The organism is Pseudomonas fluorescens (assembly GCF_902497625.1).
GTDB lineage: Bacteria > Pseudomonadota > Gammaproteobacteria > Pseudomonadales > Pseudomonadaceae > Aquipseudomonas > Aquipseudomonas fluorescens_BQ.
In genome coordinates this window covers 1-83,968 of sequence record NZ_CABVGX010000027.1, presented here as the reverse complement: position 1 = coordinate 83,968, position 83,968 = coordinate 1, and the positions used below count along the sequence as shown (strand labels likewise).

At 59.1% G+C, this 83,968-nt stretch carries 74 protein-coding genes, 1 rRNA gene and 3 pseudogenes; 31 read left to right on the top strand and 47 right to left on the bottom strand.

Features of this window, described 5'->3' with window-relative positions:
* Positions 1–31: 31 nt before the first annotated feature.
* The 4 genes from F8N12_RS17410 to F8N12_RS17400 all read right to left on the bottom strand — a co-directional run bounded on the left by F8N12_RS17410 (position 32) and on the right by F8N12_RS17400 (position 3,778).
* Positions 32–910 (bottom strand): IS3 family transposase, encoded by an 879-nt coding sequence (locus tag F8N12_RS17410; RefSeq protein WP_263596521.1) that lies wholly within the window; start codon positions 908–910, stop codon positions 32–34.
* Complete coding sequence (locus F8N12_RS28035) at positions 859–1,254, bottom strand: helix-turn-helix domain-containing protein (RefSeq protein ID WP_263596520.1); 396 nt, start codon at positions 1,252–1,254, stop codon at positions 859–861. Before F8N12_RS28035 ends, F8N12_RS17410 begins: the two co-directional genes overlap by 52 nt.
* Positions 1,255–1,362: 108 nt before the next feature.
* Entirely contained in the window at positions 1,363–2,250 is an 888-nt protein-coding gene (htpX, locus tag F8N12_RS17405) for a protease HtpX (RefSeq protein WP_150581564.1), read from the bottom strand.
* A gap of 316 nt (positions 2,251–2,566) precedes the next feature.
* Positions 2,567–3,778, bottom strand: a complete 1,212-nt coding sequence (locus tag F8N12_RS17400; protein WP_150581563.1) for a pyridoxal phosphate-dependent aminotransferase — start codon at positions 3,776–3,778, stop codon at positions 2,567–2,569.
* Positions 3,779–4,004: 226 nt separating this feature from the next.
* Here F8N12_RS17400 and msrB point away from each other — a divergent pair, with 226 nt between their 5' ends.
* From msrB to F8N12_RS17385, 3 genes are all read left to right on the top strand, one after another.
* Positions 4,005–4,400: a peptide-methionine (R)-S-oxide reductase MsrB gene (msrB, locus tag F8N12_RS17395; protein WP_150581562.1), complete on the top strand. Its 396-nt coding sequence runs from the start codon at positions 4,005–4,007 to the stop codon at positions 4,398–4,400.
* A gap of 186 nt (positions 4,401–4,586) precedes the next feature.
* Entirely contained in the window at positions 4,587–5,072 is a 486-nt protein-coding gene (locus tag F8N12_RS17390) for a glutathione peroxidase (protein WP_150581561.1), read from the top strand.
* Positions 5,069–5,530: a MarR family winged helix-turn-helix transcriptional regulator gene (locus F8N12_RS17385; RefSeq protein WP_150581560.1), complete on the top strand. Its 462-nt coding sequence runs from the start codon at positions 5,069–5,071 to the stop codon at positions 5,528–5,530. Before F8N12_RS17390 ends, F8N12_RS17385 begins: the two co-directional genes overlap by 4 nt.
* Here the strand turns inward: F8N12_RS17385 and F8N12_RS28305 are convergent.
* Complete coding sequence (locus tag F8N12_RS28305) at positions 5,514–6,638, bottom strand: response regulator (RefSeq protein WP_412072155.1); 1,125 nt, start codon at positions 6,636–6,638, stop codon at positions 5,514–5,516. The two genes, F8N12_RS17385 and F8N12_RS28305, sit on opposite strands and share 17 nt — an antisense overlap.
* On the opposite strand from F8N12_RS28305, the gene F8N12_RS28300 reads away from it, so the two are divergent.
* The gene (locus F8N12_RS28300; protein ID WP_412072154.1) at positions 6,552–6,764 is read left to right on the top strand and encodes a DUF4037 domain-containing protein; all 213 of its coding nucleotides are present in this window, start codon (positions 6,552–6,554) and stop codon (positions 6,762–6,764) included. The two genes, F8N12_RS28305 and F8N12_RS28300, sit on opposite strands and share 87 nt — an antisense overlap.
* A 15-nt stretch (positions 6,765–6,779) precedes the next feature.
* Here the strand turns inward: F8N12_RS28300 and F8N12_RS28295 are convergent.
* Positions 6,780–6,974: pseudogene (locus tag F8N12_RS28295) on the bottom strand (histidine kinase dimerization/phospho-acceptor domain-containing protein); the annotation flags it as partial.
* Between the two features lie 1,027 nt (positions 6,975–8,001).
* Between F8N12_RS28295 and F8N12_RS17375 the strand changes: the two are divergent.
* Together F8N12_RS17375 and F8N12_RS17370 are read left to right on the top strand one after the other, a co-directional pair.
* Positions 8,002–8,892 carry an ATP-binding protein gene (locus F8N12_RS17375; RefSeq protein ID WP_150581558.1) on the top strand — a complete coding sequence of 297 codons (891 nt, stop codon included), beginning with the start codon at positions 8,002–8,004 and terminating at the stop codon, positions 8,890–8,892.
* Positions 8,889–9,371: a GAF domain-containing protein gene (locus F8N12_RS17370; RefSeq protein ID WP_150581557.1), complete on the top strand. Its 483-nt coding sequence runs from the start codon at positions 8,889–8,891 to the stop codon at positions 9,369–9,371. Before F8N12_RS17375 ends, F8N12_RS17370 begins: the two co-directional genes overlap by 4 nt.
* 104 nt (positions 9,372–9,475) lie before the next feature.
* Here F8N12_RS17370 and F8N12_RS17365 read toward each other — a convergent pair whose 3' ends face one another.
* The 8 genes from F8N12_RS17365 to F8N12_RS17330 all read right to left on the bottom strand — a co-directional run bounded on the left by F8N12_RS17365 (position 9,476) and on the right by F8N12_RS17330 (position 19,965).
* Positions 9,476–13,117 (bottom strand): transporter substrate-binding domain-containing protein, encoded by a 3,642-nt coding sequence (locus F8N12_RS17365; protein WP_150581556.1) that lies wholly within the window; start codon positions 13,115–13,117, stop codon positions 9,476–9,478.
* A gap of 8 nt (positions 13,118–13,125) precedes the next feature.
* On the bottom strand, positions 13,126–13,752 hold the full coding sequence (locus tag F8N12_RS17360) for a response regulator transcription factor (protein WP_150581555.1): 627 nt from the start codon (positions 13,750–13,752) through the stop codon (positions 13,126–13,128).
* A gap of 562 nt (positions 13,753–14,314) precedes the next feature.
* Positions 14,315–15,643, bottom strand: coding sequence for a deoxyguanosinetriphosphate triphosphohydrolase (locus F8N12_RS17355; protein ID WP_150581554.1), 1,329 nt, complete (start codon positions 15,641–15,643; stop codon positions 14,315–14,317).
* Positions 15,644–15,711: 68 nt separating this feature from the next.
* The gene (locus F8N12_RS17350) at positions 15,712–16,875 is read right to left on the bottom strand and encodes an EAL domain-containing protein (protein WP_150581553.1); all 1,164 of its coding nucleotides are present in this window, start codon (positions 16,873–16,875) and stop codon (positions 15,712–15,714) included.
* A gap of 121 nt (positions 16,876–16,996) precedes the next feature.
* Positions 16,997–17,338: a hypothetical protein gene (locus tag F8N12_RS17345; RefSeq protein WP_150581552.1), complete on the bottom strand. Its 342-nt coding sequence runs from the start codon at positions 17,336–17,338 to the stop codon at positions 16,997–16,999.
* Positions 17,335–17,724: a phage holin family protein gene (locus F8N12_RS17340; RefSeq protein ID WP_150581551.1), complete on the bottom strand. Its 390-nt coding sequence runs from the start codon at positions 17,722–17,724 to the stop codon at positions 17,335–17,337. Before F8N12_RS17340 ends, F8N12_RS17345 begins: the two co-directional genes overlap by 4 nt.
* Positions 17,725–17,726: 2 nt before the next feature.
* Positions 17,727–18,041 carry a DUF883 family protein gene (locus F8N12_RS17335; RefSeq protein ID WP_150581550.1) on the bottom strand — a complete coding sequence of 105 codons (315 nt, stop codon included), beginning with the start codon at positions 18,039–18,041 and terminating at the stop codon, positions 17,727–17,729.
* 211 nt (positions 18,042–18,252) lie between these two features.
* Positions 18,253–19,965 (bottom strand): cation:proton antiporter, encoded by a 1,713-nt coding sequence (locus tag F8N12_RS17330; RefSeq protein ID WP_150581549.1) that lies wholly within the window; start codon positions 19,963–19,965, stop codon positions 18,253–18,255.
* 207 nt (positions 19,966–20,172) lie between these two features.
* Between F8N12_RS17330 and F8N12_RS17325 the strand changes: the two genes are divergently transcribed.
* The 3 genes from F8N12_RS17325 (at position 20,173) to F8N12_RS17315 (ending at position 21,847) form a co-directional block, all read left to right on the top strand.
* On the top strand, positions 20,173–20,409 hold the full coding sequence (locus F8N12_RS17325) for a glutaredoxin family protein (protein ID WP_150581548.1): 237 nt from the start codon (positions 20,173–20,175) through the stop codon (positions 20,407–20,409).
* Positions 20,410–20,565: 156 nt separating this feature from the next.
* On the top strand, positions 20,566–20,886 hold the full coding sequence (locus F8N12_RS17320; RefSeq protein ID WP_028620692.1) for a transcriptional regulator: 321 nt from the start codon (positions 20,566–20,568) through the stop codon (positions 20,884–20,886).
* A 70-nt stretch (positions 20,887–20,956) separates the two neighbouring features.
* Positions 20,957–21,847 (top strand): pseudouridine synthase, encoded by an 891-nt coding sequence (locus F8N12_RS17315; RefSeq protein ID WP_150581547.1) that lies wholly within the window; start codon positions 20,957–20,959, stop codon positions 21,845–21,847.
* Positions 21,848–21,917: 70 nt separating this feature from the next.
* On the opposite strand, the gene F8N12_RS17310 is transcribed toward F8N12_RS17315, so the two are convergent.
* Positions 21,918–22,139, bottom strand: coding sequence for a YgdI/YgdR family lipoprotein (locus F8N12_RS17310; RefSeq protein ID WP_150581546.1), 222 nt, complete (start codon positions 22,137–22,139; stop codon positions 21,918–21,920).
* Positions 22,140–22,215: 76 nt separating this feature from the next.
* On the bottom strand, positions 22,216–22,818 hold the full coding sequence (gene mobA, locus F8N12_RS17305; protein ID WP_150581545.1) for a molybdenum cofactor guanylyltransferase MobA: 603 nt from the start codon (positions 22,816–22,818) through the stop codon (positions 22,216–22,218).
* Positions 22,819–22,898: 80 nt separating this feature from the next.
* On the opposite strand from mobA, the gene moaB reads away from it, so the two are divergent.
* Both moaB and glp read left to right on the top strand, forming a co-directional pair.
* Complete coding sequence (gene moaB / locus F8N12_RS17300; protein WP_150581544.1) at positions 22,899–23,438, top strand: molybdenum cofactor biosynthesis protein B; 540 nt, start codon at positions 22,899–22,901, stop codon at positions 23,436–23,438.
* Positions 23,422–24,648, top strand: a complete 1,227-nt coding sequence (gene glp, locus F8N12_RS17295; RefSeq protein ID WP_150581543.1) for a gephyrin-like molybdotransferase Glp — start codon at positions 23,422–23,424, stop codon at positions 24,646–24,648. The genes moaB and glp overlap by 17 nt, the downstream gene beginning before the upstream one ends.
* 65 nt (positions 24,649–24,713) lie before the next feature.
* Here glp and F8N12_RS27655 read toward each other — a convergent pair whose 3' ends face one another.
* Positions 24,714–25,049 carry a hypothetical protein gene (locus tag F8N12_RS27655; protein WP_191623178.1) on the bottom strand — a complete coding sequence of 112 codons (336 nt, stop codon included), beginning with the start codon at positions 25,047–25,049 and terminating at the stop codon, positions 24,714–24,716.
* A 223-nt stretch (positions 25,050–25,272) separates the two neighbouring features.
* On the opposite strand from F8N12_RS27655, the gene yegS reads away from it, so the two are divergent.
* Positions 25,273–26,190 carry a lipid kinase YegS gene (yegS, locus tag F8N12_RS17285; protein ID WP_150581542.1) on the top strand — a complete coding sequence of 306 codons (918 nt, stop codon included), beginning with the start codon at positions 25,273–25,275 and terminating at the stop codon, positions 26,188–26,190.
* Here yegS and F8N12_RS17280 read toward each other — a convergent pair.
* The 3 genes from F8N12_RS17280 to F8N12_RS17270 all read right to left on the bottom strand — a co-directional run bounded on the left by F8N12_RS17280 (position 26,174) and on the right by F8N12_RS17270 (position 28,521).
* Positions 26,174–26,833: a response regulator transcription factor gene (locus F8N12_RS17280; RefSeq protein ID WP_150581541.1), complete on the bottom strand. Its 660-nt coding sequence runs from the start codon at positions 26,831–26,833 to the stop codon at positions 26,174–26,176. The genes yegS and F8N12_RS17280 overlap by 17 nt on opposite strands.
* Positions 26,830–27,723, bottom strand: coding sequence for a sensor histidine kinase (locus tag F8N12_RS17275; protein ID WP_150581565.1), 894 nt, complete (start codon positions 27,721–27,723; stop codon positions 26,830–26,832). Before F8N12_RS17275 ends, F8N12_RS17280 begins: the two co-directional genes overlap by 4 nt.
* A 327-nt stretch (positions 27,724–28,050) precedes the next feature.
* A complete protein-coding gene (locus tag F8N12_RS17270) occupies positions 28,051–28,521 on the bottom strand; it encodes a hypothetical protein (protein WP_150581540.1) in 471 nt (156 codons plus the stop codon).
* Positions 28,522–28,962: 441 nt separating this feature from the next.
* On the opposite strand from F8N12_RS17270, the gene F8N12_RS17265 reads away from it, so the two are divergent.
* Both F8N12_RS17265 and F8N12_RS17260 read left to right on the top strand, forming a co-directional pair.
* A complete protein-coding gene (locus tag F8N12_RS17265; RefSeq protein WP_150581539.1) occupies positions 28,963–29,898 on the top strand; it encodes a chemotaxis protein CheV in 936 nt (311 codons plus the stop codon).
* A gap of 90 nt (positions 29,899–29,988) precedes the next feature.
* On the top strand, positions 29,989–30,792 hold the full coding sequence (locus F8N12_RS17260) for an MOSC domain-containing protein (RefSeq protein ID WP_150581538.1): 804 nt from the start codon (positions 29,989–29,991) through the stop codon (positions 30,790–30,792).
* Positions 30,793–30,860: 68 nt separating this feature from the next.
* On the opposite strand, the gene F8N12_RS17255 is transcribed toward F8N12_RS17260, so the two are convergent.
* The 9 genes and pseudogenes from F8N12_RS17255 to F8N12_RS17220 all read right to left on the bottom strand — a co-directional run bounded on the left by F8N12_RS17255 (position 30,861) and on the right by F8N12_RS17220 (position 40,220).
* A complete protein-coding gene (locus F8N12_RS17255; protein ID WP_150581537.1) occupies positions 30,861–31,145 on the bottom strand; it encodes a pyrimidine/purine nucleoside phosphorylase in 285 nt (94 codons plus the stop codon).
* A 69-nt stretch (positions 31,146–31,214) separates the two neighbouring features.
* Positions 31,215–31,757 (bottom strand): exonuclease domain-containing protein, encoded by a 543-nt coding sequence (locus tag F8N12_RS17250; protein WP_150581536.1) that lies wholly within the window; start codon positions 31,755–31,757, stop codon positions 31,215–31,217.
* Between the two features lie 71 nt (positions 31,758–31,828).
* Positions 31,829–32,179, bottom strand: a pseudogene (locus tag F8N12_RS28290) (acetyl-CoA carboxylase biotin carboxyl carrier protein subunit); the annotation flags it as partial.
* Between the two features lie 134 nt (positions 32,180–32,313).
* Positions 32,314–33,790: pseudogene (locus F8N12_RS17245) on the bottom strand (acetyl/propionyl/methylcrotonyl-CoA carboxylase subunit alpha); the annotation flags it as partial.
* Positions 33,791–33,924: 134 nt separating this feature from the next.
* Positions 33,925–34,722 (bottom strand): enoyl-CoA hydratase/isomerase family protein, encoded by a 798-nt coding sequence (locus F8N12_RS17240; protein WP_150581534.1) that lies wholly within the window; start codon positions 34,720–34,722, stop codon positions 33,925–33,927.
* The gene (gene atuD, locus F8N12_RS17235) at positions 34,719–35,876 is read right to left on the bottom strand and encodes a citronellyl-CoA dehydrogenase (protein WP_150581533.1); all 1,158 of its coding nucleotides are present in this window, start codon (positions 35,874–35,876) and stop codon (positions 34,719–34,721) included. The genes F8N12_RS17240 and atuD overlap by 4 nt, the downstream gene beginning before the upstream one ends.
* 24 nt (positions 35,877–35,900) lie before the next feature.
* Positions 35,901–37,517 carry a geranyl-CoA carboxylase subunit beta gene (atuC, locus tag F8N12_RS17230; RefSeq protein WP_150581532.1) on the bottom strand — a complete coding sequence of 539 codons (1,617 nt, stop codon included), beginning with the start codon at positions 37,515–37,517 and terminating at the stop codon, positions 35,901–35,903.
* Between the two features lie 3 nt (positions 37,518–37,520).
* The gene (locus F8N12_RS17225) at positions 37,521–38,405 is read right to left on the bottom strand and encodes an SDR family oxidoreductase (protein WP_150581531.1); all 885 of its coding nucleotides are present in this window, start codon (positions 38,403–38,405) and stop codon (positions 37,521–37,523) included.
* A gap of 12 nt (positions 38,406–38,417) precedes the next feature.
* A complete protein-coding gene (locus F8N12_RS17220) occupies positions 38,418–40,220 on the bottom strand; it encodes an acyclic terpene utilization AtuA family protein (protein ID WP_150581530.1) in 1,803 nt (600 codons plus the stop codon).
* A 179-nt stretch (positions 40,221–40,399) separates the two neighbouring features.
* On the opposite strand from F8N12_RS17220, the gene F8N12_RS17215 reads away from it, so the two are divergent.
* From F8N12_RS17215 to F8N12_RS17205, 3 genes are all read left to right on the top strand, one after another.
* Entirely contained in the window at positions 40,400–41,026 is a 627-nt protein-coding gene (locus F8N12_RS17215; RefSeq protein ID WP_150581529.1) for a TetR/AcrR family transcriptional regulator, read from the top strand.
* A 141-nt stretch (positions 41,027–41,167) separates the two neighbouring features.
* A complete protein-coding gene (locus F8N12_RS17210) occupies positions 41,168–41,923 on the top strand; it encodes a substrate-binding periplasmic protein (protein ID WP_224787717.1) in 756 nt (251 codons plus the stop codon).
* 91 nt (positions 41,924–42,014) lie between these two features.
* Positions 42,015–43,028 (top strand): GNAT family N-acetyltransferase, encoded by a 1,014-nt coding sequence (locus tag F8N12_RS17205; RefSeq protein ID WP_150581527.1) that lies wholly within the window; start codon positions 42,015–42,017, stop codon positions 43,026–43,028.
* A 404-nt stretch (positions 43,029–43,432) separates the two neighbouring features.
* On the opposite strand, the gene F8N12_RS17200 is transcribed toward F8N12_RS17205, so the two are convergent.
* On the bottom strand, positions 43,433–43,981 hold the full coding sequence (locus F8N12_RS17200) for an RNA polymerase factor sigma-70 (protein ID WP_150581526.1): 549 nt from the start codon (positions 43,979–43,981) through the stop codon (positions 43,433–43,435).
* A gap of 380 nt (positions 43,982–44,361) precedes the next feature.
* Between F8N12_RS17200 and F8N12_RS17195 the strand changes: the two genes are divergently transcribed.
* Positions 44,362–57,345 (top strand): non-ribosomal peptide synthetase, encoded by a 12,984-nt coding sequence (locus tag F8N12_RS17195; protein WP_150581525.1) that lies wholly within the window; start codon positions 44,362–44,364, stop codon positions 57,343–57,345.
* Positions 57,346–57,859: 514 nt separating this feature from the next.
* Complete coding sequence (locus F8N12_RS17190) at positions 57,860–58,672, top strand: alpha/beta fold hydrolase (protein ID WP_150581524.1); 813 nt, start codon at positions 57,860–57,862, stop codon at positions 58,670–58,672.
* A gap of 209 nt (positions 58,673–58,881) precedes the next feature.
* Here F8N12_RS17190 and dsbG read toward each other — a convergent pair whose 3' ends face one another.
* From dsbG to F8N12_RS17170, 4 genes are all read right to left on the bottom strand, one after another.
* Positions 58,882–59,652, bottom strand: a complete 771-nt coding sequence (gene dsbG, locus F8N12_RS17185) for a thiol:disulfide interchange protein DsbG (protein ID WP_150581523.1) — start codon at positions 59,650–59,652, stop codon at positions 58,882–58,884.
* Entirely contained in the window at positions 59,628–60,494 is an 867-nt protein-coding gene (locus F8N12_RS17180) for a TlpA disulfide reductase family protein (RefSeq protein WP_150581522.1), read from the bottom strand. Before F8N12_RS17180 ends, dsbG begins: the two co-directional genes overlap by 25 nt.
* On the bottom strand, positions 60,494–62,230 hold the full coding sequence (gene dsbD / locus F8N12_RS17175; RefSeq protein WP_150581521.1) for a protein-disulfide reductase DsbD: 1,737 nt from the start codon (positions 62,228–62,230) through the stop codon (positions 60,494–60,496). The genes F8N12_RS17180 and dsbD overlap by 1 nt, the downstream gene beginning before the upstream one ends.
* Before the next feature lie 110 nt (positions 62,231–62,340).
* Entirely contained in the window at positions 62,341–63,042 is a 702-nt protein-coding gene (locus F8N12_RS17170; protein ID WP_150581520.1) for a hypothetical protein, read from the bottom strand.
* A 285-nt stretch (positions 63,043–63,327) separates the two neighbouring features.
* On the opposite strand from F8N12_RS17170, the gene F8N12_RS17165 reads away from it, so the two are divergent.
* The 5 genes from F8N12_RS17165 to F8N12_RS17145 all read left to right on the top strand — a co-directional run bounded on the left by F8N12_RS17165 (position 63,328) and on the right by F8N12_RS17145 (position 67,863).
* On the top strand, positions 63,328–64,008 hold the full coding sequence (locus F8N12_RS17165; protein ID WP_150581519.1) for a response regulator: 681 nt from the start codon (positions 63,328–63,330) through the stop codon (positions 64,006–64,008).
* On the top strand, positions 64,005–65,330 hold the full coding sequence (locus tag F8N12_RS17160; RefSeq protein ID WP_150581518.1) for an ATP-binding protein: 1,326 nt from the start codon (positions 64,005–64,007) through the stop codon (positions 65,328–65,330). The genes F8N12_RS17165 and F8N12_RS17160 overlap by 4 nt, the downstream gene beginning before the upstream one ends.
* A gap of 249 nt (positions 65,331–65,579) precedes the next feature.
* A complete protein-coding gene (locus F8N12_RS17155; protein ID WP_150581517.1) occupies positions 65,580–66,101 on the top strand; it encodes a GNAT family N-acetyltransferase in 522 nt (173 codons plus the stop codon).
* Between the two features lie 40 nt (positions 66,102–66,141).
* A complete protein-coding gene (locus F8N12_RS17150) occupies positions 66,142–67,554 on the top strand; it encodes an aspartate aminotransferase family protein (RefSeq protein ID WP_150581516.1) in 1,413 nt (470 codons plus the stop codon).
* Between the two features lie 81 nt (positions 67,555–67,635).
* On the top strand, positions 67,636–67,863 hold the full coding sequence (locus F8N12_RS17145; protein WP_150581515.1) for an MbtH family protein: 228 nt from the start codon (positions 67,636–67,638) through the stop codon (positions 67,861–67,863).
* Positions 67,864–67,985: 122 nt separating this feature from the next.
* Here F8N12_RS17145 and F8N12_RS17140 read toward each other — a convergent pair whose 3' ends face one another.
* The 9 genes from F8N12_RS17140 to F8N12_RS17100 all read right to left on the bottom strand — a co-directional run bounded on the left by F8N12_RS17140 (position 67,986) and on the right by F8N12_RS17100 (position 74,864).
* Positions 67,986–68,888 (bottom strand): metal ABC transporter substrate-binding protein, encoded by a 903-nt coding sequence (locus tag F8N12_RS17140; protein WP_150581514.1) that lies wholly within the window; start codon positions 68,886–68,888, stop codon positions 67,986–67,988.
* Positions 68,889–69,788: a metal ABC transporter permease gene (locus F8N12_RS17135; protein ID WP_150581513.1), complete on the bottom strand. Its 900-nt coding sequence runs from the start codon at positions 69,786–69,788 to the stop codon at positions 68,889–68,891. It abuts the gene before it with no gap.
* Positions 69,788–70,531, bottom strand: coding sequence for a metal ABC transporter ATP-binding protein (locus tag F8N12_RS17130; protein WP_150581512.1), 744 nt, complete (start codon positions 70,529–70,531; stop codon positions 69,788–69,790). The genes F8N12_RS17135 and F8N12_RS17130 overlap by 1 nt, the downstream gene beginning before the upstream one ends.
* Positions 70,528–71,454, bottom strand: coding sequence for a metal ABC transporter substrate-binding protein (locus F8N12_RS17125; RefSeq protein WP_150581511.1), 927 nt, complete (start codon positions 71,452–71,454; stop codon positions 70,528–70,530). Before F8N12_RS17125 ends, F8N12_RS17130 begins: the two co-directional genes overlap by 4 nt.
* Before the next feature lie 35 nt (positions 71,455–71,489).
* Positions 71,490–72,062 carry a DUF6162 family protein gene (locus tag F8N12_RS17120; RefSeq protein WP_150581510.1) on the bottom strand — a complete coding sequence of 191 codons (573 nt, stop codon included), beginning with the start codon at positions 72,060–72,062 and terminating at the stop codon, positions 71,490–71,492.
* Positions 72,059–72,388 (bottom strand): hypothetical protein, encoded by a 330-nt coding sequence (locus F8N12_RS17115; RefSeq protein ID WP_150581509.1) that lies wholly within the window; start codon positions 72,386–72,388, stop codon positions 72,059–72,061. Before F8N12_RS17115 ends, F8N12_RS17120 begins: the two co-directional genes overlap by 4 nt.
* Entirely contained in the window at positions 72,385–72,924 is a 540-nt protein-coding gene (locus F8N12_RS17110; protein ID WP_150581508.1) for a thiamine pyrophosphate-binding protein, read from the bottom strand. Before F8N12_RS17110 ends, F8N12_RS17115 begins: the two co-directional genes overlap by 4 nt.
* Positions 72,921–74,120 carry a PepSY-associated TM helix domain-containing protein gene (locus F8N12_RS17105; RefSeq protein WP_150581507.1) on the bottom strand — a complete coding sequence of 400 codons (1,200 nt, stop codon included), beginning with the start codon at positions 74,118–74,120 and terminating at the stop codon, positions 72,921–72,923. Before F8N12_RS17105 ends, F8N12_RS17110 begins: the two co-directional genes overlap by 4 nt.
* A 285-nt stretch (positions 74,121–74,405) precedes the next feature.
* Positions 74,406–74,864, bottom strand: a complete 459-nt coding sequence (locus F8N12_RS17100) for a VOC family protein (protein WP_150581506.1) — start codon at positions 74,862–74,864, stop codon at positions 74,406–74,408.
* Positions 74,865–75,078: 214 nt separating this feature from the next.
* Here F8N12_RS17100 and F8N12_RS17095 point away from each other — a divergent pair, with 214 nt between their 5' ends.
* The 5 genes from F8N12_RS17095 to F8N12_RS17075 all read left to right on the top strand — a co-directional run bounded on the left by F8N12_RS17095 (position 75,079) and on the right by F8N12_RS17075 (position 79,771).
* A complete protein-coding gene (locus F8N12_RS17095; RefSeq protein ID WP_150581505.1) occupies positions 75,079–75,444 on the top strand; it encodes an antibiotic biosynthesis monooxygenase in 366 nt (121 codons plus the stop codon).
* A gap of 153 nt (positions 75,445–75,597) precedes the next feature.
* Complete coding sequence (locus F8N12_RS17090) at positions 75,598–75,867, top strand: hypothetical protein (RefSeq protein WP_150581504.1); 270 nt, start codon at positions 75,598–75,600, stop codon at positions 75,865–75,867.
* A 98-nt stretch (positions 75,868–75,965) separates the two neighbouring features.
* Entirely contained in the window at positions 75,966–76,580 is a 615-nt protein-coding gene (locus F8N12_RS17085) for a LysE family translocator (protein WP_028620737.1), read from the top strand.
* A gap of 159 nt (positions 76,581–76,739) precedes the next feature.
* On the top strand, positions 76,740–77,906 hold the full coding sequence (locus tag F8N12_RS17080; protein WP_150581503.1) for an aminotransferase class V-fold PLP-dependent enzyme: 1,167 nt from the start codon (positions 76,740–76,742) through the stop codon (positions 77,904–77,906).
* Positions 77,907–77,962: 56 nt separating this feature from the next.
* Positions 77,963–79,771, top strand: a complete 1,809-nt coding sequence (locus F8N12_RS17075; RefSeq protein WP_150581502.1) for an aminopeptidase P family protein — start codon at positions 77,963–77,965, stop codon at positions 79,769–79,771.
* A gap of 55 nt (positions 79,772–79,826) precedes the next feature.
* Here the strand turns inward: F8N12_RS17075 and F8N12_RS17070 are convergent, their stop codons facing one another.
* Positions 79,827–80,417, bottom strand: coding sequence for a 2-hydroxychromene-2-carboxylate isomerase (locus tag F8N12_RS17070; RefSeq protein WP_150581501.1), 591 nt, complete (start codon positions 80,415–80,417; stop codon positions 79,827–79,829).
* A gap of 34 nt (positions 80,418–80,451) precedes the next feature.
* The gene (locus tag F8N12_RS17065; RefSeq protein WP_150581500.1) at positions 80,452–81,180 is read right to left on the bottom strand and encodes an SDR family oxidoreductase; all 729 of its coding nucleotides are present in this window, start codon (positions 81,178–81,180) and stop codon (positions 80,452–80,454) included.
* A gap of 90 nt (positions 81,181–81,270) precedes the next feature.
* On the opposite strand from F8N12_RS17065, the gene F8N12_RS17060 reads away from it, so the two are divergent.
* Complete coding sequence (locus tag F8N12_RS17060; protein ID WP_150581499.1) at positions 81,271–81,834, top strand: TetR/AcrR family transcriptional regulator; 564 nt, start codon at positions 81,271–81,273, stop codon at positions 81,832–81,834.
* Between the two features lies 1 nt (position 81,835).
* Here F8N12_RS17060 and F8N12_RS17055 read toward each other — a convergent pair whose 3' ends face one another.
* Positions 81,836–82,117: a hypothetical protein gene (locus F8N12_RS17055; protein WP_150581498.1), complete on the bottom strand. Its 282-nt coding sequence runs from the start codon at positions 82,115–82,117 to the stop codon at positions 81,836–81,838.
* A 165-nt stretch (positions 82,118–82,282) separates the two neighbouring features.
* Entirely contained in the window at positions 82,283–83,170 is an 888-nt protein-coding gene (rhtA, locus tag F8N12_RS17050) for a threonine/homoserine exporter RhtA (protein ID WP_150581497.1), read from the bottom strand.
* Positions 83,171–83,839: 669 nt separating this feature from the next.
* Between rhtA and F8N12_RS17040 the strand changes: the two genes are divergently transcribed.
* Positions 83,840–83,968, top strand: a 16S ribosomal RNA gene (locus F8N12_RS17040); the annotation flags it as partial.

The following is an 83,968-nucleotide window of genomic DNA, read 5'->3' as shown; positions in this document are numbered from 1 at the left end:
TGTCTAGTCCTGAAATAGGTTTACACCTGTTTCACCACAACGCCCGATGCACCGCATCGGGCGTTTTGTATTTCAGAGACAGGTGCGGACGTTCCTGGTTATAGATCGTAATTGCCTCTCGCACCATCTGCTCAGCCTGTGCCAGACCTGTGGGCCGGTAGATCAGCAGTTCAGTTTTCAATATGCCATTGACCCGCTCTGCCATGGCGTTTTGGTAGCAGTCGTAGCCATCAGTCATTGAGCAGCTAATCTCGTGCTGGGTATGCAGCTTTTGATACAGATCGGAGCAGTACTGCGAGCCCCGATCGGAGTGATGAACCAGTTTCTGGCTGGTTCGACGCGTCTTTAAGGCCATGCGTAAGGCTTGAGCCACAGATTTCGCATGAAGACTTTCATGTACGTGGTAGCCAACGATCTTTCTGGAGTAGGCATCCGTCACCAGGCTCAGATAGGCGGAGCCTTCTTGCGTAGGGAGGTAGGTGATATCCGCGACCCAGACCTGCTCCGGCCCAGTCGCAACGACTTGCCGTGGACCGGGCTTCAGAAGGTTGGGATGGCAGCGGAAGCGATGATGGCTATCGGTCGTCTTGTGATAGGCCCGTTTTCTACGAACCAGTTGGCGGTGATCACGCAAGACTTCAAACAGGCGATCTCTGCCAACATGCAAATCTTGCCTATCAAGCTTGGCATGCATCAGGGAGTGCAGCTTGCGGGCACCGATGCAGGGCTGTCGAACGCGAATCTCGCGCACGAAATTGATGAGCTTTTGGTCTTGCTCGAGCCGGGCCCGGTAGACCCGATCACGCTTGTAATAAGCTTGGCGACTGATCCCCATAAACTGGCAAGCCCTGCTGACACTCAGGGTTTGGGTTTGCGCAACGACTTGCCGGGCCGCTTTTTTAGAATGGATACGCCGTAGTCGTTTTTCAGCACATCGACCACGTCCTCGAAGAATTTGGCTTTCTGATTCGCCAGCGCCAACTGCTCCTCAAGCTCTTTGATTCGTTGCTCGGGCGTCAGCGGCAAGATGGGCTCGTCCATCGGTCGGATCCTCTGGGAGCGAATGGAAGCGCCTTGGCTCCAGTCCTGTCGACCATGCTTGCGTAACCAAACCAACACCGTCGACCGGCCCTGAATCCCATAACGCCGTTGAGCCTCTTTATAACTCAACTCGCCTTTTTCGACCTGATCGACGACCGACAATTTAAAAGTCAGCGTGTAATCACGCTGACTACGTTTTGCGCCCGTGTCCATTGCACCTTCCTGATAAGAAGCCAGAAGGTGTAAACCTTATTCAGGACGAGACACTAAACTAAAAAAGGCCCGCATCGCTGCGGGCCTTTTTCGTTATTGCCGAACCTGTCAGCCGCGACGACGCAGTGCGTCGATGCGTTCTTCCAGCGGTGGGTGGCTCATGAACATGCGCGCGAAGCCCTGTTTGATGCCACCGTTGATGCCGAAAGCGTTCAAGGTGTCAGGCATGTGCACCGGCAAGCCCTGTTCGGCGCGCAGGCGTTGCAGTGCGCCAATCATCGCGCTGGTGCCGGCCAGGCGTGCACCGGCTTCGTCGGCGCGGAACTCACGTTTACGCGAGAACCACATGACGATGGAGCTGGCCAGAATGCCCAGCACCAGTTCGGCGAAGATGGTCGCCACGTAGTAAGCGATGCCTTGGCCGCCTTCGTTCTTGAAAATCACCTTGTCGACAAAGTTGCCGATGATTCGCGCGAAGAACATCACAAAGGTGTTCACCACGCCCTGGATCAACGCCAGCGTGACCATGTCACCATTCGCCACGTGGCCGATTTCGTGGGCCAGGACAGCTTTCACTTCATCCGGCGAGAAGCGTTCGAGCAGCCCTTGGCTAACCGCGACCAGTGCGTCGTTCTTGTTCCAGCCGGTGGCAAAGGCGTTAGCCTCGTAGGCCGGGAAAATCCCGACTTCCGGCATCTTGATCCCGGCTTCACGAGACAATTGCTCGACCGTCTGCAGCAGCCATTGCTCATGACGTGTGCGCGGCTGGGTAATGATCTGCGTGCTGGTGCTCATCTTCGCCATCCATTTGGAGATGAACAGCGAAAACAGCGAACCGGCGAAACCAAAGACCGCACAGAAAATCAGCAGCTGATTGAGGTTGAGATCAACCCCGTTGGCCGCCATGAACCCGTTGAAGCCGAAAAGGCTCAGGGTGATGCTGGCAATCAGCACGACCGCCAGGTTAGTGGCCAAAAACAGCAGGATGCGCATCATGGTTGTAGAAATCTCCTCATGCTAAATATGTAGCGTACTGCGGGGTATATAAGGTGCTGCACCGGGCTATTCAACCGGGTGACTATTTCAAACTGTGTCCTACAGCCGACTTACCGATCCTTGAAGGGTATTTCCGACAGTTGTGAGTACTGTGTTCGTCTGCTGATTTTCCATGCAGCCCCCGTCGCTGTTGCGCGCAAGCGCAAAGCTGGCCATTGAAATTTTGCCGTAGTCACCAAATCGCAGAGGGTGCAAAGATATGTTGCTGAATCAATCCTGATGCGACATTTGATGAGTCGCATCAGGATCGAGCGGCTTACTGGCGATATGACTTGAGAAAGTTGCCGATGCGGCCGATGGCCATGTCCAGATCGTCGACACGCGGCAGCGTCACTACGCGAAAGTGGTCCGGCCACGGCCAGTTGAAGGCGGTGCCCTGCACGACGAGCAGCTTTTCGGACAATAGCAGGTCGAGCACAAACTTTTCGTCGTTGTGGATCGGACAGACTTTCGGATCGATCCGCGGGAACGCGTACAGCGCGCCCATTGGCTTGACGCAGCTGACGCCTGGAATATCGTTGAGCAGCTCCCAGGTCCGATTGCGTTGTTCCAGAAGTCGACCTTGCGGCAGCACCAGATCATTGATGCTCTGATAACCGCCGAGTGCGGTCTGGATGGCATGTTGGCTCGGCACGTTCGCGCACAAACGCATGTTGGCCAGCATGTCGATGCCTTCGATGTAACTGTGCGCGTGGTGCTTGGGACCGGAGATGGCGATCCAGCCGGAACGGAAACCGGCGACACGATAGGATTTGGACAGGCCGTTGAATGTCAGGCACAGCAGGTCCGGCGCCAGCGAAGCGGTGCAGATGTGCACGGCGTCGTCGTAGAGAATCTTGTCGTAGATCTCGTCGGAAAAGACTACCAGGTTACGCTGGCGGGCCAGTTCGAGCATGCCCAGCAGCACTTCTCTGGAGTACACCGCGCCGGTCGGGTTGTTCGGGTTGATGATCACCAGCGCCTTGGTGTTAGGCGTGATTTTGGCCTTGATATCGGCCAGGTCCGGCCACCAGTTGGCCTGCTCGTCGCACAGATAGTGCACCGGGTTACCGCCGGACAGGCTGACTGCAGCGGTCCACAGCGGATAGTCAGGGGCGGGTACCAGCACTTCGTCGCCGTTGTTGAGCAGCGCCTGCATCGACATCACGATCAGCTCGGAAACGCCGTTGCCCAGATAGATGTCTTCGATCCCGACGCCTTCCACCTGCTTTTGCTGGTAATACTGCATGACCGCTTTGCGCGCGCTGAAGAGGCCTTTGGAGTCGCTGTAACCTTGGGCAGTCGGCAGGTTGCGGATCACGTCCTGAAGGATTTCATCCGGCGCTTCGAAACCAAAGGGCGCCGGATTGCCGATGTTCAGCTTGAGGATGCGATGACCTTCCTCTTCCAGGCGTTTGGCGTGCTTGAGCACTGGGCCGCGAATGTCGTAGCAGACGTTGGCGAGCTTGTTCGATTTGCTGACCTGCATGGCGATGTGTTCCTGAAAATGAACGATCCAGGCGGCGTATGAACTACCGTACTGGGAATCCTGCGTATTCGCACAGGCCTGACGCCTTGAGCGTGCAGCACCATAATTCCGTTTGAATGCGCGTGGTCTGGCTGCCAGACTGGCGTTTGACGAGGCGCAATCATACGTGCCGACCGATCCGTGGAAAAGGTACAGATCGGGCTTTTTCAGCTGCTGAGGTGTGACGATGGAAAAGTTGGAAAAAACCCTGGACGAATGGCGCGCCATGCTCGATCCGGAGCAATACAACGTTTGCCGCCTGAAAGGCACCGAGCGGCCTTTTTCCGGTAAATACAACGACACCAGGACCGAAGGCGTATATCACTGCATCTGCTGCAATGAGCCCTTGTTCGATTCGAAGACCAAATTTGATTCCGGCTGCGGCTGGCCAAGCTTTTACGCGCCAATTGGCGAGAGTGCCATGACCGAGATTCGCGATGTCAGTCACGGCATGATCCGTACCGAAGTGGTCTGCGCCAAGTGTGACGCGCACTTGGGCCACGTCTTCCCGGACGGTCCGCCACCGACGGGGCTGCGTTACTGCATCAACTCGGTGTGCCTGGACCTGGTGCCGCGCGACTGATCGGCTGGACCTGTAGAAGCCGGCTGGCTGGCGATAGCGGTGGAACAGTCATAGGCTATTGACTGACACGGCGCTATCGCCAGCAAGCCGACGATGAATAGCGTGTGTTGCCTCGGAATATTAAATTGCACACAATTCAATTGCTCGCTATGTTTGTCCTCTCCTCCTTCCTCCCAGGCCAAAGCCATGAGCGACAATCTGCTGAACATTCCCTGTACCACCATCACCGGTGAGCAAAAGACCCTGGCGGATTTCGCCGGCAAGGCAGTACTGGTCGTCAACACCGCCAGCAAATGTGGCTTTACCCCTCAATACAAAGGCCTTGAGCAGCTCTGGCAAACTTACAAGGAGCAAGGGCTGGTGGTGCTGGGCTTTCCCTGCAACCAGTTCGGCAAGCAGGAGCCGGGCAATGAAGGGGCGATTTCGGAATTCTGCGAGTTGAATTTCGGCGTCAGTTTCCCGCTGTTCAAGAAGATCGAGGTCAATGGCGCAGGCGCGCATCCGCTCTTCGTCCAGTTGAAAAAGCGCGCGCCCGGCGTGTTGGGCTCTCAGGGCATCAAATGGAATTTCACCAAGTTTCTGATTGGCAAGAACGGCCAACTGGTCAAGCGCTTTGCTCCGGCGACCAAACCGCAGGATCTGAGCCGCGAGATTGAAGCCCTGCTCAAATGAACAGCTTGCCTCCCGATTCCCTCAAGCTCGACAGTCAACTGTGTTTCAAGCTGTACGCGGCGTCGCGAGCGGTGATTCGCGCCTATAAGCCGATGCTCGATCAACTCGGCCTGACCTATCCGCAGTACCTGGTGATGCTGGTGTTGTGGGAATGGCAGGAAGCGGCGCCGGGGCAGCCGACGGTGAAGGCCTTGGGCGAGCGTCTGGCGCTGGACTCCGGAACGTTGACGCCGCTGCTCAAACGCCTCGAGCAGCTGCAACTGGTGCACCGTCAGCGTTCAACACTGGATGAGCGCGAGATGCACCTGAGCCTGACTCCGGCCGGCAAGGCGTTGCGTAAACAGGTTGCACCGCTCAAGTCGCGTCTGTTGTGCGACAGCGGGGTGGATCTGGATCGGCTGAACGAGTTGCGTGGCGGACTTGATCACCTCTTGGGGCAGATCAGGGCATTGTCGTAGTCGGCATCCACAGGTCCAGGACGGCGGCCAGTTCCTCCCGACGGAACGGCTTGGCCAGATAGTCGCTCATGCCGGCTGCACGGCAACGTTCGCGTTCTTCGGACATGGCGTTGGCCGTCAGCGCGACAATCGGCAATTGTGGCCAGCGCCCGCTGCGACGGATTTGCCGGCTGGCCTCGTAGCCGTCCATCACCGGCATGTTGCAATCCATCAGCACCAGATCAAACTCACTGCTTTCAAGCTGATCCAGCGCCTCGCCGCCATGCGCGGCGACGATCACCTCGCAACCGAGTTTTCCCAGCATGCCTTTGGCGACCAACTGATTGACCGGGTTGTCTTCTACCAACAGCACGCGACCACGGCGCTGCGGCGACAGGGCCTCCAGCCGGGCATCGTTGAGGGTGTTGGTTTCCGGTTGCAGGATTCGCCGCAGCGTCTGGCACAGTGCGTTGCGGGCCAGAGGGCGTGCCTGCTGTTGCAAGGGCGCCAAGGCACTGGCTTCTTCGCTGGGCAGGAAGCTGCCATAAGCGGTCACCAGCAGAATCGGCGCGCTGCAGGTCGGGCGCAAGCCAAACAGGCATTCGGGACAGTCCGTGATGACCACGTCAGGGTTCAGGCCGATCATCGAGTCGTCGATCGTGCGCTGCACATAATCGACTCCCCAGCCTGGCAGCAGACTATTCAGCAGTTCCGCCAGACCGCTGCTGGCCGTGGTAATCGCGACGACTTTACCGCGCAACGTCGCCGGCGGTAGTGCGCGGGTATGGCAGGGCAGCGGCAGGTCGGCACAGAACTGGCTGCCAAATCCCGCTTCCGAACTGATGGTCAGCCGCCCGCGCATCGCTTCACACAGATTGTAAGTCAAGGCCAGACCCAGTCCGGTACCGCCAAATTGGCGCGTAATGCCCGCGCCCGCCTGGGTGAACGGCCGGAAAATCCTCACCTGGGCGTCCTGCGCAATACCGATGCCGGTATCGCACACCTCAATTCTGACGCGCCCTTCGACCGCCGACAAACGCACATCTACGCGTCCGAATCGGGTGAATTTCAGCGCATTCGACAACAGGTTGCTGACAATTTGCCGCACGCGTGTCGGGTCGCCCAGCACCAGCGCCGGAAACGCGGGTTCGATCAGGCAGGTCAGTTCGACGCTGGGCGCGGCATTCTGCGAAAGCAGGTTGGCGGTGTCCTCGACCAGCGCGCCAAGGTCGAAAGGGATGTGCTCGAGCTCTAGCTGTCCGGCATCGAATTTCGACAGATCGAGAATGTCGTTGAGCAATTCAACCAGTACTTTGCCCGAGTCATGCGCGATCGACAGTTGTTGCTGTTGTTCGGCATTGAGCGGACTGTCGAGTGACAGGGCGATCATCCCCAGCAAGCCGTTCAATGGCGTACGGATTTCGTGACTCATGTTGGCGAGGAAGGCCGAGCGTGCTTCGGCCATGGCCAACGCCGTGCTGCGCGCAATTTCCAGCTCCTGGTTGGATTGGCTGAGTCGTGCGTTGATCGCCTTGAGCTCGGCGGTGCGCGCTGAAACAATATTCTCCAGTTGCCCGAGATAATCGGTCAGGCGGTTTTCAGCACTTCGCCGTTGCTGGATTTCTGTTGCGATGTTTTCGAACTGTTGATTCGCCACTTCGACCAGCACACCGATTTCGTCGTTTTCGTGCCCGGCCGGGTATTCCAGCAGGGTCGGTTCGGCGCTACGCGGGTCGCGGCTGCTGAGTTCGCGGATCACCCGTACCAAGGGTTTGGTCAGCATCACGTAAAACAACGCCAGCAGAATGCCGGTCAGCAACAGGCTGCGCGCAAAACCGTTGAGCAGAGTTACTTCAGCACGACGCAGGAAACGGCTGCCGAAGGAGTAGGTGTCGACGTCGAGGCGCAGGGTGCCCAGGGATTCATTGGGCAAATGGTCGAGGTATAAACGGTCTTCGAACTGGCGGCTGGCGCCGAACAGCGAGTCGCTGATCAGCCGATAGCCGCTCTGCAGGCCCGGGCGTTTGACGCTGGCCAGCACATTGCCGTTATTGTCGGTCAGGTGCGCGCCGATGATTGCCGGGGAGCGTAACAATCCCAATGACAACTCCTGGGCGAGTTCGGCGTCGATATTGTAGGCAATGCGCGAGGCGGGGTTGTGGCTGATTTCCAGCAAAGACAGGATTTCACGGTTGATGGAAGCGTCTTCGCTGGCATAATCGATGCCGATTTGCACCAGGCTGAGCAGTGTGCCCAGAATGAAGCCGACCAGCACAGTGAGCCGGGCCTGTTTATAGGACAGCCGGTTGGTGAACTTGATATCCATTGGGTGCTGAACCACTTCCGTTTCCCTTCGCTGCTCAAGCATAGTCGATCATGCATGGAAACCGGTGATCTCGCGCAGTCCGACTTCAAGGGCCGCTGCGTACACCGAAAAACCTGTGTGCTCGTCGTACCGATATCATTACTGTGAACGTGCCCGAGGAGAAGACGTGGATTCCCGATTGAATGCTTTTCTTGAACGCGCCGATGCCGTTCTGGCCCGGATCGAACCGTTGTTGCCGGCGCCACGGCAAGCGATCGATTGGTCGCAATGCCTGGCCGCGCGCTGGCAGCGCGAAGGGCGCAGCGGTTTTCTGTTGCCGCTGGAAGTCAGCCTCGACATGCGCTTGTCCGACTTGATCGGCGTTGATCGCCAACTCGAACAGCTCGGACGCAATACCCGTCAGTTCCTCGATGGCATGCCGGCCAACCATGCCTTGCTGTGGGGCTCGCGTGGCACCGGCAAATCCTCGCTCGTGCGTGCCTTGCTGGCCGAACATGCCGGCGCCGGCCTGCGCCTGATCGAGATCGAACGCGATCATCTTGCCGACCTGCCTCGGGTGGTCGAGCAGATCGCCAAATTGCCGCAACGTTTCGTGCTGTTTTGCGATGACTTGTCGTTCGAATCGGGCGAAGGCGATTATCGCGTGCTCAAGAGCGTGCTCGACGGCTCGCTCGAACAGGCACCCGACAACGTTCTGCTGTACGCCACCTCCAACCGGCGCCATCTGGTGCCGGAGAAGGAAAGCGACAACGAAAACTGGAAACGCGTTGACGGCGAACTGCACCCCAGCGAGGCGGTGGAAGACAAGATTGCATTGTCCGACCGTTTTGGTCTGTGGTTGTCGTTTTATCCGTTTACCCAGGAGCACTTTCTCAACGTCGTCGAGCACTGGATCGGGCAACTGGCCGATAAGGCCGGCATGCCGTGGGAGCGTGACGAGGAGCTCGATATTCTCGCCGTGCGCTGGGCCACCGGACGGGGCAATCGCAATGGACGTTGCGCCTATCAATTCGCCCGCTATTGGGTCGGGCTCAAGCTGTTGGAGCACAAGGCATGATCGATTTACAAAAAAGCGGCCAGGGCCTCGAAGGCTACGGCATGCTCCACGCACAACTGCAATCGTTGCTGGCTGACGAGCGCGATTTTATCGCCAACGCGGCGCAGTTTTCGGCATTTCTGTTCAACCAGCTCGATGATTTGAACTGGGCGGGCTTTTATTTGAATCGCAATGAAGAGCTGGTTCTTGGGCCGTTTCAGGGGCAGATTGCCTGCGTACGCATTCCCTTCGGCCGGGGCGTGTGCGGGGCGGCGGCTGCGACGTTGCAAACGCAACGGGTAGAAGACGTGCACGCGTTTCCCGGTCATATCGCCTGTGACAGCGCCTCGAACAGCGAGTTGGTCGTGCCGCTGGTGAAGGACGGCAAGCTGATCGGCGTGCTGGATCTCGACAGCCCCAGGCTCGGACGATTCAGCGCTGACGATCAGGCCGGGATCGAGCAACTCGCCGCTATATTTCTGGAGCTGACTGACTGCTGATCAAGGGCGCAGGCCTGCCAATCTCCGCCGCCTGTCGAAGTGGCCCGGGAAGGGTAGGCCGAGCGGCAGAATCGTCTGCACACTGTTTCTGCGAGCAAGCCTGGTCAAGGCTCGGCTATCGTGTGTTGGTCATTCAGGGCGATTTGTTGCTGCAACGCCTCGCCGAGTTCATTCATTGCCTTATGGATGGCTTCGCTGCACCTGATCACTTCGTCCGGTTGAACGGTTTCAGGGGACATGTCTTCCAGCGCTTCGCAGCTCTCGATCAGTCGTGTCGCCTGGATGATTCGTGCCGCTCCCTTGATTTTATGCGCGAGATCCAGATACGGCTTCAGTTCCGTGGCCCCTTTTAACGCCTGCAATGCCCTCCGGTCCTGGTTGTTACTGCTCAGCATCTCCTGCAAAAGGCGTCTGTCCATCGCCGGGTTGCCGCCCGTCAGCATGTGCAGGCCGGTGAGACTGAAAGCAGGCGCGAGGGCTGCGGGCCGGATGCCACTCAGTCGTTCACTCAGGGCGTTGAGTGTCAGCGGTTTGAACAGGCAGTCATCCATGCCCGCGCGTTTGCAGCGCTGTGTTTCCTCGGGCAGGGCGTTGGCGGTATATCCCAGGACGGTGCAAGGCGGGCGCTGCGTCGTCTGCTCAAGCCGGCGAATGGCTCGGACCAGTTCGTACCCGTTCATGATGGGCATGTTGCAGTCGACGATCACCAGATCGAACGAGCCAACTTGCCACGCATCGAGGCCCGCGCTGCCGTCGTCGGCGACTGTGGAATGATGACCGAGAAATTCCAGCTGCTGACACATCAGGGAGCGGTTGGCGGGATGGTCATCGACCACCAGGATATTCAGAGGCGTCGTGGTAGGCGAGATGGCAGGGTCAACACACGGTCGGGTCGGCTCGACACTCATGCAGGCCAGGTTCAGAGACACCTTGATAATCGTTCCGACGCCAAGCCGGCTGTGCAGTTGCAGATTACCGCCCATCATCTCGCAGAGGTTGCGGCTGATGACCAGGCCAAGGCCTGCGCCACCTCTGCCGGCCAGGCCGTTGTCGGCCTGGGCGAATGGTTGGAACAGCCGCCGTTGATCCTGCGAGCTGATGCCCATGCCGCTGTCGTGGACCTGCAACAGCAAGTGCACGTAGCCGGGTTGCGCACTCCTCAGCAATTCGACGATGACCCTGATGTGGCCTTGCTCGGTGAACTTGATGGCGTTGCTGATCAGGTTGGACAACACCTGTTTGAAGCGCATCGGGTCGATCAGTACGTCGACCGCCGGATTGTCGGGATTGAATTCGAGCTGCAGTCGCAGGTTTTTCTGACGCGCAAGTCCCTCGAAGATGCGCACCACCGAGCCGATGATTTCACCAGGATTGACCCGCTCCGGACTCAGGCTTAAACGCCCGGACTCAATGCGGGCAATGTCGAGAATGTCGCCAATCAGTTCGAGCACATCCTTGGCTGAGTGGTGTGCCACGTCGATGGTCGGGCGCTCCGGATGGTTGTGTCCGATACGCTTGAGCGTCAATTCGAGCATGCCGATGACCGCATTCATCGGCGTGCGGATCTCGTGGCTCATGGTCGCCAGAAACGTACTTTTGGCCCGATTCGCGTCATCTGCGCATTCCTTCGCCGAGCGCAGTTCCTCGAACAATTGTCGTCGTTCACTGATGTCGATCCAGCCGCCGATAATGCCCTGTACCTCGCCGCTGGAATCCCGGTATGGAAGGATCCAGTGGTAAATCGTCAACCGCCGACCACCAATGTGCAGCGGGCGATCGAGGATCAACGGCGTGCCTTCGTTGACAACACGCTGATAATCGGCCTGATACTCCTCGGCTTCGAACGCGTTGCTCAGACTGCCTTGCATCACGCTTTTGCCGATGATGTCCTCGCGTTTCGCGCCAAAGGCTTCGAGATAGCTGTCATTGCAGCTCTGCAACAGTCCCTGCCGATCTCTTACGTAGATCGGATGGGGGGTGCCATTAAGCAGTGTCTCCATGAATTCCAGTTGATCGCTGAGCGCGCGTTCAGCTGCCTGCCGCTGTTTGATCTGGCGGCGCATGTATGCATTCCATGCCAGGGAAATCAGCAATAGCAGGCTGGCGCCAATCACGATTTGATAAAAGAGTCTTTGATAGTTGCGCCAGGTATTTTGCGAAGACGCTGAATATCCGCGCCAGCGGCTGTTGATGATGCCGAGCTCTTGCGGCGTGATGCTCATGAGGGCCTTGTCGATAATCGCCTTTAATTCCCTGGATTGGCGCCCGGTTGCCATTGACACAGCCGCCTGCCGGGTACCGAGGGTCGTGCTGATCTGAAGTGCCTGCTCAAACAGCCGCGAAGAAATGAAGTAGTTGGCGATCACCAGTGAATTGACCGAGCCTTCTGCCTTGCCCTCGGCCAGCAGCTCCACGGCTCTGAAGGTGTCCGGGGTTTCGATTAGCTGGATTCGCGGATATTCGCGGCGCAGGTAATCAATCAACGGATTGCCTTGCGCCACGGTCAGGCGTTCGTCCTGAAGCTGCTCAAGGGTGGTCGGACTGTTTGCTGATTTACGGGTCAGCAGCACGAACGAATTCTGCAGATAGGGGCGAGTGAAATTGAGCGTCTGCTCGCGCTGCGTACTGGGCAGCAGAGCAGCAATCAGATCGGCCTGGTGATTATCAACCTGTTCGATCATTTCGCGGGTGCTGCGACTGCGCCGGATGACGAAGCGCAAGCCGGTGCGCAGCCGGATCAGTTCCAGCAGATCAGCCGTAACGCCGCGGAAGTTGCCGTCGCTGTCGAAGAAGGTCAGCGGTGCATAGGCCTCGTTGACGACTACGCGCACCACGGGATGTTGCGCCAGCCAGCGTTCCTCGGCTTCAGTGAGTTGCAGCTTTTGATCAGTGAGTAATATTTCGCTGCCGGCACTCCAGCGCCGGATGATGTCCTCACGCTGATTGGCGGGAATCGCCAACAGCATCGCGTTGATGATAGCGAGCAGTTGAGGGTTGTTCCGGTGCACGGCAAAGCTGAAACCGTGAGCTTCGTGTTTGCCGAAGTTGGCCATGCGGATGTTGTTGAGATAACCCTTGTTCATCATGTAATGGGTGGAAATAGTGTCGCCAAGGAACACATCGGCCTGATCGAAGGCGACGGCATTGATCGCATTTTGATAGGAGGGGTAGGAGGTAATGATCGCCTTGGGGTATAGATTGCGGACCTCGTGCAATGGCAGGTAGTGATACACCGTACTCAGGCGAAGACCGGCAAGCCCGTCGGTCAGTGAGCGGGTTTCTCCCTCGCGCGTTACCAGTACCGGTTGGTCCACGGCGTAGGGGGAGGACAGCACGATCTGGGGGTGGTGAGCCTCGAAACCATTGGCGGTGCCGAGCAGGTCGACTTCACCTTTTTCGAGCGCCTGGATTGCCGCGCCTCGAGAGGCGTAACGTCGAACCTGAATCGGCAAGCCAATCATTTTGCTCAGAATAGCGGCGTAATCAGCGGTAAAGCCCTCGTAGTCCTGACCGCTGCCAGTCAAATCGAACGGCGGATAATCCGGTGCCGAGGTTCCCAGTAACAACTCTCGCTTTCCCTCGATCCATTGTCGCTGCGAGGCGCTCAACTGTACGTCCAGCGAGCCGGGCATCGAGCGGCCGAGCAAGGCATAGGATTTGCTTTCAACGGTAGCGGCGCACAGTGAGGTGCTCAGGCTCAAACTTGCCAACATAAGGGTAATGCAATCTTTTAAACGAATGAGCATGCTATTTCTCACACTAATGCATTTCGTTTCGCCATCTCGATGAGTTCCACCAGAGACTGCGCCTTGAGCTTTTGCATGAGCCGTTTTTTATAAGTGCTGACTGTTTTGTTGCTGAGGAACATTCCTTTTGCAATTTCCTTGTTGGTGCGGCCCTGTGCAAAAAGTTGCAAGACCATCAATTCCCGATCATTGACGGATTTGAACAGCTCCAGCTCTGCATAACGCGCATCGTCTTTTCTGACGGGATTCAAAGCCTGACTCGGGAAATAGTTGTAACCCGACAATACGGCTTTAATAGCGCTGACCAGTTCACTCAGGTCTTCCTGCTTGCAGACATAACCCGATGCACCGGATTGCATGCACCGAATACCAAAAAGAGTCGGGCACTGCGCGGTCAGTACAAGAATTTTAAGTGGAGTACCCATGGCGTTGAAGCGCGAGAGTACTTCGAGCCCGTCCAGTTTTGGAATGCTGATGTCAAGAATCACCAGGTCCGGCATGCATTCACGAACCATCTGCATGGCATCTACGCCATTATCGGTTTCGCCTACTACTTTGTATCCTTCATGCTCAAGTAGCATCCGCACTGCCAGTCGGATGACAGGGTGGTCGTCGACAATAAAGACGGAGTTCATAATCAATCCCGTGGGGTTTGGATAAAGCGCGCACCTTAGCTCAGATGCCTTGAGCGACACATGGACTCATCTGCCGGAAGTAGCAATATAGGAATGCTCCTACAAGGGAATAAGAAATGGACGACGAATCAACCCGATTTTGTATGAGGAAGGCCTAATTGAATGTCATTATATATGGTTATATCGGGGTGATAGTTGACATGTTTACGATAGAGGAGGGCGGAGGTTTTTTGCTGTGTTTTGCAACAAGGGTCAAATGTTTTCTCAATTCCTATTGTTTCACTTGGTCGAAGATCTGTGACAGCAGAACGCTAGGGCTGCGCGCAGTCAAAAGATTATTGCAGTGTTGTAAAAGGTTATGGTTGATACCCGTATTGCCCTTCAACGGCAGGTAGTATTGCGCCATTCTTCTCTTGAAAAATGCCCGGTTAATACATTGATGAATGTGTCAAACGTGTAGGTCAGAAATTGCTCTGCCGTGTGTAAGGTAATTCCGCAGGTGCTGTAAGTATTTGCTTTTAAACTGATCAGCCTTAAGTGAAAAGGCTGATCAGCCATTTTCTTATTGACTCGAACGGCCGGTCATTTCCAGGGCCATGTCGCTGGCATAGCTGTCGGTCATGCCGGCAATGAAATCGATCATGCGCAGGAACGAGGAGTGCAGCGGGCCGTCAGGGTTAGGGGCGTTATTCCCCAGCAGATCGAGAATGCGCCGACTCTTGAAAGAAGGCGTGCGTCCATCGTGCTGTTCCAGTGCCGCGCCGCAGAAGGCATTGAGGAGGATTTCCAATGTGGTGTAGGCGCCGATTTCGTGCAGGGTTTTGCGCTTGTCCTGGAAGATTTTTTTGCGAGCCATGTCTTTGGCGTTCAGCACGCAACGTTTGGCCGGGCCATGCATGTGCTCCACGAGATCGCCATGCAGCGCTCCGGCCAGCAACGCCTCCTGTTGCTCGACAAACGCGCGTGCGGCGGCATTGGTCAGGTGTTCGATCGCTTTGCCACGCAGTATCGCCAGCTTGCGCCGACGCGAATCCAGTGGGCCGAGCTGGCGATAGGTTTCCGGCAGATCGTCGCCAACCAGGTCCAGCAGCAACGACTCGACTTCGGCGTACTCCAGCAACTCCATTTCGAGGCCGTCTTCGAGGTCTATCAGCGCGTAACAGATGTCATCTGCCGCTTCCATCAGGTACACCAGCGGATGGCGCGCCCAGCGTTGTTCCTCAAGTTGCGGCAGGCCGAGTTTATGGGCGATTTGCTCCAGCAAGGGCAACTCGCTCTGGTAACAGCCGAACTTGTGTTTTTTGTAACCCAACGAATCAGCGTGCCTGGCCGTCCACGGGTATTTCAGGTAGGTCCCAAGAGTGGCGTACGTCAGGCGCGTGCCGCCATCAAATTGATGGTATTCCAGCTGAGTCAGCACGCGAAAGCCTTGGGCGTTGCCCTCGAAGTTGAGGAAGTCCTCGCGCTCGGCTTCGCTCATCGCATCCAGCCAGCCACGCCCGGCGGCCTGCTTGAACCAGTGGCGGATGGCGTCTTCTCCGGAATGCCCGAAAGGCGGATTGCCGATGTCGTGCGCCAGACAAGCCGATTGCACCACCATGCCCAGGTCGCTGGGTTCGCACCAATCCGGGAGGGCGCAGCGGATGGTTTCACCCACTCGCATGCCCAGCGATCGGCCGACGCAACTGACTTCCAGCGAGTGGGTCAGGCGCGTGTGAATGTGATCGTTGCTGGTGACCGGATGGACTTGGGTCTTGCGTCCGAGGCGGCGGAACGCCCCGGAGAAAATGATACGGTCATGGTCTTTATGGAAAGGGCTGCGGCCTAGCTCTTGCGGGCTGTGCAGAGGCTTTCCGAGGCGTTCGCGGGTGAGCAGGGTTTGCCAATCCAAGGCTGATTCTCTCCGTCAGGGGACTGATGGCCTAGCTTCCCGTGTCGCGCCTGAGCCTGCAAGTGGAACTACAAGCCCGCGGCGTCGATATCGATGAGCAGCAGGCGCTCGCCATGGTCAAAAAATTGCCCGGCAGTGAGGCAGTATTGGTTGCTGGTAGCGTCACGATAGGTATTGGACAGGGTAAGACGGCGCTCGTCCCAGCCTTCGGCCAGCAGGTGATAAAAGTACGGCCGCCAGGACCAGTTGTGGCCCAGATAGCGGTTGTCGGATTCCCAGCCGTTGCCGCGCCATTCCAGATTGGGCGTCAGCTGCGTGCCGTGCCGATCGCACTGGTAGAAGCGCAACAACCAGGGAAAAGCATTCAGCTGCGGCAGGGCACTGAGCGGAGCGCGGGCCTGCGCCCAGCTTTGCAGGATGGCCATCAGCTCAGTCAGTTGCTGGCGCATCTGCATCAGCCGGCCGCGTTCAGCAATTTTCTGCTGGACGTAGCGCTGTCGCAATTGTGCAAAGCGGTCAACAAAGGCCTCAGTGGCGAAGAAATGCTCCTGCGCCCGCGCAAACAAAAAACCCTGAACATAGCGCGCACCGCATTCCAGGGCAAAATTGAGTTGCGCGTCAGTCTCCACGCCTTCGGCAATGATCCAGCAGCCGGTTTTTTCCGCCATCAGCGCCAGTGCCTTGACCACATCGCTGCTCGGACCGCCCAACGCGGCGGCCTGGAACAAACGCATATCGAGCTTGAGGATATCCGGCTGCAAGGCCAGAACGCGGTCGAGCTGCGAGTAGCCGGCACCGAAGTCGTCAATGGCAATTCGCGCACCGGCCTGGCGGTAGCGCGCCACAACCTCGGCCAGGCGCTGAATGTCGCCACCCAATTCAGTGATCTCGAAAACGATCCGACGAGGGTCGACGCCGTGCCGGTTGACTTGCCTGAGGCTTGGCAAAGCCTGATCGTGGCGCAATCGGCTGATCCAGCGGGGAGACATGTTCAAGCTTAGAAACCAGTCCGACGGCGCCTCATGCAGGCGGCTTAATGCATTGTCGCGGAGCTGGCGATCAAGTCGGCGCAGGGCGATGCCGGGGGTCCGGGAATCGGCGAACAATGGACCGACCGAAGTCAGTTGGCCATCGGCATGCCGTAATCGGCCCAATGCTTCGACACCGGCAATACGGCCGGTGGCGGTATCGATGAACGGCTGAAAGCAGGCAAGCGGTTGCCCATCGATCACGAGGCCTCCTTAGTTAGGGTCTTGTTGTTCGAATTAACCTGAGGCCAGGCAGACGCACAGGTCCGAACCTCTCGAAGAGGTTCGGACCTGTATCAGTGCAAGAATGCAGCCAGATAGTGGCTCAATGCTTACGCGAGGAACCCTGCATGACCAGCTTGATCAGTGGGCCAAGCGTAGTACCGAGTCGAACCAGTCGACTCACGCTACTGGTTCCGCCGCTCCTCGCGCCCTTGCCGGTGAAAAAACCCAGCAATGTCACCGCAGCCATGCCCCAGAGCGGAGCGTGTTTGATACCGAAACCCGCTTGCAGGTTCTGCGACATACCGCGTACACGGTGCAAGGGCTGCAGCAATTGCGCGGATTCCTGGCGGATTTCCTGACGATGCATTTCCATGCGCAGGCGAATCAACGCCTTGCGCATTTCCGCACGGGAGCTGTTATGAGGCATTTCAGGCAGCTTCATGGCAACAGGCGCTCCCGATCATTGGCCAGCTCTTCCAGGGTGCCGTGGAAGGGCGAAGACTCATCAAAAATCGCCGCTTTCAGACGCATCCCGCAGAAAATACAGGCGAGGGTATAGAACACACAAAGTCCGCTGATGGCGGGCAGACGATAGGTGTCCCAGAAAAGGATCAACACCAGCGTCGACAGGCCTACCAGCAACAGTAAACCAAAGACCAGCGCCAGGCCTGCAAAAAGCAGCAAACTGACGGTGCGCGCCTTTTGTTCCTGCAACTCGATGCCGAACAGCTCGACATGACTGTGTAGCAATCCGAGGAAAGCGGCACCAAGACGCCGCGGTGAGGAGCTTTGACCCGCAATTGACGGGCCGGATTCGCCGATCGCCATGATCAGCGCCGAGTGGCCAGCAGGCCCACCAGGAACCCGACGCCAGCCGCGATACCTACCGACTGCCACGGGTTGGCCTGTACATAATCTTCCGTGGCAGTGACTGCAGCCATGCCTGTCTCGCGCAGGGACTCCTCGGTCATTTTCAAGGTCTCGCGAGCCTGGAGCAGACTGTTATGGATTTGCTCACGCAGCTCGTCTGCCTGATCGCCGGCCAGGGTCTTGGTGTGTTCCAGTAACCGTTCGGTATCGCTGACCAGTGTCTGAAAATCGTTCATCAGAATTTCTTGAGCAGTCGTTGCCTTGATGCTGGCCATGGGTGATCTCCGTGAGTGGCTTTCTGTTGCGTTCGAGTATGAGCCTTGCTTGAAGGTTCATTTGAAAATGAGCAGTCCGAACGATGCGACGTATTGGTGCATCGAGAGACATATCTGCTTGATCACTGGGCGTGGGGGAATTAAAACCTTAACGCAAACAGCAGGATTGCGCGCAGGGGATTGTCCAGCAACGCGCGACCGGCCCTGAGATTCAGTCTTCTTCACCGTCGGAGCCGGGATAAAAACCGTGCAGCAATCGATAACGGTTACGCCGTGCCTGATCGACTCGACTTTGCACCTGATCAGCTGGCAAACCCAGCATGATCAATGCATGAGAGGCGAGCATCAGGCTGGATTCGAGCAATTCCGGTACCACTTCAGTGGCGCCTGCGGCTTTCAATTCGGTCAGCATGCTGTCGTCGCGGGTTCGCACCAGTATCGGCACCAGCGGATTGAATCGGCGAGCCTCCTTGAGGATCAGTAGGGCGATATCGGTCTGATCCACCGCAATGACCATGAGGCGCGCGCGTTCCAGGCCCACCGCGACCAGCAGTTCGCCGCGGCGAGAGTCGCCATAATGTACGCAGGTTTCAGCGACGGCGGCTTCCTGAACCCTTACCGGGTCGCTGTCGAGCGCTATATAGGGCTGACCTTCATTGCGCAAGACACGGCCGATGGATTGGCCGACACGACCGTAGCCACAGATCACCACGTGATGGGTCAGATCGGCATTGAGCGCGCTGATTTCTTCCAGCTTCGCTTCTTCATTGGGTTTGCGGTGCAAACTCAGGGCTATGCGTGGCGCGGCGCGCAGCAGCAACGGTGTCAGCAGCATCGAACAGAATGTCGCGGCCAGCAGTGGTCCACTGAACTCAGCCGGCATCATGTCGTTCTGTTGCATCTGCGCCATTAGCGCGAAGCAGAATTCACCCCCTTGGGCCAGTGCCAGGCCACTGCGCCAGGCAGTTTCGATGTCACTGCCACGCCATTTAACCAGCAGCGCCACCACACAACCTTTGATCAGCAGCAAACCCAGGGTCAGACCGAGGATCATCAGGGTATGACTGACGAACAGCTGCACATCGATCAACATGCCGATGCTGACGAAAAACACCCCGAGGAATATGTCGCGAAATGGCCGGATGTCAGCTTCGATCTGATGCCGATAGTGACTCTCGCCCAGTAGCATGCCCGCAAGGAATGCCCCCAGCGCAGGCGAGAGACCCATCAAGTGCGTCAGCCAGGCCGTCAACAGGACAATCACCAGCGCCAGCAGAACAAACAGCTCGGCAGAACGGGCGGCGGCTACCTCATGAAACAGGCGCGGCAGCAACCAGCGACTGGCCGCCAGCAGGCCGATGAACAAGACCACCGTCTTGATCAACGTCATTGGCAGGGCCCAGTACCAGGCTTGATCGCTGCTGCCGGCGAACACCGGCACCAACGTCAGCAACAGGACCGCGACCACATCCTGAAACAGCAGCACTGCAATGGCGTTCTGGCCATGACTGCTGAAAATCTCGCCGAGACTGCCCAGCTCCTTGCTGACAATGGCAGTTGAGGAAAGGGCCAGGCCAGCGCCGAGAAGCAACGCGGCGGTGGGCGGCATGCCCATCCACATTAACAACGCCCCCAGGATCGCCCCCGTGATCATTACCTGCAGGCCACCCAACCGGAAGACGACCTTGCGCAGGGCGATCATTTTCGACAGGGAAAACTCCAGTCCAAGCGAAAACAGCAGGAACACCACGCCCAGCTCGGCGAGGTCAGGCAGGTCTTCGTTTTCGTTGACCCAGTTGAAAGCGGTCGGTCCGATCATCAGCCCCACGCACAGATAGCCCAGCACCGGGGGCAGGCGCAGGCGCTGGAACAAGGCAATCACTACCAGGGAGGAAGCGAGAATGATCAGCAGGTTGGCGAACACGTCATCTCCAGTTCAGGATTCGGACTACTCAAGCGTAGAGCGAAAATGGTTGTGATGATGGCCCATGTGGCGTTCTACAGGGTGATTTGAGTCAGGAGTCTATGGATAACCTTCGCCATCAGTCGTTTTACCGATAGCAATCGAGCAGCTCGACTGCTGTTCAGCGCAGGCCTAAACTGGGCTTCTACTTGATAAGGTCTGTTGGTCATGCCATCTGAATGTCAGCTGTACGGCACCTTGGGGTGCCACCTGTGTGAAGTCGCGGAAGCCATACTGATGGAGTTCGTCGAACATGGGTTGCTGGTCGAACTGGTTGATATCGCAGATAACGAAGGCTGGGTGGAAGACTACGGCTTGCGTATTCCGGTACTGCGACGCGTCGATACCGGCGCTGAACTTGAGTGGCCGTTTGATGGAAATCAGGTCGCAGAGTTTTTGCGCTGACCGCATTACTCGCAATCCATCCGTCGTTCTGCGCCTACGGCATTGGCGAAAGTCCCCTCGTTCGGTTACTGTATGTTCATACAGTTATTCTGATTGCCTGATTCTGCGCGTTGATCGTCAGGATGGCAGGCAATCCCGGAAGCAGAGGGTTGAATTGTGGTCAATGTCGAACAGTTGAAGAAAAGCGTTAACCGGATGTCGGTAGACGTGGTGCGTGAGGCCGTTCACGAGCTGCGGCTGGATGGTCTGGTCACGGAGCGGAAAACACCTTTCAACAAACTGCATTTCAATACCTGTTTCGCCGAAATTGAAGCGTTGTTCCAACGGGCCGGTTATCACCGGCAGCTGGATGTCGTGGGCTATCAGGGTTTGCTCTACGCGCTTTACGATCCGGTTCGCTGGGAGGCGGTGGATGTGTTGCGCTGGCTCAAGGAGTTCACGGATGAAGCCGCGCGGACGCAGTCGATACCGGCCTGATTGAAATCGTACTAGGTTCACGTGAAGCACTGCTGGATAATGCCGCCCTGCATTGAGGGTTATCGTCGGTATGTCCACTTCATCTTTTTCCGCTGCACACCGTCAGGCGAGCACATTGTATTTGCCCCCGGGTGCGTGGCGGACGGTGCTCGATTGCTTGTGTGAGCATTTCAGTGCCATCGACCGGGAGCAGTGGCTGGACCGCATTGCCCGGGGGCGGGTCCTTGACGGGCAGGGCACCCCCATCACGGTTGATCTGCCCTACAAGGAAGGTCTGCGCATTCATTATTTTCGTGAGGTGCGCGATGAAAAGCCTATTCCCGTTACCGAGTCGATTCTGTATGCCGATGAGCATCTGGTGATCGCGGACAAGCCGCATTTCCTGCCGGTGACACCAGCCGGCGAATACGTCGAGCAGACATTGCTGCGGCGCCTCATTCATCGTCTCGACAACCCGCATCTGGTACCCCTGCATCGTATTGATCGACACACCGCAGGGCTTGTGATGTTTTCGGCTAATCCGCAGACCCGTTCTGCCTATCAGTCGCTGTTTCCTACTCGGCAGATCGAAAAACGCTATGAGGCAATAGCCCGCGCGTTACCCGACCTTGCGTTTCCCCGGGTGCACAAAAGCAGACTCGTCGAAGGTCAGCCTTTTTTTCGCATGCAGGAAGGGGCGGGTGTCAGCAACACCGAGACGACCGTCGATGTCAGGGAAAAACATGGCGATTTATGGCGCTACGCGCTTTACCCGGTCACAGGCAAGAAGCACCAATTGCGAGTACACATGGCTGCGCTCGGTGCGGGTATCTGTAACGACCCGTTTTATCCGCACGTGCTCAAGGATGCTGCTGACGACTATGCCAATCCTTTGAAACTGCTCGCTCAGGGACTTCGGTTTATCGATCCGCTGACCGGGCAGCGAAGGATCTTCGAGAGCGCTATCACCTTGCAATGGTGACCGCCAATCTGCAGTCACTAAAAAGCCCGCATTTAGCGGGCTTTTCTGTATTTGCCGTCAAAACTGCAAATTACAGCTCTTTGACCGTGCGAACCTGATCCTTGTTGACGCGGGTCTCTTTGCCGTCCAGTTGCTCGAATTCGTAGAAACCGGCTTCTTCGTCAAATTTGGGCGTGTCGACGGCCTGGATTTCGCGACCATCATTCAAGGTGATCACGGTAGGCGATGCGCAACCAGCGAGGGTAGCGAGGCCCAGTGCGAGCATGAAAGTGGCGAGGGTCCGTTGAGTCATGAGTGTGTCTCCGATAAGAAATCTTTGGGTACTGACCTTGAGACGTATACAACGCACGCAAGTTCCTTGGCTAGTGTCAATCTGACACGGTGTTATGTGCGCTCAGCAATTGTGGGGTATTCAGATTTGCCAGGCGGGGGTCGTTGTCGGAGCATTGCACGGCGCTCGCGTCCAGTTTTCGCATGATTCGGCCCGGGCTGCGCTCTCCGCTATTCCAGGCATCGTCGAACGCCTCCCGCAGGGCAATCGGGATAAGGCACAGCAGCGGTTCCCAATGATCACCATGACGCACCATCACCGGTTTTCCCGGTTGCGCGCTGGCGGTTTCGCGCAAGCTTTGCAAAAGTGCCGTATCAACGCGCGGTACGTCGCATGGCAGCACCATGAGGAAATCATGCCTGGCGGCTTTCAACCCCGCACGAATACCCGCCAGGGGACCGGGAAAATCTCCCTGGTCGTCATGCACCAATTGGTCAGCGTAAAGTGCGTAGCGTTCCAGATTGCGGTTGCAGGAAATGATCAGGTCATCACTGAGCGAGCGGGTCTTGCGATGCAGGTGCGCGATCAGTGGCTCGCCCTGCCACTCCAGCAAGCCTTTGTCCTGCCCCCCCATGCGTTGACCACGGCCACCTGCCAAAAGCAGAATGGAACACGGCGGCAAATGTGCATTCCAGGTCATGAGAGGTCTCCAGGCGGCGGCAAAAAAATGAGGCGCTGTGATATAACACCGGGCTGTTTATCCTACAACTGGACGAGCCTATGAACGCCAAGGCTGAAGTACCTTTCGCACCGCTCAATATTGCTGTGCTGACTGTCAGCGACACCCGTACTCTGGAAACCGATACCTCGGGCCAGGTTTTCGTTGATCGTTTGAGCGCTGCCGGGCATCACCTCGCGGCTCGGGTGCTGCTCAAAGATGATCTCTACAAAATCCGCGCGCAAGTGGCCAACTGGATTGCCGACGACGTGGTTCAGGTTGTGCTGATCACGGGCGGCACCGGCTTCACCGGACGCGACAGTACGCCCGAGGCAGTAAGCTGTCTGCTGGACAAGCAAGTCGATGGCTTTGGCGAACTGTTCCGGCAGATTTCCGTAGTCGATATAGGCACCTCAACCGTCCAGTCCCGCGCATTGGCCGGGTTGGCCAATGGCACGCTCGTCTGCTGCTTGCCAGGCTCGACCAATGCGGTACGCACCGGTTGGGATGGCATTCTCGGCGAGCAGCTGGATTCACGGCACCGCCCGTGCAATTTTGTGGCCCACTTGAAGCAGGCGGCACCTTGTGAATCCCGCGGGTAAGCCGGGCAAGACCGGCAGCCTGGTGGCGGTTGAGGTGGCGTTGGCGCGTTTGCTGGAAATGGCCGACGCCTCGCCCATCAAGGAGCGCGAGCGCTTGCCGCTGTCGCAGGTTAATGGCCGCGTGCTGGCCGATGACCTGATCTCGACGCTGGATCTGCCACCGTGGCCCAACAGCGCCATGGACGGCTATGCCTTGCGGGTGGCTGACTGGAAGGGAGAGCCGATGCTGGTCAGTCAGAAGGTCTTCGCCGGCACGGCTCCGCCGCCCTTGGAGCCTGGCACCTGCGCGCGAATCTTCACCGGGGCTCCGGTTCCCGAAGGCGCCGATTGCGTTGAAATGCAGGAAAACGCCGACATCCAGGCCGATCTACGAATGGTATTCACGCAAGCGTTGAGCGCTGGCCAGAATATCCGTCCTCGCGGCCAGGAAACTACGGTCGGTGACCGGGTGCTTCCTGCCGGTACGCGCCTGGGTCCGATCGAGCAGGGGCTCGCAGCCTCGCTGGGTTGCGCTGAGCTGGAGGTGATACGTCGCGTGCGCGTCGCCGTGCTGTCCACAGGTGATGAGCTGGTGGAACCAGGGACTTCGCTAGGGCCCGGGCAAATCTACAACAGCAATCGGATGCTGCTCTGCAGTTGGTTGCAACGCATGGGTTGTGAAGTGATCGATGCCGGCATTCTGGTCGACGATCTGGCGGTCACCCGCGCTCGCCTTGGCGAGTTGAAAGACGTAGACCTGATCCTCTCGACCGGAGGCGTCTCGGTGGGCGAGGCGGACTTCCTGGGTATCGCGCTGAGGGAAGAGGGGGAACTGGCCCTGTGGAAGCTGGCGATCAAGCCAGGGAAGCCGCTGACATTCGGGCATTTTCGTGGCGTGCCGGTGATTGGTTTGCCCGGCAATCCAGCCTCTACCCTGGTGACGTTCGCGCTGCTCGCAAGGCCCTATCTGTTACGTCGTCAAGGCGTCCAGAATGTCGAGCCGTTGAAGTTTTCGGTGCCTGCGGGCTTCGACTGGTTGAAACCAGGTAACCGCCGCGAATATCTCCGAGGCCGCCTGGAGCAGGGGCGGGCAATCGTTTACAAAAACCAGAGCTCCGGCGTGTTGCGTAGCGCGGCATGGGCTGATGGTCTGGTTGAAATGTTGGAGGATCGTACGTTGTCGGCCGGAGAAAACGTCATGTTTATTCCGCTGAGTGAACTGCTGGGCTGATCTCCTTTTCCACAGTTACCGCCTACCCGGTTCCGGCGAACCGGGTCTGGCGTCTGTCGCGATAGTCACCGAGCGAGCAGTGCCACCAACTGGTCGAAACGGCTGTTCGCAATCCAGCCCAGAAGCCCTATCACCACGACTGTTCCACCTGCGGCGTAGGCAAACCGGTGTTTGATGGATCTGACATCGGCACGGATTTCCTCCATGTCTCTGCGGATGTACTTCAGGTGGGTTCCCAGTTCATCGACACGAGCCTCCAGTTCAACGACACGAGTCTCCATTTCATCTTCTCCATTGGTTTTGGCGCAGCGGCGGCATTCGCTTGTTGTGATGTGGTTGCTCCGTCGTTCTGCGAGCGGAAGGGCCGGCGAGCCCGACAGCCCGTGTTGATGGCTGTGCATCATACGTCCCTGTATTTCCTGCTGATGATTGATAAACCGTAACAGCAACTTGAACCAATTCACCGGGCGGGTCAATTGAGCCGATTCCTCACTTTTTGTAGGAAAAATCCCGCCGTTCATGACCCAATGGCGCTGATCGGAAATAATTCACCTTGTTGAGACTTTTATCGGCTCACACGAGGTCCACATGCCTCACACGGGAATCATCAGAGGAGTAAACAAAATGAGCGAACGCAAGGCGCTGTTGATTCTGCACGGCAAGCAAGCGCTCAACGAAGAGGTCCGCGCGGCAGTCGAGGTCAAACGTGCCCAAGGCTGGGAGCTGGCGGTGCGAGTGACCTGGGAAGGTGGCGACGCTCAACGGTTGGTCGATGAAGCGCTGGCGGCGGGCTATTCGCGGATTATTGCCGGCGGCGGCGATGGGACTTTGCGAGACGTCGCCGAAGCCATGGCTGCACATCCAGCCGATGCCAGTCTGGTGCTTCTGCCCTTGGGCACCGCCAACGATTTCGCGCGGGCTGCCGGCGTGCCGCTGGCGCCTGATCAGGCCCTCGATCTGTTGGACGTGGAACCTCAGGCGATAGATCTTGGCGAAGTCGGTGGGCAAGTGTTCTTGAACATGGCCACCGGAGGTTTCGGCAGCCAGGTGACGGCCAACACCTCTGAGGACTTGAAAAAGGTGCTCGGCGGCGCTGCGTATCTGTTTACCGGTTTATCGCGGTTCAGCGAGTTGCACGCCGCCTATGGCGAGCTGCAGGGACCGGACTTCCACTGGAGCGGCGAATTGCTGGCGTTGGGCATCGGCAATGGCCGACAGGCTGGCGGCGGTCATGTGCTGTGCCCTGACGCATTGGCGGATGATGGCTTGCTGGATATCAGCATTCTGCCTGCGCCGCAGGAACTGGTAGGGACGTTGCGGGACTTGCTGACGGACGGCTTCGGCATTGACAACATGTTCGTGCGGGCGCGCCTGCCATGGGTTGAATTGAAAGTTGCTGAAGGCCTTTATATCAATCTCGACGGTGAGCCGCTGGAAGGCGAAAGCATGCGTTTTTCGGCGCGCCCGGCAGCGCTGCGCGTGCATCTGCCGCCGGACTCACCGCTGCTGAGTAGTACTGCGGTGGTCAGTCGTCCAGACTGATGATTTGCTCGCGCACCGCGAACAGCACCAGGCCCGCCACGTCATGGATCTGCAAGCGCTTCATGATTTGTGATCGGTGGGTTTCGACCGTTTTGATGCTCAGGCCCAGGCCATTGGCGATTTCCCGAGTGGACTTTCCGCGCACGATCAGCCGCAGGATTTCCAATTGGCGCGCGGTCAGATTGTGCGCATCTGGCGGTTCCTGTTGAGGCCCTGCACCGCGGCCCAGCGCTTGGCTGATCACCGTGTGGGCAATGGCGGGGCTTAGATAGCGCTCGTTGCTTCGTAAAGCGTCGAGGGCATGTTCGAGTTCGGTCGCCGTGGTGTCCTTGAGCAAATAGCCATGAGCTCCGGATTCCAGCGCTTGCATGATGACTGCTGGGTCGGTGTGCATCGACAGGATCAGCACTTTGCTCTGCGGCCGCACTCGTTTGAGCCGCTGCAGCGCCTTGAGGCCGCCGGTCTCTTTCATCGAGATGTCCAGCAACACAATATCCGGAGACAGGCGCTCGACCATTTCCAGCAGCTGAGAACCGTCACTGGCTTCGCCAACGACCGCGTAGCCCGGTATATCCTGCACCAGCGCACGGACGCCGGCCCTGATCAGTGAGTGGTCATCCACCAGAAGCAAGTTACAAATCAACGCATGACCTTATCTGTACTGGCCCGTTCTAGCGCGCGCGGCGCCCATGGAAAGAGCGCTTCGATGTGAGTACCTTTGCCCGGTTCACTTCTGACAGTCAGTGTACCGCCCAGTTGTTCGGCCCGTTCCAACATGCCGGCCATGCCGCGCTGGCCTTCGCGTCCGGGGTCGAGTGCGGGAGCAAAGCCGATGCCATCGTCACTGATCAGCAGCGTCAGGCCTTGGGGCAGACGTTGCAGGCGAACCAGGAGATTTCCGGCCTGGGCATGGCGCAGGATATTAGTGATGGCTTCCTGGGTGATTCGAAAAATTGCCACCGCCAGTTCTTCTGCGACTCCGGTCAGATGCGACTGGCATTCCAGGCTCCAGTGCATGGAGGTATTGGCCATGGTCTTGAGCAGATGCGCCCGCAAGCTGGCTTCGAGACCGAGGCTGGCCAGTTGCCGCGGATTCAGGATGGCTGATACGTCCCGGACTTTCGCCAGGGTTTCTTCCAGCGTTGCGTCAAGCAGGGCGCAGTGGTCCCGCAATTCTTCGGGCATCCGGCGTTTGAGCCAGTCGCTCTGAAGTTTTGCGGCCGTTAGCAGCTGACCAATGTCGTCGTGCAATTCCCGGCTGAGCCGGTGGCGTTCGTTTTCCTGGACCTTCAGCAATCTGTCAGCCAGTTCCTGAGGTTCAAAATTTATTGATTGGCGGGAAAGATGGTATTGCAGCCAGACACAGGCGAGCGCCACCATATTGATAGCCAGCAGGCCTGGAGGCAGAGGCACGGACAAACTGCAAATCAGCGCGCTGCCAAGGGTCGAACCGGTGCACAGAAAAAGGGTGAGCCGCCGTGCATTGTCTCGGGAAGGTGACCATATGCGGATTGACTTGAGGCTGGCGTGCATAGCGGATGGAGCCAATGGATGTTCGCTGCGGGCAGACCAGTCAGTCTGAATGACGGATCTGTGTGTGAGTCACTGTGCTGAAAATTGACGTCAACTAACGGACGGCATGGTAGCACCTCGTTTTCCGTTGGTCGCGTCTGGCATCACCCCGAAATACACTTTGGAGTAAGCCTGGCGGGCAGGCACTTGCACAATGAAACTTCTGTATCCGCCAGGTTTTCATAGGTCGAGTCGTCACTGATCGTTAACAACTCCATGACCGACACAGTTAACGGGCATAGTCGCAACACTCCCCGTTTTAGCCGGATACGCTGATACCGGATTGAGCTAGGCCTGTCGTTCCATGAAAGAAATGCGCGTGAACGGTCGTGTACCGGCAGGTAGTTGAAATGGCCCGTGGCCGACGTGGAAGGCGAGCGCCTCGATCAAAGAGGTCTGCTCGCTGTCATCCAGAGCAAGTTTTCCGGTCCGCTCATCGATCAGCTCCAGTTGCCAGGCCATCAGCGTAAAACAGTCCTTCAGCGCGCTCAGTGCTTGATCATGAAGGTCGGCCTGATGCTGGGCATGGTTCAACAAGCCGTGGATGTGCAGCGAAAATTCCGAAACGGCAGCGAGGGCGAGGGCATCGGCCTTGCTGGCCAGTTTGAGCAGCGTGCTCAAGATGCAGTCGATGGCGTCCTTGTCGTTGCTGATCAGCTGCAAATGGCTCAGGCATTCTTCCGATCTGGCCAGAAGGCTTTCCGCTTCGACGAGAAATTGCGGAAGGCGTCGGGACCACTCTTTACGATCGTTCGTCATGTTTACCTCCATAACGCCATGTCAAATGGGGGGATGTCATCGATCGGGATGCCTGAGTAGCGGTGCTCTTGTGCTTTCGCGCGTCGCCCACCTGTACGGATGGCTTGAATCAAGGGGGCGGATGGCCGCTGACCTGTTAACGCACACAAAAGCCTGACTCCGTTCATACAGTGAGAATGGCGTCACATTAATGGCTATTGGATACTGCGAATATCAGGTTGGGCCTGATGGCAGCTAGGGGAATCCCTTAGATAGGGGAACCTCAGGCGGGAACTGCGGTCCTGCGGGGAATTTGCTGCGCAGAAATACTGGGGCTCAGTAAAGCATGATGTTAATGTGACATCAATGCCGGCGGTCGGCGTACATGGGTGGTCAAGGTCCAGCAACTACAGCCGATAACCCTCTTTAGTGAATTCATCAGAACAAGCCCAGGAGTCATTGATGGCCGGCATTCTCGACACGGTAGACCAACGCACACAACTGGTGGGTGAGAATCGCCTGGAAATCCTTATGTTTCGCCTGGCCGGGCGGCAACTGTTTGCGATCAACGTGTTCAAGGTGCAGGAAGTCTTGCAACTGCCCAAGCTGACCCTGATGCCTCAGCGTCACCCGTTTGTCTGCGGCGTGGTCAACCTGCGTGGCCAGACGTTGCCGGTAATCGACTTGTCGCAGGCGATCGGCATGCGTCCACTGGTGCCGAGCCCGACCAGTACAATCATCGTCACCGAGTACAACCGCTCGGTGCAGGCCTTCCTCGTCGGTGGTGTCGACCGCATCGTCAACATGAACTGGGAAGCCATCCTGCCGCCGCCAACCAGCGCCGGCCGTCAGCATTACCTGACCGCCATCAGCAAGGTCGACGATCAACTGGTGGAAATCATCGACGTTGAAAAAGTCCTGGCCGAAATTGTCCCCTATAACGCCAAAGTGTCCCGGGAAAAACTCGACGATCCAGTCCTCGAACTCGCCCGTGGCCGTGAGGTGTTACTGGTCGACGACTCCAAGGTGGCGCTTTCGCAGTTGCGTGACACCCTGGGCCAGTTGGGCGTGAAGATGCATGTGGCCAGTGACGGCTTGAAGGCGTTGAACATGCTCAAGGCATGGGCCGACACCGGTGCCAACATGACCGACAAACTGTTGATGGTCTTCACCGACGCTGAAATGCCGGAAATGGACGGTTATCGCCTGACCACGGAGATCCGTAACGACCCACGCCTGCGTAGCCTGTATGTGGTGTTGCACACCTCACTGTCCGGCAGCTTCAATGACTCGATGGTGAAGAAAGTAGGCTGCGACAATTTCCTCTCCAAATTCCAGCCGGACAAGCTTGTCGATGTGGTACGTCAGCGCCTGATGCTCGATGAAGTGCCTGCCTGATAGCACCGATCATGGCTGACTTGGTGTCAGCCTTTGATTCAGTGATCAGGCTCGTATAGGGTGGCGTTTTTACTCACCAGGAAGCTGGCCATGCGTCTGAGCGCGCTTTATCGTTACCCGTTGAAATCCTGCAAGGCCGAGCCCTTGCAAAACATCAGCCTGGATAAATTGGGGCTGGATGGGGATCGACGCTGGATGCTGGTGGACGAGGCCAGTGGACGATTTCTGAGCCAGCGCGTGGTCGGCCAGATGAGTCAGTTGTCGGCGGTGTGGAATGCCGAGGGAGGCCTCACGCTCAGTGCACCGGGTCACTCGGCGATTGAGATCGCGCTGCCGGGCGCTGATGCCGAACTGCGCGGTGTGACCATTTTTCGCGACAGCCTGCGGGTGCCGGATGCCGGAGATGCCGCTGGCGCCTGGGTCAGCGACTTCATTGGCAAGCCGACTCGCCTGGTGCAGATCCCCCTCGAGCGTGCGCGCATGACGCAGTCCGGTTATGGCAACGACGATGATCAGGTGGCGTTCGCCGACGGCTTCCCGCTGTTGCTGATCGGCCAGGGTTCGCTGGAAGACTTGTCACAAAAAGTCGGACGCCCGCTGGAAATGCTGCGATTTCGACCGAACCTGGTGATTGAGGGCAGCGAGGCGTTTGCTGAAGATGGCTGGAAACGTATCCGTATCGGTGATGTGGAATTTCGCGTGGTCAAGCCGTGTTCACGCTGCATTCTGACCACTGTCGACCCGCAAACCGGGGAGCGCAGTGCTGATCGCGAGCCGCTGGCAACTTTGCAGAAATACCGTGCGCAGGAAGACGGCGCGATGTTTGGACAGAATCTGGTCAATGATGGCTTCGGCCAGCTCGAAGTGGGCATGCCGGTGACGGTTCTGGAATAAATCAGCCTGAATGAAAAATGCCCGTGTCGTTGGACACGGGCATTTTTTTTGCGCGATGAACCCGCTGATCAGCCGCGGTATTCGCACAGGTATGCGGTGTCGACGGCTACTTTCAGTTGGAACTTGCTGTTGGCCGGCACGTTGAACTGGCTGCCGGCTGCGAAGGTTTCCCAGTCGCTGCTGTGTGGCAGTTTGACCGTCAGAGCGCCTGTCACCACGTGCATGATTTCACGCTGGCTGGTGCCGAATTCGTATTCGCCCGGTGCCATGACGCCGATGGTCGCCGGACCTTCAGGGGTGCCAAAGGCGATCGACTTGACGGTGCCGTCGAAGTACTCGTTGACTTTAAACATGGGCGGTTCCTCGAAAAGGGCTGAAAAGGGCCGGCCAGTATGCACAAGGCCCCTGGCGCAGTCACCTGTCTAAAGCGGCAGGACCAGCGGCAACAGCCGTGCCGTGTTGCGCGCATCTGCCAGCGCCCGGTGTTGCTGCCCATTGAACTGCATGCCTGCCAGTTGCAATGCACCGTTGAGCCCTGGTGGCCGCTCCAGACGCCGCGCCTTGGCGAACCGCTGTTTGAGGTTCATGTGCGGTACACCGCTCAAGGCGCTGACGAGTTGCAGTCTCTGCCACTCCTGCACCAGCTGCTGGCGATCGTAGTCACCCCAGCTGGCCCAGCCTTCAAGACGTGAATGATGCTGACCGAGCCAGCGTTCGAAGGCCGTCCACACATGAGTGAGCGGTTCTGCGCTGTCGATATTGTCTTGGGTGATGTGGGTCAATGCCCGACAAAACGTGGTCAGCAGTGGGCGCCGCAAAGGACGCACGAAGCGCTGGAAATGGTCCAGTTCGCGACCTTGGCGGTCCACCAGTGTGGCACCGATTTCGATGATCTCCATTTCCGTGACAGGCCAGCCACCCTCATCGGTGGTGGCTTCCAGATCAATGACCAGCCAGTGAGGCATTGCAGGGTTCCTGATATCCGCGTCCTGATAGGCCTTGAGCGTAGCCAAACGCCGTGAATACGCCTAGCGGCTTATTCAACCTCCAGCAGGATCTGCCGATTTTTTACCTGATCGCCGATTTTGACCTGCAGGCGTTTGAGCACGCCGTCGATACCTGACTTCAGCGGATGCTCCATCTTCATCGCCTCAAGCACCACCAGCAATTGGCCCTTGCTGACCTGTGAACCTTCAGCGACCAATACATCAACAATGGCCCCGTCCATGGGCGCCTTGAGCGTGCCGCTGGTGACACGCGTGCCGCCGCTGCTCAGCGCCTGGGTCCGATCCAGCAGGTGCAGGCCGCCCTGGCGTGTCCATAACCAGAGCTGCCCGGCCTCATGCCGATAGGCAAAACGCTGGCGGACGCCATTGATCTGCAGCGTGGCCCAGCGGCCGTCGCACGCCAGAACGTTCAGCTGAAATACCTGCGAGGCCACTTCAATTTGACAGGCTGCACCACGCACTGCCAGGAGTTGCACCGGCCATTGCTGGTCGTCCTGGCCGATGCGATAGTTCAGCGGCGCGCAGGCGTTGTTTCTCCAGCCCGCCAGCGCGGGGGGGTGCGCGAGCGTCGCCGCTTGATAAAACAAGGCCGCCGCAATCGCCAGCTCCCTGGCGTCCGGTACGTGCGGTTGCAGGCAAGGATGGTCGCTGAACCAGGCTGGAATGAATCCCGTGCTGAATTGGCCGTCGATGAATTGCGGATGTTCGAGCAGCCCGGCCAGCAAGCGCTGATTGCTCTGTACGCCGAGCAGCACGCTGTCCTGGACCGCCCGCAGCAACTTGCGGCGGGCCTCCTCGCGGGTTGCTCCGTGCGCGATGATCTTGCCCAGCATGGGGTCGTAGAAAGCGCTGACCGACTGGCCTTCGATCAGTCCGTGGTCGATCCGCACACCCTCTTGCAGTGCGGGTTGCCAGGCAACGATTCGCCCGGTTTGCGGGAGGAAATCCCGAGCCGGGTCCTCGGCATACAGCCGTACTTCCATGGCGTGGCCGGTGAGTTGCACCTGCGCCTGACTCAGCGGCAGCGGCAAGCCTTCAGCAACCAGCAGTTGCCAGGCCACCAGATCGAGGCCGGTGATCAGCTCGGTCACAGGGTGTTCCACCTGCAGCCGGGTGTTCATTTCCAGGAAGTAGAATTGCCCACGCGCATCCAGTAGAAATTCCACCGTACCCGCGCCGACATAATTCGCCGCACGCCCGGCTTTGAGGGCCGCCTCGCCCATGGCCTGGCGCAGGTCGGCGGTCATGATCGGGCAGGGTGCTTCTTCGATGACTTTCTGATGCCGGCGCTGAACCGAACAGTCGCGCTCGCCGAGGTAGATCAGATTGCCGTGCTGATCGCCGAACAGTTGCACTTCCACGTGACGCGGATCGACCAAGGCTTGTTCGAGAATCAATTCATCGTTGCCGAAACCGTGAAGGGCTTCGGAGCGTGCGGTACGCAACTGTTCGAACAGCTCATCGGCATGCTGCACAAGGCGCATGCCACGTCCGCCGCCGCCGGCGCTGGCCTTGATCATCAGCGGATAGCCGATGCGCTCGGCTTCACGGTTTAGAGTCGCGTCGTCCTGCTCGGCGCCCTGGTACCCTTTGATGCACGGTACACCAGCTTCAAGCATGGCCAGTTTCGACAGGCGTTTACTGCCCATTAGCTCGATGGCCTCGGGACTCGGGCCGATGAAGGTGAAGCCGGCGTGTTGGCAGGCGAGGGCGAATTCGGCGTTTTCCGACAGGAAACCGTAACCGGGATGAATCGCGTCGGCGCCGGTGCGCCGGGCGGCGTCGAGGATGGCTGGAATGTTCAGATAAGAGTGCTGCACGGCAGCCGGGCCGATGTTGACGGCCTCATCGGCGATTTGCACGTGCAGGGCCTCGGCGTCGGCGTCGCTGAAGACGGCGACGGTGCGGTAACCCAGGGATTGCGCGGTGCGCTGGATGCGGCAGGCGATTTCACCGCGATTGGCGATCAGAATTTTTTTCAGGGTCGGCATGCCTTTATTCCCTTGGTTGTTGCAGTGACAGTGGAGGCCTCATCGCTGGCAAGCCAGCTCCAGGTTTTATGGCGTCTGAAAAATTCTGATCGGGCTGCAAAAATGGTGTAGGAGCTGGCTTGCCAGCGATGCTTTCAAGGCGCCCAACCTGGCTTACGCTTTTGCATGAACGCCATCGTCCCCTCGACGCCTTCAGCCCCGGTCACCGCTTCGCTGAAACCTGTGGCGGCCTCATCAAGCAAGGCGTCAGACGGCTGCCCCGCACTCGCCAGCAAAAGTTTTTTGGTTCGCGCATTTGCCTCGGGCGCGCAGCACAACACATGCGCCAGCACCTCATCGAGGCGTTCGGCCAACGCTTGGGCGTCATGTTCGACGAAGTGCACCAGACCGATCTTGCGCGCGTAACTGCCATCGAAACGCGCCGCCGTCAGCGCCAGCCGTCGCGCCTGGGTCAGGCCTATGCGCTGCACCACGAACGGCGCAATCTGCGCAGGGAGCAAGCCGAGGCTGGTCTCCGGCAGACCGAATTGCGCCTGGTGATCGGCAAGGGCGACATCGCTGACGCACGCCAGGCCCAGACCGCCGCCCAGCACCGCGCCTTGCAATACCGTGATCACCACTTGCGGAGCGTGCTGAACTTCCTGCAACAGCGCGCCGAATGCGCGATTCAAGTCCCGGTACGCCGAAGCGCCCTGAGCGCGGGCCTCGGCCATGTCCCGGATGTCGCCGCCGGCGCAAAAATGCCCGCCGGCGCCACCGATGACCAACGCCCGAACACTGCGATCGTCGCGCACCGTCGCCAGTACCGACCTCAACTCGGCAACCATCTGCAGGCTCATGGCGTTACGGCTTTCGGGGCGGTTGAGGGTGATGTGCAGCACGCCGTTGTGCAGTTCGAGCAATAGCGTCTGGCAAACCGGCAGGGCGCTCACTTCTTTTTCCCCGGCAAGGTGCCCATGAGTTTGCAGATGATGCCCAGCATGATTTCGTCCGCGCCGCCGCCAATCGACACCAGGCGCACGTCGCGATAGGCCCGGGCCACCGGGTTGTCCCACATGAAACCCATACCGCCCCAATATTGCAGGCAACTGTCGCTGACCTCGCGGCCCAGGCGCCCGGCCTTGAGTTTGGCCATCGACGCCAGACGCGTGACGTCCTGGCCCTTGATGTATTGCTCGGTGGCCTGATAGACCAGCGCGCGCAGGCACTCGATTTCGGTTTGCAGCTCGGCGAGACGGAAGTGGATGACTTGATTGTCGATCAGCGCCGAGCCGAACGTCTTGCGCTCCGTGCAGTACTCGATGGTGCTGTCGATGCAGTATTCCAGGCCCTTGATCATGTTCGCCGCCCCGAACAATCGCTCTTCCTGAAACTGCAGCATCTGCATCATGAACCCGGCACCTTCATGGCCGATGCGATTGCGCTGGGGCACGCGCACGTCGTCGAAAAACACCTGGGCGGTTTCCGAACTGCGCATGCCGAGCTTGTCCAGGTGCGAGCTGAGGCTGATCCCAGGCGTGGTCATCGGCACCATGATCAGGGACTTGTTGATGTGCGGTTTGTCGTCAGAGGTGTTGGCCAACAGGCAGATGAAGTCGGCACTCGGCGAGTTGGTGATCCACATTTTGCTGCCATTGATCACGTAGTCGTCGCCCTCCTTGCGCGCCGAGGTTTTCAACCCGGCCACATCGGAACCGGCACCGACTTCGGAAACGCCGATGCAGCCGACCCGCTCACCGCTGATCGCAGGGCGCAGGAACTCTTCGCGCAATTCATCGGAACCGAAGCGTGCCAGTGCGGGGGTGCACATGTCGGTCTGCACGCCGATGGACATCGGGATGCCGCCACAGTGAATGGTGCCGAACTCTTCCGCGGCAACAATCGAGTAGCTGTAATCGAGCCCCATGCCGCCGAATTTCTCCGGCTTGGAAATGCCCAGCAGACCGAGTTCGCCGGCCTTGCGGAAAATCTCGTGAATGGGGAAGCGCCCGGCTTTTTCCCATTCATCCACATACGGATTGATCTCGTGGTCGACGAATTGGCGGACCGTGCGGCGCAGTGCTTCATGTTCCTGGGTGAAGATCATTTTTATTGTTCTCCTCTCGCCGGTTCAGAACCGGGCTACGCCAAAAGTGTTGGGGTGCAGCCGCCGCACCTCGGCTTCGTGACAGATGTCCAGCAAGTAGCCGAGCAAGGTCCGGGTGTCGCGGGGGTCGATCAAACCGTCATCCCACAGATTGGCGCTGCCGTACAGCGCGGTGGACTGGCTGTCGAGCTTCTGCGCGGTGACCTGTTCCAGCATGTCGAGCATTTTCGGGTCCGGGGCCAGACCCTCCTTGAGCTGTTTGGCCTCGGTAACGATGCGCAGTACTTTACCGGCCTGGGCGCCGCCCATCACCGAAGTGCGACTGTTAGGCCAGGCGAAGATGAAGCGCGGATCCAGGCCACGGCCACACATCGCGTAGTTGCCTGCGCCATAGGAGCCGCCGACGACAATCGTCAGCTTGGGCACCCGCGCATTGGCAACGGCCTGAATCATCTTCGCGCCGTGCTTGATCACGCCTTGCTGCTCCGACTCGGTGCCGACCATGAAGCCTGTAGTGTTGTGAAAAAACAGCAACGGCGTCTGGCTCTGGTCGCACAACTGAATGAATTGCGCGGCCTTGCTTGCACCTTTGGGCGTGATCGGGCCGTTGTTGCCGACGAAGCCGCAAGCGCGTCCCTGAATGTGCAAATGACCGCAAACTGTTTGCTGGTCAAACTCGCTTTTGAACTCCAGAAACCTCGAACCATCGGCGATCCGCGCGATGATTTCCCGCACGTCGTAAGGTTTTTTCGGATCGTCCGGGATCAGCCCCAGTAATTCATCGATCGGGTAGAGCGGTTCGTCCACTGATCGTTCGGCCAGCCACGGCAGATGCTCGTTCCAGCCCAGCAGGCTGACGATCTCGCGCGCCTGCCGCACGCCGTCGGCATCGTTTTCGGCCAGGTATTCTGCGGTACCGGCGACTTGCGCGTGCATTTCAGCGCCGCCCAATTCTTCATCGGTGGCGATTTCACCAGTCGCCGCTTTCAACAAGGGCGGCCCGGCGAGAAACAGCTTGGCCTTGCCCCGCACCACCACGACGTAGTCGGACAAGCCCGGCTGATACGCACCGCCAGCGGTCGCCGAGCCGTGCACTACGGTAATCTGTGGCAAGCCCATGGCCGACATCCGCGCCTGATTGGCAAAGCTGCGCGCACCTTCGACGAAAATATCCGCCGCGTAATTGAGGTTGGCGCCGCCGCTTTCGGCGAGGGTGATCACCGGCAGTTTGTTCTCGGTGGCGATCTGTTGCAGGCGCAGGGATTTTTTCAGGCCGCTGGGAGAAATGGTCCCGCCCTTGATCGCGCTGTTGTTGGCCACCACCAGCACGCGCACCCCGGACACATAACCAATCCCGGCAATCAAGCCGCCGCCGGCTGAACTGCCGTCCTTGTCGTCATGCAATTTATAACCGGCCATGCTCGCCAGTTCGAGGAACGGGGCGCCCGGGTCGAGCAACAGGTTGAGGCGTTCGCGGGGCAACAGTTGCCCTCGTTTTTCGAATTTGCCTTTGGCCTCTGCCGCTTTGTTCAGCACGTTCTGCTCGAGTTGCCGGACCTGCTCGATGCCGACCAGCATCGCGGCACGATTGCTGGCGAATTGATCGCTGTGCGGGTCGATGTGCGACTGGATCACCGGCATGGCTTATTCCTCGTCCTTGAGGGCGTCCGGCTGCAGCACTTGCGGCAAGTACGCGCGATGAAAACCGTTATACGACTCGCTGTTCTGCGCCTTGTGCAACGGCCACGCCCGGCCACCGAGACTGGCAGCGCCGTCGATGCGCAAGGTGCTGCCACTGACGAACGCGGCCGCCGGGCTGAGTAGAAATACGATCGCCGCGCTGACTTCCGATTCGGTGCCGATGCGCTTGAGCGGCACATGCTCGCGCAAGGTCGGAATCACCGCTTTGAACGCGCCTTCATAGGTGTCCATGCCGCTCGACGCGATCCAGCCCGGCGCCACCGCGTTAACCCGCACCCCGGCATAACCCCACTCGAGTGCGGCGGTCTTGGTCAGGTTGTCCATGCCCGAGCGCGCCGCGCCCGAGTGACCCATGCCGGGCATGCCGCCCCACATGTCGGCGAGCATGTTGACGACGGCGCCGCCGTGCTTGCTCATGGATTGATTGAACACTTCGCGCGCCATCAGGAAACCGCCGACCAGGTTGGTGCGCATCACGGTTTCAAAACCCTTCTGATTGATCGAGGCCAGTGGCGCCGGATATTGCCCGCCGGCGTTGTTGACCAGACCATGGATCGGGCCGTGCTTGCCGATCAGCTCGCTGATCAATTGCCGCACAGCGTCTTCGTCGCGAATGTCGCAGGTCCGCCAGTCAGCCTGGCCGCCGTCTTCGGCAATTTCCGCCGCGACGGTTTGCAGCTTGTCGGCCTTGCGCCCGATCAACAGCACCTGCGCGCCAAGCGCCGCCAGTTCGTGTGCGGTGCAACGGCCGATGCCGCTGCCGCCGCCGGTGACGATAATGGTCTGACCGGCAAACAGACCGGCTTTGAAAATGGAATCGTAGGCCACGGCGGCAGTCCCCTAGTTGACCTGGTCGGCGATGCTCTGTGGCACCGGAATCTGGATTTCCAGCAGTTGCTGGGCGAACGCTTTGCCTTGTGGATCAATGCGCAAACTGGCCACGCCACCGCCGCCCAAAGCATTTTCCAGGAGAAAATTAAGGCTGTGGGTGGCGGGCAGGTACCAGCGTTCGACGCGTCCGTGGATCGGATCGAGCACGTGGCGCATCCAGTCGACGATCACTTGCGGGGTCAGCGCTTCGGCGATCCACGGCAGGAATTCAGGTTCGCGGGCCATGACCCCAATGTTGCCGTGATTGCCTTTGTCGCCGGAGCGCGCGACCGCCAGTTTGACCAGGGCCACACTGGCGTCGGCCAGGCCCTCAGGCTTGGGGGGCTCCAGCGGCACCGGCAAATCGGCCGTATCAAGCGGCTCGATGGCGGGCAGCGTGCAGGGATGGCGCTGGCTTTCGATATCGACTTGCAGGTCGCAGGCGGTTTTGTCGATCAGGAACGAAAACAGGCCGATCAGCGGATAAACTGTCGGCCGTCCGCCGACGATGCCGGTCAAGCCCGGCGCCATCCCGGTCGCGGCCTGAGCGATTTCCCGGGAGAATAGAATCAGCGCCTGTTTTTGCGGATGACGCACGGCGAGCTTGACCACTACCTCGCGACTGTCCTGACGCCGGCCATGCGCGCCGTAAGTGGCCTCGCTGCCGAGCAGTTCGATATTCACTTCGCTGTACGGCGCCCAGCCACGCTCACTGAACATTTCCGAGGTCTTGCGGATAATGGCTTCACTGACCCGGCGCGCCTTGTCGACGGCATCGATACCGGCGAGCAAACAACTGGCGGTGCAGCGAAATCCATCCAGGTAGGTCGCACTGACCTTGTACTGATCGGTCGGCGGCAGGCCTTTTGCTCCGTGCACCTGCACCGTATTACGGCCCCGCTGAACGAGTTTGACCCCGGTGAAATCACACACCACGTCTGGCAGCAAATACGCCTGTGGATCGCCGATTTCATAGAGCATCTGCTCGCCAACGGTCAGGCGGGTGACCAGCCCGCCGGAGCCTTCGGGTTTGCTGACGATAAACTGACTGTCGGCGTTGACCTCGACGATCGGAAAACCGATGTGCTCGTAGTCCGGCACCTCGCGCCAATCGGTGAAGTTGCCCCCAGTGCACTGCGCACCGCATTCGATGATGTGCCCGGCCAGTGCCGCTTGCGCGAGTTTGTCGTAATCCTGCCACGACCATTCGAATTCATGCACCAACGCGGCACTGACCACCGCGCTGTCGACCACGCGACCCGTGATGACGATGTCCGCGCCCAGGCGCAGTGCCTCGACAATTCCCGGCGCACCCAGGTAAGCGTTGGTCGACACGCACATCGGCGGCAGGGGCGCGCCATTGAACATTTCCTTGATACCGCTGGCGCCGAGCTGTTTGAACTGCGGCTGCAAGTCATCGCCCAGCAGCACGGCGATTTTCAGGTTCACGCCAGCCTTGTCGCAAGCCGCTTGCATTGCGGCGGCGCACGCCTGCGGATTGACCCCGCCGGCGTTGCTGATGACGCGAATGTTCTGCTCTGCGAGGCGAGGGAGTAGCGGGCCGAGCACTTCGATGAAGTCACTGGCGTAACCCGCCAGAGGATCTTTCATTCGTGCGCCGGCCATGATCGACATCGTGATTTCGGCCAGGTAATCGAACACCAGGTAGTTCAGGCGTCCGCCTTCAACCAGTTGCGCCGCAGCGGTCGAAGTGTCGCCCCAGAACGCGCTGGCGCAACCGATGCGAATTGTTTTGGGCGCAGTGAACGGCATAGCCACCTCCGACGGAATGCTTTCGAGACTACCAAGCAAGCGCTTGGTTTGTAAACGGGCACCGCTATCTTCTTCCCAAGCGCTTGCTTGGTAGCCTGCGCCAGCTTAAATTGCCGGCGCCACTGTTGCTGTTTATGCGGCGCGCGGCGTTTTGATTGATCGACTGTAGGAGAGAACGGGTGGACGAGCAAAAAGCCCTGCGGGTGATGCGTGAGCTGGTCGATAACGGCCAGTTGACAGACCCGGACAGCGCCCGTGGCAAATTACTGCAAGTGGCCGCTCACCTGTTTCGCAACAAAGGCTACGAGCGCACCACCGTGCGCGATCTGGCCGGCGCGGTGGGCATACAGTCGGGCAGCATCTTTCATCACTTCAAAAGCAAGGACGAAATCCTGCGCGCGGTGATGGAAGAAACCATCCGTTACAACACGGCGCTGATGCGGGCCGCCCTGGCCGACGCGGCCAATGTGCGCGAGCGGGTGCTGGCGCTGATTCGCTGCGAATTGCAGTCGATCATGGGCGGCAGCGGCGAAGCCATGGCGGTGTTGGTGTATGAATGGCGTTCGCTGTCCGAGGAGGGTCAGGCAAAAGTGCTGGCGCTGCGTGATGTGTATGAAGAACTCTGGCTGCAGGTGCTGGGCGAAGCAAGACAGGCCGGGATGATTCGTGGCGATGTGTTCATCACCCGGCGTTTCCTCACAGGCGCGCTGTCCTGGACCACTACCTGGTTTCGCCCCGATGGCAGCATGAACCTTGATCAATTGGCCGATGAGGCATTGATACTGGTCCTGGAAGAAAAACAGTAGTATCAGCGGCAGTGGAGCCAACCGGCTATGTTGCCTGAACCGCCTGGCTTCAATGCAATGCGGCGTCTTTTTCGGGGAGTGGGTTTTTTGAAGTCTTCGCCAATTCGGACGGCCCTGGGCTTTTTGCTCCCGGCGCTCGCGATGCTGTGGGGTTTGCCCGTCCAGGCTGCACAACTGGTGCGAGTCGGCGCCGCACACTTTCCGCCGTACACGGTGCGTCCCGAGTCCGGTGCCGACACGGGCCTGCTGCCGCAATTGATCGAAGCGCTCAACACCTCGCAAAGCGACTATCAGTTTGTTCTGGTGCCCACCTCGATTCCGCGGCGCTTCGGTGACTTCAAGCAAGGCCGGGTGGACATGGCGATCTTCGAGAACCCGCAATGGGGCTGGGCCGAGATCCCGCACACCACTGTCGACATGGGGCTGGAAGACGCGGAAATATTCGTCGCGCAACGCTCGCCTGACGGTCATACGGTGCGCCAGCAAACCTACTTTGCCGATCTCCTCGGCAAGCGTCTGGCGCTGTTCAGCGGCTACCACTACGAATTCGCCGACTTCATTGCCGACCCCAAACTGCTGGCAAAAAACTACAACGCCACGCTGACCTATTCCCATGACAGCAACCTGTTGATGGTGCTGCGCGGTCGGGCGGACATCGCCTTGGTGACGCGTTCGTACTTGAGCGATTACCTGCTGCGCAACGAAAAGGTTGCGAATCAATTGCTGGTCTCCGAGCGGGTCGATCAGATCTATCATCATTACGCGATCCTGCGCCCCGCGGCGCCGATCAGTGGTGTGGCCTTTGGCAAGCTGTTGCAAAGGTTGCGCGATGACGGTCAGATGCTGAAGATTTTCGATCCGTACCAAATTGCGGTGGTGCCGGTGCCGGGCAACTGAGCCCGAAGCAGGTATTTGCCGCCGTCGGTTAAATTTTCCGTACTGGCTCACGTCACTTTGTTGAATTGTCGACGAATCGTGAGCCCCACCCATGCCCAATCCGAATGACCTGACGGCCTTGGCCTTGCCGACTGGCAAAAGCCTTACGGCTGATGAAACTGCAAGCCGCCTGATGTTGAACCTGGAAGGGCAGCCGTTGATTACGCTGCGCCTGAGTCGCGAGTCCGGGTTGCAGGTGCGTGTTGAAGAGCACCTTGCCCCGCTCGATAGTCAGGCAATCTGGTTGAGCTGTTACTGGTTGTTCGCTCGCAATCCTGCTTGGCAGCGCCTGGTCTGGCGGCTCGATGAGGTGCCGGCGCAAACATTGCTCAGCGGGTTGCTGGTCCCCACCGAAAGTCTCGGCGAATATCGCTGCGAGCGCACGTTGTTCTGGCAATTGCCGCAGCCCTGGTTGGGCCGGGCAATGGCCGACAGTTATCCACAGCAGATGGTCATCAGTGACGGCAAGCGCCATCCATTGCGTGCGGCGAAACCGCGCGGTGAAGTCTACCGGCGTTTCGATGCGCGGCTGGGCGCCTGGATATCCTTGCGTGCAGTTGAAATCGAACGGGACCTGGAGCGCTTCAGTCGTTGGCAAAACAGTGCGCGCGTCGCCCGTTTCTGGGAGGAGGAGGGCAGCCTCGAACAGCATCGCGCCTACCTGGAAAAACTCGAAGCCGACCCGCATACCTTGACCCTTATCGGCTGTTTCGACGATCAGCCGTTTGCCTATTTCGAAGCCTATTGGGCCAAGGAAGACCGGATCGCGCCGTTCTATGACACCGGCGATTACGACCGGGGCATTCACATGCTGGTCGGCGAAGAAAACCACCGCGGGCCGCACAAGGTGGCGAGCTGGTTATCGGCGCTGGTGCATTACCTGTTTCTCGACGATCAGCGCACTCAGCGAGTGGTCGCCGAGCCGCGTGCGGACAACGCGACGATGATTGGCTATCTGCAGAATCAGTGCTTCCACTGTGAAAAGGAATTCGATTTCCCCCATAAACGTGCAGCATTGATGGTGTTGGGGCGGGAGCGGTTTTTTGATCGGTGTGTGTTGGCGTGAGGTCCAGGGCTTGGGGTCTTTGTTGGTCATGAGTCCGTCTTCGCGAACGAGCCCGGCTTCCACAATTGATCACTTTCTCTGAGAGTATTCGGTCTAAGTGTGGGAGCGGGCTTGCTCGCGAAAGCGGACTTCGATTTTTCTGGATTCTGCGGGGTGGACTCGTTTTACTACTGTGGGAGCTGGCCGGCCAGCGATGGCTTTGTCTAGGGTGACTTGTTTTTTGCTGGTGTGCATATCCGTTGCTGCGGTGGTTGCTGATATTGGTTCCGCTCTTACAGCGGGTTACTTGGTGCTTTTCCAAGTGACCCGCTGTAAGAGCGGAACCAATAGAAGCCCTCACCGCAGAAATGGATATGTACACCGACAAAATCCAGCACCCCAAGACATCGATGCAATCTTCCAGCCTAGCGCCGCGCAAACGTATCCGCGCGACTGCCCGAGACTTTGCGGCAGTGCACCAACGCATCACGAATCATGAAATTCACCAGGGTCGGCGACACGCCCAGTTCCTTGGCAATGTCTTTTTGCGGCACGCCGTGCAGGCGGTACATCTCGAAGGCATAACGCGTGCGGCTGGGCAATTCGGTCAGCGCGTCGGCGATGTTTTCCAGGGTCGAGAAATTGATGTGCGAGGTCTCCGGCGAAGCGCCTGGTATCACCACGTTCAACCCTTCCTCTTCAGGCCCTGAATACTTCAGTTCCAGTGCCTGCTTGCGATAGTGATCGATCGCCAGGTTTCGCACGATCTGGAACAGATAACTCAACTGAGCCTTGAACGATGACGTGATCTGCGGCGCCGATTGCAGGCGGAAGAACGCATCTTGAACCACATCTTCGGCGCGTGACCGGCAGCCGGTAATACGCGCTGCAATCTTGACCAGAATCAGTCGGTTGTCGACGAATGCCTGAAGTAGCGGTGAATCGCACCTGCTTGTGGATACTTGTTCCGTCATGGAAATCACCTTGCTGCAAATGGGGGCGTGGGACGTCCGGCACCTGGCAGCCGTCCTGCACTTCGGGCAACAAATTAGGCTGAATGATAATGATTGTCAATTGAGAAGGAGAATTATTGCTCTGTGAATGTGCGAGCTGAGAACTGCGACACATGGCCACACTTTGGCCATGCCTTGGCCCTGCTGACGGTCAGGTCAGCCGACTAATTAATTGCCGGCCTCATCCGTACTCATTGGTAATGGAACGGAATGAAAGCTCGTTTACAGGCGCATTTCCCTATGCCCTGCGCGGTCGCCGAAGACCACGCCCTGCATGCCCCCAACGGGGGTGGCGGCACAACACCGATACCTCTTGCAAGCCGAATTCAGGCAGGAAACTCATGACCAACGCGTTCGAAATCCCAAGAACTCTCGTCCAGGCCCTTCAGCGCCGCGCGGCGCTGACTCCGGATCGGGTAGCTTTGCGCTTCCTCGCCGACACCGCAGATCAGACCGTGGTGCTCAGTTATCGCGAGCTGGATCAACGGGCGCGGATGATTGCAGGCGCGTTGCAGGAGCAAGCGGATTTCGGTGATCGTGCTGTGCTGCTGTTTCCCAGTGGAGCGGACTACGTAGCGGCGTTTTTCGGTTGTTTGTATGCGGGCGTAATCGCGGTACCGGCTTACCCGCCGGAATCGGCCAAGCGTCATCATCAGGAGCGTCTGCTGTCGATCATCAGCGATGCCGAACCGCGCATGTTGCTGACAAGCTCCGGTCTGCAAGATGCTTTGCAGCAAATCGAAGGTGCGCCGCCTCTGCTGTGCGTGGATACATTGGCAGCTGAGCTGGCCGGGCATTGGCTCGAGCCGGATCTCGATCATGACCACATCGCTTTCCTGCAATACACCTCCGGCTCCACCGCGTTGCCCAAAGGTGTGCAAGTCAGCCACGGCAATCTGGTCGCCAATGAATTGCTGATTCGTCACGGCTTCGGCATCGACCTCAACCCTGATGACGTGATCGTCAGCTGGCTGCCGCTGTACCACGACATGGGCTTGATCGGCGGCCTGTTGCAGCCGATTTTCAGCGGCGTGCCTTGCGTGCTGATGTCGCCTGCGTACTTTCTGGGTCGACCCATGCGCTGGCTGGAAGCGATCAGCGAATACCGCGGCACCATCAGCGGCGGTCCTGATTTTGCCTATCGCCTGTGCAGTGAACGGATCAGCGAATCGGCGCTGGCACGCCTCGATCTGAGTGGTTGGCGAGTGGCTTATTCCGGCTCGGAACCGATTCGTCTCGACACCCTGGAACGCTTCGCCGAGAAGTTCGCGCCGTGCGGTTTCACCCAGGACAATTTCATGGCGTCTTACGGTTTGGCCGAAGCCACGCTGTTCGTCACCGGCACTGCGCGGGGGCAGGGGATCGGCAACCTGCGCGTGGACGAGCAGGCACTGGCGCAAAACCGTGTCCAGCGGGGCGAGGGGACTGCGATCGTGAGTTGCGGCATCAGTCAGCCGGATCACGCGGTGCAGATCGTCGATCCGCTCGCGCTCACCGGGCTGGCCGACAACTCCGTCGGCGAAGTCTGGGCAACCGGGCCGAGCATCGCCCACGGTTACTGGCGCAACCGGCAAGCGTCGGCGCAAACCTTTGTCGAACAGGCCGGCCGCACCTGGCTGCGCACCGGTGATCTGGGGTTCATCCGCGAGGGTGAACTGTTCATCACCGGGCGCTTGAAAGACTTGCTGATCGTGCGCGGGCAAAACCTCTATCCGCAAGACATCGAGCAGATCATCGAGCGCGAAGTGGAAGTGGTGCGCAAAGGTCGGGTCGCCGCGTTTGCAGTAAATGTCGGCGGTCAGGAGAGCATCGGCGTCGCCGCAGAAATCAGCCGCAGCGTACAGAAAATCCTGCCCCCGGATGCGTTGATCAAAGCCATCCGTCAAGCAGTGGCGCAGGCGTATCAGGAAGCGCCGAGTGTGGTGGCATTGCTCAATCCTGGCGCATTGCCGAAGACCTCCAGCGGCAAACTGCAACGCTCGGCGTGCCGTAATCGCCTGGCCGATGGCAGCCTCGACAGCTATGCGCTGTTCCCGTCGGCGAGCATGGACAATTCTGTAGCACTCGACTCAGCTTCGAAGCTGCAGACCCTGATCGGCCGAATCTGGTCCGAGCAATTGCAGGTTGCGCAGGTCGACAGCGATGACCATTTCTTCTTGCTCGGTGGCAACTCCATCGCCGCCACGCAGATGGTTGCGCGACTGCGTGAAGAGCTCAGCCTGGAGCTGAATCTGCGCCTGCTGTTCGAAGCGCCAACCCTCGGCGCTTTTGCAGTTGCCGTGGCCCGACTTCAACAGGATGGCGGCCTCGCCCAAGGCACCATCCCGCGGTTGTCGCGTAGCGAGGCGTTGCCGCAATCGCTCGCGCAAAACCGTCTGTGGATCACCTGGCAACTTGATCCGCAGAGCAGCGCCTACAACATTCCCGGCGCTTTGCGCTTGCGTGGTGGACTGGATGAAAACGCCTTGCGCATCAGTTTTCAGCAGTTGATCGACCGCCACGAATCCCTGCGCACACGGTTCGTCGAGCGTGATGGTGTGGCGCTGCAGCAGGTCGATGCTGATGCCAGACTCAACCTGCAATTGATCGACCTCAGCGAGCTGCCCGAGGCCGAGCGTGAAATCCGTGCTCTGCAGATCCGTGAGGAGGAAGCGCGTGCCCAGTTCGATCTGCAGAAGGGGCTGCTGCTGCGGGTGACGCTGGTGCGCCTGGACGAGGACGATCATCAGTTGCTGGTGACGCTGCATCACATCATCGCCGACGGCTGGTCGCTGAACGTGCTGATCGATGAGTTTTCGCGCCTGTATGCCGCCGCCTCTCAAGGCCAGACTGCGACGCTCGCAGCATTGCCGACGCAGTACGCCGATTACGGCAGCTGGCAGCGTCAATGGCTGGCGCAAGGCGAGGGCGAGCGGCAGTTGGCGTACTGGAAAGCGCAGTTGGGCGAAGAGCATCCGCCCCTCAATCTGGCTACCGATCACCCGCGTTCAGCGCAACAGACTTTCAGTGCGGCGCGTCATTCGATCAAACTCGGCTCAGCGTTGAGCGAAGTGATTCGACAGACTGCGCAGACTCATGAGGCCACGCCGTTCATGCTCTTGCTGGCGGCGTTTCAGAGCCTGCTGCACCGCTACAGCGGCCAGCGCGACATCCGCGTCGGCGTGCCTAATGCCAACCGTCCACGCCTGGAAACCCATGGGCTGATCGGCTTCTTTATCAATACCCAGGTGCTGCGTGCAGAGGTGGACCTGCGGCTGTCTTTCGTTGAGCTATTGGCGCAAACCCGCCAGGCCACATTGGGCGCACAAGCGCATCAGGACCTGCCGTTTGAGCAGTTGCTCGAAGCATTTGCGCAGGCGCGCGAACGAGGCCTGTTCCAGGTCATGTTCAACCATCAGCAACGGGACCTGAGTGCGCTGCGCCGCTTGCCGGGATTGCTTGCCGAAGAACTGCCGTGGCACAGCCGCGAAGCCAAGTTCGATCTGCAACTGCACAGCGAGGAAGACCGCAACGGACGCCTGAGCCTGTCGTTCGATTACGCCAGCGAACTGTTCGAGGCATCGACCATCGAACGTCTCGCGCAACATTTCTGCAACCTGCTCAAAGGCATATGTGCCGCGCCGAAAACCGCTATCGGCGACCTGCAGTTGCTGACGCCGAGCGAGCAGGATCTGCAACAGGACTGGAGCGCCGCGCCGTGTGCTCCGGCGCGCCACTGGCTGCCGGAACTGCTCAACGAGCAGGCGCGGCGCTCACCGCTAAGTACCGCGCTGATGTGGGACGGTGGCAGCCTCGACTTTACCGAACTGCACACCCGGGCCAACCGTCTGGCGCATTACTTGCGCGACAAAGGTGTCGGCCCGGACGTCTGCGTGGCCATTGCGGCCGAGCGTTCGCCGCAACTGCTGATCGGCCTGCTGGCGATCCTCAAGGCGGGCGGAGCCTACGTGCCGCTGGATCCGGACTACCCGGTCGAGCGCCTGGCCTACATGCTCGGCGACAGCGGCGTCGAGCTGCTGCTCACGCAGACCGCTTTGCTTGATCGTCTGCCGGCCAGCGCTGGTGTCAGCGTCATCGCCATGGATGCGCTGCATCTGGAGAGCTGGCCAAGTCAGGCGCCGGGCCTGCATCTGCAGGGCGACAACCTCGCGTATGTGATTTACACCTCGGGTTCGACGGGCCAGCCCAAAGGCGTCAGCAACACCCACGCAGCACTCGCCGAACGCCTGCAATGGATGCAGAACACCTATCAACTGAACGACAGCGACGTGCTGATGCAAAAGGCGCCGATCAGTTTCGACGTCTCGGTGTGGGAATGCTTCTGGCCGCTGATCACCGGTGCCCGGCTGCTGCTGGCCGGGCCGGGCGAACATCGTGATCCGCTACGCATCGCCCAACTGGTTCGGCAATACGGCGTGACCACGTTGCACTTTGTGCCGCCTCTGCTCTCGTTGTTTATCGAAGAGCCGCTCAGCGCTGAATGCACCAGCCTGCGACGGCTTTTCTCCGGTGGCGAAGCCTTGCCAACCGAGGTGCGCGACCGTGTGCTGGCACAGTTGCCGGCGGCGCAATTGCACAACCGCTATGGCCCCACCGAAACCGCGATCAATGTCACCCACTGGCACTGCACAACGGATGATGGCGAGCGTTCGCCAATCGGGCGGCCGCTGGGCAATGTCATCTGTCGAGTGCTCGACGGCGAGCTCAACCCGCTGCCGGCCGGCGTGCCAGGTGAACTGTGCATCAGCGGCACCGGTCTGGCGCGTGGCTATCTTGGCCGACCGGGTTTGACCGCCGAACGCTTTGTGGTCGATCCACTGGGCGGGCAGGGCGCGCGGCTTTATCGCACCGGCGACCGTGCGCGCTGGAGTGCCGATGGCGTGATCGAATACCTGGGGCGTCTCGACCAGCAGGTCAAACTGCGCGGCTTTCGCGTCGAACCGCAGGAAATCGAAGCGCACCTGCTCGCCCAGGCCGGCGTCGCTCAAGCCGTGGTGCTGGTGCGCGAAACGGCGGCCGGTGAGCAGTTGATCGGTTACTACACCGCCTCTGATTGCAACGAAGCTGCCGAGCAACAACGCGCTCGCCTCAGCGCTGCGCTGGCAGCCGGGTTGCCTGAATATATGGTCCCGGCACAACTGATGCGTCTGCAGCAGATGCCGCTCAGCCCCAGCGGCAAACTCGACCGCCGCGCTTTACCTGAACCGCACTGGCAGGTGCGCGAACACGTCGAGCCGATCACGGCGCTGGAGCAACAGATCGCCGCTGTCTGGCGCGATGTGCTGGGCCTCGCGCAAATCGGTCTGCGCGATGACTTTTTTGCGCTCGGCGGCCACTCGCTGTTGGCCACGCAAATCATCTCGCGCAGCCGTCAGGCCTGTGACGTCGAGCTGCCCTTGCGGACATTGTTCGAGCACAGTGAACTCGGTGCCTTCGCTGAACAGGTTCGGCTGATTCAGGTCAGCGGCAGCACCAACAAACAGCCGCCCATCGCCAGCGTCGATCGGCGCAAACCGGTGCCGCTCTCTTACTCACAGCAACGCATGTGGTTCCTCTGGCAGATGGAGCCCGACAGCCCGGCCTACAACGTCGGCGGCATGGCGCGGCTGCGTGGAGTGCTTGATGTCGGACGGTTCGAGGCGGCATTGCAGGCACTGATCATTCGCCACGAAACCTTGCGCACTACGTTCCCGAGCGTCGACGGCGTGGCGCAACAGCGGGTGCACGCCCAAACCGGCCTACGCATGGACTGGAAAGATTTTTCAGCGCTGAACCCCGACTTGCGCGAGCAACGAGTGCAAGCGCTGGCCGACAGCGAGGCGCACCAGCCGTTCGATCTGGAGACCGGCCCGCTGCTGCGCGCCTGCCTGGTCAAGACTGCCGAGCATGAGCACTATCTGGTGCTGACCCTGCATCACATCGTCACCGAAGGCTGGGCAATGGACATTTTCGCCCGCGAACTCAGCGCGCTGTATGAAGCATTCGTCGATGACCGCGAATCGCCGTTGCAACCCTTGCCGGTGCAATACCTCGATTACAGCGTCTGGCAGCGGCAGTGGCTGGAATCCGGTGAACGTCAGCGTCAGCTCGATTACTGGACGGCCCAACTGGGTCGGGAACATCCGCTGCTGGAGCTACCCGCCGACCGGCCGCGTCCTGCGATGCAAAGTCATCGGGGCGAGCTGTACCGCTTCGATCTGAGCGATGAGCTGGCTGGCCGGGTCCGGGCGTTCAATGCGCAGAACGGTCTGACCCTGTTCATGACCATGACTGCCGCGCTGGCCGTGCTGCTTTACCGCTACAGCGGCCAGACCGACCTGCGCATCGGGGCGCCGGTGGCCAACCGGATTCGGCCGGAAAGCGAAGGGCTGATCGGCGCTTTCCTCAATACCCAGGTACTGCGCTGCCAGCTCGACGGGCAAATGTCCGTCGCGGAGTTGTTCGAGCAGGTCCGCCACACCGTCATCGAAGGTCAGTCGCATCAGGACTTGCCCTTCGATCATCTGGTCGAAGCCTTGCAGCCGCCACGCAGCGCCGCGTACAACCCGCTGTTTCAGGTGATGTGCAACGTGCAGCGCTGGGAGTTTCAGCAGAGCCGCACACTCGCCGGCATGACTGTCGAGTACCTGGCCAACGATGCCCGCGCGACCAAGTTCGACCTCAACCTGGAGGTCACCGACCTCGATCATCGCCTCGGTTGCTGCCTGACTTACAGCACCGATCTGTTTGATGAACCGCGCATTGGGCGCATGGCCGGGCACTGGCGCACTCTGCTGGAAGCGCTGCTCGCCGACCCGCAGCAACGCCTTGGCGAACTGCCGCTGCTGGACGCGAGCGAACAGCAATCGCTGCTGGACAGCCTCGGTGTCGAGCCGGGCGAGCATCGTCTCGATCAGTGCATTCATCAATTGTTCAGCGAACAGGCACTCATCCGTGGCGACGCGCCGGCGCTGACGTTTGCCGATGAAACCCTGAGCTACGCCGAGCTCGACCGCCGCGCCAATCGCCTGGCCTGGGTACTGCGCGAGCGCGGTGTCGGGCCGCAGGTGCGCGTCGGCCTGGCACTGGAACGTTCGCTGGAAATGGTCATCGGCCTGCTGGCGATTCTCAAGGCCGGCGGCGCGTACGTGCCGCTGGATCCGGAATACCCGCTTGATCGTTTGCATTACATGATCGAAGACAGCGGCGTCGGTTTGCTGCTCAGCGACGCAGCGATGTTTGACGCGTTAGGCGAATTGCCGCCGGGTGTTGAGCGCTGGTGCCTGGAAGACGACGCCGCGGCACTGGCCGATGATCCGGCCAGCGAGTTGCCGTTTGTCAGCTTGCCGCAGCATCAGGCCTACCTGATTTACACCTCCGGTTCCACCGGCAAACCGAAAGGCGTGGTGGTGTCCCACGGTGAAATCGCTATGCATTGCCGTGCCGTGATCGAACGCTTCGGCATGCGCCCGGACGACTGCGAACTGCACTTCTATTCGATCAACTTCGACGCCGCCACCGAACGTTTGCTGGTGCCGCTGCTGAGTGGTGCGCAAGTGGTTTTGCGGGCTCAAGGGCAGTGGGATGCGCAAGACGTCTGTGGGCTGATTCGCCGTCACCGCATCAATATTCTCGGATTCACCCCTAGTTACGGCAGCCAGTTGGCACAATGGCTGGCCACCCAGGGTGACACCCTGCCGGTGCGCATGTGCATCACCGGTGGCGAAGCATTGACGGGTGAACATTTGCAGCGGATTCGCGCAGCTTTCACACCGGAGCTGTTCTTCAACGCCTATGGCCCGACCGAAACCGTGGTCATGCCGCTGGCGAGTCTGGCGCCGGAGCAGCTCGAAGAAGGCCTGGGCAGTGTGCCCATCGGCAGCGTCATCGGTGCGCGTGTGGCGTACATTCTCGACAATGACCTGGCGTTGGTGCCGCAAGGCGCGACCGGCGAGTTGTGCGTCGGTGGTGCCGGTCTGGCGCAGGGTTATCACCAGCGCCCGGGGATCACCGCCGAGCGCTTTGTCGCTAACCCGTTCATGGCCGATGGTGGGCGAATCTACCGAACCGGCGACCTGGTGCGGCAGCGCGCTGATGGCCTGGTCGAGTACCTGGGACGTATCGACCATCAAGTGAAGATTCGCGGCTTCCGCATCGAACTTGGCGAAATCGAGACCCGACTGCTGGAACATCCTTCGATCCGCGAAGCAGTGGTGCTTGCGCTCGACGCGCCGAGCGGCAAACAGCTGGTTGGCTATCTGGTCACCGACGTGGGTTCACAGGATGAAAATCAGCAAGCGGCACTGCGCGATGCGCTAAAGAATCACCTGAAATCCCGGTTGCCGGACTACATGGTGCCGACGCACCTGATCCTGCTGCCGAGCATGCCGCTGACCGCCAACGGCAAGCTCGATCGACGCGCCTTGCCGGCCCCTGATCCGGAGCTCAACCGTCAGCATTACGTAGCCCCGAGCAACGAACTTGAGCTGGCCCTGGCGAGCATTTGGTGCGCTGTGCTGAACGTCGAACAGGTCGGTCTCAACGACAATTTCTTCGAGCTGGGCGGCGATTCGATCCTGTCAATCCAGGTCGTCAGCCGAGCGCGCCAGCAGGGCATCCACTTCAGCCCGCGCGATCTGTTCCAGCACCAGACCGTGCAGACCCTTGCGGCGGTTGCCACCGGCACTGCACAGGTCACGGCCGAGCAAGGATTGCTCAGCGGCGAATCGCTTCTGACGCCGATCCAGCATTGGTTTTTCGACACTGAGATTGTCCAGCGTCAGCACTGGAATCAGGCACTGCTGCTGGCGCCAACGGTGGCACTGGAACCGCATCGCCTGGAGCAGGCGCTGCTGGCGGTGATCGAGCAGCACGATGCGCTGCGTCTGCGTTTTGAGCAAAGCGCCGGCGAATGGAAAGCCCATCATCAGGCGTTCTGCGATGCGCCGGTGCTGTTGCAGGTGCAGGTCGCGTCGTTGGAAAAATGCACGGCCCTGTTCGCCGATGCCCAGCGCAGTCTGAACCTCCAACACGGTCCGTTGATGCGCGTGCTGCTGGTCGATGGACCGGAGGGCGCGCAACGCTTGTTTATCGCCATTCATCACCTGGTGGTCGACGGGGTTTCCTGGCGCGTGGTGCTTGACGATCTGCAGTCCGTTTACCGTCAACTGGAACACCAACAGTCGGTCAGACTGCCGGCGAAAACCAGCGCCTTGCGCGACTGGGCCGCGCGTTTGCAGGCGTATGCCGGCAGCGAATCGCTGCGTGAAGAGTTGAAGTGGTGGCAGGCGCAACTGGCGGGCCCAGGCGCCGAATTACCCTGCCATCGCGCGGACGGCGGTCGGCAGAATCGGCACGCGCAAACCGTCAGCGTGCGCCTCGACGCCGAGGCAACCCGGCAGTTGCTGCAACAGGCGCCGAGCGCTTATCGGACTCAGGTCAATGACCTGCTGTTGAACGCATTGGCCCGAGTGGTGTGCCGCTGGAGCGGTCATGAATCGGCGCTGATTCAGCTCGAGGGCCATGGCCGCGAAAGCCTGTTCGACGACGTCGACCTGACCCGCACCGTGGGCTGGTTCACCAGCGCTTATCCGTTGCGTCTAACCCCTTTGGCAGAGCAGGGTGCGTCGATCAAGGCGATCAAGGAACAACTGCGCGCGGTGCCGCACAAGGGGTTGGGGTATGGGGTGCTGCGTTACCTCGCCGACGATCTGTGCCGGCAGACCATGGCCGCGCTGCCGGTTGCACCGATCACCTTCAATTACCTCGGTCAGTTCGACCAGAGCTTCGGCGCCGACGCACTGTTCCTTCCGCTCGACGAACCGGTCGGTGCGGCACACGACGAGCATGCCCCGCTGCCCAATGAGCTGAGCGTCGACAGTCAGGTCTACGGCGGCGAACTGGTACTGCGCTGGACGTTCAGCGCCGAGCGCTACGATCCGCAGACCATCGATGATCTGGCGAACGCCTACCTCGGCGAATTGCACAGCGTGATTGAGCACTGCCTGCAGGACACGGCCGGCGGCCTGACGCCGTCGGATTTCCCGCTGGCAAAACTGACCCAGCTCCAACTGGATGCGCTGCCGATCCCGGCGGCCAACATCGAGGACGTATACCCATTGACGCCGATGCAGGAAGGCATGCTGCTGCACACCTTGCTCGAACCGGGCACCGGCCTCTACTACATGCAGGACCGTTACCGCATCAATAGTGAGCTTGATCCGCAGCGGTTTGCCCAGGCCTGGCAAGCGGTGAACGCCCGTCACGAAGCCTTGCGCGCGTCGTTCTGCTGGAACGTCGGCGAAGACATGCTGCAAGTGATCCACAAACCGGGCAGCACACCGATCGAGTACCTGGACTGGAGCGCCGTCGTCGAGAGCGAGCAAGAGCCAAAACTGCAAACGCTGCTGAAAAGTGAACGCGAAGCCGGGTTCGATCTGTTGCATCAGGCGCCGTTCCACTTGCGCCTGATCAAGGTTGGCGCGGCGCGTTACTGGTTCATGATGAGCAATCACCACATCCTGATTGACGCCTGGTGCCGTTCGTTGCTGATGAATGATTTCTTCGAAATCTACACGGCGCTCGGCGAAGGACGTGACGCGCAATTGCCGTTGCCGCCGCGCTATCGCGATTACATTGGCTGGCTGCAACGGCAGAGTCTGACCGAAGCGCGCCAGTGGTGGAAAAGCAATTTGCAAGGCTTCGAGCGAACCACGCCTATTCCGAGCGACCGACCGTTCCTGCGTGAACATGCCGGCGACAGCGGCGGAATGATCGTCGGCGATCGCTACACCCGACTGGATGCCCGCGACGGTGCAAGGCTGCGTCAACTGGCGCAGGCGCATCAGTTGACCATCAACACCTTCGCGCAAGCGGCGTGGGCGTTGGTGTTGCGGCGCTTGAGCGGTGATCGCGACGTGCTGTTCGGCGTCACTGTGGCCGGGCGTCCTGTAGAAATGCCAGAGATGCAACGCACCGTCGGGCTGTTCATCAACAGCGTCGCGCTGCGGGTGAAAATCCCCGAAGACGAGCAACCCTGCAGCGTCCGCGAATGGCTCAGCGGTTTACTCGACAGCAATATGCAGCTGCGTGAGTACGAATATCTGCCGCTGGTGAGCATTCAGGAAAACAGCGAATTGCCTAAAGGCCAGCCGCTGTTCGACAGCCTGTTCGTGTTCGAAAACGCGCCAGTGGAAGTCTCGGTGCTGGACCGCGCGCAGAGCCTGAATGCGACCTCGGATTCGGGCCGCACCCACACCAATTTCCCGCTGACCGCCGTGTGTTATCCGGGCGATGACCTTGGCTTGCATCTCTCGTATGACCAGCGCTATTTCGACGAATCGACCATCGAGCGGATGCTCGCCGAGTTCAAGCGTTTGCTGCTGGCGCTGGTTGAAGGCTTCCACGGTGAGATGGCGGATCTGCCGCTGCTCGGTGCCGATGAGCGGGGTTTTCTGCTCCACGGCTGCAATCAGAGTGAGCACGATTACCCGCTGCAGCAGAGCTACGTTGCATTGTTCGAAACGCAAGTGGCTCGGCACCCGCAGCGGATTGCCGCGAGTTGCCTGGATCGGCAGCTCACTTATTTCGAGCTGAATCGGCGCAGCAACCGACTCGGCCATGCACTGATCGCCGCCGGTGTCGGCCTGGATCAACCGGTAGCATTGCTGGCCGAACGCAACCTCGATCTGCTCGGCATGATCATCGGCAGCTTCAAGGCCGGTGCGGGTTATCTGCCGCTGGACCCGGCGCTTCCCAGTCCGCGTCTGGGTCGAATTATCGAGTTGAGCCGCACGCCGCTGCTGGTCTGCACTCGGTCCTGTCACGAACAGGCCGTCGCGTTGCTGGACGCGTTCGCCTGCACCAATCGACCGAAACTGCTGGTCTGGGAAGAGGTCCAGGCGAGCGCGGTCGCGCTGGATAATCCAGGCGTCTACAGCGGTCCGGATAACCTCGCTTACGTGATCTACACCTCGGGCTCCACCGGTTTGCCGAAAGGCGTGATGGTCGAGCAACGCGGCATGCTCAATAACCAGTTCAGCAAAGTCCCTTATCTCAACCTGAGTGAGGCCGATGTGATCGCGCAGACGGCGTCGCAAAGCTTCGATATCTCGGTCTGGCAGTTCCTCGCCGCACCGCTGTTCGGCGCGCGGGTGGACATCGTGCCGAACACCCTCGCCCACGATCCGCAGGGTTTGTTGGCGCATGTCTCGGCTCAGGGCATCACCGTGCTGGAGAGCGTGCCGTCGTTGATTCAGGGCATGCTCGCGCAGGAACGCATGAGCCTCGACGGTCTGCGCTGGATGCTGCCGACCGGTGAAGCAATGCCGCCGGAGCTCGCCCGTCAATGGCTGTTGCGCTACCCGGAAATTGGCCTGGTAAACGCCTATGGCCCGGCAGAATGTTCCGATGACGTGGCCTTTTTCCGCGTCGACCTGGCGTCGACTCGGGGCAGTTATCTGCCGATTGGAACGCCGACTGACAATAACCGTTTGTACCTGCTCGATGGTGCGCTGGAACTGGTGCCGCTGGGCGCGGTGGGCGAGTTGTGCGTCGCCGGTACGGGCGTCGGCCGTGGTTATGTCAGCGATCCGTCGCGCACCGCGCAGGTGTTTGTGCCGAATCCATTAGGCGCGCAGGGTGACCGTTTGTACCGCACTGGCGATCTGGCGCGGCGGCGCACCGACGGCGTGCTGGAATACGTCGGGCGGACCGACCAGCAGGTAAAAATTCGCGGCTACCGCATCGAGCTGGGCGAAATCGAAGCCCGTCTGCACGAGCAACCAGAGATACGCGATGCCGCAGTGGGTGTGCAGGAGGGCGCTAACGGCAAGCATTTGGTCGGCTATTTGGTGGCAACGGCTTCGGCGCTGAATCCTGGCGAACGTCTGGAGCGAATCAAGCAGCGGTTGCGTGCCGAGTTGCCGGAATACATGGTGCCGCTGCACTGGTTGTGGCTCGAGCGGATGCCGTTGAACGCTAACGGCAAACTGGATCGCAAGTTGCTGCCTGCGCTGGAGATCGGTCAGTTGCAGAGCCAGGATTACCAGCCGCCGCGCAATGAACTGGAGCAGACACTCGCGGACATTTGGGCGCAGGTACTGAAGGTCGAGAGGGTGGGTGTAGAAGATAACTTCTTCGAACTCGGTGGACATTCGTTGCTGGCAACGCAGATTGCATCCCGGGTGCAGAAAACCCTGCAGCGTGATGTACCGTTGCGGGCAATGTTCGAGTGCAGCACGGTGGCGGAACTGGCGACGTACATCAACGCGTTGGCGTCGAGCGATATGACCGAGGAGAAGGTGGATCGCCTGAATGACTTGCTGGCGGAGCTGGAGGGGCTGTAGGCGGATACCTGTGTGGCAACTGCAAGTTGCTCGAACTTGCAGGATGCTATCGCAAGTCACCAAGCGATAAACCGCTGCCTGAAAGGATGCCAGGTATATCAATGCCCACTGAAAAAAATTCTTTCCGACGCGGGTGCCCCGGACAACAAATGGATGTTCTTTATCATTAGACCCATGAATATAACATCGTCACAGCCGGTGCGAATTTCATACTTGTCCTGGCAATCACCGTTAGTTTCAAACTTGCGAAGTGGGACTCATTGTTCTTGTATCGCTGCAAGTCGTTTTAACGATCGCTGGTTGTGGTGATGAATTTTAGACGTGGTGGTCATCAGTTTATTCGCAGCTATGGTGAGTTGAACTGTTATTTTCCGCAGGATCATTGCAAATTATTAAAAGTGTTGTAACGCCGGTTGTAGTTGCGGTGTGTACAGATGTATAGGTTGACGGTCGATTTTCGTCGCGGCAGGCTGGGTAATTCTTATCGCTAGGCCACCTCAACAGGAGACAACCCATGCCGTTCTTTACCGTAGATGGACAACCGCTGCATTACGTCGATCAGGGCACCGGCCCCGCCGTGCTGCTGGCCGGCAGTTACTTGTGGGATCAGAGCATGTGGGCGCCTCAGATCGAGGCGTTGTCACGGCATTACCGGGTGATTGCCCCAGAGCTTTGGGGGCATGGCGAATCCGGACGACTGCCCGAAGGCACGACGTCACTGGATGATATTGCCCGTCAAGCGTTGGCGTTGATCGATCATCTTGGCATCGACCGCTTTACACTGGTGGGGCTGTCGGTCGGCGGCATGTGGGGGGTACGGGCGGCACTGTCGGCTGCGCAACGCATTGACGGTCTGGTGCTGATGGACACCTACGCCGGCGTGGAACCCGAGCCGACCCGCCAATATTATTTCGGACTGTTGAAACAGATCGAAGAAACCGGCGAAATCACTCCGCAATTGCTGGATATCGTGGTGCCGATATTCTTCCGTCCGGGTATTGATCCACAGTCGCCGCTATACCAGGAGTTTCGCGCTTCGCTGGCGGCGTTGCCAGCCGATCGCTTGCGTGAAAGCATCGTCCCGATGGGACGGATTACGTTTGGACGAGACGATTTCATGTCACGGCTGAGTGAGCTGAACCCGGCGACAACGCTGGTGATGTGTGGCGATCAGGACAAACCGCGACCGCCCTCGGAGGCGAAGGAGATGGCTGAACTGATCGGCTGCCCGTGCGTACTGGTGCCGGATGCCGGACATATTTCAAGTCGGGAAAATCCGCAGTTTGTGACGGAGAAGTTGCTGAGGTTTCTGGCCGATACAAACTAGCCGTTTTTGCTGACGCTTTCGCGAGCAGGCTCGCTCCCACAGGGGAATGCATTCCATTGCAGGAGTGAGCCTGCTCGCGCGCTCACAGGGAACAGCATTTTCAATGTGGGAGTGAGCCTGCTCGCGCGCTCACAGGGAACAGCATTTTCATTGTGGGAGCGAGCCTGCTCGCGAAGGGGCCAGCGAGGTTTCGCAATGTCTCAGAGGACCTACTTCGGCCCGAGAATCTTCACCAGCTTATCCGGCGACGGAGCGCCTTGTTGCTGCTGCAACTCGCCCTTGTCGTCCACATAGAAAATCGCCGGGGTGGCAGACAACTCCAGCTCTTCCATCAACTGCATGTTCGCCGCCAGTTTCGCCTGGATCGCCGGTGGCACTTCCTTTAGCGCTTTCAACTGGCTGGCCTTGCCGGCACCTTCGTGGTCTTGCAGGGCTTTCTGGGGATCCTTGGCCGCGAGCAACGCAGCCGATTTGCCCGGACTGTCCTCGCGAATGATGCCGACCATGATGTGTCGCAGCTGCACTTTGCCCGCCTTCACCCACGGCCTGGCCTGTTCCCAGAACATGTTGCAATAAGGGCAGTTCGGATCGCTGAACATGTAAACGATGCGCGGCGCGTCCTTGTTGCCATCGGCGATCCAGCTGCTGGCTTCCATCTTGGCCAGGACTTCTTTCGACATCGGCGCGTAGACCAGCTTCTGCAAAGGCTCGCTGCTCAGGTCATTGCCATCGGCATCAAACAGATTGCCCAGCAATACGTGTTTGCCATCCGGCGTCAGGTACAGCGCCATGCCACGGTTCTGGTACTGCGCGGCATAACCGCGCAAACCGTCGGGGGCGTCGAACTGGCCGACGATTTTGGCACCCTTGGCTTCGATTTTTTTGATCGCGTCAGGCAGTTCTTCGGCGGCCTGCAGCGAAGGCAGATGAAGAATCGCTGCGCTCAGGGTCAGCATCAGCAGGTGGCGGAAGCGGGGCATGGTGTTTTCCTTGAAGAGGTGGCCGGTGTGGCAGCAGGGAGGCTGTCGAAATTTTCCAGGGCGCGGGCCAGACTGGCTTCCGACAATTCGCCCAGATGGCTGCCCAGCAGCCGGCCGTCGGGGTTATAGAACAGCGTAGTCGGCAAAGCCATCGAACCCACGGCCTGGCCCAGGCGGCCACTGCCGTCGAACAGCACGTTGCTCAGGCTAAGGCCTTGGGTTTCCAGATAGGTGGCGACGCTTTGCATGCTTTCCGCCTGATTGACGAACAGAAAAGTCAGGTCCGGGCGCTGCATCTGCGCGTTCTCCAGTACCGGCATTTCCCGGCGACAGGGCGGACACCAGGTCGCCCAGAGGTTAATGACCAGCGGCCCGCCCTTGTAATCCGCCAATTGCACGGTGTCCCCGGCGGCATTGCGCAGGGTGATTTCCGGCAGACGCGTGCCTTGTTCGTAAATCGTCAGAGAGAAGGTTGCCAGCAACCAGAAGGCGACGCCGCTGGCCACGCCGAAGCCCAACGGACGACGCAAGCCAGGACGACGCCAGCCGCGATACAAAGCGCCGAGCAGCAGCGCAAGCACACCCGGCCAGGCAAGAAAACCGCCGTCGCGCACATCGATCATCTGCCACGGATCATCACGGTAATGCGTCCAGTACATGGCCACGAAACTGATTCGTGCCGCCAGCATGCCGAGCAGAAACAAGCTGAACAGCGCCGACTCGGGGTTTTCGCCACCGCGTTTGGCCGTTCGCCAGCCGACAAAAGTCGCCAGCGCCAAGGCACTGATCAGCAGCAGATGGTTGAGCGCAATGGCGAAGGTGCCGAGGGTAAAGGTCAGCATTAACGGGCGTCTCGGGTGGTGGTCCAGCGTTGCAGGAATGTTTTGGCATCGACTTCGCCAGTGATGCGTTTACTGCGTCGCTCTTCACCGTCGGCGCCAAGCCAGAGGAAGCTTGGCGGTCCCGGCACTTTAAAGCGGCTGAGCAATTCGCGGCTGGCGACATTGTCGGCGGTCACGTCGAGGCGCAGCAAGCGCACTTCACTCAGTGCGTCGAGGACTTCGGGTTTGGCGAATACCTGCTTTTCCATGACTTTGCACGAGACACACCAGTCGGCATAGTAGTCCAGCAGTACCCACTGACCTTGCGCCTTAGCGGCGTCCAATTCCTTTTGCAGCGCTGCCGGATCCTTGATCGTGGTGAATGCGTCGTGACCCACCGGGCGTGTGAGCGTGCTCGCTTTCGAAGCGTTGAACACCTGCAGGGGCTGGAACAGTTCGCCGCTGCCACCTGCCGCGCCGATCATCAACAAGCTGCCCCATAACCCCATCAGCAGTGCACTGGCGCCGAACAGATGGGCGACGCGCCCGAACCCCTCCGACTGCTTCCACGCACTGTAAGCGGCGATCAACAGCAATGCGCCGCACAGTCCAATCCACAGCGATTCGTCCAGTAGCGGACGCACCATCAACAGTGCGGTGGCCAGGAACAGAAAACCGAATACGCCTTTGAGCAGGTTCATCCAGGCGCCGGGTTTGGGCAGGAAGCGATTGCCCACGGTCACCAGCAGCAGCAGCGGAACACCCATCCCGATGCCCATGGCAAACAGGATCAAGCCACCGTGCAGCGCGTTGCCACTTTGCGCTATATAGAGCAGCGCGCCTGCCAGTGGGGCGGTCATGCACGGTCCGACCAGCAAACCGGATACGGCGCCTAACACACCGGCCCCGATCAGGCTGCCACCGCGCTGACCGCGCGAGACATTTTCCAGTCGATCACGCACGGCCACCGGTAATTGAAGTTCGAAGAAGCCGAACATCGGCAGCGCCAGCAACACAAACACCGCCGCGAACGTGCCGAGCAACCATGGATTCTGCAACAGTGCCTGCAGGTTTGCCCCGAGCAGTGCCGCCAATACGCCCAGCCCTGCGTACACCAGCGCCATGCTGACGACATAACTGCTCGCCAGGGCGAACCCGCGTTTAGGTGAGGCGCCACTGCCAACGACCAAGCCTGCGAGGATCGGCAACATCGGTAAGGTGCAAGGGGTGAACGCCAGCAACAGGCCGAGGCCGAAGAACACCAGCAAACTCCAGCCCAGTGCGCGTTGCTGCAAGCCGCTGGCTAATGCTTCATCCGGTGCCTGCGCGACTGTCGATGCGCCGGGCATTCCGCCCAGTTCCACAATCTTGGTCTGCGGCGGATAACAGAGGCCAGCATCCGCACAGCCCTGGAAACCGACTTTGATCTGGCCTGTGGCACCGGCCGGGATCTTTAGCTCAAGACCTTGCCGGTAAACTTGCTGTTCGCCAAAAAACTCGTCGCTGTGCGACTCCCCCGTTGGTAGTGCGGGGGTGTGGTCCTTCGACAAACCGTCGAATTTCAGACGCTGCTGATAGAGGTAATAGCCGTCGGCGATTTGCCAATAAAGCTGCGTTTCCCCTGATTCGAGACGTTCTGAGGTGAAAGTGAACGCTTTATCTACCGCAAGGAAATCGGGTTTGGTTTCAAACGGATTGCCCCCGGCCTGAGCCAGGCCGGAGACCAGAAGAGCAAAAATGAAGAATAGCTGACGCATTGGTGAGAGCCTTGTCCCTGTGCAATTGCAGTGCACGATGGGGGCGCGCGATTAACCTCCGATTAACTTTGCTCCACTGCGAGCGTGATCGTGTTTCAACAGGTGACTACTCAAACGCGCAGCAGCCCTGGCCAGGTGACATCACTGACTCGAAGCGGCCCGGCCAGAAGTCTCAGATTGGGAAGGTCATAGCGCATATACCGATTCTGCGTGAGAAAGACGTAATAGTGGCTGTCGGCCAGTGTTCGGTCGTTTTGCACGGCCGTAATAATCAGGTCCTTATGAGGAGCAAGTCCCGGCAACGTTTTGTCGAACACTTTCAATGACGCCGGTTTGGATCGGTGTAGATCAAGGTAGATGGACTTGCCATCCTTCAGCAGAAAATGAAATCGACGAGGGTGCAGGGCGGAAGACTTGAATGTCCCGGTTATAATTTGATCAAAATGCGGAAGAATAGGATGCCAGATGGATTTCGCCACGCTGGTAATGATTTCTACCCGATTGTCATCCTGATCGTATTTACAAACTGTTGGAATACCGTCCTTGTAGAAGAACAGCCAGAGGCTGTCGGAATCAAAGTCAAAGGCAGTCGTAATGTCGATGCCTGAGGTTGCAAACCCGAAAAGGAGGTGTTTGGCATACGGATGAAAGTCGCCCCAGTCACGCTGATCGATCCCTTTGGGGTAGCCGTCTTCTACTCTGTCTTCGGCGATGTCAAAGCGCGAATAAGTGTTGGTGTCCTTGAAGAAGAAATAAATCTTGTCCTTTCCTGCGCGCCAGTCGACGGCCACAAAATTTTCAAGTGTGTTCATGGTCACGAATCCGTTCATGTGATGGTTGGTTTTTTAATTTGTTTACTATTAGAGTTTGATGCAGATTCAGGTTATCCCTAAGTTTTAATTTGTGGATATATTTGTTGTTGAGTTTTGTTTCTGTTGGAAGCTGTGGAAGTTGCGTTCAGTTAGAATTGATTTGAATAGTTTGGGATGTGGAAAATTCACCTGAACAACAGGTGCTACTCGTCAGCCAAGGACTTTGCCATAATCACGGCTTAATGCTCGCTTGCTTCAATCGCTTTTTTACGCAGGAAGCTTTCAATGCACGTATTGGTTTGCGAAGACGATGAGCTGATCGCCAGCGGCATCGTCGCCGGCCTTACCGCTCAGGGCCTGACGGTAGAGCATGTGGCCACAGCGTCAGCTGCACGGGCAATGCTCAAGGTCGCCGAATTTGATGTGATGGTGCTTGATCTCGGACTTCCCGATGAGGACGGACTCAGGTTGCTCCAGCAGTTGCGGCACGGTGGCCTGGAGATTCCGGTATTGATCTTGACGGCACGAGACTCTGTCACTGACCGTGTTGATGGTTTGCAGGCGGGCGCCGACGATTACTTGCTCAAGCCATTCGACCTGCGCGAACTTGCCGCGCGTCTGCATACCTTGTTGCGGCGAGTGGCAGGTCGCAGTGTCAACCTGATCGAGCATGGTCGTCTGACGTACAACCCGAGCAGCCGTGAAACCTTGCTCGGTGGTCAGCCCGTCGACCTCTCGCGGCGTGAACAATCGCTACTGCAGGCCCTGCTGCACAATCGCGGTCGGGTCCTTTCCACTGAACAGCTCAAAGACAGTGTCTACGGATTCAGCGACGAACTGGAGAGCAACGCCCTCAACGTGCACATCCATCACCTTCGGCGCAAACTCGGCAACGGCATTGTCGAAACGGTGCGCGGCCTCGGTTATCGCCTGGGGCCGGCCGACAATGGGGACGAGTCGAAGTGATGAGCCTGCGTTTGCGCTTGAGTCTGACCCTCGGCGCCGCTTTCGCGCTGATCTGGGCGTTGGCTGCGGCCTGGATGCTCAGCGATTTGCGCAATCAGATGATGTTTTCCCTTGATCAACGCTTGGTGGCTTCCGCGCGCATGGTTGCCGGGTTAATGGAGCAATTACCGGCGCTGCCGAGCAATGGTGAAGGGACTCGGGTCAGTGCCGAACAGCTGGATCTTCCGGGCGGCATGGCCTGTCAGGTCAGCTCGTTGCGGGGTGAAATTCTGGCGCGCAGCCACACCGATCCTCAACAAACCCTGGAAGCCGAGAAAATGGGCTTTCACGATCAGATGATAGACGGCGCGCCATGGCGCAGCTTCACCCTGGCTCGCGGGGATTTGCGCATCACGACTGCCGATCGGCAAATCGAGCGAGAAGCGCTCAACATGTCGATTCTGCTGGCCGCTTCGGTGCCGGTTGCTGTGGCGTTGCTGGGTTGTCTGTGCTTGCTCTGGCTTGGAATCGGGCAGGGGCTGGCCCCGCTCAATCGCATGCGTGATGCCTTGATGCGCCGCAGTGCTGACTCGCTGGAACCGCTGCAGATTCAACCGCTACCCAGTGAGCTGCAGCCTTTGCTGGACACTCAGAACCAGTTGTTTCAGCGAATCGGCAAGGCCATCGAGCGCGAACGCCGGTTGACGGGAGACGCTGCCCACGAATTACGCAGCCCGCTGACGGCGATCAAAACGCACCTGCAGGTCGCACGGATGACCGATGGCGCTGCACGTGACCAGTCGCTGGAGCGGGCCGAAGAGGGCGCCGATCGTCTGCACCGCACCCTTGAGCAATTGCTGTTGCTGGCGCGAGTAGAGGGCAGTTTGTCCTTTGATGACGGCGTGCATTGCAGCGCCGAGCAGGTGGCGAAACTGGCGATCCAGGACGCGGCAAACGGTGATCGTCAACGGATCAGGTTCCAGCCACCGTCGAAGCTGTCGGATGCTCCCGTGCAAATGCCCGCCGTGCTGTCGATTGCGGCGCTGCGCAACTTGCTGGACAACGCTCTGCGGCATACCCCGGGCGACCAGCCAGTGGAACTCAGCCTGGAAACCAGCGCAGACCGGGTGCAATTCGTGGTGCGCGATCATGGGCCGGGTATACCGGAAGATGATTTACAGCACATGACGCAACGTTTTTGGCGCAACGGCCAAAGCACCGGCTGCGGCCTGGGCCTGGCGATTGTGCAAGCGATCGTCCAGCGCTGCGGCTGCACCCTGCATTTCGACAGCCGCCCGGATGGACTGAGGGTTGAACTCAGCATGCCATTGCAACCCGTCTGACCTCTGCTCCTGCAATGATCGGTACACCTCGATATCAAAGATCACTACGATCCCTGTAGGAGCGAGCTTGCTCGCGATAGCGGTTTTACATTCAGCATAACATTGCCTGATGCACCGCTTTCGCGAGCAAGCTCTGCTCCTGCAGATCGGAGTCGCACATCAAATGTAACCTCTGTGCGGTGTATTCCTGCTGCCACCGGCGCTATTGTCGGCCTCCGCTTTTTCTCAATGGATTGAGGCAGCAGCGTCATGAACTCTCTTATTCGCATCTGCAAGGCCACCTCTGCCGACGCCGGCATCATAAGCCGTATCATCGAACGCTCCATTCGCGTCGGTTGTGCGCTCGATCATCGTAACGATCAGCACACCGTCGCCACGTGGACTCACAATAAAACCGCCGATCACATGCAAGCCTGGCTTGCCGATCCGCGGCTGTACCTGAACCTGGCCCTGCTGGAGGACAAACCAGTCGGCGTAGCGATGGCTGCGACAAGCGGCAGGATTAAGTTTTGCTATGTGCAACCGGAATGGTTCCGCCGCGGTGTTGGGCAGGCGCTGGTCAGTGATCTTGAGCGCTGGCTGGCCGATCTGGGTTTGCGCGAGGTCCGACTCAATAGCACGCGTACCAGCGAAGCCTTTTACCGTCATCTGGGTTACCTGCCTGGCACTTCTCCATTTCAGGTCGGCGGGCTCCGGGCGATTCCAATGTTCAAAGACTTGCCTGTGCCCGTGCACAAACCCGATCAAGAGCCTAAATCCTCGTTGCCCTGATGCGTTTCCAGAACAGGAAACCTTATCGAGGGGTCGAAAGATGTCAATGGCTACCAGCCTGATGGAAGATCAGTCGGCGCGGATCGCTTCGGCGCCGGTCGAAACGCTGTATCAGTTCACCGAATCGCCGTTGCTGGCGCGCCAGAGTCGCCAGGAGTCCAACGCTCGTAGCTACCCACGACGTATCCCCCTTGCGCTCAAGCGCGCCAAGGGTATTTACGTCGAAGATGTCGAGGGCCGGACATTCATAGACTGCCTGGCAGGGGCCGGGACGCTGGCATTGGGGCATAACCACCCGGTGGTGATCGAAGCGATCCGGCAAGTGCTGAACGATGGATTGCCGCTGCACACGCTCGACCTGACGACCCCGGTCAAGGATCAGTTTGTTCAGGATCTGTTCGGCTTGCTGCCACCGGAGCTGGCGGTTGAAGCGAAAATTCAGTTCTGCGGCCCCACCGGCACTGATGCGGTGGAAGCCGCGCTGAAACTGGTGCGCACCGCCACCGGACGCAGCACTGTGCTGTCATTTCAAGGGGGTTACCATGGCATGAGCCAGGGTTCACTAAGTCTGATGGGCAGCCTGGGTCCGAAGCAACCGCTGGGTGCCTTGCTCAGCAGTGGCGTGCAATTCATGCCCTATCCCTACGATTACCGCTGCCCGTTTGGTCTCGGGGGTGCGCAAGGTGTGCAGGTCAATCTGAATTATCTGGAGAACCTGTTGAATGATCCCGAAGCCGGCGTGCAGTTGCCGGCGGCGGTCATCGTTGAAGTCGTGCAGGGCGAGGGCGGGGTGATTCCGGCCGATCTCGACTGGTTGCGCGGTGTGCGGCGTATCACTGAACAGGCCGGTGTGGCGCTGATCGTCGATGAAATCCAGAGCGGTTTTGCGCGCACCGGCAAGATGTTCGCCTTCGAGCACGCCGGGATCATTCCGGACGTCGTGGTGATGTCCAAAGCCATCGGCGGCAGCCTGCCACTGGCGGTTGTCGTCTACCGCGACTGGCTCGACACCTGGCTGCCAGGCGCGCACGCCGGGACTTTTCGCGGCAACCAGATGGCCATGGCGGCCGGCTCTGCGGTGATGCGCTATCTGATTGAGCACAAGATTTGCGAACACGCCGCGGCGATGGGAGAGCGCTTGAGCGAACACCTGCGCATTCTCCAGCGCAATTTCCCGCAGTTGGGAGATATCCGTGGGCGCGGCTTGATGCTCGGTGTGGAGCTGGTCGATCCAACCGGTGCAGCGGACGTGCAAGGTCACCCCCCGATTTTCCCCCGACTCGCGCCGCTGGTGCAGCGCGAATGCCTCAAGCGTGGCTTGATTCTTGAGCTGGGCGGACGGCACGGCGGTGTGGTGCGCTTCCTGCCGCCGCTGGTCATCACCGCTGCGGAAATCGACCGGGTCGCGGAGCTTTTTGGTCGGGCGATGATGGCGGCAGTGACGAGTCTTTAAATTTTCCCAGCCGCGCAACGTTCCTTTTAAACAAAGGTTGCGCACCGCAGCGCAGCCAACCGATAACGATGGAGAATCAGCATGACTTCAGTATTCGACCGCGAGGACATCCTCTTTCAGGTTGTGGTCAACCACGAAGAACAATATTCGATCTGGCCCGACTACAAAGCCGTGCCAGAGGGATGGCGCACCGTGGGCAAAAGCGGTTTCAAAAAGGAATGCCTGGCCTACATCGAGGAGGTCTGGACGGACATGCGTCCGTTGAGCTTGCGCCTGAAGATGGGGGAGCAGGCAACGGTGGCTGTTTAATGAAATGCTAACCGACTCTTCATGCTCGCCGACACAGAGCGTGAAAAAAGCCCGCTGCACCGAGAAGGTCAGCGGGCTTTTTCATGTGCGTACGTTCTGTCACCTTGGCGATGGAACTAAGGTTACGCCCCACTCAGGCCTTTGATGACCAGATCCACGTTGCCTTCGAGTTCGGCTACCGGATCAGCCGCATCGGTACTCAATACCACCAGACGACTTCCAGACTCGGCGATCGCCGCTTTCACCGCATCAGACGGCTGCCGATGATGCAGCACGATCGCCACGTCATTGTCCTTCAGCGTTGCGACCCACTGTTTCAGCGCCTCTGGCGTCCATTCGGTATCCGGCCGTGCATCCAGCCCAGTTAACTCAAGATTGAGCCCGGCGATCAGGTAGCCGAAGTGATCGCTCAAGCTCATCACACTCAGATTGTCAGCGGCGGCCAGGCGCGCTTCGCTGTCGGCGCTGAGTTTGAGCAAACGCTGTTTCAGCGCCGCCAGGTTCGCCTCGATCGCAGGCTTGGCCTCGGGCGCCAGCCGCACCAGGTCCGCCGCCATGACGTCCGCCATGCGCCCCATATTGTTGCTGGAAAACCACGGCTGACTGTTCAGGCCGTCGACCTTGTTGTCCTGTCGCACGGCAATGCCGGGCAAGGCGCCGTCGACCGGGCGGGCGGCGTCGATTTCGACGATGCGAATGTTGCTGCGCCGGGAAAACGGATACAGCGGATCATCCGCCCACAGCGAGCGCACCCCGATCACCGCATCGGCATCGGTTGCAATTTTCGCCAGCGCTGGCGCGCCACGGCCGGTGAAATAAGCGGTCTGACGACTGCCGGGCAAGTTAGCCGGCGCGGCACGTTCGAGTTTGACGTCGGTGCCTTTGAGCAATACCTCGCCCAGGCCATAAGTGATCGGCAGTGATGCAAGCACATGCAGGGGCTTGGCGCCTTGGGCGGCGAAAGACGTATTCACCAGCCCGCATAGAGCAACGGCCAGGGCCAGTTTGCGCATTGAAAAAGTCATTTATCCAAGATTCCCTTTCAGACTGGGGACCACTCCGCGCGCGATGGCGGAGAGGGCGAAGGCGATACCGGCGACCAGGATGATGGCGGCGCCGGACGGGATTGGCAGGTCGAATACGATCGGTGCGAGGATGCCGCACAGCGTGCTCACCGTGGCGATAAGCACCGAGCACCAGAAAAAGCCCTTGAGCGACTGGCTGAGCAAACGTGCGGCCGCGGCCGGAATCACCAGCAATGCCCCCACCAGAATTGCGCCAATGACTTTCACCGCCGCCACGGTGATCAGCGTCACCAGAATCACGAACAGATAATCCAGGGTTTTCACCGCCACACCGCGCACCGCCGCCAGTTGCGGATTGAAGCTGGCGAGCATGATGCGGTTGTACAGCGGCAGCGCCAACGCCATCACCAGCGATCCGACGATGGCCAATACCAGCAGGTCGTTGCCGTTGACCGTCAGCACCGAACCGAACAGAACGTTTTCGAGGATGTGCACGTTGATCTTGCCAGCCAGAATCAGCAACAGACTCGCGCCCAGTGCCAAGGACACCGACAGGAAGACGCCAATCAATGTATCCGGCGAAAGCCCTGTGCGATTGCGCAGGTAATTCAGCAGAATCCCGAACAGCAGGCAGTAACCGAACAGGCTGCCGTAAGGTCCGGTGTAAGGCTCGCCGAGCAGAATGCCGATGGCGACGCCGGTCAATGCCGCGTGACCCACCGCCTCGGAGAAAAACGCAAAGCGCTTGACCACCACCAGCGTGCCAAGCCCGCCAAGCACCGGACCGATCAACAGCCCCGCGAGCAGGGCGTTGACGACAAATCCGTAGGCCAGCGCTTCCGGCAGATAACCGGAAGACGCCCAGCCCTGGACCATCAAACGAAAGGCTTCATAACTCATCAGGCAGCGCTCCGTGGATGGGTCGAAAACAGCGTCAGCAGACGCTCCGGGGTCAATGCCTGTTGCGGCGTCGCATCGAACAGCACCCGACGGTTCAACCCGGTGACGCGATCGGCCAGCCGCCCGACGGCTTCCAGATCGTGCTCGATCCACAGTACGGTAATGCCGCTCTGGCGCCAGTCGCCGAGCAAGCGCTCGAAGACGCGGATGCCGGCCTCGTCAAGTGCCGACATCGGTTCGTCGAGCACCAGCAATTGCGGTGCCGGGATCAACCCTTGCGCCAGTAACACGCGCTGACGCTCGCCGCCGGACAGCGCGCCCATGCGTCGTTTGCGCTTGTCCTGCATGCCGACGCGCTCCAATGCTTCCCCGATGGCCGCGGCGAAATGCTTGCTCACCCCAAGAAACGCCGGGCGCCGCTGGCACATCGCGGCCATGAAATCATCGACGGTCATCGGCAGGCCGCGATCGAATTCCAGGGCTTGCGGCACATAACCGATGGTCCCGGGTTCGCCCGGCCATTGCAGGCTCAAACGCCCTTGATGGGGCATCTGCCCGAGCAAAGTCTTGATCAGCGAACTCTTGCCGCCACCATTCGGACCCACCAGCGCATGGACGCTGCCGGGCTGAACCTTAAAGGTCACGTTGTCGAGAATCGTCGTGCGACCGAGCGTCAGGCTGATATCGGCAAAATCCAGGGTTGGGCCGGCAGTCTGGACGAGGCGCGTTTCCTGGACAGTCATGCGCCAGACTCCTGAATCGCGCGAACCACGGTGTTGAGGTTGCCGGTCATTTCCTTTTCGTATTTGTCGGCGGTGTATTCGCCGTAGGAAATGTGCGACAGCGGGTACAGCTTCACCCCGGATTCACGCTGAATGGTGTCAACATAGCTGGACGGAAAGTCCATCTCGGAGAAAATCACTTTCACGTCCAGTTCGCGCAGTTGATCGATGGTTTTCTTCAACTGGCTCGGGCTCGGCTCGATACCGTGGGCGGGTTCGACCACGGCCGTCACTTCCAGGCCGAATTCGCGCAGCAGGTAGTCATACGCCGCATGCACAGTGGCCACGCGCAACTCGGCATTCGGCGCTTGGGTCAGTTTTGCCAGGGCATCGGCGCGCATCGTGCGCAGGCGCTTGCCGTAAGCGCGGGCGTTCTGGGTGTAGGTCTTGGCGTTCGCCGGATCGAGCTTGCCGAGTTCCCGGGCAATGTTATTGACCTGGGCAATGGAAGCGCTGATCGACAGGAACGTGTGCGGGTTCACAACTTTGCCGGCCCCGCGAGCAGCGACACCGGTGGCCGCCAGCAACGGCACATTTTCGTTGGCTTCGATCACGGCGATATTCGGCGTTTCGCTGGCGGCGATCATGCGGTCGGCGAAATCGTCATGGCCGACGCCATTGAGCACAACTACATCGAGCCCACCAATGCGCTTGATGTCTTCTGCGCGGGGTTCGTAGGCGTGCGGGTTGAAGCCGGCCGGAATCAGCGGCACCACTTCGGCCTTGTCGCCGACGATGTTCGCCACATAACTGTAATAAGGGTGCAGCGTGATGCCAATGCGCAAGCGCTTGGCCTCGTCGGCGCTGAGCATGGGGCTGAGCAGACAAGCGAGCAGGCCGGCGAGTAGCAGGCGCACGAAGGAGCGTTGAGATGAACTAGGCATGGGAAAGCGGTCTTCTCTCGGAGGAAGGCGAGGGTTCAGTGCCGATGCTGGCGGGTCACACCGGCATCGAATTGCGCGACGATCTGCTGCCATCCAGCGCTCTCCAGCGCGGCGTCAGTGAGGTCGGCCGGCGCTGCGAGGGCTTTGCCGCGATTGAGCCAGACGTCTGGCGCATCGTCTGCAGCAGTCAGGCGCATCAGAAACGAGCCTGCCACATCCGGCGCCTGGCTCTGGCCGAAATAGGCCTTGGCTTCGAGCAATTGCCAGACATGGCCGCCGCGGCTGACCGAGCTCGCGTCCTGGGCGAACGGCGCGAAGCCTTCATCAGCGAGGGCTGCTGGGGGCGGCAGGGCTTGTTGTTCCTGACGCAACAGGTGGATCTCGTCCAGCGTCACCCGCAGGTCGGCGTAGATTCCCTGCTCGGAGGCGCTCAAGTCGCGGCGCGCATCGAGTTGATGGCTGGTGACGCTGCTGACCTCCTGCTTTTCTGCGCGCCAGGCGACCACAGTGCCAGCCACGGCGAGGATCATCAGGCACAACAGCAGCACGTAAAGGGTTTCATGGCCGGCCCCGGCCGGGCGTACAACTTGCGTGGTTGGGGTACTCATGGTGCCTGAATGTCCGCCTGGTCGATCTCTACGACGTGACCGGGGCCGGCATCGAACAGCACGTAAAACTCGGCGCCGGGTTTTTTGAAGGTCACTTTGGAGTCAGCCCCGAGCTTGCCCGGCACCAGAATGGTTTCGTCATAACCGATCACGTCCAGGGTCACGCCCGGTGCGCCGCTGCCGTCGGAGAAACCGCCGGTGCATTCGATCTGCTCGGCGTCGACGGCTTTGCATTCGCACATCGGATTGTGCGCCAGGGCGCTGGCACTGAAGCCGGCGCAAAGCATCAACAGCGCGACATTGCGGCGCATAAATAAGTTGATCATGGTTTGCCTCCTTGTTTGCTCAGCCACGCGAGGGTAGCGGGGGATGCCTGACTCAAAGGGATCGACGCTTGATGCATGCTGCCGTCCCAGCCTTCCATCGTGATCCACAGTTCGGCGTCAGCCTTGGTCTTTTGCGGGATAGGCAACATGGCACCCATGCGATGCGGGGTGCCGAAGAAGATCACCCCGGCGGCGCGCAGGCTGCGTGGTTTGCCGATGCGCAGGTAGGTCGCTTTGACGTGTTCGCGGCAGCTGTCGCACAGGGCCGCGTTGAAACTTTTCATGTAACCGGCCGCATCCAGTCGCGGCGCCTCATTGCGAAATTCAGCCAGACGCACGCTCCACGGACCCACTTTGACTTCACCGATTTCCCGCTCGCCGAGGCCGGCGTCACCGCGAAACAGTGCCGCGTCGGCAAAATATTTGGGCATGAAACCCAGCGGAATCAGCAGCAGTAGAATGTTGATGTGAAAACGCCATTTATGCCAGAAACGGCTCAACGCCGAGGCCGGTTTTTCTGCAACGAACAGGCTCATTGGCTCACCTCCGTGGTTTCGCGACTGGTCGCAGGGACCGTATCGCTGCGCGTTTGCCTGCCGGTGCGTTTAAGCGCATTTGCAGTGGCCAAGGCAGTTCGCTTGGTCCAGATCAGCAGCCCGCTGAGCACCATCATGGACATGATCAGGCCGAAGAAAAACCAGATCAGCTTGATCCACAGACCGCCAAAATCGCCGGTGTGCAGAGGACGCATGGACTCGGTCACCAGCTCCAGGCCCGAGCGGTCCTTGAGGAGGCGAGTCGCGGCAATTTCGCCGGTGTAAGGGTTGATGTCGGCGGTCTGATACATCAGCGGGTACCAACTGCGTCCACCTACCGAAAGGTAGCTGTAGGCATTGGCCGGAAGGCTGATAAAGCTGTCTTCGAGCCCCGGAATCCGCTGCTTGGCCTGCTGAATCGCGGCTTCCATGCTGATCATCGGGGCTGGTGAGCCGTCGGCCGTGAGCGGCACGCTTTCACGTGGAACCACGAGTGCGACTGGTGCGGTTGAGATCGAAATCTGATTGTCGAACATGAACGCCCGGATCAGGAACCACACGCTGGTGATGGAAATGATCGCGATGAACCAGATCGACCAGATCCCGCTGAGTCGATGAAAATCGCCCCAGAAAATCCGTGCGCCATGGCGAAACCGCAAGGTCGGCCGGAAAAAGCCTTTCCAGAAACGCTTGTAGACCACCAGGCCTGTGACCAGTGAAGCCAGCAATGGCAGGCTCAGAAACGACACCAGGTACCAGCCCCAGCTGAATCCGTTGGTGAAAGGGACCAGCCACCAGCCATGCAATGCGCGGGTAAAGGCCTTGAAATCGAATGGCGGAGCAGCGCCCTGAATCACCCCGGTATACGGGTTGACGTACACCGTGACGTTGCGGCCATCGGGGTAGCTGACGTTGACGTCGAGGGCGAAGTGCGATTCGTCGGGGCGGTTGATTTCTTCCACCAGCGTGTCCGGTTCGGCCTTTTTTATTGCTGCGATGATCTGGTCATAATTTAGCAGCGGCGCGTCGTCGGAGGGCTGGCTGGCGCGCATCTGCGGATTGGCCAGCCAGACGATCTCCTGACTGATCACGGCCAGAGTGCCTGTGACACAGACGATCAGGACGAAAAACCAGATGGGCAATGCCAGCCAGCTGTGCACAAGAAACCAGAGTTTGGAGCGGGATTTCTTCGACATGATTAAGGTCTTGTATCGATGAGAGGGCCTTGGCTGCGGGCTTCCCAGCGTGGGGTCCATGAAAAGTACGGTCGTGGCTTTTGCCTACGCGAACCGACTGCATCTATATAAGACGAATGAGAATCAAAAATCCCGAACATGTTTATGAAAGAAAATGTTTCTTGTTCGCGGCACGGGTTCTGAGCAAGCTTGCTCGCGACCGCGGTGGATCAGCCAACATCTCTGTGCGCTGAACCGCTATCGCGACCAAGCATGCACCGAAAAACCAGTGTTAATCCAAAGCATTCAACCCTGCTGAAACATCTCCTTCGCACGCTGCTCGATCTGCTCCTGGGTCAGGTCCTCCTTGTGCGTCGCCAGAAACCACAGATGCCCATAAGGATCCCTCAAGGTTCCCGACCGGTCGCCATAGAACTGATCCTTCACCTCGGACACCACGGTAGCGCCAGCGTCGACGGCCTGATTGTAGAACTTGTCGACATCGCTGACATATAAATGGAGCCCCACTGACGGTGACGAGTCCGGGTTGCTCAAAGGTCCTTGATCACACGGCGTGCCCAGCATGATGGCGCTGTCGCCAATACGCAGTTCTGCATGGCCGATGCTGCCATCGGGCATGGCCAGGCGCATGACCTCGGTCGCGCCAAAGGCTTTTTTGTAAAAGTCGATGGCCTCTGCGGCTTTCTGAATCCCCAGATAGGGGGTGATGCTGTGATAACCCTCAGGAATGGGTTTGACGCTCATGACGGCTCTCCCTTTGTGAACAGAGGGAAATCGGTTGCTCCGACTTCCAGCCGGATAACTATAGGTCAGACCCCCTGGGTCGATCCGGGGCCCGACGAGCAGCAGATCCTCTGAAGAGATCGTTGAAATAATCCCTTGACCTTAACTTAACTGGAGGTTTTACCCTGCTGGCCTTCGCATCGTCAGATTCGGGCTATAAGCAGGAGGACTATTCATGCAGGCATTCGAGAAAAATCGCAGCTTCACTCAGCTCATCGAATTCCAGGTCGAACCCCATCGGTACCAGGCGCTCGTGTTGGCGCTGTCGGCCCAGACTGAGCACCTGGCGCAGGCTTACGCCGGGTTCCTCAGTGCGAGCATCCAGGTCAGCGTCGACGGCAGCCGGGTCCTGAATTACCTGCACTGGCAATCGCGCGAGGCGGGGGAGGCCGCATTCCGCCGTTTTGAACGCGGCGAGGAGGATTTGTGGCAAGCGATCCATACGCACCGGGCCAGAACAGTGACCTTCGGCTCGTACCAAGTGCTGCACAGTCTGGAGCGCAGCACCGACAACGCGTTGCATTGCAACCTGGTGGGCTAGATCAAGGCCGGCTGGTGGGCGCTTGGAGTCAATGGCCGTGTCAAGGCATTAGCCAAACTCAATAGCGACTATCGAAAGCGTTGATTTCTGCTCGTCCCGGTGCCCGAGTAGCCTGTGTTCATTGCCCCGAACCCGGACTCCAGGACGCCGAAAATGAACACATTCCTCGCCACCAGCCTCATCCTTGCCATTTCCGTTCTCAGCGGATGCGCCACTCACGTTTCGCCGGAGTTGCGCCCGTACACCGCCGATGAAACCCGCCAGCTGGCGCTTGAATCCTTGAACCGTCGCGGCTTGTCCTTCGACGAATACCACATGAAGAAAGCCGCACTGCTGGGCGAACCACAAAAATCGTTCACCTTTGATAAACAAGGTGAAATGAACGCGGAACGTGCCGTACAACTTCACGGTCGTCCAAGCTGAGCGACTGTACTGCTCGAAGTTTCACGCAACTGTCCGTGGGTTTCTCACCAGGCGTGCGATAGGGTCGTTACCTGACTGACCTTGATGGACTGCCACCCATGACACTCTCTCTCGATTTGCTGCTCGGTTTCGCTTTGTTCGCCCTGGTCACTTCGATCACTCCCGGCCCCAATAACACCATGTTGCTGGCATCGGGCGTGAACTTTGGCTTCCATCGCACCATTCCTCATATGCTAGGTATCACCTGCGGCTTCTTCGTGCTCGTCGTGGCAGTGGGCTTTGGTTTGGGAGCGGTGTTTCAAACCTATCCGCTTCTCTACACGGTATTGCGATACGTGGGGGCCGCTTATCTGTTGTACCTGGCGTGGAAGATTGCACACTCGGGGCCTGTGTCCGACGCAGAGCGGGGCGACGCCAAACCGATCAGCTATCTTGGGGCGGCGGCATTTCAATGGGTCAATCCCAAGGCCTGGATCATGGCCATCGGCGCCATCAGCACCTACACGCCGATGCAGGGTTACTTTACCAATGTGATCGTGATTGCTGCCGTCTTTGCACTGATCAACCTGCCCAGCGTGAGTGTCTGGGCGGCTTGCGGCACGCTGTTGCGCAACGTCTTGAAGGACCGGCGCTGGTTGCGGCTGTTCAATTGGGGGATGGCGACGCTGCTGGTGATTTCGCTGTATCCGTTGTTGCTTGAAAGCTTTAGCTAACGCATTGCTTCAACCGGTTGGCCGATGCCTGTTAAGCTCGACTTCAGGAGCGTTCCTACGCACTTTTCACTGAAGTCGTACTTTTTTAACGCATCCGATCAGGTATTGCTGTGTGCTCTTTCCAGCCGCTGATCCCGGAACAAGCTCTGCGAGTCTCTCATGAACAATCGTCCATTGTATTTCGACTACGCCGCCACCACACCGGTGGATGAGCGGGTCATCCAGGTCATGCTCGAGTGTCTGGGTTTTTCCGGCAATTTCGGCAACCCGGCGTCCAGTTCCCATGCGTTCGGCCAGCAGGCCCGGCAAACGGTTGAGCAGGCGCGTCAACAAGTGGCAGAGCTGGTCGGTGCTCAGGCGCAGCAGATTGTCTGGACGTCCGGGGCCACCGAATCCAACAATCTTGCGCTCAAGGGCGTGGCCCAGGCTCGTGCGGCTGGCGGCGGTCACATCATCACCAGCCAGATTGAACACAAGGCCATTCTCGATACGGCCAGCCAATTGCAGGAAGCCGGCGTTTCAGTCACTTACCTGATACCGGACGCGGACGGCTTGATCACCGCCCAGGCAGTCAGCGATGCCCTGCGTGAGGACACTTTTCTGGTGTCGCTGATGCTGGTCAACAATGAGTTGGGGACCGTGAATGACATTGCAGCGATCGGCGATACCGTCCGCGCGCACGATGCGCTGTTCCATGTGGACGCGGCGCAAGGCGCAGGCAAAGTCGCCATCGACCTGGCTCGTTTGCCGGTAGACCTGATGTCTTTTTCGGCACACAAGATTTATGGCCCCAAAGGAATCGGTGCATTGTATGTCGGCCCGCGTGCGCAGCAGCGCTTGCAGGCGCAGATTCATGGCGGCGGGCACGAAGGCGGCTTGCGTTCAGGCACGTTGGCGACGCATCAGATTGCCGGCATGGGCGCAGCCTTCGCCCTGGCGGCGCAAGTATTCGAGCAAGAGCATGCCGCGATAGAGCGTCTGCGCGAGCGTTTGCTTGAGCCACTGCTGAGCCTGCCAGGGGTTCGACTGAATGGCTGCGCAACCCGGCGCATTCCTCACACGCTGAGCCTGACCTTCAATGAAGGCGAATTCAGCTCCGCCGCTTTAAGCAATACAATCGCGTTTTCCGCGACCTCGGCCTGCAATTCCGCGAGTAACACGCCTTCTCATGTATTGCTGGCGTTGGGACATGATGCTCGCTCGGCAGGTCGTACCATCCGCCTGAGCCTTGGCCGATTTACCACCGAGCAAGACATCGACCAGGCGATCCACCTGATTAAATCATCTTGCGCCAGTGCCCCGGCATTCTGGGCGACGGGCCCTTAAAGCGCCGACGTGGATCGGCACTTAACAATAATATGCAGTAATGAGCAGGAGATACGATGATTACGCAGCCTTCGATCCACGGATCGGTGCCCGAGCGCCTGGCGCAGACCCGCGAACTGATGAGCCGGGAGGGCATTCATGCACTGCTGGTGCCGTCGGCCGATCCACACCTTTCCGAATACCTGCCGGGATACTGGCAAGGACGACAATGGCTGTCGGGTTTTCACGGCTCTGTCGGCACGTTGATCGTTACGGCGGACTTCGCCGGCGTCTGGGCGGACAGCCGTTACTGGGAGCAGGCGAGCAAAGAACTCAATGGCAGCGGCATCGAACTGGTGAAGTTACAGCCGGGCCAACCTGGTCCCCTGGACTGGCTGGCCGAGCAGACGCCTGAAAAGGGCGTCGTCGCGGTAGATGGTGCGGTGATGGCCGTGGCGTCAGCGCGTACGCTTGGCGACAAACTTGAAGCCCGTGGCGCTCGACTACGCACCGATATCGATTTGTTGAGTGAAGTCTGGAGCGATCGCCCAAGCCTGCCCAACGAGCCGATCTATCAGCACCTGCCGCCCCAGGCAACCATCAGCCGTGTGGAAAAACTGAGCAAGCTGCGCGAAGCCTTGAAAGCGCGCGGTGCCGATTGGCATTTTATTGCAACCCTGGATGACATCGCCTGGCTGTTCAATCTGCGCGGCGCCGATGTGTCCTTCAATCCGGTATTTGTTTCATTCGCCTTGATCAGCCAGAACCAGGCCACCTTGTTTGTGGCGTTGAGCAAGGTCAGCGCCGAGTTGCGTGGCATCCTTGAAGAGGACGGCGTCACCCTGCGCGATTACAACGAAGTCGCCGATGCCTTGCGCACGGTGCCAAGTGGCTCGAGCCTGCAAGTCGACCCGGCGCGAGTAACGGCGGGCTTGCTGGACAATCTTGACAGTGGTGTTGCGCTGATTGAAGGCCTGAACCCCACCACATTGGCGAAATCGCAAAAAAGTCTGGCCGATGCCGAGCACATTCGCAAAGCCATGGAGCAGGACGGCGCAGCACTTTGCGAATTTTTCGCTTGGCTGGAGTCGGCGTGGGGACGTGAACGCATCACTGAGCTGACCATCGATGAGCACCTGACCGCAGCGCGCATGCGTCGGCCGGATTATGTGTCGCTTAGCTTCAATACCATCGCCGCGTTTAACGCCAATGGTGCGATGCCGCATTACCACGCCACCGAAGAAGAGCATGCGGTGATCGAAGGGGACGGTCTGTTGCTGATCGACTCCGGCGGTCAATACCTGGGTGGCACTACCGACATCACGCGGATGGTGGCGGTCGGTACGCCAACCGAGGAGCAGAAACGCGACTGCACGCGGGTGTTGAAAGGCGTGATCGCCCTGTCTCGGGCGCAATTTCCTCGCGGCATTCTCTCGCCGTTGCTGGATGCAATTGCAAGGGCGCCGATCTGGGCGGAAAGTGTCGACTACGGTCATGGCACCGGGCACGGCGTCGGCTACTTCCTGAACGTGCACGAAGGCCCGCAGGTCATCGCCTACCAAGCCGCCGCCGCACCGCAAACGGCGATGCAACCGGGGATGATCACGTCCATTGAACCGGGCACCTATCGGCCGGGTCGCTGGGGTGTGCGAATCGAAAACCTGGTATTGAACCGCGAAGCGGGCAGTAGCGAGTTCGGTGAATTCCTCAAGTTCGAAACCCTGACGTTGTGCCCGATCGACACGCGTTGCCTGGAGCCTTCGCTGCTGACGCTGGAGGAGAAACAGTGGTTCAACGCTTACCACGCCGAAGTCCGCCAGCGCCTTAGTCCGTTGCTCGACGGTGCAGCGCTCGAGTGGTTGAATGCGCGAACCGTCGCGATCTGAATGAATGAGTCAGGCGCTATTGGCAGCGCCTGACTCATCCTTTATGGCATCGACTTTACCGTAAGGCTTCGATGACAAAGTCCAGCCGATCCTGGCCAAAGAACAGCTGATTCCCGACAAACATGCTCGGCGCACCGAAAACGCCCCGCTGCACGGCTCGCTCGGTATTTTCCTTGAGTGCGGCTTTGACTTCCTCGTCTGCGGTCAGGGCCAGCACTTCAACAGGATCGAAGCCGTTGTCGGAGAGCAACTTGGCCACGGTCGACGGATCGTCAAGGCCTAGACCTTGCATCCAAAGCGCCTCAAACAAACAGTCCACAAACGCCTGAAATCTTTCGGGGTGGCGCACTTGCATGCCCGTGACTGCTCGCATCAGCAACAGCGTATTGATGGGAAAGTGCGGATTGAATTTCAGCGGCACGCCGTAGCGTCTGGCGAAGCGGTCCAGATCTTGGAACATGTAGCGACCCTTTGCCGGGATAGTCGCTGGCGAAGAGTTGCCGGTGGCTTTGAAAACACCGCCCAGCAGGATCGGAACGTAAACCAGCCGAGCGTTTGCCTGTGAGCATATTGTCGGCAGCTGGGTATAGGCCAGATAGGTGGCGGGGCTGCCAAGGTCGAAGTAGAACTCAACGGTTTTGCTCATGGTCGATACGCACTCATCATTGTTTTTGGACGGTTTACCAGCGCTCGTTCCAGGGACGCAGGTCAAGCTCGAAAGTCCAGGCGTCACGCGGTTGGCTGTGCAGGTACCAGTAATTCTCAGCGATGTGCGCAGGATTCAGGATGCCGTCCTGATCCTTGGTCGCGTACTTTTCCGGAAAGCTCTCGCGGATGAAGTCAGTGTCGATGGCACCATCGACCACCACATGAGCCACATGAATGTTCATCGGTCCTAATTCTCGCGCCATGCTCTGAGCCAGAGCGCGGATGCCATGCTTGGCACCGGCAAACGCTGCGAAGCCTGCGGCACCGCGCAAGCCAGCGGTAGCACCGGTGAAAAGGATCGTGCCGCGTTGACGCGTGGCCATGCGTATGGCCACTTCCCGGGCGTTGAGAAAGCCGGAAAAACAGGCCATTTCCCAGATCTTGAAGTATTTGCGCGCAGTTTCTTCAAGAATGCTGCAGGGAACATTGGCACCGATATTAAAAACGAAGGCTTCGATCGGACCTACCTCACTCTCGATCTTCTCGATCAGGGCAACCACGTCCTCTTCCTTGCGAGCATCACAGGCGAAGCCGTGAGCTTCACCGCCATCGGCGTCGATCGAATCTACCAATGGTTGCAGTTTGTCGGCGCTGCGCCGCGTTACGCAGGCAGTAAATCCTTCCTTTGCGAAGCGTTTGGCGATGGCACCGCCAGTGGCATCACCCGCGCCGACAACCAGTACGACCTTCTTGTTATTCATGCATAGGCCCTTTACTAAACGATCGTTAACTGAACGAACGTTATGCTATGATTCGGCGGGCGTCAAGGCGATCAAACCTGAGGGCAAGTCATGCGTTACTCGGCCAGTCACAAGCAGGAAACCAAAGAGAAGCTAATCGACAGCAGTGCGGTACTGGCCAAGAAGGCGGGCTTCTCGACCGTCGGTGTCGATGCTTTGATGAAGGCAATCGGCCTCAGCGGCGGGGCGTTCTACAATCACTTCTCGTCAAAGGATGAGCTCTTCGCATCCATTGTCGAGCGTGAGCTTTGCCAAAGCCTGGACCGGCTGGGTGCAGACCAGGATCGCGAGCGGCTGCAGCGCTGTCTAAAGCATTATCTGAGCATGGCCCACGTCGAGCACCCGGAGTCCGGGTGCGCGCTACCGGCATTGGGCGCAGAAATCGCTCGTTCCGAGGGTGTGGCGCGTCAGCAGGCAGAGCACTGGATATGCCAGTTGCACAAGCGTTGGGCCAAAACATTGGAGAGTGACAGTCTGGCATGGGCCATCCTGTCGCAGTGCATCGGTGCGCTGGTCGTGGCACGGATGTTGGTCACCCCGGACGTTCAACGCGCGGTGCTCAAGAGCAGTTACGGAGAAATTGAACGCCAGATGGCCAGTTCTCGTACGGTATAGCCTATTTGCAGATGACGATCATGCTGCGACTGGTATAGCCGGCCGGGTTGAGACCGAATGGATAATCGCCGGGTTCCTCCACACCGTCCCCTGATTTGGCAATGACCTTGTAGCCCTTCGGTGCGCAGGAATTGGCTGCGCTGGTGTAACACTTGCTCCAGGCCGAGGACAGGCCTGAACAGTTGATATGCAAACCTTTCTTGCCGCGCTTGACTTGGGTTTGCGATGTTGCCGCGCAGCCCGCAATTGCGAGTATGGCGATCAGTATCAAAATTCGTTTCATTACTATCCTTAAAGCGTCCCCGGATCTTCACGCCCGGGTCTGGCCGTATTCGCTCGCGCGTAAAACATTCCAATCCCTGTCTTTGAATATCCATGCCCAACAATGGTGACGGGTTAAACATGGCCTAAATGCGCGGCAAATACCAGACCTGCGTCATATCCGATATCAATCTGCCGCTACTGCCGGTCTGGCGGCATTTCCCATTGTCATGGTTGCACCGACTGATGCGAGAATTATGCACAGGATGGCCATCCACTGTGAAAAAGTCAGGTACTCCTGGAGGAAGAGCAAGCCGGACAGCGCGCCAATGGCCGGTTCAACACTCATCAGCGTGCCGAATGTTCGGGTTGGCAGCCGAGTGAGCGCCACCATCTCCAGGGTGTAGGGGAGAGCAGTCGACAATAGCGCGACGCCGATGGCAACGGGAATCAACGAAGGCGTAAGCAATGCGGCCCCTGCGTGGACGATGCCGATGGGCGCAACGACCAAGGCGGCGATCATGACGCCTAAAGCAGCGGTTTGAACGCCATTATCGGCGCCCGCTTTCTGACCGAATAATATGTAGAGGGCCCAACAGACGCCGGCGCCTAGCGCATAACCGGCGCCCACCAGATCGATGCCGGCAGTCGTCGCGCCCGTAGGTATCAGAAGCAGTAAACCGAAAGCGGCCAAAGCAATCCATAAAAAGTCGATGGCCCGCCGCGACGCATAAATGGCGACGGCCAGAGGGCCGGTGAACTCAAGTGCGACAGCAATGCCCAGTGGAACCGTGCGCAAGGACATATAGAAGAGGAAATTCATGCCGCCCAACGCAATCCCGTAGACGATGACGGTGCGCAACGACTGGGCGTTAAGCTTTGCCCGCCACGGTCTTAGCAATACAAGCATGATCAGGCTGGCGAAAATCAGCCGCAGGGTGGTCGTACCCTGCGCGCCGACTACTGGAAACATGGTTTTCGCCAGCGAGGCGCCCGACTGGATTGATGCCATGGCTATTAATAGAAGGCCAACCGAGTAAAGCGTGGAGGCAAGGCTGCGGGGCGTGTTGTTCATTGCAAAGCATCATCCTGGGCAGGGGGGGACTCAAGATGAGCAATATACTGCGCATTATGGTCGCCTGCACCTCTATATAGGAAACCATTTGAAATTGTTGGCGGAAAATCGAAATCAGGGGTTGACGGCAGATTCTGGAAGTCTATAATTCGCCCCACTTCCGGCGTAGTCGAAACGGAAAACTCCTTGGTAAACAAAGAGTTACGCAGTTTTCGACAGCGAGCATGCTTCAGATCATCGAAGCCTGGAAGGAGTTGGAAGGGCGGTGTTGTTTGGCTCTTTTAACGATTCGATCTTCTCGGTCGAAAGCGGAGAAAAAGAGGTGTTGACAGCAGCGAGTAACGCTGTAGAATTCGCCTCCCGCTAACGAGAGATCGGAAGCGCAAGTGGTTGAAGTTGTTAAGGATTCCCAAGCGAAACTTTGAAAACTTCTTAAATAACCGCTTGACAGAAACAAGGAGCGCTGTAGAATGCGCGCCTCGGTTGAGACGAAAGATCTTAACCAACCGCTCTTTAACAACTGAATCAAGCAATTCGTGTGGGTGCTTGTGGAGTCAGACTGATAGTCAACAAGATTATCAGCATCACAAGTTACTCCGCGAGAAATCAAAGATGTAACCAACGATTGCTGAGCCAAGTTTAGGGTTTCTTAAAAACCCAAAGATGTTTGAACTGAAGAGTTTGATCATGGCTCAGATTGAACGCTGGCGGCAGGCCTAACACATGCAAGTCGAGCGGCAGCACGGGTACTTGTACCTGGTGGCGAGCGGCGGACGGGTGAGTAATGCCTAGGAATCT

Coding starts and splice junctions, on each gene's coding strand:
- F8N12_RS28035 (WP_263596520.1), bottom strand. CDS start 1,254: ATGGACACGGGCGCAAAACGTAGTCAGCGTGATTACACGCTGACTTTT.
- htpX (WP_150581564.1), bottom strand. CDS start 2,250: ATGATGCGCATCCTGCTGTTTTTGGCCACTAACCTGGCGGTCGTGCTG.
- F8N12_RS17400 (WP_150581563.1), bottom strand. CDS start 3,778: ATGCAGGTCAGCAAATCGAACAAGCTCGCCAACGTCTGCTACGACATT.
- msrB (WP_150581562.1), top strand. CDS start 4,005: ATGGAAAAGTTGGAAAAAACCCTGGACGAATGGCGCGCCATGCTCGAT.
- F8N12_RS17390 (WP_150581561.1), top strand. CDS start 4,587: ATGAGCGACAATCTGCTGAACATTCCCTGTACCACCATCACCGGTGAG.
- F8N12_RS17385 (WP_150581560.1), top strand. CDS start 5,069: ATGAACAGCTTGCCTCCCGATTCCCTCAAGCTCGACAGTCAACTGTGT.
- F8N12_RS17370 (WP_150581557.1), top strand. CDS start 8,889: ATGATCGATTTACAAAAAAGCGGCCAGGGCCTCGAAGGCTACGGCATG.
- F8N12_RS17365 (WP_150581556.1), bottom strand. CDS start 13,117: ATGCTCATTCGTTTAAAAGATTGCATTACCCTTATGTTGGCAAGTTTG.
- F8N12_RS17360 (WP_150581555.1), bottom strand. CDS start 13,752: ATGAACTCCGTCTTTATTGTCGACGACCACCCTGTCATCCGACTGGCA.
- F8N12_RS17345 (WP_150581552.1), bottom strand. CDS start 17,338: ATGAAGCTGCCTGAAATGCCTCATAACAGCTCCCGTGCGGAAATGCGC.
- F8N12_RS17340 (WP_150581551.1), bottom strand. CDS start 17,724: ATGGCGATCGGCGAATCCGGCCCGTCAATTGCGGGTCAAAGCTCCTCA.
- F8N12_RS17335 (WP_150581550.1), bottom strand. CDS start 18,041: ATGGCCAGCATCAAGGCAACGACTGCTCAAGAAATTCTGATGAACGAT.
- F8N12_RS17325 (WP_150581548.1), top strand. CDS start 20,173: ATGCCATCTGAATGTCAGCTGTACGGCACCTTGGGGTGCCACCTGTGT.
- F8N12_RS17315 (WP_150581547.1), top strand. CDS start 20,957: ATGTCCACTTCATCTTTTTCCGCTGCACACCGTCAGGCGAGCACATTG.
- F8N12_RS17310 (WP_150581546.1), bottom strand. CDS start 22,139: ATGACTCAACGGACCCTCGCCACTTTCATGCTCGCACTGGGCCTCGCT.
- mobA (WP_150581545.1), bottom strand. CDS start 22,818: ATGACCTGGAATGCACATTTGCCGCCGTGTTCCATTCTGCTTTTGGCA.
- moaB (WP_150581544.1), top strand. CDS start 22,899: ATGAACGCCAAGGCTGAAGTACCTTTCGCACCGCTCAATATTGCTGTG.
- F8N12_RS27655 (WP_191623178.1), bottom strand. CDS start 25,049: ATGCACAGCCATCAACACGGGCTGTCGGGCTCGCCGGCCCTTCCGCTC.
- yegS (WP_150581542.1), top strand. CDS start 25,273: ATGAGCGAACGCAAGGCGCTGTTGATTCTGCACGGCAAGCAAGCGCTC.
- F8N12_RS17275 (WP_150581565.1), bottom strand. CDS start 27,723: ATGCACGCCAGCCTCAAGTCAATCCGCATATGGTCACCTTCCCGAGAC.
- F8N12_RS17270 (WP_150581540.1), bottom strand. CDS start 28,521: ATGACGAACGATCGTAAAGAGTGGTCCCGACGCCTTCCGCAATTTCTC.
- F8N12_RS17265 (WP_150581539.1), top strand. CDS start 28,963: ATGGCCGGCATTCTCGACACGGTAGACCAACGCACACAACTGGTGGGT.
- F8N12_RS17260 (WP_150581538.1), top strand. CDS start 29,989: ATGCGTCTGAGCGCGCTTTATCGTTACCCGTTGAAATCCTGCAAGGCC.
- F8N12_RS17255 (WP_150581537.1), bottom strand. CDS start 31,145: ATGTTTAAAGTCAACGAGTACTTCGACGGCACCGTCAAGTCGATCGCC.
- F8N12_RS17250 (WP_150581536.1), bottom strand. CDS start 31,757: ATGCCTCACTGGCTGGTCATTGATCTGGAAGCCACCACCGATGAGGGT.
- atuD (WP_150581533.1), bottom strand. CDS start 35,876: ATGATCTTCACCCAGGAACATGAAGCACTGCGCCGCACGGTCCGCCAA.
- atuC (WP_150581532.1), bottom strand. CDS start 37,517: ATGCCGGTGATCCAGTCGCACATCGACCCGCACAGCGATCAATTCGCC.
- F8N12_RS17220 (WP_150581530.1), bottom strand. CDS start 40,220: ATGCCGTTCACTGCGCCCAAAACAATTCGCATCGGTTGCGCCAGCGCG.
- F8N12_RS17210 (WP_224787717.1), top strand. CDS start 41,168: ATGCTGTGGGGTTTGCCCGTCCAGGCTGCACAACTGGTGCGAGTCGGC.
- F8N12_RS17205 (WP_150581527.1), top strand. CDS start 42,015: ATGCCCAATCCGAATGACCTGACGGCCTTGGCCTTGCCGACTGGCAAA.
- F8N12_RS17200 (WP_150581526.1), bottom strand. CDS start 43,981: ATGACGGAACAAGTATCCACAAGCAGGTGCGATTCACCGCTACTTCAG.
- F8N12_RS17195 (WP_150581525.1), top strand. CDS start 44,362: ATGACCAACGCGTTCGAAATCCCAAGAACTCTCGTCCAGGCCCTTCAG.
- F8N12_RS17190 (WP_150581524.1), top strand. CDS start 57,860: ATGCCGTTCTTTACCGTAGATGGACAACCGCTGCATTACGTCGATCAG.
- dsbG (WP_150581523.1), bottom strand. CDS start 59,652: ATGCCCCGCTTCCGCCACCTGCTGATGCTGACCCTGAGCGCAGCGATT.
- F8N12_RS17180 (WP_150581522.1), bottom strand. CDS start 60,494: ATGCTGACCTTTACCCTCGGCACCTTCGCCATTGCGCTCAACCATCTG.
- dsbD (WP_150581521.1), bottom strand. CDS start 62,230: ATGCGTCAGCTATTCTTCATTTTTGCTCTTCTGGTCTCCGGCCTGGCT.
- F8N12_RS17170 (WP_150581520.1), bottom strand. CDS start 63,042: ATGAACACACTTGAAAATTTTGTGGCCGTCGACTGGCGCGCAGGAAAG.
- F8N12_RS17165 (WP_150581519.1), top strand. CDS start 63,328: ATGCACGTATTGGTTTGCGAAGACGATGAGCTGATCGCCAGCGGCATC.
- F8N12_RS17155 (WP_150581517.1), top strand. CDS start 65,580: ATGAACTCTCTTATTCGCATCTGCAAGGCCACCTCTGCCGACGCCGGC.
- F8N12_RS17150 (WP_150581516.1), top strand. CDS start 66,142: ATGTCAATGGCTACCAGCCTGATGGAAGATCAGTCGGCGCGGATCGCT.
- F8N12_RS17145 (WP_150581515.1), top strand. CDS start 67,636: ATGACTTCAGTATTCGACCGCGAGGACATCCTCTTTCAGGTTGTGGTC.
- F8N12_RS17140 (WP_150581514.1), bottom strand. CDS start 68,888: ATGACTTTTTCAATGCGCAAACTGGCCCTGGCCGTTGCTCTATGCGGG.
- F8N12_RS17135 (WP_150581513.1), bottom strand. CDS start 69,788: ATGAGTTATGAAGCCTTTCGTTTGATGGTCCAGGGCTGGGCGTCTTCC.
- F8N12_RS17130 (WP_150581512.1), bottom strand. CDS start 70,531: ATGACTGTCCAGGAAACGCGCCTCGTCCAGACTGCCGGCCCAACCCTG.
- F8N12_RS17125 (WP_150581511.1), bottom strand. CDS start 71,454: ATGCCTAGTTCATCTCAACGCTCCTTCGTGCGCCTGCTACTCGCCGGC.
- F8N12_RS17120 (WP_150581510.1), bottom strand. CDS start 72,062: ATGAGTACCCCAACCACGCAAGTTGTACGCCCGGCCGGGGCCGGCCAT.
- F8N12_RS17115 (WP_150581509.1), bottom strand. CDS start 72,388: ATGATCAACTTATTTATGCGCCGCAATGTCGCGCTGTTGATGCTTTGC.
- F8N12_RS17110 (WP_150581508.1), bottom strand. CDS start 72,924: ATGAGCCTGTTCGTTGCAGAAAAACCGGCCTCGGCGTTGAGCCGTTTC.
- F8N12_RS17105 (WP_150581507.1), bottom strand. CDS start 74,120: ATGTCGAAGAAATCCCGCTCCAAACTCTGGTTTCTTGTGCACAGCTGG.
- F8N12_RS17100 (WP_150581506.1), bottom strand. CDS start 74,864: ATGAGCGTCAAACCCATTCCTGAGGGTTATCACAGCATCACCCCCTAT.
- F8N12_RS17095 (WP_150581505.1), top strand. CDS start 75,079: ATGCAGGCATTCGAGAAAAATCGCAGCTTCACTCAGCTCATCGAATTC.
- F8N12_RS17090 (WP_150581504.1), top strand. CDS start 75,598: ATGAACACATTCCTCGCCACCAGCCTCATCCTTGCCATTTCCGTTCTC.
- F8N12_RS17085 (WP_028620737.1), top strand. CDS start 75,966: ATGACACTCTCTCTCGATTTGCTGCTCGGTTTCGCTTTGTTCGCCCTG.
- F8N12_RS17080 (WP_150581503.1), top strand. CDS start 76,740: ATGAACAATCGTCCATTGTATTTCGACTACGCCGCCACCACACCGGTG.
- F8N12_RS17075 (WP_150581502.1), top strand. CDS start 77,963: ATGATTACGCAGCCTTCGATCCACGGATCGGTGCCCGAGCGCCTGGCG.
- F8N12_RS17070 (WP_150581501.1), bottom strand. CDS start 80,417: ATGAGCAAAACCGTTGAGTTCTACTTCGACCTTGGCAGCCCCGCCACC.
- F8N12_RS17065 (WP_150581500.1), bottom strand. CDS start 81,180: ATGAATAACAAGAAGGTCGTACTGGTTGTCGGCGCGGGTGATGCCACT.
- F8N12_RS17060 (WP_150581499.1), top strand. CDS start 81,271: ATGCGTTACTCGGCCAGTCACAAGCAGGAAACCAAAGAGAAGCTAATC.
- F8N12_RS17055 (WP_150581498.1), bottom strand. CDS start 82,117: ATGAAACGAATTTTGATACTGATCGCCATACTCGCAATTGCGGGCTGC.
- rhtA (WP_150581497.1), bottom strand. CDS start 83,170: ATGAACAACACGCCCCGCAGCCTTGCCTCCACGCTTTACTCGGTTGGC.